This is a genomic window from Cellvibrio chitinivorans (assembly GCF_035117775.1).
Classification (GTDB): Bacteria; Pseudomonadota; Gammaproteobacteria; order Pseudomonadales; family Cellvibrionaceae; genus Cellvibrio; species Cellvibrio chitinivorans.
This window is the reverse complement of sequence record NZ_JAYKKN010000001.1, coordinates 288358-403700: the sequence shown is the minus strand read 5'-3', so window position 1 is coordinate 403700 and position 115343 is coordinate 288358. Positions and strand designations below refer to the sequence as shown.

General features: G+C 45.2%; 93 protein-coding genes, 1 tRNA gene and 1 pseudogene (2 of these 95 only partly in view). 42 read left to right on the top strand and 53 right to left on the bottom strand.

Annotated features, from left to right (window positions below; translation table 11 throughout):
* Window positions 1-719 carry the 3' end of a tryptophan halogenase family protein gene (locus SPL68_RS01700; protein ID WP_323813332.1) on the top strand. The gene continues 796 nt to the left of window position 1, outside the view, so the window shows 719 of its 1515 coding nt (coding positions 797-1515); its start codon lies beyond the left edge, outside the window; its stop codon occupies window positions 717-719.
* Between the two features lie 12 nt (window positions 720-731).
* Entirely contained in the window at window positions 732-2243 is a 1512-nt protein-coding gene (locus SPL68_RS01695) for a tryptophan halogenase family protein (protein WP_323813331.1), read from the top strand.
* On the opposite strand, the gene SPL68_RS01690 is transcribed toward SPL68_RS01695, so the two are convergent.
* Complete coding sequence (locus SPL68_RS01690; protein ID WP_323813330.1) at window positions 2240-3757, bottom strand: tryptophan halogenase family protein; 1518 nt, start codon at window positions 3755-3757, stop codon at window positions 2240-2242. The genes SPL68_RS01695 and SPL68_RS01690 overlap by 4 nt on opposite strands.
* On the opposite strand from SPL68_RS01690, the gene SPL68_RS01685 reads away from it, so the two are divergent.
* Complete coding sequence (locus tag SPL68_RS01685) at window positions 3756-3974, top strand: hypothetical protein (RefSeq protein ID WP_323813329.1); 219 nt, start codon at window positions 3756-3758, stop codon at window positions 3972-3974. The two genes, SPL68_RS01690 and SPL68_RS01685, sit on opposite strands and share 2 nt — an antisense overlap.
* Window positions 3971-5476: a tryptophan halogenase family protein gene (locus SPL68_RS01680; protein WP_323813328.1), complete on the top strand. Its 1506-nt coding sequence runs from the start codon at window positions 3971-3973 to the stop codon at window positions 5474-5476. The genes SPL68_RS01685 and SPL68_RS01680 overlap by 4 nt, the downstream gene beginning before the upstream one ends.
* An 89-nt stretch (window positions 5477-5565) precedes the next feature.
* On the opposite strand, the gene SPL68_RS01675 is transcribed toward SPL68_RS01680, so the two are convergent.
* The 3 genes from SPL68_RS01675 to SPL68_RS01665 all read right to left on the bottom strand — a co-directional run bounded on the left by SPL68_RS01675 (window position 5566) and on the right by SPL68_RS01665 (window position 11007).
* Complete coding sequence (locus SPL68_RS01675) at window positions 5566-8496, bottom strand: TonB-dependent receptor (protein WP_323813327.1); 2931 nt, start codon at window positions 8494-8496, stop codon at window positions 5566-5568.
* Window positions 8497-8919: 423 nt separating this feature from the next.
* Window positions 8920-10032, bottom strand: a complete 1113-nt coding sequence (locus tag SPL68_RS01670) for an acyltransferase family protein (RefSeq protein WP_323813326.1) — start codon at window positions 10030-10032, stop codon at window positions 8920-8922.
* A gap of 219 nt (window positions 10033-10251) precedes the next feature.
* Window positions 10252-11007, bottom strand: coding sequence for a tellurite resistance TerB family protein (locus SPL68_RS01665; protein ID WP_323813325.1), 756 nt, complete (start codon window positions 11005-11007; stop codon window positions 10252-10254).
* 182 nt (window positions 11008-11189) lie between these two features.
* Here SPL68_RS01665 and SPL68_RS01660 point away from each other — a divergent pair, with 182 nt between their 5' ends.
* Both SPL68_RS01660 and SPL68_RS01655 read left to right on the top strand, forming a co-directional pair.
* Complete coding sequence (locus tag SPL68_RS01660) at window positions 11190-12242, top strand: CobW family GTP-binding protein (protein WP_323813324.1); 1053 nt, start codon at window positions 11190-11192, stop codon at window positions 12240-12242.
* Window positions 12243-12383: 141 nt separating this feature from the next.
* Window positions 12384-14804 carry an acyl-CoA dehydrogenase gene (locus SPL68_RS01655; protein ID WP_323813323.1) on the top strand — a complete coding sequence of 807 codons (2421 nt, stop codon included), beginning with the start codon at window positions 12384-12386 and terminating at the stop codon, window positions 14802-14804.
* Window positions 14805-14928: 124 nt separating this feature from the next.
* Here SPL68_RS01655 and SPL68_RS01650 read toward each other — a convergent pair whose 3' ends face one another.
* Together SPL68_RS01650 and SPL68_RS01645 are read right to left on the bottom strand one after the other, a co-directional pair.
* Window positions 14929-16260 (bottom strand): GGDEF domain-containing protein, encoded by a 1332-nt coding sequence (locus SPL68_RS01650; RefSeq protein ID WP_323813322.1) that lies wholly within the window; start codon window positions 16258-16260, stop codon window positions 14929-14931.
* 60 nt (window positions 16261-16320) lie between these two features.
* Entirely contained in the window at window positions 16321-17193 is an 873-nt protein-coding gene (locus tag SPL68_RS01645; RefSeq protein ID WP_323813321.1) for a glycosyltransferase family 2 protein, read from the bottom strand.
* A gap of 160 nt (window positions 17194-17353) precedes the next feature.
* Between SPL68_RS01645 and SPL68_RS01640 the strand changes: the two genes are divergently transcribed.
* The 3 genes from SPL68_RS01640 (at window position 17354) to SPL68_RS01630 (ending at window position 22371) form a co-directional block, all read left to right on the top strand.
* On the top strand, window positions 17354-19306 hold the full coding sequence (locus SPL68_RS01640) for a polysaccharide biosynthesis protein (RefSeq protein ID WP_323813320.1): 1953 nt from the start codon (window positions 17354-17356) through the stop codon (window positions 19304-19306).
* 270 nt (window positions 19307-19576) lie between these two features.
* Window positions 19577-21373 (top strand): DUF2142 domain-containing protein, encoded by a 1797-nt coding sequence (locus SPL68_RS01635; protein WP_323813319.1) that lies wholly within the window; start codon window positions 19577-19579, stop codon window positions 21371-21373.
* Between the two features lie 2 nt (window positions 21374-21375).
* Window positions 21376-22371: a glycosyltransferase family 2 protein gene (locus SPL68_RS01630; RefSeq protein WP_323813318.1), complete on the top strand. Its 996-nt coding sequence runs from the start codon at window positions 21376-21378 to the stop codon at window positions 22369-22371.
* 80 nt (window positions 22372-22451) lie between these two features.
* Here SPL68_RS01630 and SPL68_RS01625 read toward each other — a convergent pair whose 3' ends face one another.
* The 20 genes from SPL68_RS01625 to tviB form a co-directional block, all read right to left on the bottom strand.
* Window positions 22452-22907 (bottom strand): hypothetical protein, encoded by a 456-nt coding sequence (locus tag SPL68_RS01625; RefSeq protein WP_323813317.1) that lies wholly within the window; start codon window positions 22905-22907, stop codon window positions 22452-22454.
* A gap of 26 nt (window positions 22908-22933) precedes the next feature.
* Entirely contained in the window at window positions 22934-23833 is a 900-nt protein-coding gene (locus SPL68_RS01620) for a glycosyltransferase family 2 protein (RefSeq protein ID WP_323813316.1), read from the bottom strand.
* The gene (locus SPL68_RS01615; RefSeq protein WP_323813315.1) at window positions 23830-26124 is read right to left on the bottom strand and encodes a glycosyltransferase family 2 protein; all 2295 of its coding nucleotides are present in this window, start codon (window positions 26122-26124) and stop codon (window positions 23830-23832) included. Before SPL68_RS01615 ends, SPL68_RS01620 begins: the two co-directional genes overlap by 4 nt.
* A gap of 444 nt (window positions 26125-26568) precedes the next feature.
* Window positions 26569-27729 carry an acyltransferase family protein gene (locus SPL68_RS01610; RefSeq protein WP_323813314.1) on the bottom strand — a complete coding sequence of 387 codons (1161 nt, stop codon included), beginning with the start codon at window positions 27727-27729 and terminating at the stop codon, window positions 26569-26571.
* A 113-nt stretch (window positions 27730-27842) separates the two neighbouring features.
* The gene (locus tag SPL68_RS01605) at window positions 27843-28970 is read right to left on the bottom strand and encodes a polysaccharide pyruvyl transferase family protein (RefSeq protein WP_323813313.1); all 1128 of its coding nucleotides are present in this window, start codon (window positions 28968-28970) and stop codon (window positions 27843-27845) included.
* Window positions 28971-29014: 44 nt separating this feature from the next.
* Window positions 29015-29851, bottom strand: coding sequence for an FkbM family methyltransferase (locus tag SPL68_RS01600; protein WP_323813312.1), 837 nt, complete (start codon window positions 29849-29851; stop codon window positions 29015-29017).
* A 10-nt stretch (window positions 29852-29861) separates the two neighbouring features.
* A complete protein-coding gene (locus tag SPL68_RS01595) occupies window positions 29862-32603 on the bottom strand; it encodes a glycosyltransferase (protein WP_323813311.1) in 2742 nt (913 codons plus the stop codon).
* A gap of 16 nt (window positions 32604-32619) precedes the next feature.
* A complete protein-coding gene (locus tag SPL68_RS01590) occupies window positions 32620-33513 on the bottom strand; it encodes a hypothetical protein (RefSeq protein ID WP_323813310.1) in 894 nt (297 codons plus the stop codon).
* Between the two features lie 8 nt (window positions 33514-33521).
* A complete protein-coding gene (locus SPL68_RS01585) occupies window positions 33522-34238 on the bottom strand; it encodes an ABC transporter ATP-binding protein (RefSeq protein WP_323813309.1) in 717 nt (238 codons plus the stop codon).
* The gene (locus SPL68_RS01580; RefSeq protein WP_323813308.1) at window positions 34235-35008 is read right to left on the bottom strand and encodes an ABC transporter permease; all 774 of its coding nucleotides are present in this window, start codon (window positions 35006-35008) and stop codon (window positions 34235-34237) included. Before SPL68_RS01580 ends, SPL68_RS01585 begins: the two co-directional genes overlap by 4 nt.
* A gap of 20 nt (window positions 35009-35028) precedes the next feature.
* Window positions 35029-35577 carry a dTDP-4-dehydrorhamnose 3,5-epimerase gene (gene rfbC, locus SPL68_RS01575; protein ID WP_323813307.1) on the bottom strand — a complete coding sequence of 183 codons (549 nt, stop codon included), beginning with the start codon at window positions 35575-35577 and terminating at the stop codon, window positions 35029-35031.
* A 9-nt stretch (window positions 35578-35586) separates the two neighbouring features.
* Window positions 35587-36468 (bottom strand): dTDP-4-dehydrorhamnose reductase, encoded by an 882-nt coding sequence (rfbD, locus tag SPL68_RS01570; RefSeq protein ID WP_323813306.1) that lies wholly within the window; start codon window positions 36466-36468, stop codon window positions 35587-35589.
* Window positions 36465-37340: a glucose-1-phosphate thymidylyltransferase RfbA gene (gene rfbA / locus SPL68_RS01565; protein ID WP_323813305.1), complete on the bottom strand. Its 876-nt coding sequence runs from the start codon at window positions 37338-37340 to the stop codon at window positions 36465-36467. The genes rfbD and rfbA overlap by 4 nt, the downstream gene beginning before the upstream one ends.
* Window positions 37341-37406: 66 nt before the next feature.
* Complete coding sequence (rfbB, locus tag SPL68_RS01560; protein WP_323813304.1) at window positions 37407-38477, bottom strand: dTDP-glucose 4,6-dehydratase; 1071 nt, start codon at window positions 38475-38477, stop codon at window positions 37407-37409.
* Window positions 38478-38511: 34 nt separating this feature from the next.
* Complete coding sequence (locus SPL68_RS01555) at window positions 38512-39837, bottom strand: UDP-glucose dehydrogenase family protein (RefSeq protein WP_323813303.1); 1326 nt, start codon at window positions 39835-39837, stop codon at window positions 38512-38514.
* A 50-nt stretch (window positions 39838-39887) separates the two neighbouring features.
* Complete coding sequence (locus SPL68_RS01550; protein WP_323813302.1) at window positions 39888-41312, bottom strand: phosphomannomutase; 1425 nt, start codon at window positions 41310-41312, stop codon at window positions 39888-39890.
* A gap of 128 nt (window positions 41313-41440) precedes the next feature.
* Window positions 41441-41517, bottom strand: a tRNA-Arg gene (locus tag SPL68_RS01545).
* A 103-nt stretch (window positions 41518-41620) separates the two neighbouring features.
* Window positions 41621-42529, bottom strand: a complete 909-nt coding sequence (locus tag SPL68_RS01540) for an XrtA system polysaccharide deacetylase (protein WP_323813301.1) — start codon at window positions 42527-42529, stop codon at window positions 41621-41623.
* Window positions 42530-42538: 9 nt separating this feature from the next.
* Entirely contained in the window at window positions 42539-43546 is a 1008-nt protein-coding gene (locus SPL68_RS01535; RefSeq protein WP_323814298.1) for an NAD-dependent epimerase, read from the bottom strand.
* Between the two features lies 1 nt (window position 43547).
* Window positions 43548-44822: a Vi polysaccharide biosynthesis UDP-N-acetylglucosamine C-6 dehydrogenase TviB gene (gene tviB, locus SPL68_RS01530; RefSeq protein WP_323813300.1), complete on the bottom strand. Its 1275-nt coding sequence runs from the start codon at window positions 44820-44822 to the stop codon at window positions 43548-43550.
* Window positions 44823-45036: 214 nt separating this feature from the next.
* Here tviB and SPL68_RS01525 point away from each other — a divergent pair, with 214 nt between their 5' ends.
* The 7 genes from SPL68_RS01525 (at window position 45037) to SPL68_RS01495 (ending at window position 54575) form a co-directional block, all read left to right on the top strand.
* Window positions 45037-46446 (top strand): TIGR03013 family XrtA/PEP-CTERM system glycosyltransferase, encoded by a 1410-nt coding sequence (locus SPL68_RS01525; RefSeq protein WP_323813299.1) that lies wholly within the window; start codon window positions 45037-45039, stop codon window positions 46444-46446.
* Window positions 46447-46571: 125 nt separating this feature from the next.
* Entirely contained in the window at window positions 46572-47111 is a 540-nt protein-coding gene (locus SPL68_RS01520) for an XrtA/PEP-CTERM system exopolysaccharide export protein (protein ID WP_323814297.1), read from the top strand.
* A gap of 42 nt (window positions 47112-47153) precedes the next feature.
* Window positions 47154-48671, top strand: a complete 1518-nt coding sequence (locus tag SPL68_RS01515) for an XrtA system polysaccharide chain length determinant (protein ID WP_323813298.1) — start codon at window positions 47154-47156, stop codon at window positions 48669-48671.
* 25 nt (window positions 48672-48696) lie between these two features.
* Window positions 48697-49482 carry a tyrosine-protein kinase family protein gene (locus SPL68_RS01510; protein ID WP_323813297.1) on the top strand — a complete coding sequence of 262 codons (786 nt, stop codon included), beginning with the start codon at window positions 48697-48699 and terminating at the stop codon, window positions 49480-49482.
* A gap of 15 nt (window positions 49483-49497) precedes the next feature.
* Window positions 49498-50796, top strand: a complete 1299-nt coding sequence (locus SPL68_RS01505; protein ID WP_323813296.1) for a porin family protein — start codon at window positions 49498-49500, stop codon at window positions 50794-50796.
* A 61-nt stretch (window positions 50797-50857) separates the two neighbouring features.
* The gene (locus SPL68_RS01500) at window positions 50858-53485 is read left to right on the top strand and encodes a tetratricopeptide repeat protein (RefSeq protein ID WP_323813295.1); all 2628 of its coding nucleotides are present in this window, start codon (window positions 50858-50860) and stop codon (window positions 53483-53485) included.
* Window positions 53486-53561: 76 nt separating this feature from the next.
* Window positions 53562-54575: a GNAT family N-acetyltransferase gene (locus tag SPL68_RS01495; protein WP_323813294.1), complete on the top strand. Its 1014-nt coding sequence runs from the start codon at window positions 53562-53564 to the stop codon at window positions 54573-54575.
* On the opposite strand, the pseudogene SPL68_RS01490 reads toward SPL68_RS01495, so the two are convergent.
* The 5 genes and pseudogenes from SPL68_RS01490 to SPL68_RS01470 all read right to left on the bottom strand — a co-directional run bounded on the left by SPL68_RS01490 (window position 54567) and on the right by SPL68_RS01470 (window position 60047).
* A pseudogene (locus SPL68_RS01490) lies at window positions 54567-55456 on the bottom strand (acyltransferase family protein). The gene SPL68_RS01495 and the pseudogene SPL68_RS01490 overlap by 9 nt on opposite strands.
* A gap of 74 nt (window positions 55457-55530) precedes the next feature.
* A complete protein-coding gene (locus SPL68_RS01485) occupies window positions 55531-56832 on the bottom strand; it encodes a FemAB family XrtA/PEP-CTERM system-associated protein (protein ID WP_323813292.1) in 1302 nt (433 codons plus the stop codon).
* Window positions 56833-56848: 16 nt separating this feature from the next.
* Window positions 56849-57850, bottom strand: coding sequence for a polysaccharide deacetylase family protein (locus tag SPL68_RS01480; protein ID WP_323813291.1), 1002 nt, complete (start codon window positions 57848-57850; stop codon window positions 56849-56851).
* Window position 57851: 1 nt separating this feature from the next.
* Complete coding sequence (locus SPL68_RS01475; protein WP_323813290.1) at window positions 57852-58859, bottom strand: polysaccharide deacetylase family protein; 1008 nt, start codon at window positions 58857-58859, stop codon at window positions 57852-57854.
* A 15-nt stretch (window positions 58860-58874) separates the two neighbouring features.
* Complete coding sequence (locus SPL68_RS01470) at window positions 58875-60047, bottom strand: carboxylate--amine ligase (protein WP_323813289.1); 1173 nt, start codon at window positions 60045-60047, stop codon at window positions 58875-58877.
* 319 nt (window positions 60048-60366) lie between these two features.
* On the opposite strand from SPL68_RS01470, the gene SPL68_RS01465 reads away from it, so the two are divergent.
* The 4 genes from SPL68_RS01465 (at window position 60367) to SPL68_RS01450 (ending at window position 65219) form a co-directional block, all read left to right on the top strand.
* On the top strand, window positions 60367-61227 hold the full coding sequence (locus SPL68_RS01465) for a hypothetical protein (protein ID WP_323813288.1): 861 nt from the start codon (window positions 60367-60369) through the stop codon (window positions 61225-61227).
* 62 nt (window positions 61228-61289) lie between these two features.
* Entirely contained in the window at window positions 61290-62594 is a 1305-nt protein-coding gene (locus tag SPL68_RS01460; RefSeq protein ID WP_323813287.1) for an O-antigen ligase family protein, read from the top strand.
* Window positions 62591-64249: a glycosyltransferase gene (locus SPL68_RS01455; RefSeq protein ID WP_323813286.1), complete on the top strand. Its 1659-nt coding sequence runs from the start codon at window positions 62591-62593 to the stop codon at window positions 64247-64249. Before SPL68_RS01460 ends, SPL68_RS01455 begins: the two co-directional genes overlap by 4 nt.
* 1 nt (window position 64250) lies before the next feature.
* A complete protein-coding gene (locus SPL68_RS01450; RefSeq protein ID WP_323813285.1) occupies window positions 64251-65219 on the top strand; it encodes a glycosyltransferase family protein in 969 nt (322 codons plus the stop codon).
* A 19-nt stretch (window positions 65220-65238) separates the two neighbouring features.
* On the opposite strand, the gene SPL68_RS01445 is transcribed toward SPL68_RS01450, so the two are convergent.
* On the bottom strand, window positions 65239-66681 hold the full coding sequence (locus SPL68_RS01445) for a right-handed parallel beta-helix repeat-containing protein (protein ID WP_323813284.1): 1443 nt from the start codon (window positions 66679-66681) through the stop codon (window positions 65239-65241).
* Window positions 66682-67031: 350 nt separating this feature from the next.
* Here SPL68_RS01445 and SPL68_RS01440 point away from each other — a divergent pair, with 350 nt between their 5' ends.
* Window positions 67032-67970: a hypothetical protein gene (locus SPL68_RS01440; protein ID WP_323813283.1), complete on the top strand. Its 939-nt coding sequence runs from the start codon at window positions 67032-67034 to the stop codon at window positions 67968-67970.
* A gap of 133 nt (window positions 67971-68103) precedes the next feature.
* Here the strand turns inward: SPL68_RS01440 and SPL68_RS01435 are convergent, their stop codons facing one another.
* The 9 genes from SPL68_RS01435 to SPL68_RS01395 form a co-directional block, all read right to left on the bottom strand.
* Window positions 68104-69438: a glycosyltransferase gene (locus SPL68_RS01435; protein WP_323813282.1), complete on the bottom strand. Its 1335-nt coding sequence runs from the start codon at window positions 69436-69438 to the stop codon at window positions 68104-68106.
* A 10-nt stretch (window positions 69439-69448) separates the two neighbouring features.
* Complete coding sequence (locus SPL68_RS01430) at window positions 69449-70369, bottom strand: polysaccharide pyruvyl transferase family protein (RefSeq protein WP_323813281.1); 921 nt, start codon at window positions 70367-70369, stop codon at window positions 69449-69451.
* Window positions 70370-70380: 11 nt separating this feature from the next.
* Window positions 70381-71529 (bottom strand): glycosyltransferase family 4 protein, encoded by a 1149-nt coding sequence (locus tag SPL68_RS01425; protein ID WP_323813280.1) that lies wholly within the window; start codon window positions 71527-71529, stop codon window positions 70381-70383.
* Between the two features lie 10 nt (window positions 71530-71539).
* The gene (locus SPL68_RS01420) at window positions 71540-72604 is read right to left on the bottom strand and encodes an acyltransferase family protein (RefSeq protein WP_323813279.1); all 1065 of its coding nucleotides are present in this window, start codon (window positions 72602-72604) and stop codon (window positions 71540-71542) included.
* 67 nt (window positions 72605-72671) lie between these two features.
* Window positions 72672-73871 (bottom strand): glycosyltransferase, encoded by a 1200-nt coding sequence (locus tag SPL68_RS01415; RefSeq protein WP_323813278.1) that lies wholly within the window; start codon window positions 73869-73871, stop codon window positions 72672-72674.
* Window positions 73861-75675 (bottom strand): ABC transporter ATP-binding protein, encoded by a 1815-nt coding sequence (locus SPL68_RS01410; protein WP_323813277.1) that lies wholly within the window; start codon window positions 75673-75675, stop codon window positions 73861-73863. Before SPL68_RS01410 ends, SPL68_RS01415 begins: the two co-directional genes overlap by 11 nt.
* A 42-nt stretch (window positions 75676-75717) precedes the next feature.
* On the bottom strand, window positions 75718-76941 hold the full coding sequence (locus SPL68_RS01405) for a glycosyltransferase family 4 protein (protein WP_323813276.1): 1224 nt from the start codon (window positions 76939-76941) through the stop codon (window positions 75718-75720).
* Window positions 76942-77135: 194 nt separating this feature from the next.
* Window positions 77136-77798: a PEP-CTERM sorting domain-containing protein gene (locus tag SPL68_RS01400; RefSeq protein ID WP_323813275.1), complete on the bottom strand. Its 663-nt coding sequence runs from the start codon at window positions 77796-77798 to the stop codon at window positions 77136-77138.
* 134 nt (window positions 77799-77932) lie between these two features.
* Window positions 77933-79090 carry a glycosyltransferase gene (locus tag SPL68_RS01395; protein WP_323813274.1) on the bottom strand — a complete coding sequence of 386 codons (1158 nt, stop codon included), beginning with the start codon at window positions 79088-79090 and terminating at the stop codon, window positions 77933-77935.
* Window positions 79091-79137: 47 nt separating this feature from the next.
* Between SPL68_RS01395 and SPL68_RS01390 the strand changes: the two genes are divergently transcribed.
* Together SPL68_RS01390 and SPL68_RS01385 are read left to right on the top strand one after the other, a co-directional pair.
* Window positions 79138-80286 carry a glycosyltransferase family 2 protein gene (locus SPL68_RS01390; RefSeq protein WP_323813273.1) on the top strand — a complete coding sequence of 383 codons (1149 nt, stop codon included), beginning with the start codon at window positions 79138-79140 and terminating at the stop codon, window positions 80284-80286.
* Window positions 80283-81413 carry a DegT/DnrJ/EryC1/StrS family aminotransferase gene (locus SPL68_RS01385; protein WP_323813272.1) on the top strand — a complete coding sequence of 377 codons (1131 nt, stop codon included), beginning with the start codon at window positions 80283-80285 and terminating at the stop codon, window positions 81411-81413. Before SPL68_RS01390 ends, SPL68_RS01385 begins: the two co-directional genes overlap by 4 nt.
* A gap of 9 nt (window positions 81414-81422) precedes the next feature.
* Here SPL68_RS01385 and SPL68_RS01380 read toward each other — a convergent pair whose 3' ends face one another.
* The 4 genes from SPL68_RS01380 to prsK all read right to left on the bottom strand — a co-directional run bounded on the left by SPL68_RS01380 (window position 81423) and on the right by prsK (window position 87373).
* Complete coding sequence (locus SPL68_RS01380) at window positions 81423-82853, bottom strand: archaeosortase/exosortase family protein (protein ID WP_323813271.1); 1431 nt, start codon at window positions 82851-82853, stop codon at window positions 81423-81425.
* Window positions 82854-82975: 122 nt separating this feature from the next.
* Window positions 82976-83689, bottom strand: a complete 714-nt coding sequence (locus SPL68_RS01375) for a hypothetical protein (protein ID WP_323813270.1) — start codon at window positions 83687-83689, stop codon at window positions 82976-82978.
* Window positions 83690-83924: 235 nt separating this feature from the next.
* Window positions 83925-85313, bottom strand: coding sequence for a PEP-CTERM-box response regulator transcription factor (prsR, locus tag SPL68_RS01370; RefSeq protein ID WP_323813269.1), 1389 nt, complete (start codon window positions 85311-85313; stop codon window positions 83925-83927).
* A complete protein-coding gene (gene prsK / locus SPL68_RS01365; protein ID WP_323813268.1) occupies window positions 85310-87373 on the bottom strand; it encodes an XrtA/PEP-CTERM system histidine kinase PrsK in 2064 nt (687 codons plus the stop codon). Before prsK ends, prsR begins: the two co-directional genes overlap by 4 nt.
* 260 nt (window positions 87374-87633) lie before the next feature.
* Here prsK and SPL68_RS01360 point away from each other — a divergent pair, with 260 nt between their 5' ends.
* Window positions 87634-88035, top strand: coding sequence for a c-type cytochrome (locus SPL68_RS01360; RefSeq protein ID WP_323813267.1), 402 nt, complete (start codon window positions 87634-87636; stop codon window positions 88033-88035).
* 129 nt (window positions 88036-88164) lie between these two features.
* Here SPL68_RS01360 and SPL68_RS01355 read toward each other — a convergent pair whose 3' ends face one another.
* Window positions 88165-89352, bottom strand: coding sequence for an MFS transporter (locus SPL68_RS01355; RefSeq protein WP_323813266.1), 1188 nt, complete (start codon window positions 89350-89352; stop codon window positions 88165-88167).
* 71 nt (window positions 89353-89423) lie between these two features.
* On the opposite strand from SPL68_RS01355, the gene SPL68_RS01350 reads away from it, so the two are divergent.
* Window positions 89424-89927, top strand: coding sequence for an Lrp/AsnC family transcriptional regulator (locus tag SPL68_RS01350; protein ID WP_323813265.1), 504 nt, complete (start codon window positions 89424-89426; stop codon window positions 89925-89927).
* A gap of 63 nt (window positions 89928-89990) precedes the next feature.
* Here SPL68_RS01350 and SPL68_RS01345 read toward each other — a convergent pair whose 3' ends face one another.
* A complete protein-coding gene (locus tag SPL68_RS01345; RefSeq protein WP_323813264.1) occupies window positions 89991-93320 on the bottom strand; it encodes a TonB-dependent receptor in 3330 nt (1109 codons plus the stop codon).
* A gap of 210 nt (window positions 93321-93530) precedes the next feature.
* Entirely contained in the window at window positions 93531-95549 is a 2019-nt protein-coding gene (rep, locus tag SPL68_RS01340) for a DNA helicase Rep (protein ID WP_323813263.1), read from the bottom strand.
* A gap of 257 nt (window positions 95550-95806) precedes the next feature.
* Here rep and SPL68_RS01335 point away from each other — a divergent pair, with 257 nt between their 5' ends.
* Window positions 95807-97522, top strand: a complete 1716-nt coding sequence (locus SPL68_RS01335; RefSeq protein WP_323813262.1) for an EAL domain-containing protein — start codon at window positions 95807-95809, stop codon at window positions 97520-97522.
* 3 nt (window positions 97523-97525) lie between these two features.
* Here SPL68_RS01335 and SPL68_RS01330 read toward each other — a convergent pair whose 3' ends face one another.
* Entirely contained in the window at window positions 97526-99034 is a 1509-nt protein-coding gene (locus SPL68_RS01330; protein WP_323813261.1) for a YifB family Mg chelatase-like AAA ATPase, read from the bottom strand.
* A gap of 151 nt (window positions 99035-99185) precedes the next feature.
* A complete protein-coding gene (locus SPL68_RS01325) occupies window positions 99186-99410 on the bottom strand; it encodes an accessory factor UbiK family protein (protein WP_323813260.1) in 225 nt (74 codons plus the stop codon).
* A gap of 386 nt (window positions 99411-99796) precedes the next feature.
* Between SPL68_RS01325 and SPL68_RS01320 the strand changes: the two genes are divergently transcribed.
* From SPL68_RS01320 to SPL68_RS01310, 3 genes are all read left to right on the top strand, one after another.
* The gene (locus SPL68_RS01320; protein ID WP_323813259.1) at window positions 99797-100135 is read left to right on the top strand and encodes a P-II family nitrogen regulator; all 339 of its coding nucleotides are present in this window, start codon (window positions 99797-99799) and stop codon (window positions 100133-100135) included.
* Window positions 100136-100167: 32 nt separating this feature from the next.
* Window positions 100168-101436, top strand: coding sequence for an ammonium transporter (locus SPL68_RS01315; protein WP_323813258.1), 1269 nt, complete (start codon window positions 100168-100170; stop codon window positions 101434-101436).
* Window positions 101437-101611: 175 nt separating this feature from the next.
* Window positions 101612-101950 carry a P-II family nitrogen regulator gene (locus SPL68_RS01310; protein ID WP_007639554.1) on the top strand — a complete coding sequence of 113 codons (339 nt, stop codon included), beginning with the start codon at window positions 101612-101614 and terminating at the stop codon, window positions 101948-101950.
* A gap of 94 nt (window positions 101951-102044) precedes the next feature.
* Here the strand turns inward: SPL68_RS01310 and SPL68_RS01305 are convergent, their stop codons facing one another.
* Window positions 102045-102389: a hypothetical protein gene (locus SPL68_RS01305; RefSeq protein WP_323813257.1), complete on the bottom strand. Its 345-nt coding sequence runs from the start codon at window positions 102387-102389 to the stop codon at window positions 102045-102047.
* 301 nt (window positions 102390-102690) lie between these two features.
* On the opposite strand from SPL68_RS01305, the gene SPL68_RS01300 reads away from it, so the two are divergent.
* The 13 genes from SPL68_RS01300 to SPL68_RS01240 all read left to right on the top strand — a co-directional run bounded on the left by SPL68_RS01300 (window position 102691) and on the right by SPL68_RS01240 (window position 114698).
* The gene (locus SPL68_RS01300; RefSeq protein WP_323813256.1) at window positions 102691-103011 is read left to right on the top strand and encodes a hypothetical protein; all 321 of its coding nucleotides are present in this window, start codon (window positions 102691-102693) and stop codon (window positions 103009-103011) included.
* A gap of 292 nt (window positions 103012-103303) precedes the next feature.
* The gene (gene potA / locus SPL68_RS01295; protein WP_323813255.1) at window positions 103304-104404 is read left to right on the top strand and encodes a spermidine/putrescine ABC transporter ATP-binding protein PotA; all 1101 of its coding nucleotides are present in this window, start codon (window positions 103304-103306) and stop codon (window positions 104402-104404) included.
* Window positions 104394-105266, top strand: coding sequence for a spermidine/putrescine ABC transporter permease PotB (potB, locus tag SPL68_RS01290; protein WP_323813254.1), 873 nt, complete (start codon window positions 104394-104396; stop codon window positions 105264-105266). The genes potA and potB overlap by 11 nt, the downstream gene beginning before the upstream one ends.
* Complete coding sequence (gene potC, locus SPL68_RS01285) at window positions 105250-106017, top strand: spermidine/putrescine ABC transporter permease PotC (RefSeq protein ID WP_323813253.1); 768 nt, start codon at window positions 105250-105252, stop codon at window positions 106015-106017. The genes potB and potC overlap by 17 nt, the downstream gene beginning before the upstream one ends.
* A 1-nt stretch (window position 106018) precedes the next feature.
* Complete coding sequence (locus SPL68_RS01280) at window positions 106019-107119, top strand: extracellular solute-binding protein (protein ID WP_323813252.1); 1101 nt, start codon at window positions 106019-106021, stop codon at window positions 107117-107119.
* A 141-nt stretch (window positions 107120-107260) separates the two neighbouring features.
* Window positions 107261-108205: a hydroxymethylbilane synthase gene (gene hemC / locus SPL68_RS01275; protein WP_323813251.1), complete on the top strand. Its 945-nt coding sequence runs from the start codon at window positions 107261-107263 to the stop codon at window positions 108203-108205.
* A gap of 2 nt (window positions 108206-108207) precedes the next feature.
* Window positions 108208-109044, top strand: a complete 837-nt coding sequence (locus SPL68_RS01270; RefSeq protein WP_323813250.1) for a uroporphyrinogen-III synthase — start codon at window positions 108208-108210, stop codon at window positions 109042-109044.
* A 16-nt stretch (window positions 109045-109060) separates the two neighbouring features.
* Window positions 109061-110200 (top strand): uroporphyrinogen-III C-methyltransferase, encoded by a 1140-nt coding sequence (locus tag SPL68_RS01265; RefSeq protein WP_323813249.1) that lies wholly within the window; start codon window positions 109061-109063, stop codon window positions 110198-110200.
* The gene (locus SPL68_RS01260) at window positions 110200-111429 is read left to right on the top strand and encodes a heme biosynthesis protein HemY (protein WP_323813248.1); all 1230 of its coding nucleotides are present in this window, start codon (window positions 110200-110202) and stop codon (window positions 111427-111429) included. Before SPL68_RS01265 ends, SPL68_RS01260 begins: the two co-directional genes overlap by 1 nt.
* An 11-nt stretch (window positions 111430-111440) precedes the next feature.
* Window positions 111441-112265 carry an ion transporter gene (locus SPL68_RS01255; protein ID WP_323813247.1) on the top strand — a complete coding sequence of 275 codons (825 nt, stop codon included), beginning with the start codon at window positions 111441-111443 and terminating at the stop codon, window positions 112263-112265.
* A gap of 120 nt (window positions 112266-112385) precedes the next feature.
* Entirely contained in the window at window positions 112386-113768 is a 1383-nt protein-coding gene (locus SPL68_RS01250) for an MATE family efflux transporter (RefSeq protein WP_323813246.1), read from the top strand.
* Between the two features lie 26 nt (window positions 113769-113794).
* Window positions 113795-114196: a hypothetical protein gene (locus SPL68_RS01245; RefSeq protein ID WP_323813245.1), complete on the top strand. Its 402-nt coding sequence runs from the start codon at window positions 113795-113797 to the stop codon at window positions 114194-114196.
* 43 nt (window positions 114197-114239) lie between these two features.
* Complete coding sequence (locus SPL68_RS01240; RefSeq protein ID WP_323813244.1) at window positions 114240-114698, top strand: GNAT family N-acetyltransferase; 459 nt, start codon at window positions 114240-114242, stop codon at window positions 114696-114698.
* Between the two features lie 68 nt (window positions 114699-114766).
* On the opposite strand, the gene SPL68_RS01235 is transcribed toward SPL68_RS01240, so the two are convergent.
* The gene (locus tag SPL68_RS01235; RefSeq protein WP_323813243.1) at window positions 114767-115120 is read right to left on the bottom strand and encodes a DMT family protein; all 354 of its coding nucleotides are present in this window, start codon (window positions 115118-115120) and stop codon (window positions 114767-114769) included.
* Between the two features lie 15 nt (window positions 115121-115135).
* A protein-coding gene (locus SPL68_RS01230; RefSeq protein WP_323813242.1) for a hypothetical protein crosses the window boundary here: on the bottom strand, window positions 115136-115343 show its 3' portion. The gene runs 194 nt beyond the window's last position; 208 of the gene's 402 nt are visible here — the last part of the coding sequence; its start codon lies off the right edge, out of view; the stop codon is at window positions 115136-115138.

The window sequence follows — 115343 nt, the reverse complement described above, 5'->3', positions numbered from 1 at the left end:
CGCATAAGGCTGGTTGGCAATGGAAAATTCCTTTACAACATCGGCAAGGTAATGGCCATGTATATTCAAGCCAGTTTATAGACGATGAAGAAGCTGAAACTATTTTGCTCGATAATATTGAGGGAAAAGTATTGCACAAGCCGCGTAAATTCAGCTTTACGGCTGGGCGTTGCGCGCAAGCCTGGAATAAAAATTGTATTGCACTCGGTTTGGCTTCCGGATTTTTAGAACCGCTGGAAAGTACCAGTATTGCATTGATCGAAACCGGTATTGAAAAAATTTGCGGATCCTTTCCTGGGCCGTTTTTCAATCAAAAAAATATCGATTACTTCAATCAAGTGACTGCAACCGAATGGGAGTGGATTCGCGATTTTATTATTCTGCATTACAAAGCTAATCAGCGCACCGACAGCGAGTTTTGGCAATATTGCCGGGCAATGAATATTCCTGACACCTTGAAGCAAAAAATAAATGCTTATCAAGAAAATGGAGAACTATTGCATTTTCCGTGGGAAATATTTCACCCGGACTCATGGTTGGCTATCTATAGCGGGTTCAATTTTTATCCTGAAACTTACGATAAAAATGTTGATCGTTTTAACCCTGAATCTTTGCAGCAGAGTTTGGCGGAAATGCGAAAGTCAATTGTCGATGCGGTATCCGGTGTGCCCATGCATCAGGATTTTATCAATGAGTTTTGTAAAACTGATACGATCTAGGTGAGATAAATAATGCAAGAAACACAAAATCCCATTCGTTCAATCTGCATTGTGGGTGGCGGTACAGCAGGCTGGATGGCAGCTGCACTTTTATCTAATATTCACAAGGGTACGGCGACAAAAATCACCTTAATCGAATCGCCGGATATAGCAACTATTGGCGTAGGTGAGGCAACGGTTCCTTCATTTATGGCGTTTCTTGTCAGTGCTAATATCAACCCAAAATCCTTTATTGAGGCTGCTGCGGGAACCTTTAAGTTGGGTATCCGTTTTGATGATTGGTATAAAAATGGGAATAGTTTTTTTCATCCTTTCGGAAAAATAGGTCGCCGTATTGATGGACATGATTTTTATCAGCTGTGGTTAAAAACCCTTACTCAGGGTGAGACAAGCCGGTTGATGGATCATGCTCCTTCAGCCGTTATGGCAGAACATCAGCGGTTTATGTTGGAAACACAATTACAAAATACGTCATTGCAACAATACAACTATGCTCTGCATTTCGATGCTGTATTAGCGGCGCGCTATCTACGCAGTGTTTCAATAGATAACGGAGTAGAGCGAATTGAAGCAACCGTGAAGTCGGTGCAGCTGAACGAAATCAATTTTATAGAATCAGTGCTGCTTTCTGATGGACAAAAAGTTAATGCAGATTTCTTTATCGATTGCACTGGGTTTAAAGGGTTGCTGATCGAAGAGACATTAAAGGTCGGTTATGAAAACTGGTCTAACTATTTGCCGTGCAATCGCGCAGTTGCCGTACAAACCGAAAATATTCATGAGCCTGCACCATTTACTATTGCGACCGCGCGCGCCGCGGGCTGGACATGGAAAATCCCATTGCAGCATCGCACAGGCAATGGTTACGTTTTTGCCAGTGACTACTGTTCCGATGATGAGGCGACGCAAACCTTATTGAATGCGGTTGAAGGAAAATTGGTTAATGAACCGCGCATTATTCCGTTTATTACCGGCAAGCGAAAAAAGATTTGGCATAACAACTGTTTGGCATTGGGTTTGGCGTCGGGATTTTTAGAGCCGCTCGAATCCACTGCGATACATTTAATTTATCGCACGCTGGTGCATTTTATTCGCAATTTTCCTGATGGTGATTTTTCTCCTGAGCTTGAGCAGGAGTGCAATGAACAAATTGATCAGGATTATCTGGAAGTGCGTGATTTTATTATTCTGCATTACTGCACCAGTCAGCGCGGCGACACAGATTTTTGGCGTTGGTGTCAATCTATGCCGGTTCCAGATTCCTTGCGGAAAAAACTTGATCGCTTTCGGCTGCGTGGGCACTTGGAGCGAAATTCTGAAAATTTATTTGCAGAGGATAGCTGGCTTTCTATTTTGGAGGGAATGCAGATTCGCCCACAAAAATACCATCCGCTAGTCGATGCCTTGGATGGGCAAAAACTTGCCCAGTCTCTTGGCCGGGGTAGGCAGGCTATTTATGAAACAGTAATGCGCCTGCCATCCCATGGTGATTTCATTAAAAATACTTGCCCCAGTAAATGTTAACTTTCAAAATCCGGCGCGGTGCAGTGTTTCCGAATAAATTCTGCATGTGAGACGGCATTTTTACCCGCTTGAGTAAGTGATTGTTTTATTTTCTCCAGCTGCATTTTTATATCGACGTCTTTTATATGGTCGATGCGATTATCAGTGCACTGGGGCGTTACCCCAAATCCGTGATAAATACTGAGCCAACTGGATTTTTCAAAGGCTTCTGGTTCGTGTTGCAAAATATGGCCGCAACTTTTAAATAGCTCGATTTTATGTTGCAGGCTATCGGGAACTTCCATCGCTTGGCAGTAGCGCCAAAATTCTGTGTCAGTCCGTTGCGTTAGTTTGTAATGCAAAATAATAAAATCGCGGATGCGTTCCATTTCGTGTTGATGGCGACGATTGACTTCGTTAATCATTACGGGATCAAACGACATATCGGGGAAGAATGTTAATAAGTGAGTGATGCCAGTTTGAATCAGGGAAATGCTGGTGCTTTCCAGCGGTTCCAAAAAACCTGAAGCCAACCCTAATGCGTAACAATTTTTATTCCAAATTTTTTTACGGCGACCGGCCTGAAATGAAAATGGTTTGGGTGTGGTAATCGGATCGCCACTGATTTTTTCTAGCAGTTTTTTAGTGGCTGTATCTTTATCTAAAAAGCGGCTGCTAAAAACATAGCCATTGCCCATGCGGTGTTGCAGTGGAATTTGCCACATCCAACCTGCATCTAATGCGCTCACGCGGGTATAGGGTGTTGGTTCGCTACTGTTTGCACATTGCACCGCAACGGCAGAATCGCACAGCAGCCAATCTTGCCAATCTTCGTAACCGGTTTTTAGTGTTTCTTCAATTAGTAAGCCTTTAAAGCCGGTACAATCGATAAATAAATCGCCCTCAACAATCTGGCCATTGGCGAGCAGCACCGAGGCGATAAAACCGTCGGTCTCGCACAAATTAACACGCTCTACTTTTTCATCGATATGCATTACGTCGCGAGAGATAGCAAGTTCGCGCAAGACTTTGGCATAGAGCGTTGCATCAAAATGATAGGCGTAAGAAAAATCGGCGAGCGGATTATTTGGGTTTTCAAGCGGCTGGGCAAAATGGTTGTGGGCTGCAAGTTGGCAGGCAATGGAATAATCACGCAGGTTTTCCGCCGGATTATTTTTTTGTAGGCGATAAAAATAATGCTGGAATTCAACGCCGTTAAAATTGATACCGTAATCCGCAAACGGGTGAAAAAACTGGTCTCCCTGTGCGCGCCAATCTTCAAATTGAATGCCGAGTTTAAAGCTCGCACGTGTTGCGCGAATAAACTCCAGCTCATCCAGTCCGATGCTGTGATTAAAGTTCACTATGCTGGGAATCGTCGCCTCGCCAACCCCAACAGTGCCAATAATGGTGGATTCAATCAGAGTGATGCTGAGTTCCCGCCCTTGTGCAAAACGCGAGAGGCTGGCCGCAGCCATCCAACCGGCGGTACCGCCGCCGACGATCACAATTTTTTTTATAAGTGGATGCGACATGATTTCACTCGCCTATTGTGTGTATGTGCCAAATATAGTCGGTTTTTATACGGGGTTCGCTGGGTCTGGTCAATCATGGAGTACGGGTTTGGAGTTTTATCGATTGTTGCTGCCAAGTCTTGTATGGGAAAATGTAAATATGACCTTTATTAAAAAGCAGAAAGAATTTTTTGCCAGTTTGGTTTTACTGATTGCACAAGTTGAAGAACACTTATGAAAAAAATTGTGATCGTCGGCGGCGGTACCGCCGGTTGGATGAGCGCGCTGATTATGGCGCGCGAGTGGATTAAAAAAGGCTTTGGTATCAGCCTGCTTGAGTCGCCTGACGTCGGCATTATCGGTGTGGGTGAAGGTTCAACACCGGCACTCAAAATGTTTTTTGATGCGCTGAATATTGCCGAGTCGGAATGGATGCCGGAATGCAATGCTACTTATAAGTGCGGCATTACCTTTGATAAGTGGTCAACCAAACCGGGATACGAAAGTTACTTTCATCCGTTTTCAGCAGCACTGGATCGCCAAACCTTGCCGATTTTTACGCACAATGTGCATGCGCGTTTGCGCGGCGCTGATGTATACACGCATCCAGATCGCTTTTTTATTTCGTCACGTATTGCTACTCAATGCCTTGCACCGACTGCACCAGAAAATTTTCCGTTTGATGTGCACTACGGTTATCACTTTGATGCCGTTTTGCTCGGCCGCTTTTTACGTAAAAAAGCCAATGAGCTGGGCGTGCAACATATCATCGGCCATGTGGTGGATGTGCAGCAGGAATCGGGCGATATAAGTGCATTGTTAATAGATAACAACGAGCGCATCGAAGCCGATTTTTTTGTCGATTGCACCGGCTTCTCAGCGCTGTTGTTGCAAAAAACACTCAAGGTTCCGTTTGTCAGTTACAGCAATAATTTGTTGAATGATGCTGCCGTTGCATTGCCGACGGAGATAGGCGAAAAAATTCCGTCGCAGACTTTATCGACGGCGATGAAATCTGGCTGGGCGTGGAAGATTCCCTTAACCAATCGCTACGGCAATGGCTATGTGTATAGCTCGGCTTTTTGTTCGGCAGATGAAGCCGAGCAAGAATTGCGCGAACATTTGGGTGTATTGGATGCTGATATTCCGGTGCGTCATTTAAAAATGAAAATTGGCAGAGTAGAACAGCATTGGGCAAACAATTGTTTGGCGGTGGGTTTATCGCAGGGCTTTATCGAACCACTGGAGGCGACGGCATTATTTTTGGTACAGCAAACCGCAGCGGTCTTTGCTGATTACTTTGCGCGCGGCGATTTTTCCAATCGCTATCAAGCGGAATTTAATCAACGGATTAACGGGCATTTTGATGGTGTGCGCGATTATATCGTCACTCACTATAAAACCAGTTCGCGCAGGGACACCGAATACTGGCGTGCGAACACGGCCGTTCAGCAGGATATTTCACCCGTCATGCGCGAGCTTTATAGCGCATGGTTTGCAGGCAAAGACATAGCGGCGGAAATCGCGCGTTTGAATATCGGATCTTATTATCCCGCGCCATCCTGGTACTGCATTTTAAGTGGGATGGGGATTTTGCCGGGTGAGCAACAAATGCGAAAACCTACAGCTGATGAGGCGCGTTTTGATTTAAATGCGCTCGATGAATTTTTGCGTCGCTGCACGCTGAATTTTTCTGACCATCGCACTGTGTTAAATAATTTAACGATTGCTAATCGCTAATTTCTTTTTAAAAAATATCAATAAAAACCAAGCCAATAAAAAACCCGCCGAAGCGGGTTTTTTATTAACTCATCCAAATGTGCGATGAATTAGAACTTGGCGCGAACACCCAGAGTGGTACGAGCTTCGTAGATGTTTTGATCAACTACTACGTCTTCCCACTGCATGTAGGATTCTTCGTACTCTTCGGTCAGGTTGGTGCCTTGCAAGTAAACAGTAACGTTGTCGTTAATGTCGTAGCTTACCGATGCATCAACATAAGCAGTTGGCGCTGACCACATGGCAGATGGGTTGCCATCAATCCACTGACGGTTCATGAAGCGCTCGCTGCGGTAGTTGTAAGCAACACGTGCTTGCCATTGCTCATACTCGTACCACAACACGGCGTTAACCTGATGTTTGGAGTTGTCTTGTACAGGCATGGTTTTGCCGTAGAAGTCTTTTTGGCTGCCTTCACCAGTGGTGTAGGTGTAGTTCAGGGTAGTACCCAAGCCACTCCAGGCACCTGGCAGGAAGTCGAAACCTTGTTGGTAGGCAACTTCCCAGCCCTTCATTACATTACCTTCGGTGTTTTCAGTAATGGTCAAGTCGATCTGGTTGGTATTGCGCAGTACGCCATCTGAATCAGGTACTGGATCGATTTTGGTACTGCTGTTGGCGATACCGGTTTCCAGATCTACACGGAAGGCGCCAATGCTCACCATGCCTGCATCGGTGAAGTACCACTCAAACGATGCGTCAAAGTTTTCGGAGCGCCATGGGTCCATGTAGGGGTTGCCGTATTCAGACGCACTAACTGACTTGAACACATTGTTGGTTGAGTCATAGTTGGTGGTGAAAATGCGGCCGCGACCCAAGAGGTTGGCATCCATTTGCTGCATAGTTTTGGTGTAAGCCAAACGCAGTTTGGTGCTGTCTGACGTATCAAACGCGATGTTCATACGCGGCAGGAAGTCATTGAAGCTGCGATCAGTTACATTGGTGCCGGTGATGGTACGTGGAGTGCCATCGAGCGTTGGGTAGGTTACGCCATCCACTACAGTGGTGTAGGTGGAAGAGCTGGTGTACTTGGTGACTGACAGGTCGGTCTCGATGTACTGCATACCCACGTTTGCTTGATAGGGCAGACCAGCTTCACCTTCAAAAGAGGCTTGCACGTAGAAGGTTTGAGTTTTGTCTTCAACGATGTAGCTCTCAGCGCCATCTTTTACGCTGATGTTGCCTGGGTACAGCAATTCCTGGAAAGCGAGGTTATTTTTCATCGCATTGGTATCGATGAAGTAGTAGCTATTGCCATCGCTTGCTGGGCCGAAATCACTGATTGAGGTGATCAAGCCCATATTTTGCAGATCAGTGAAGGAGAAGGTTTGTGCGATAGTTTCGCCACCTTTCACGCCTTCAAGACCTGAGTCTCTCCACTTGGAATAAACAGTTACGTCGTTGCCGTTGGCATCTTTAACTACGAACGGAGCTACGTAATCGTATTGATCACGCACTACTTCACGGTCGGCAAAGCGGTAGCCGAAGTCCAACTTCATGCCGTCCTGGAAGTCGTAGGTACCGTCTACACGGAATACATCCAGAGTCGATTCTTCATCGCGGTTTTGATCCGCAAAGCTGGATACCAAACCGTAGCTGTTGATGTCTTGGCCGAAACCTTCAGGATAGGTGAAGCTTGGGTGTTTGCCGGAGAAATCAGCCACAACCGGTACGCGATCCGGGCCGTAGCCGTTAGGGTTAACCGGTGCTGTTACACCGCCAACATTGGTACTCAAACCATGCTGCGCGCCGCTAGTGATGAATGCATCGGCAAAGTTGCGGGTGTAGTCGTTGGTTGCATTGCCATGAATGTAGCGCACCGAACCGCTCAGGTTGTCAGTCAGCTCAATGTTGGCTTGCAAGTTGAAGTTGAGTGATTCGCGCTCGGACATTTGTGTTTCGCTCTTGGCGAGAACACGCACTACGTCCAGGTTGGTGATATCGGCGGTGTAGAAATCTTTACCGTTGCCGCCAACAGCAGCACCACGATTAACCAGATTTGCATCCGGGTTGGCAGAAACCCAGTCGTATGAACTCCAGGCGTTGTCGGCGATCAGGCCGTTAACATAGTCGCCTTGATCCATCTTGGTGTAGAACACATCGGCCAATAATTCGATGCGATCAGTCGCTTGGAACTGCACGCTACCAGAAAGACCAGTGCGCTCACGCTCGGTGGTTTTGTTGGTTGCGCCGTAGTCGATGGTGCCGAAGAGTACGTCGTTGGTATCGCCGTCACCGGTCAAATCAGTTGGGGTGTTGTAGCCAGGCCAAGCGCCATCTTCGTTGTAACCGCGGTACCAGCCTTCGCTGTACATGCCGTAGCGGTAGTTGGCCATAGTGGCTTTGGAGTTGGTAACGGTCACAATGGCGCCGAAATTATCGCCATTGTTGAAACCGGCAAAGCCAGCCACTTTATGGCCGGTTTCGTCATCGGTGTAGCTACCTTGTGAACCTTCCGCAGAACCTGCGAAAGTCCAGCCTTCTTCCATATCAAATGGGCGGCGAGTTCTCAGGTCGATAGTACCGGCAACACCGGCAGCCAGAGTTTTGGCTTGAGAGGACTTCATTACATCCACGCGTGACAACAATTCAGCGGGAATGTCGGTCAATTCTGGTTGGGTAGTGGTGATTGAGCCTGCGCTCAGAAATTGCTCGCCGTTCAGCAGCGTGCTGACTTGCGGCATACCACGCACGTTTACTTGGGCGCCTTCACCCGCGCTGCGGCGGATTTGGATGCCAGGAATACGTTGCAGCGAGTCGGCAATGGTGTTGTCAGGCAATTTACCAATGTCTTCCGCACTGATCGCATCAACCACCGAACCTGCATCGCGCTTAACGCTGACAGAGTTGGTTAAGGATGCTCTGATCCCGGTTACAACAACTTCTTCGATGCCGCTGTCTTGTGCAACAGCGCCGGTGGCCATACAGGTTGCGATCATTGTTGATAACAATGTCTTACTAAAACCAATAGAACTTCTCATGTGTGTGTCCTCTAGCTTTAACTTCTTAAAATAGTGTTTCGGTAATACTTGATAGCTACCGATTTCCAGAGGCGCGGCTAATAGTCAAATCCACCCAGCTCCTATGGAGTGGGCGGGATCCTATTTGTAAACGTTTACATTTTCAAACGGTTTGTGTAACAAAAAAGGGCGAAAAAAATGGGTTTATTAGTGAAAATAATAAAATGTGTTCTTTTTTGGTGCAGCTTTATTTTTGATAATATTTTATATCTTTATGATTATTAAAGATATTTTTCATTTTTGTGAAGGCGACAGTCATTTTTAGTAATAGTATTTAAGAAAATTGTTACGCTGTGTTACCGCTGTAAAAGAAGTGTAAACGATTACAGGTTGTTACTTATGGTTACGCATTATTTGCAGGCTGGATGTTATATAGAGGAGTGACTAACGCGTTCGGCCAAAGGTAAGGCGATGAAATTTGCGGTAGAGATACGTGGTTATAGCAGAGGCATAAATCTGTATTTTATCCCCCACTGCACCTAGAGTTCGGCCGAAGGTGCGGTGCCAGAATGCGGCGGGTTTGCGCTCGGCAAAGATATGAATCAGGTAGGCGAGCAAAATCACCAGAATCACGCAGAGCGTATAAACCAGCAGCTTGTTCTGTTCGGTAGCGAAGTGATTTATCAACATATATCCGATGTGCGCATGAACTAGATAGAGGGGATAGGTCAGGGCGCCCGCTAGGCGTGAGCCGGGCAAGCGAATTTGACTGCCCCAAGCAGAATTTATCAGCTGGAAAAAGAGAAAAAAGCCAGTCACCAGGCCTGCGATTAGCAGATTGTTGTAATCCACATTTTTGCTTACTTCGATTAAATTTACTTTTTCCTGAGAAAATGAAATACATAGATAAAAACAGATCAACAGCGGCGCCAGCGACGCTAAAGATCGATCCTGTTTGCGCAGGGCGAATAAACAGCCCGCGGCGAAATAACAGAAATAACCACCCATATAAGGCAGGTGGGATAAGCCCGCGATTTTGGCGATCAGCATGGCAACTGGCCAGAGCATAAACACCAGCGCTAACTTGTCATGGAACCCCAGTGCCAGCAGTGCAAAAACGGCCAAATAAAACTTCCATTCGTATTGCAGCGTCCAGTAAACACCATCGACAAAGCTGTAACCCAAGAGGGTGGGGAACATGGTCAGGTTGGCGATGACTTGGGGGGCGGTTACAGACATAAGCTCTCCGCCGATAAAAAATGCCATTGCGCTGGTCAGCAATACCGCCACCCAGAATGCGGGAAACAAGCGCACTGCGCGCGAGGTGAGGAAATCGCCGGCAGATTTATTTTGCGCGGAAAAAAAGATTACATAGCCGCTGATGATGAAGAAAAAATCTACACCCAAGTAGCCGTATTTGACGAAATCGCCCACCCCCGGAATAGCGCTAATGGATTCAATTTTGCCAGTTTGCGTACCGTTATAAAGATAGTGGGAAGCAAGAACCCAGAGGGCAGCGAGAAAGCGCCCATGGTCCAATAGTTCCAGTCGTTTCATGGCTTGCTCCTTGTCATGCGATATCGAGATGTGCGGCAACTTCAAGCGAGGGAGGTGGTAGCTTGAATTGCCTTGGCCGATCAGGCTGAAGCAATTATCTCGCCAAATTGGTATTGAAGGGGCGGAGATGAAAAAACCGGCAACGACTGCAGTCATTGCAGGCTTTGTGTGTGGATATCTCTGAGCGGCGTGTAACTTTTATAGTGAAGCGGGTAAAAATTACTGGCAGAGCTGAATCGCTTTTTGCGCTTGGGTCGATAATTCGGTTTGTAGTGATGGATCAAGGCGCAGTTGTTTGGCCAGTTCTTGCAAATAAGCGCGTTCCATAAAGTTCTCCTCATCCACCACCAAAATACTGGCCAGATACATCTCGGCGGCAATTTCCGGAGTGCTGGCGGCAGCGGCAATCGCTGTAGGGTCGAGCGGCTTTTTCAGCTCCTGATCTACCCAGCTCAGCAGGCTTGGGTCTTGGGTGATCTTGGCGATTTCACCATCGATCAACTGGCGCTCGCGTTCATCCACATGGCCATCGGCTTTGGCGGCGGCGATGATGGCAATCAAAATCGCGCGGCTGTGCTGTTCGGCCTGCGCGGGAGGGATGCGATCAATGGTTTGCGGTTCTGGGGTATTGGCTTGTTGCTGTGACGAGTTTTGCTGTGCCTGCCAGTTGCCATAGGCTTTGTAGGCGATCACCCCCAGCGCGGCCAAACCGCCATAAGTCAGCACTGTGCCGCCCATTTTGCGGCCTTTTTTACTGCCAAGCAGCAAGCCCAATGCACCGCCACCCAAGGCAGCGCCGGCTTTGCCAGATAACAATCCGCTCAGATTGCCCAGCAATGAATCCACCGATGTTGGCTGTGAATTGGATGATTGGTTGTGCTGCTGTCCGTATCCCGATTGCTGAGTGCCGCCCTTGTTTTGCATCAAGTCGGTACCGGCTTTTAGTAATTGATTCAATAAGTTGGTGGTGTTCATCTGCGTGTCCTTTGGTGTGTTGTGTTGCAGTTTTAATCTTGTGTTTAGCCAGATTCATGGGGCTGGCTTGTTCAGATAACAAGCAGTGCAGGGTTAAGTTTGGTGAAGCTTGCACTGTTGCGTTGGCAACTCCGCACGAGCCTGAGTGTAGAATGCGGCGATTTGATTTCAGAGCCACAGACATGACCCCAGTAGTTGCTGCATCTGCGCAGGATAAAAAACGCATTCCCACCAATATCATCACCGGCTTTTTGGGAGTGGGTAAAACCACAGCGATTACCCATCTGCTCAAAACCAAACCCGAACATGAGGTCTGGTCGGTATTGGTCAATGAGTTTGGCGAAATCGGCATTGATGGCGCCTTATTAAAAGGTACTAACGCCCATGTGCGCGAGGTGCCGGGCGGCTGCATCTGCTGTGTAGCGGGGCTGCCGATGAAAATCGCGCTCAATATGCTGATCGCCAAAACCAATCCCGACCGCATCATTATTGAGCCGACGGGGCTTGGTCATCCCGAAGAAATCATCAATACATTGACTGGCGAGTACTACGATACGGTCTTGGATTTGCGCGCCACCATCACGCTGGTTGATCCACGTAAACTGGCTGATGAGCGCTACACCGAAAACGCCACTTTTCAGGATCAAATAGCCGTGGCCGATGTGCTGGTTGCGAACAAGTTGGATCAATGCAGTAGCGAGGATCGCATCCTATTTGATCAGTTGGTGAGTCGCTTTGAACCGCCTAAAGCCGCAACTTATGCGGTCGAACTAGGTCAATTGGAATTGGAATGGCTGGATGTGCCGCGCAGCCGTCATCAGCTTGAGCATCCGCAGCATCACGCCGCGCAGCGCAATCGCCTTAGCCCTCAGCGCGAGCTGTACAACAATGCGATCCAGCTACCCGAAGGGCAGGATTTTCTGCGTCGCGAAAATCAGGGGCAGGGCATGTATTCCTGTGGTTGGCTGTTCCGCCCGGAGCTGCGTTTTGGTTTTAATCAGCTGTTTGGTTGGATGACCGGCCTGCCGGTGTTGCGCAGCAAAGCGGTGATGAATACCGATCAGGGCGTATATATGTTCAATGCCGAAAACGGTGTGCTCAGTGTCAAACCCTTAATGATGGGGGAGAATCCGGAGTTGCTCGATAGCCGTATAGAACTGATTGATGACAAGGTATTGATGCTGGCAGAGTTGGAGGCTGAGCTCTTTGCGTGCCGCTTGGATGCGTCGGTGTAATTGACCTTTTATGGTGCAAGAAGCGGCGTGTAGAACCAATTGGACGCAGGAAATCTCACTAACTTAACGGTATTGAGCTAAGGTTAAGGGTAGAGTCCATTAGGAAACTTACTAAAAACAACACCTTTCAGGGGTCATAAAATGATGTTATTGCTCTCGTTGTTGGCGATATGGATATTAGTTGCCGTCTTAACCTACCACCAGGTCGCGCTGATTGCGTCCTCCTGCATAGTGATTGTTGCCTGGCTCGGCCTTGGCTTGCTGGTCACGCCGCATATGTTATCGCTGTGGTTGGTTATCCCTTTTGTTGCGATTTTAGTGATTCTGAACGTCGCCCCGGTACGCCGTGCGCTGCTTACCAAACCTGTATATGCGATGCTCAAAAAGTCCATGCCGCCGATCAGCTCCACCGAGCGCGATGCTCTGGAAGCCGGTACCACTTGGTGGGAAAAAGAGCTGTTTAGCGGCAGCCCTGATTGGAATGAATTTGCGCAGATCAATTTGCCGCAACTGACCGCCGAAGAGCAGTCGTTTCTCGATAACGAAGTCAATGAGCTGTGCGGATTGTTGGATGAATGGGATATCCAGAACAACCGCAAAGACCTGTCGCCCGAGGCTTGGCAGTATCTGAAAGATAAAAACTTCTTTGGTTTGATCATCCCCAAAGAATACGGCGGGCGCGATTTCAGCCCTCACGCACAAAGCCGCATTATGAGCAAAATCGCCAGCCGTTCCGGCACTGCAGCTGTTACTGCTATGGTGCCCAACTCCCTCGGTCCAGGCGAACTGCTGGTGAAATACGGCACCGAAGAGCAGCGCCAACGCTGGCTGCCCGGTTTGGCCAACGGCACTGAAATTCCCTGTTTTGGTTTGACTGGCCCAGAGGCGGGTTCCGATGCCGGTTCGATTCCCGATGTGGGTATTGTCTGTAAAGGCATGCACGAAGGTCAGGAAGTGCTCGGCCTTAAACTCACCTTCAGCAAGCGCTGGATCACTCTGGCACCTGTCGCAACTGTGGTTGGTTTGGCGTTCAAACTTCAGGATCCTGAAGGTTTATTGGGTGATCCATCCAAAAAAGAATACGGCATTACCTGTGCGCTGATTCCGGCAAATCATCCGGGTGTGGAAATCGGCAAGCGCCACAACCCCGGCTCACCCTTTATGAATGGCCCGATTTTCGGTACCGATGTGTTTATCCCGGTTGATTGGATCATCGGCGGCGCTGCTATGGCTGGTAAAGGTTGGCGCATGCTGATCGAATGTTTGGGTGCGGGCCGTGGTGTGTCACTGCCTGCTTTATCGACCGCCAGCAGTGAAATGAACTACCGCATGGTGGGCGCTTATGCGCGCATTCGTCGCCAGTTCAATATGGAGGTCGGCAAGTTTGAAGGTGTGCAAGAGGCGACTGCCGAAATCGCTGCGACCGGTTATACCCTTGAAGCTATGCGCCAGTTTGTCACCAAAGGTTTGGAGACCGGCGCACCTTCGGTGATGACCGCAATGGCGAAATACCACGCCACTGAAATGATGCGTAAATCGGTCGAGCATGCGATGGATGTGGTCGGTGGCCGCGCCATCCAGATGGGGCCGCGCAACTTTTTAGTCGCGTCTTATCACTCGGTACCGGTGGCGATCACTGTGGAAGGGGCGAATATTCTGACTCGCTCGCTGATGATCTTTGGGCAGGGCGCGATGCGCTGTCATCCCTTCCTGTTTGAAGAAATGCTAACCCTGCAAATGGATGATTCAACCGAAGGTTTGAAGCAATTCGACAAGCTGTTCTCACGCCATTTGGGGCATATCTTCAGCAACTTGTTACGCACCAAGCTCTTGGGCTTTGTGGGCGGTCGGTTCAGCAGCGTACCGGCTAATGCCGATGCCTTTAGCGCCCGCTGGTACCAGCGCATCAACCTATTGAGCGCGTCGCTGGCGTCTATGTCAGATATCGCCTTGGGTGTATTGGGCGGTAATCTGAAGCGCCGTGAGCTGCTTTCGGCGCGTTTGGGCGATGTACACAGCCAACTTTTCATCGCCTGCTCTATTCTGAAGTTCCACTCCGCGCATCCACGCACCCGTGCCGAAGATGCGCACGCGGAATATGCGCTGACCCGCGCGTTTAATATCGCCCAGGAAGCGCTGCGCGATTTTGCAGATAACTTCCCCCTTTCATGGTTGGCCAAGATGGTTCGGTTTGTCACCATGCCCTGCGGCAAGATTGTGCATAAGCCTAATGATGATTTGATCCGCGAGCTGGGTGATCTGATCATGGAAGAGAATCCTGTGCGCCAGCTGTTGGGGCAGTATCTCTATGTCACCCATGATCCGGAAGATGCTTTTGGTCGTGTGGAAAGCACCTATCAGATGTTGCTATCGCTGGGACCAGTCTGGCAGGCATTCAGCAGAGCCAAAAGCAGCGGCAAAATTTCCGGTGCAACGACCGAAGAGCTGGCCAAAGATGCAGCAGCGAAAAATATCATTCAGCCGCAAGATGTTGCGCGAGTGGTGGAATACGACGCACGTCGCTTCGATTGTCTGATCACCGATGCGTTTGATAAGTTGTAATTCAGTCAGGTGATGTAGAGTGTAAAAAAACCCGCTGCGGCGGGTTTTTTATTATCTCAACGCACGATTTGAGAGAGGGGAAATACAAAAGGAATTATTTCTATCCTGTATTTATTGCGACTGATTAAGGTGATAACTCTTCCTTCGCCATAACACAACAATTTCGGCCTTGTGCTTTAGCATCGTAGAGCGCGTTATCAGCGCGTTTAAAGGTAGAGGCAAAGTCCTCATCAACATGTTTTTCACTAATCCCGAAGCTGGCACTGATAGAAAGTGGATTTTCTGGCTCAAAGATTGTGTCGTAAATAGCCATACGGATTTTTTCAGCAAGCTCTTTTGCAATTTCTTTGGGGGTGCTGGGCATAATAATGACAAATTCTTCACCGCCCCAGCGTCCGAGAAAATCTTGCTTGCGAATACTGTTGCTAATGAGTGCTGAAATCGCTTGCAATATCCGATCGCCTGTATCGTGACCACGTCGGTCATTTATGCGCTTGAAATGATCTACATCGATAACGATGAGCGAAAAGTCTGGTGCGTTGCGGTGCTCATCTTTTTCTTTGTTAAAAATTAATAAGGTTGCGACAATTTGATCAATTCCGAAACGGTTATAGGCCTGAGTTAATGGGTCAATTGTTGATAAGCGACGGAATTTATCGGTTTCTAAAGAAAGCTGTAAGTTTTTATGATTTAGCTGATTGATAGTTTTGACATCGTGTTTGCTTTGCTTATTAAGTCGAGCCAACTTAATAAGTGCATAGGAAAAAATACCCAGCATCCAGCAACTCAAAATCAATAAATACCAATGTTCTGCAGAAATCCATTCGCCGACAAATTCAATTTTTTCAATTTTCATGTCGTGGTTGCCGGGAGTCATTCCTTCTACATAATCGATGCCTAGTGTTAAAGCATTCCTCATATCTGGATGTGAAAGATTGCGCGGTATGTCGTAACTGCTGAGCCACCAGTCGGCCACAATAAATTCATTCAAATCAATGTGTAACTCGTTTATTAAATCTTTTGTGTGCAACGTAACAGCATTAAATTTGGTGCTATTTGTGTCAGCTATAGTGGAATAAGCTGGATTGAAATTGCGAATGTACAGTCGCATCCGATGTGCACTGCCAGTGTAATGAAGCTTGATGTTGAGTTGGGTGTACTTAGATAAATCTATCCCTTGGTCCGGGGCTGTTTCCAGTAGAGCATTAAAACTACATGCAAAATACTCATTAGGTGGGATGTCAGGATAAGTGCAGCGCCAGACGCCATTATTTTGGTTTATCCAATAAGCTGCAGGTACTTCGTTTTGCGGTGATGATGAATAAAAATATGTATTAACCTGAGGGTTAGGCCAGATAACAAAGCGCTTGTGAGGGAAAAACCCCTGTGCAATCACTGCTACTAGTGTGAGCAAGATTGCTAGCAATAGGGCAGAGTTAAAGTTTTTATCGTTCATTGGGTGCTATATCGAGCCACAATGGAGCAGGAGTTTTGATTAAAGCAGAGATTTGTCCAGTCAATCGCGGCGAGTAATCCAGCTACGCAGAGCGATCAGGCCGAACCTGAGCCAAATGGCAATCAATACTAATATCAACAAGGGTATGGCATAGGCTTTGTGGAAAAACTTCAGGTAAAACCGGCTCATTCCCTTATGTTTATGCCATTCCACAAATAGCGGGCGGGATTTGCTGCAAGTACCTTGGTCATGGCTGATAGGTGCTGAGGGAACAAAGAGGATGTCCCAACCGGCGCGGATGAAGCGCATACACCAATCCAAATCCTCGCAATGCAAGAAATAATGATCATCCCACAAGCCGACTTCGGCGACGGCTTCAGGTTTAACCAGCATACAGGCGCCAGATATGGCTTCTACTTTGATGGGGCCTGCAGGGAGTGGTTGTTCATGTAGATTGAAATCCACCAATAGCGATGGCCAGCGTTTGGCGAAACTCTGTAAACCAAATGCGCGAACCAGTGTACGAGCGGGAGTCGGGGTTAAGCGGCGCCCACCGGCTTGCTCACTTCCATCGGGGTTCAGCAGCAAGCCCCCCGTCATGGCGACCTTGGATGAGCTCGTGAGTACGCGATAAAGCTCATCTATGCTGCCATCTGCACAAATACAGTCAGGGTTCAGGAAAAGCCAGTAGCCATTGCGCGCTGCGTGTGCGCCAATATTACAGGCCGCAGCAAAGCCGAGGTTTCTCTCATTGCGAACAATGCGCAGGCGCGCATCGCCTGCAAACGCTGTTTCAACTAAAGACAGGCTGTTATCGTGAGATGCATTGTCTACCAAAATAACCTCATTGGTTTGTTCAATGACTGATCGAATGCATGCAATCAAACCTGCGCCCGCGTTGTAATTCACAATAATGGTTGAGATTGGTCTCAAAATTGCCTCTCGAATGTAGGTGGCTGTGGTGATGATTATCCAATAGAACTTTTTAGTAATTGCTGCGGCAGGTTATTAACAAATTGTTACTTGGACAAACTATTAAAGACATTGGCTGCTTGATAATATCCGCACTCGGATTGCACTCGAGAAGGAACCGATGAAAAATATCCTTATCTTCAAGTTTCTAAGTTCCCCCCGACCTATAAAGCGTTTCATATCAATAGGCTACGACATTCTAGCTATAAGCGCTTCTTTTTATCTGGCCTATGTTCTGCGCTTAGGTACGCTCGACATTAATATCAACAGCGCCCTTCTTACCTGTCTCGGCCTTACTTTACTGGTATCTATCGCGACATTTGTGCGAATGGGGCTATACCGCGCGATCCTGAGATACATGTCGCAGCAGGCGATGGTCACAATCTTTGCCGGGATTTTAATTTCCAGCCTGGCTATGACTCTCAGTGCCTTTTTTACCCATGCTTTCTTACCGCGATCTGTACCTATTATTTATATCTTCACCACGCTCATCTTGATTGGCCTGCCTCGCTTGGTGTTTCGCAATGTGGTCAAAATGGTCACGCCTCGCGGAAATACCAAAGTAATTATTTATGGCGCAGGTGAAACAGGGAACAATCTTGCCGCCCAGTTGCAATTGGGTAGCGAATTTAACCCTGTCGCTTTTGTCGATGACAATAAGCGTTTGCAAGGTAACGTGTTGAGTGGTCTTAGGGTTTATTCGCCTTATCGGCTTGCCGCTCTGATAGAGCAGCACGGAGCTACTCGTATTTTGCTGGCTTTGGGCAATATCAGCCGCCAAGAACGTGTACGTATTATTCGCTATCTCGAACCTTTATTGGTGCAAGTGCAAACTATTCCGCCAGTGACAGACATCGTTAAAGGTGTCGCACGTATCAATGAGTTGCGGAATATTCAAATTGAAGACTTGTTAGGGCGCGACCCGGTAGAACCTGATGCTCTCTTAATGAGTAAAAATACATCAGGAAAAGTCGTAATGGTTACGGGGGCGGGTGGTTCAATTGGCTCTGAACTCTGCCGACAACTGATTAAATTAAATCCGCACAAAATTGTATTATTTGAACAAAATGAATTTAATTTGTATCGAATTGAAAAAGATTTAAACGCGATTCAGGCAGCAAATAACTCATCGGTAGAATTGGTTCCTCTGCTCGGTTCAGTACAAAATTTTCAGTTGCTCGATATGGTGATGCGTCAGTTCGAAGTGCATTGTGTTTACCATGCGGCAGCCTATAAACATGTGCCAATGGTTGAGCAAAATATTATCGAAGGTGTTAAAAATAATTTATTCGGCACCAAAAATGCAGCGGAAGCAGCATTGCGTAATAACGTAAAAAATTTCGTACTTATCTCAACTGACAAAGCAGTACGACCAACCAATGTAATGGGAGCCTCCAAACGTTTGGCCGAAATGGTGTTGCAAGACTTGGCAACACGTACAAGCAAAACTATTTTCAGCATGGTGCGATTTGGCAATGTGCTTGATTCATCTGGTTCCGTAGTCCCACGCTTCCGTGAGCAAATCAATAAAGGCGGTCCTATTACCGTTACTCACAAAGACATAGTGCGTTACTTCATGACCATCAGCGAAGCCGCCCAGCTCGTAATTCAATCAGCTTCTATTGCTCAAGGCGGAGATGTATTTGTTCTGGATATGGGTGAGCCAGTCAAAATTATGGATCTCGCACGTGAAATGGCACTGCTATCTGGCTATAGCATTAGAGATGAACACAATCCGAATGGTGATATAGAAATCAAAATAACTGGCTTGCGCGCGGGCGAAAAATTATATGAAGAACTTCTTTGTGGTGAAAACTGTGAAGGCACCGTTCATCCTCGCATTATGCGTGCGCAAGAAAAGAAAATGGCGTCCGCCGAATTAGAGACTTTATTAACACAAGCGAAAACTTTTTGTGATTCTTATCGCTATCAAGAGTTGTTTAGTTTGATCGTTGACTCAGAGGCTGACTTTCAACCGCTTTACGAAATCAGCGATCACATGAAAAAAATCCGTAGAGAAAACGCTAAATTATTACTGATTTCTAATGTGGCAGATAAAATAGAACAAAGATGATGTAAGGAGTTAGGTGACAAGAAGGAAGTCTTGTCGTTAAGCGCAGAAGCTGTCCTGCTGCTTTGACAAGATACATATTGTTATTATCCGCCCCCCTCTCTAAACATTCTTTTGAATTCAGAGTGACCTTTCTTGTGGTATCTAAGAAGAGTTTTTATATCTGTATTTTTCTTTTTTAAAGTCTATTTATAAACTAATAAAATAACCTTCCTTATTAGGACGGCACTAATCTAGTGGCGCACTAAGTGCATTTTTAAAGAGTGAGAGTTGATGATTGATTTCTATATAAAAAAATTGTTCGGGTTTTGTGCGAGCCAACAGAAAAAAATATATTTGATATTAACCCTGCTTATTGCAGGAGTTATGTTTTCATCATTGGTTCCGCCTTTCCAATCGCCTGATGAGCAATCACACCTAACAAGAGCGTACCTTCTGTCCAAAGGTCGCATAGCAATGGAGACTCCCGAAGGCCAATCTACAGGAGGGCGCATTGATACAGGCTTTAATGCGTACATGGGAGAGTACAATCATATTCCAACAAATCAAAACAGCAAGGTCACTTTAGATGTTAAAAGTGCAGCGGCAGAAATCAATTGGTCTGGAGAGGAGCGATTTGGTTCTTCACCGGGGATTAATTACTATTTGCCTTTTATCTATTTACCGCAAACGCTAGGGCTTTTAATTGGTCAGTGGGCAGATTTTACGGTTGAGGACTCGTACTATTTAGCAAGATGCCTCGCGTTTCTATGTTCAATATCAATTATTTTATTCGCATTCTCTGTCGCGAGAGTGAACGCATTTGTCCTGGCAATTTTGTTTATGCCGATGATGGTCTTTCAGATGGTTTCAACTAGCCAAGATGGTTTTTCTATCGCCTTGCTAATACTTTCGCTTTCGCTGTATGTAAGTTTGACAAGCTTTGGTGCTAATAATAAATATTTTTACATTATGACGCTGTCTATTTTTTTATTAGTTACAAGCAGAATTAATCTATTGCCGTTACTGCTTTTGCCATATATCGCTGTGGCATTAACGACAAAGTCTAGAAAACAGTATTTGATTTCAGTTGTGGCCACATGCTTTGCGATAGCTTGGATTATCTATGCCCTAAATACAACAGTGGATAATAGAGTGGCAATAGGTGCACCGACTAAAGAAATAATAATGTATTACTTGCAGAGCCCCCTACAGTTTTTATCAGTGCTCTACCAAACATTAAGTGATAATCAAATATCATCTTTTTATGTGGGGTCATTCGTAGGTATCTTGGGGTGGCTAGATACCCCAATGGGAGAGCACGTTTATTTTTCCATTGTGTTTGCATTAATCTTGATATTCGTCACCTCTACTTGCTGGCGTGAAATAAAAATTGAAGTGATTAGTCGGGGCGCTTTAATTTTTGTGGCGACAATATCGTTCTTTCTCACATTCTTTTTACTTTTAATTACATGGACTGAGCATCCAGCAAAAACTATATCTGGTGTGCAGGGGCGCTATTTATGGGGGCCGGTAATTGTACTTGCTTATGGGATGACGGTGCCTTTTTACAAATTATCAAATATTAAAAAATTGGTTTGTGCTGGTGGTATCGTTGCGATAGTTAGTGTTGTTGTTTTTGAGATGCCTTCAGTGTTAGTTGAACGTTATTACACAAATAACACCTATAAAAAGAAGGAAAATGTCGAAGAAATTTTTAAAGAGACAGTATCTTCTCTAAACAAGATTGATGTTCCTGTATCGGAAGTTGGTGGGTTTATCGATTCGGTTTCGCTTATCGACGGCAGAGTTTCGTTGACAGGATGGGGGTTTTATTCTGAAAACAATAAACAGTTTTTCGGTAATATTGATGCAAGTACAAGCATAAAATACAAAACAAAACTTAGGCAGGATGTTGCTAATGCATATAAAAATGATGATCTCATATACAGCGGTTTTACATTAATATTGGAATTGAAAGATATAGATACTCTTAGTCAACTATGCTTATACACCAAAGACCCAATATTTGGCGTCAAACAAATCTTGCCCGGAAATTCAGACATGCTTTACAAATGTGCGAATAAATAATTATGAATATACACGGTGAAAACCCAATTCAAGGATTGGCTGTTGTAATTCCTTGCTACAAAGTGACTCGGCACATAATGGGTGTAATAAATTCTATGCCGAAAATAGTAGAGCGCATTTATGCGGTTGATGATTGTTGCCCTGACAAGTCTGGCGAGTTTGTTCTAGCTAATAATAAAGATCCGCGCGTGAAAGTATTGTTTAATGAAAAAAACAAGGGGGTGGGTGGGGCTGTAATGTCAGGCTACAAAGCCGCAATTGCGGATAATATGCAGATTGCCGTTAAGGTAGATGGCGATGGGCAGATGGATCCTGCGCTTATCCCGGAGTTTATTGAACCGATCCTGAATGGTGATGCGGACTACACGAAGGGTAATCGATTTTATAATCTTGAAGAAATTCATCAAATGCCTAAGGTCAGGCTCTTTGGTAATGCCGCATTATCTTTATTAAATAAATTGTCCTCAGGTTATTGGGATGTGTTTGACCCCACCAACGGTTATACCGCCATACATGTTGATGTGTTGAGGAAGATGCCCTTTCAAAAAATTAGCGAACGCTATTTTTTTGAGTCAGATATGCTCTTCCGATTAAATACACTGAGGGCAAAAGTTGTAGATATCCCAATGGATGCTCATTATGGCGATGAGGAAAGCCAGCTAAAAATTGGAAAAATCATTGGTGATTTTACTAAAAAAAATATTAAAAATACGTTTAAGCGAATTTTCTATAATTACTTTTTGCGTGATATGTCAGTTGCATCAATAGAGTTGGTTCTTGGGCTTTTATTATTGCTGTTCGGTTTTTTTTATGGCGTATTTCAGTGGATTGATTCGGCGCAAGAAGGTGTTGCGACTCCAACGGGGACGGTAATGCTAGCCGTACTACCAATAGTAATTGGAGTACAGCTTTTGTTGTCTTTTCTTTCTTATGATATAGAAAATGTACCGCGTAGAAAGATACATAAAGTGCAGCCAAAGAAGACGGGCATAACGTAATTTGGCTAAGTGATATATAGGGATATTATTTTTTACTGAAGTTAAATTTTAAAGGCAATTTAGCTTCAGTATTCTGGAAATCAATGAACAGTAAATCTGTGGCTTTCTCCTCCGCAAGAAATAACTCCTGCATTTCTACCTCCTTGTAAGAGCACTATACGATAGTCTCCTGGTGTTAAAGAGTTTTTGGTAACAATACCACTAAATCCGCTCTCAACTAAAATGGGCAGTTTAAATGCAGCTGCCACGTCCGGGCGCTCAATTCCGCGTTTTGCCGGGAAGGTGAAAATTTCAGATGATTTTTCGTTAATTAAGTTGAGCGTTAATGTATCGGGTACCGTTTTATTTTTTTCATCAAATGCCCATCCTGCAATAGTAAATTCGCTGTCTGAAGATACGGTTGCATTGTGTGCAGGTATGTCTATGGCGCAGCTACCAAATGAAGGATAAGCCGAAAGCTGGGCGATATCATTATTTTGTTCACAGCCATGTAAAAAAAATATAGCAAGCAAAACAAGTTTAGAGTATTTGAACATAAGAAACCTTGGTTAGCGTATTAGAATCAGTCTTGTAGTTTATTCATACGTGATAGAAGGGCGTGAAGAAACCCTTTGCACATATATTGAATTCTTTTTCTTCGGTTTGGCGCAAACACACTTATCGCAACGAAAATTTTCACGCTACGAATCACGTCCATGGTGCGCCATTTCCAGCCAACCCAAGGTTGAAGAATCATCCACCACTGATTTCTGATTTGATAATAAAGGCGAAATGGTGAGTGCAATACACAAGGTTTTCCGAGAACCATAAAATGAGCTTCACCAAGATTGTGATGCATTTTAGCGGCACCTACACCTAGAAGCCTGAATTGATGACGTCGAGCGCGCCAACACCATTCTGTATCAACATAATCAATAAATAATGAATCGGTAAATTCACCTATTTGATCTATTGCGCGTAAATCAATTAAGCATCCTGATGAAATGAGATGATCCACATCTACCGTGTTTTCTTCATTGCAAGCTATTCGCTCTAGTCGTATTCCTGTTAGGCGAACAAATGGTGAACTGAGCTGACCTTTTACATCCGAATACATTGGACCCGCAGCGGCAACCTGTAATTGTTTAGCATTATATTGGTTCATTGAATACGCCAAAGTGCTAACCATATCTTCAGCAGGAAAGCTGTCTTGGTCGAATAAAATGATATGCGTGGCATTGCGAGCTTTTGCCAACTTAATTCCCTGATTGTAAGCTGTTGCTACGCCGAAATTTTCAGTGTTAACAACAATCTCGGTTTTAAGTGCTGCTTGCTCGGGTAAATCAATATTAAAGCCTGGCGTTGCATTATCAATCACTAGTATCCACTCCACCTGCTGATCAAGCCGCTGAATGAGCCGCTCTACAGCTTTTATGTCGGGATGATAGGTAACTATTAATGCAAGGATGGAACTGGATGTCATTGACTTAACTGCTCGTGCGTATTGCTTGATATGGGAAAACCAAGTTCCCATTTGTCCAAGCGCTTTTTGGCACTGAGCGCAAAGTCAGGGAAATCTAAATTTAAATTTGGGTTATAAGCAGGGTCGTCTAAAAAATCCTTGCCCCAAGTATCCATCATATAATTTACTTCGCGAACGAAGCGGGCTCTTTTTTCAGGAGCAATATCTTGTCCGCGAGTTGCTGATTCATGGTGGTAAAGTTCTGCGTAAGGGGTCCAAATATTGTTGTAGCCCAATTTTTTCAAGCGAATGCAAAAGTCTACATCGTTGAATGCTACTACTAAATTAACTTCGTCCAACCCGCTTGCTTCCTCATAAACTGATTTTCGAACAAGTAAACATGCGGCAGTTACCGCCGAAAATTGCTGGATTAGGCTCGCGCGTGCAAAGTATCCATGATGCTGACGAGGAATATACAGGTGAGCGTGATTAGCAACTCCGCCTACACCTAAGACTACGCCTCCATGTTGAAGTGTATTGTTGGGGAACAATAGTTTTGCGCCTACAGCGCCGACCTCAGGGCGAAGCACATGGGAAACCATCTCGCCTAACCAGTCTGGCTCAATCACTTCAATATCATTATTGATAAGGCCTAAAATTTCTCCGCGAGCTTCTTTAGCCGCGACATTATTTAATTGGCTGTAATTAAATGGGCGGTCATCGCGAATAACACGTGCATTTTTCCATTTTTTTACCGAGTTCAAATATTGAAGCGTCTCGGGGTCATCGGAGCCGTTATCGACAATGATAAATTCATAATTTTTGTATGTTGTTTTTTTGATAATACTATCCAAACATTGGCGCAATAAATCCAAGCCATTACGTGTAGGGATTATCAGGCTTACCAAGGGTTGTTTTGCTGGCAGTTGATACTGTACGCGGTAGCCATAACCTTCAAAGGAAACCTTGCCTGAACGGCCTTTTCTTTGTAAATGCTCGCTGATTGCACGTTCACCTGCCAATGCGGCATAGGGTTTGGATTCGGAGGATTTAGCCGTACTCTCGGCATGAACTCGCCAGTGGTATAACACTTTCGGAATGTGAATAATTTGGTGATCATTAACTTTCTCGATTGCTCGAAGAATTAAGTCGTGATCCTGGGAACCCTCAAAACCTTTTCGGAAGCCGCCAATAGAAATTGCCAAATCTTTTTTTATCAGCCCCAAGTGACTAAAACAGTTTTGTGACAAAAACAGATCATAATTCCATGCGGGTTTAAAATAAGGCGCTTGGCGCTCGCCCTGCTCATCAATCTTATCTTCATCTGAATAGATTAATTGTGAATCTTTGTATTCATTAATCGCTAAAACTACCCAGTACAAAGCAAAAGGGTGAAATAAGTCATCATGATCAAAAAGAGCAAGCCATTCACCTGTTGCCAAATCAATTGCACTATTTGATGCTTCTGATATGTGACCATTTTTTTCACGAATCACGTATTTAATTCGTGAATCGCGTTTGCTCCATTGCTCCAAAAAAGGAGCGACATTCTTATTGGGGGAAGCATCGTCAGCAATGCACAGCTCCCAATTTTCATAGGGCTGGATACGAATTGATTCAATGGCTTCTTCTAACCAAATTAAATTGGAGTTGTAGGTGGGCATTATGATTGAAATAAGCGGCTGTTTAGGTAGCTTGGCTAGCTTGGCACGAGCCTGCTCAGAATCCGATGCGCTCAATTCATTTTCTTTTATCCAGTCAGCGTAACTGAGGCGGTTACGATTTTCGTGGGCGCGAAATGTTCGCACAACAAAATGTTTTAAGCCGATATAACCGTCAGTCTTATAAACAGTGAGTAAACGATTTATAGCTTTAGTGTAGCCACCTTCGGTCGCAGCAAGGTACCTAATTGCAGGAACTGATACTCTGACTCGTGCAATTAATCTATCCAGTGTATTGGGCGGGCAGGGTAAACGTCCTTCCGCTCTACCAAAGTGCTTGTAATGTTCTTTCGCCGAAATGCCGCTGGCAGCCACATCAGGATTATTCTGTAAATACCATTCCGCATTAACCCTGCTCACGGGCTTAAGTAGATTGGAAATTTTGGTTAACAGGCTCTTAAACAGTTTTGATGAAGTATTTTTTAGTCGAGTACTTGCCACAGCTACATAATCAATAACTGTGGGTTTACAGGGAAATCTACCTTCGCTTTTGCCAAAAGTCTCGTAGTGCTCGAGTGGGGAAATCTTGCCTTTGGCGACATCCGGGTATTGTCTCAAATACCATTCGGCATCGAATTTTTTCGAATTCATCAATGATAACTTCCTGGGGGATTGCTGAACTGATCAATAGCGAGGCACAAATAGCATCTAAGTGACAGGCGCCTGCTAGCTAAGTCCGTTGTTGGCTTAAGGTTCATCTATAAATATTGCGGCGTATTATCTACGAAATTGTATTTTCAGCACAGGGGAGTTGGGGGTAAATACTCAGTTTCGCCCCCTAACTACAATAGTAGGGGGCTAGAGGAAGGCTATTGAAGACTAAAGAGATCATCGATTATATCGATATAGATTTGTTCTCTATTGTGGGCAGGGCTTAGGTTAGCCTAGGGTTTTGAGTAAATCTATTGTGTGTCGCGCAGTGCCAAGTCGCAAGAGCTAGCAAGCCGTAAAAGTTGGTGCTTTCTCATTGGTGAGTACGAACTTTTACGTTGAGAATCAATCGGTAAAAAATACCGGATTAAATGAGTATCGAAACTAAGTGCTGCCCTCTTGGTTATTAGCATTCTTTCTTAAGTTGGATATAGGTAGGTTTAGTTTTCTTTTGATGTTTAGGGCGGGTTTTTCAATTAGATTCCAAGATAAAAATGCAGCGATAAGTGAAAAGAGTACAGATAAAATAATAAATTGGGGAAGTGTTAGCTTGTCATTGTAGAACAAGATAGTTTGTTGAATTGGAAATGAAAAAATATACAAGCCATAGGAGTAATCACCATGTCTTTGAAACGTAGAAAACACTTTGCTCACTGAAAGAAATATAACGATATAGGGAAGGAATAAAAATAATCCAATTTTTAAAATATCAAAGATGTAAAAAATAACTATTCCTGCTAGGCAGGTATAAAGAATTTTCTTTTGATAGGGTATGGCATTTTTTAGTGCATAAAAAGCTGAGCCGCAAGCAAAGAAAAATCCTTCAGTTATAAATTTGCTATAGTTCCACGGATTTAAAACCCACCAATAAACAATTGGCTTGGTGACCGGTTTTAGCTCGAATCTTTGGTAAAAAAACAAGGCGATAGCAAATATCAGAACAAGACCTATGGAGATCCTCCAATTTTTTATTATTCCCAGTGCCATAAGTATTGCAAGCACTAGGTACATGGCGAACTCATGTGCCAGAGTCCACATGGAGCCATTAACACTTCCCGATCGCGGATTGCCGGAAAAAACATCCTTGAAGCTCCAGACATTCCCTCCTATACCAAAAGCTAAGTTTTTATATACAAATTTGAATGGATCTGCAGTCTCCGGCTTGAAATAATCCGCTAGGGTCATTGACGTTACTACTGGTCCTATAACAAAAGCAACGATTACTAAAGAGACTAGAAAAGCGGGGACAATTCTGAGAGCTCTATTCATCATGAACTTTCTGACAGATGACCCAGTGTAAGCACTTTGAGTGATTAAAAATCCTGAAACAATAAAAAAGCAATGTACAGCGAAGGCGCCAATACCAGTCGCTGATTCTGTAAGTTGTGCTAAGAAATTCCCCTTAGATTCTGATCTAAGTAGAACACACGAATGACAATAAATAACTAAAATTGCCAAAGTAAATCGGCAAAGATGAAAGTTGTTATTATTTCTGTCATAAACATCATTAATGCTTATTTCGGGGCTGCTAGATATAAATTTCAAGCTGTGTTCCTCTGGGGCATATGCATTGAGTACAGTGTGCGAAAAACCAACGCGCCCCTTTTTTGCCCCGCCATCTCATTAAAATCGATGGTAAGTGTCTTTGCTATGCCAATCTATTTCTGAATCTCACAGCCTGCATCTTCAAGAATAGTTTCAATTTTCTTTATTAAATCAGTGCGGCGGCTATTAAAGTTTTCTGCATCAAATTCTATGAGCTCTAATATTTCATGCAAAGACATTTTGGGGCTCGCTAATTTTTTTGCATCTATATATGGATATCCCATTGTTTCACACAATTCTAGTGTCCTAGAGTCAAATACAACGCAAATTCCCAATTTTCCTGACTGAATCGCAGCAATCGCACCATGTATTCTCATGCCGATAACTGCATCATACTTCAGCATGTCATCTATCCAATAGGCAGCACTGGAATAAATTTTTCCAGATTTAATTTTTTCACTGAAAAAATTAAAATTTCGATTTCCAAGCAAGTAATTACCTACCCAATCTATATTTTTTTGTTCTTCATCAGTAATTTCAAATCCAAATGCTGCTTTCATCGAAGCTGGAGATGTTTGCAATATAATGTCAAAATTTTCATCTGCTATAGATTGAAATAGTTTCTTTTCGTAATCCCTACAAAAAGGCTCCATTGTTCCCATTAAATAGCCAAGGCGAATTTTTTGACCATAAGTTTTACTTCTTAATTTTAAGTCGTCGATATTTTTCTGAATGGACTCTCCGCTAATCGCATCAGATATTGTTTGAGTAGGGCAGCCTGTTATTGTTGTGTTTTTTATTCCAGCATTGAATAGTACTTGCTGGGTAAATGCACCTCTAACACCTATGGATGAGGTTCTTTTGCTCGCTTCTTGCAGAAACTTTAATGTACCCTCTTGTAAGGTGAGGTTCGTGTTTGAGCTATCCTCAGCTTGAGCGCCTAACCCTAATATGACCACTGGTAGGTCTATTTTTTCTATGAAGGTTCCCCACCATTTTAAGTCCCAGGCAGGATTTACTTGGTTGGCTGCAGGAATTACAAGCAGGTCAGCATTTTCTCTAACCCAATAGGGGTCGCAATTTAGATCAACATTAAATTTAGGGTTTTTAATTTTTTTCCATAAGGCATATTGAAACATCAAGTTCCCAGTATTGTGACCGACAGCATTAAATCCGTGGTCAAAACCTTTTTCCGTAAATGATACATTTCCATTCGTTCCGAAGTATGCAATTTTTTTCATTTTTTTCTCATATATATTTAAGTTAACTTGTCTTTTAACGATTTCTATTTTTGCTTGAAAAACCAGTCATCCCATCGGGATAGCTCTGGTCTCCATCTGGTATAACCATTTCCCTCTAAAATGTTCTTTATTTCAACTCTTTTTTCTGTGTCGCCTGCATGCTCAATACTAATAAGTTGAATTTGATGGCGGCTAAAGTCGAAACTTTTTAATATTTCTAATTCGGATCCTTCTGTATCTATAGAGAGATAATCTATGTAACTAGGGGCGTTGTATTGATCTAGCAGGTCATTTAAGCTGATGGTCTCTACATCAATTCTATCTGTTAAATCTCTATTGCCATTTTTTTCATGTATATCATTGGGGATAATTTTTTCTATCCGTGATAATTCTGGTTCGTTGGGTGTAGATAAAAAAGATATGATTTCGCCAGACGAAGAGGAAACGCATTTTTTGCAAATGCTTGCCTTTCTGCTTTTTAGCAATTGTTCATGCCATATAGGGTTTGGTTCTGCCAGAATCCCTTTCCAGTTATAGCGTTGCTCAAGTAGCAGTGTGTTACTCATGCTTAATCCATCACAAGCCCCAAACTCTACAAAATAACCATTCTCTTTTTCTTTTAGCATGTAAAGCACCCACAAATCTTGCAAAATTTGCGAGTGACTTAGAAACAATTTCGGCTGACAAAAAGAATAAAATTTATATAGGCCTTCATTAAAAAGTGTTTTATTTTTTTGCATCGAGAGCAACTGAAGAACTAACTCGCTCATTAGAGGTCCTTCAAGAGCAATTGCGTTTTCTGCGCTATCGTGAATAGCACTTTTTAGGGCTCGCATTGAGAACTCACTAAACCATTTTGATTTAAAGATACTGTCAGCCATAAATCTTTCCTTACCTTCTTATCTTTAGTTTATATGGTCTGTTTTCATTAAAGCCAAATGTTACGAAATGGTGAAAGCCGCTCTTTAAGGACTTATTCGTGATAGCCTCTTTAATGTCTGGGTTTGCTTCAAGATAATATTTTTCATCAAATATTCTTTTGTTTTTTTCCACTAAAAATCTTATCTGGAAATTTTTATCTTGATCATTATTCTCTGATTTAAGAGGGAGAGGAGCTCTCAATTGGAAGGGTCTCCCTTCGAATAGGCCATAGTCTATAAAGTGTTCTATGGGGGATTTGATAAGTCCATTATCATGCGCCAATTTTACATCTGGATTTTCCGCGAAATAAAATTCTCGGTCAAATAAGCCTTCATCTCTAAGAAGGATGTCCTTCAATTGATGTGCAAGTCTTTTGAGGCATTCTTCTTTTTCTTTGTCCTTATTCATTTTCTGAATGCTGTTTTCTATTTTTTCTATGTTTATTCTATATGGTCTGTTTTCATTGTGACCGTAGTTTAGAAAATGCCAGAAAAGATTTTGAATAATGCCATTTTGCATTGCTTCTTTTAGGTCCGGATTTTTGTCCAGATAATATCGTTCATCAAAACACTGCGAGAATCCAGGAATTTTTAAAAAGCCTAAAATGGCATCATTTGCCATAAAAATTTGCTTTTGTAGATTGTTAGTGTTTGCATTTTCTAGCGAGTTTATTACTTGATGGTTTAGATGACGTTGAGTATTACTGGCATAGCCAGTTGAGAGTAGGTGAGATAAGCATTGATATTCTTGATCTATGCTGCGGATATATTTGTTTCGTACAATAGGTTCATACTCTTGGTGCTTGCTGATGCCGCCAATTACTGAGTTAGAGTAATTGCTGCCTGCGTTGTTATTTACATCTCTGTGATGATAATTAGCAAGAGCTTGAGGAATTACACCTATATTAGATTTTGCCAGGAAGCGCAGATTGAAATCCCAGTCCCCTAAAACTGGCAAGCTTTCATCGAAGCCTTTTAGTTGCTCATAAATATTTCGTGAAAACAAAAAGGCAATAGGAGCAAAAAAATTCCCATTTGCCATTTCTGCAAGATGTACGGTTTTTACCCAGTCGTTGTATGGTCTTTGTGCATGAATTTTTACATCGCCATCTGTTTTTATTTCTTCTGATATATAGGTTGTTCCTGTGATTACACCAGAATAATGAGCATGTGTCTGACTCTCCAGAAACGAAACCGTGCGTTGTAAGAATTCAGGTTTCCAGGAATCGTCATCATCGTGAATAATAATATAGTCTGATTCCGACTGACTTATTCCTCTGTTTGAAGCCGCTTCCATGCCAAGGCTAATAGGATTGCTTACGAGTATTACTTTTGATGGATGCACTCCTGATGATTTTATAACATCAACTACTGGTGATTCTTCACCACCGTCATTAACTATAACCCATATATAGTTATCGTATGTTTGGTTGACAACGCTCTCTGCTGCTCGTTTTAATAAGATTGGTCGATTTTTCGTCCGTGTAATAATGGCAACTCGCCCTGTGGGTACAGGAAGAGGGTCTGTAGTTTTTTGTAGTTCGATTTGTTTTTTGCGAACTATGTCTTTATCTTCATACTCAATAGCTATTTGTGCGTGTGACCATAGTGAGTTTGCGATGCGGTTTTCTGCAGAGTCCGCAGGGTGTCTATTTAGTGCAGGAAATAGAATGGGCATTCCGCCCTGCTTACCAAAGTCGAAACTTCTGTGTAGGTTACCAAGGGCTTTAATGTCTTCTGCATTTGGGTGACATATACAGGTTTTTAAGGTGTTACATGCAGAAAAAAATTTTTCTTGTAGTTCCCCTCTAGAAATTTCGGGTGCTTTTTCAGAAAGATACTCTAATACTCCGCGTGTTGAGTCTTTCAAAGTGTGAATTAACTTTTTAATTTCATCGTAGTTACTGGGCAAAAACTCTCCATTGGAGGTTTTTGTTAAATGCTCTATGCTGGAAAAACTGGGCTCTAAAACATCCTCAATAACATGACGATGAAGAGCAAAAACCTTCTGTGGCAGGTCTAGTTCAAGTGTGCGGAAGTTTTCTTGAATTTCCGCAGAAAATACCAAGCCATATTTTTTTGCATGGTATTTTCTGTCTGTTTGTGGTGTTCCTATTGTTCCAAAATAAAGTCCATGTATGTCTAGCTCTGGATATTCTTCTTGCAGTAAGTCTTGAATGCTGCCCTGCCATCCGCTATCGATAACAATCACTCTTTTTTTGTTTTTAATAAGCTGATCTATATATTCCTTGTATTCATCCCCTTGTTTTTGGAGATCTTTTGAAAGCTCATGCACAGAGCTATTTTGCTCAATTAAACATTCTATAAATGTGGTGGTGTCTGAGGGGGTTGTTTCTTTACTTATTTTATCTGAATTAAAATTAGGTGAAATGACATTAATAAAGTTCTCAGGTTTTGTATTGCGGTGTTCCCCTTGCATAATTTTTTTTGCGTAAGGGTTTTTTGATAGTAAAAAACTTTTACTTAAAATAAATCGAGATGTCCAAAAGATGTGACAATTTTCTGGTTTTGATAGCTTTTTTTTGCTCAAAAATTCATCATATAAAGTGTTAATAGTTATGCCGGCTCTGGAGCAAAATAGAAAAGCAGTTTCATTATCGTCAAAAAATGTAATGTACTCATCCAACTTTTGGATGTAATAATGAAAAATAGGACCAAGATTTTCATAGTAATATTTTTGTTGATTTTTCATCGTCTAGGTCTCTTTCTTATGAATTAAATAACGTTGGATTAAGGCCAGATTTATTGAGCTTCGCGATAGTGTTTTTCTCGCAGAGCAATCTTTTATCTGTTATTTCTATTGGTATTGGCAAGTATATTGCGGTTATTTTTTGGCTTAATGGACTGCGATAATCCCCTTTAAGCGCATCCCCCATGTGAAGCCAATTATTAGGGGTTATATTTAATTCCCCCCCTATAAGAGTAAATATTTTTTTTGATGCTTTGCTAACGGTGGTGTCAGCGCTGGAATATATCGCATCAAAAATTTCTAAATGGTTAGGAATTAGCGCTTCTATTAATTCTTTAATGTGCGAAGCATGAAGATACATATCACTTATCATTATGCATTTAATACCATTTTTTTTGTGTTTTTCCAGTTGAGCTATTAAACCTGTATTTGGTGTAAGTACGCGTTTTTCATGATCTAGCTCCAGTTTTATGAGCTCTTCCTCTGTCCCGTTTGGTAGTTGCAATGCACGTGCGGCTACCCGGTATATATCACTAATGGATCCTTCTCTACACCCACTGACTACTTTTGACGCACGGTAGGAAATTTTTGTTCCGCTCAGGCGTGCTGCTAATAGATCTTCTGGCGTATAGTTGATATTGTATTTTTGTTTTAAGTACTTTGATTGCTCTTCTGCTATCAATAGGAATCGCTTTATTTCAGATGTGGTGTCGCGTAGTAATAGGGTGTCAAATATATCTACGCTAATAAAAGCGTTATCCACGGCTATTTTTTGTATGGCTATGTCTAGTTGGCTTCCAAATAATTCGCTAGAAAAAAAATCTAAACGATTTTTTGACTGCTCCAAGGGTGTAGATATTTGGTCAAAGCGATAAATACTACTTTTAACATGCTTAGTTATTTGTATTGACATAATTAACTCTATATTTTTTGGGAGGTTTCTAGCATAAACAGGTTGTAATGGTGTGCAACTGTTGCTGTATCACCCTGTTCTTTGATTATTCCGTCATCTATCCAAATGGCTCTATTGCAGACTTTATTTACTTGGTCTGAGTTGTGCGAAACAAACACGCATGTTTGCTCTCCGGTTAGTTTGCTTAACATTGCCGCTTCTGCTTTTTTGCGGAAATGCGCATCGCCAACACTGAGTACTTCATCAATAAACAATATATCAACCTGTGTGTACATCGCGGTCGCAAACCCGAGGCGAGCTTTCATGCCTGATGAGTAGGTGTCCACTGGCTGATCAAAAAACTCACCTAATTCAGTGAATTCGGCGATTTCATTGAGAATGGATTTTGCCTGTTTACGGCTGGCACCTTGTAGCATTGCAGAGTAAATCGCATTTTCGCGACCACTCACATTAGGTATAAATCCGAGGCCTAACGTAAGCAGTGCTCTGGTCGTGGTTGGGGCGCAGACGACACTGCCGGAGCTGGGGTTGATAATACCCGCTAAAATGCGCAACAGGGTACTTTTGCCGCCACCATTTTTTCCTAAAATACCCAGGGTTTCACCCTTGGTCAGATCAAAAGAAACATCTTTTAATGCTTGGTGTGTGAATTTGGAAAAAAAGCCTTTGTTGCCGCTTTTGTAAGTGAGTGACACGTTTTGAGCTGCAAGGATTACATCGGTCATGCGTTCACCACTCGTGCTGCCAATGTGCGGCTAATATTGCGATACAGTAAATGCAAGCCAGCAATAGCGCCTGAGAAGACCACAAGCAGAGCTAGCAAATGGTTAATATTATAGGTGCCTTTATTCATAAGCACTTTTCTAAAACCGTCGCACAGAAAAGCGAGGGGATTCCAGGTTAATAAGTAATCTTGCAAAGGTTGGTGGATGCTGGTGATATCGAAAAAGATGCCGCTGCTAAACATCAAGAAGAGCATGCCCATGTTGATGACCATTCGTATGTCATCGGCATAACTAACCAATATGGCGGTCAATAATCCAAAGGTAACTATCATCAAATACATCGCGACAAATAATGGAATCAGCCACAGCCATTCAATTGAAGGCATATAGCCGTAATAAATGCACATGGCAAAAAGCAATAAAAAAACCGGTGTTTCTTTATAGAGCGATATTTGAATCGCCGCGTAAGGAAATATGGTTTTGGGGATGTCGATTTGGCTAATAATCCCCCGATTTGCAACAATGCTACCCGAGGCTGTCGTGACTGCTTTGGAAAACCACATGTAGGGTATTTTGGCACACATCAAAAACAGTAAAAAATCTTCTTGCCGTGTTTTTAGCAAAATAGCAAAGACAAAATAAAACGCGAGTACAAATAGAATCGGCTCGATAATCCACCATAAAAAACTTAAATAGAGTTTGGAGGCTTCGGCCTTTAAACTCATTTTGGCTTTAGTATCGACCAGGATAATAAAATCTAAAAATTTCACGAAAGTTTACTCAAAGAGGATTATTCAAAATAAGTTGCATTGTTAAATGCGGGGGCGATTTGATCCTTGCTGGATACCAAAATCTCACCGGCTTCCGGCCATTGGATAGCCAGAGTTGCATCATTCCAGACAATAGCGCCTTCATCTTTAGGGGAGTAATAGTTGGTGGTTTTGTAGAGAAACTCGGCGGTATCGCTCAGTGTTAAAAAGCCATGGGCAAAACCTTCCGGTATCCACAGCTGGCGTTTATTTTCTGCTGACAAATGCACTCCCACCCATTTTCCAAAGGTGGGTGATGATTTACGAATATCGACCGCGACATCAAATACTTCGCCTTGTACTACGCGCACTAACTTACCTTGCGCCATAGGTGGCAGTTGGTAATGCAATCCGCGCAGTACACCTTTGCTGGATTTGGAATGGTTGTCTTGTACAAAATCACGTTTTAAGCCGGTAGCTTCTTCAAATATTTTTTGATTAAAACTTTCCAGAAAAAAACCGCGCTCATCGCCAAATACTTTTGGCTCAAAAATAATAACCTCGGGAATTTCAGTTTTGATAATGTTCATGCGGAAACCTTATACGGAGTAAGCGCGAATATTTTTTAATGCAGATTGCCAATTGCTGGGTGCAATACCAAATGCTTGCTCAAGCTTGTTGCAGTCCAGTTTGGAATTTGCTGGGCGCTTGGCTGGCGTCGGGTAGTCGGCAGTGGTGATGGCGTTGAGTCGTGGAATGGGTTTATCGTAAATCTCCGCTTGTTGTACCTCGGCGAAAATTTGCTTGGCAAAACCGAACCAACTTATGTGGGGTAGACCGGAGAAATGGTAAGTGCCCCAGCTAATGGTTTTGTTTTCTGCATATTGTTGTGCAATGTGCAGTAGTGCAGCAGCTATATCGCCAGCGTAGGTTGGCCCGCCTTCCTGATCGGCAACAATGCCGAGGGCATCTCTGGTGCGACCCAAGCGAATCATGGTTTTTACAAAATTGTTGCCGTGCTCGCCAAATACCCATGCAGTGCGCAGGATGATGTGCTTGTCGTTGGCGGCGATAACAGCTTGTTCACCGTCAAGTTTGCTTTGACCGTATACGCCTTGCGGTGCGGTTGGGGCATCTTCGCGATAACTACCTTCGGCATCGCCAGCGAATACATAATCAGTAGAGATATGCAGAATCGCTGCATTAATAGATTTGGCTGCTCGCGCGAGATTGGCCGGGCCATCGCGATTGATTGCGTAGGCAATTTCCTTTTCTTGTTCGGCTTTGTCTACTGCGGTGTAGGCGGCTGCATTGATGATGACGGTGGGTTTGATTTCAGCAACGCTCTTTTCAACGGCGTGGGCATCGCTAATATTCAGTTCATTGCGGGTGAGTGCGACATAGTTCCACCCTTTGGCTTGCAGCTGTTGTTGCAGACAGTAGCCAACTTGACCGTTGGCACCTGTGACTAAAATTTTCATGCCTTGCTTTGCTCCGCAATTTTGAGCAGATATTGGCCATAGCCGGTTTTTGACAAAGCTTTGCCTTCTGCGATTAATTGTTCTTTATTAATCCAGCCGTTAGCAAAGGCGATTTCTTCAAGGCAGGCGACTTTTAAGCCTTGGCGATGCTCGATGGTTTGCACAAAGTGTCCGGCCTCTAACAGGCTGTCATGAGTCCCGGTATCCAGCCATGCGTAGCCGCGCCCGAGGAGTTCGACATTTAAATCGCCACGCTCAAGATAGGCATTATTGACACTGGTGATTTCCAGCTCGCCGCGATGGGAGGGCTTAATCGTTTTGGCGATTTGCACAACATCGTTATCGTAAAAGTACAAGCCGGTAACCGCATAGTTCGATTTGGGCTGTTTGGGTTTTTCTTCGATAGAAATAGCACGCATTTGATCATCAAATTCAACTACACCAAAACGCTCTGGGTCGCTAACGTGATAGCCAAATACAGTTGCGCCGGTTTTACGGGCAACGGCGCTATGCAGATGTTCGGTTAGTCCGTGGCCGTAATAGATGTTATCGCCCAATACCAAGCAGACATTATCACTGCCAATAAAGCCTTCACCAATAATAAACGCTTGGGCTAATCCGTCCGGACTAGGTTGTACTGCGTAATTCAGGCGAATGCCAAATTGCGAACCATCACCCAGCAGGCGCATAAAACTGGCTGAATCTTCGGGGGTGGTGATGATTAGCACATCCTGAATGCCCGCCAGCATTAATACCGAAAGCGGGTAATAAATCATGGGTTTATCGTAAATTGGCAGCAGCTGTTTAGAGACGCCTTTGGTAATAGGGTGAAGGCGGGTGCCACTGCCACCAGCGAGAATAATACCTTTCATAAAAAATCCTGGGTTTTATCAATGGATGGCGAGCCAACCCTATGTAGAGCTGACTCACTGTTGTGTTTATTGTTGTGTGCCTAAACGTTCACGTTGATAGCTGCCATCCTGAACCCGATGTGCCCAGTTTAAATTATCGAGGTACCAGATTACGGTTTTGCGGATGCCTGATTCAAAGGTCTCTTCCGGTGTCCAGCCCAGCTCGCGCTTGATTTTTCCTGCGTCAATGGCGTAGCGAATATCGTGGCCGGGGCGATCCTGCACAAAGGTAATTAATTCTTTGTGAGCTTGGATTGGCAGGTCAGTCGTGCTCAGTGGGCGCAGCTCATCGAGCAGTTCACAGATGGTATTGACCACCTCGATATTTTGTTTCTCGTTGTGACCGCCGATATTGTAAGTCTCGCCAATAACACCTTCTGTTACGACTTTGTAAAGCGCGCGTGCATGATCCTCTACAAATAACCAATCGCGGATTTGATTCCCTTTGCCATATACCGGCAGGGGTTTACCTTCGAGGGCATTGAGAATGACCAGCGGGATCAATTTTTCTGGAAAGTGGTAGGGGCCGTAATTGTTGGAGCAGTTGGTGACGATTGTCGGAAACCCATAGGTGCGACGCCAGGCGCGAACCAAATGATCAGAGCTGGCTTTGCTTGCTGAGTAGGGTGAGCTTGGGGCGTAAGGGGTTGTTTCAGTAAACAGATCTTCCGGCCCCTCCAAATCACCATAGACTTCATCGGTGGAAATGTGGTGAAAGCGGAATGCCACTTTGCGTGCATCGGGTAAACCATTCCAGTAGCTGCGACTGGCCTCAAGCAATTGGTAGGTGCCGACGATATTGGTTTCAATAAAGGCAGCAGGGCCATCGATGGAGCGATCAACATGACTTTCTGCAGCCAAATGCATTATTGCGTCTGGCTGATGTGCCGCGAATACCCGATCAAGTTCTGCGCGGTTGCAAATATCAACCTGCTCAAAGCTGTAGCGTTCGTTATCCTCAATGCTGGCAAGCGACTCCAGATTGCCAGCATAGGTAAGTTTATCGAGATTGATAACCTGATCTTGCGTGTTATTGATGATATGGCGTACGACAGCTGAGCCAATAAATCCGGCACCGCCGGTAACCAAAATTTTCATGAGGGCATCTCAACATCAAACAAAAAGTGGGCGCCTATTGGCGACCCACCGAGTAGTAGGTAAATCCACGCTTGGTCAAACGTTTGGGGTCGAAAAGGTTGCGGCCATCAAAAATGGTGGCTTGGGTGAGCAGCTCTTTTAGTAGATCAAAATCCGGGGCGCGGAAGGCTTGCCATTCGGTGACGATTACCAGTGCATCAGCATTTTTGAGCGCAGCTTCTTTGGTGCCGCACAGCAACAGGTCATTGCGATTGCCGTAGATGCGCTGTGTTTCGTTCATCGCTTCCGGATCATATGCCTGAACCTTGGCGCCAGCAGCCCAAAGTGCTTCCATCACCACGCGCGATGGCGCTTCGCGCATATCATCGGTATTGGGTTTGAAGCTAAGGCCCCAGATAGCAAAGGTTTTACCTTGCAGCTCACCCTTGAAGTGTTTGTGGATTTTAGCAAAAAGTGTGGTCTTTTGTTCGTTGTTGCGCGCTTCAACCGCCTTTAGGACCTTGGCATCAAATTTAATTTGATCGGCCGTTTGGATTAATGCTTGTACGTCTTTGGGGAAGCAGGAGCCGCCGTAGCCTACACCAGGGTAGATAAACTGATAGCCAATGCGTGGATCACTGCCTATTCCGTGGCGCACGGCTTCAATATCGGCACCTAGAATTTCAGCCAGATTGGCCATTTCGTTCATAAAGCTGATTTTGGTTGCCAGCATACAGTTGGCGGCGTATTTGGTCAGTTCTGCGCTGCGTACATCCATAACAATCATTTTTTCATGATTGCGATTAAAAGGAGCATATAGCTCGCGCATCATGTCTTCTGCATCTTTATTATCGGTGCCGATAATAATGCGATCTGGCTTCATGCAGTCGTTAACTGCGGAGCCTTCCTTCAAAAACTCCGGGTTGGAGATAACATCAAAAGTAAGTTTGTTTTTGCCTTTGCTTTCCAGCACTGCGGCAATGCGAGCCTTTACTTTATCGCCGGTGCCAACTGGAACAGTGGACTTATCTACCACAATTTTGTGCGATTCCATATGTTCGGCGATGGTGCTGGCAACGGCGAGCACATATTTCAGGTCGGCAGAGCCGTCTTCATCCGGTGGTGTACCTACGGCGATAAACTGTATATCGCCATGTTTTACCCCCAGAGCGGCATCGACAGTAAAGTTTAATCGGCCAGCCGCAAATGTCTCGGCTACCAGAGTTTCAAGGCCCGGCTCATAAATAGGGATGTGCCCTTGTTTCAGTGCTTCTACCTTGGCAGCATCAACGTCGACACAGACCACATCATGGCCGACTTTTGCCAAAACGGCTGCTTGTACCAAGCCGACGTAGCCAATGCCAAAAACGGTAACTTTCATTGCAAATATCGCCCTTTGATAACCCAGAGAAAAGTATCAGCCTGACACGCTTATTGTAACTGGGTACGCAGAGCTGCAAGTACCTGTTTTACCAGCGCAGCAGCAACCGGTTGACTGCTTGCCTCTGCATAACAGCGCAATTCGGGCGCATTACCCGATGGTCGTAAATGAATGATGTCGCCATCAACAAAGCTGAGGCGCAATCCGTCAGTAGTGTTGGTGGTTGCGACCTGACGATCTGCCATATCCAGCTGGTGCAAGAGTGATGCACTATCTTGGGTTGCTTCGGCAATTAGCGCTTTGCTCTTTTCCGTGGGGATATTTTGGATGCGATCACTGGCAGTAAAGCGCGCCGGCAAGCTGGCTACCTGCTGTGAAAGCTTGGTGCTGGCCGCCGCCGCGAGCAGGGCGATACCGGGTAATAGGGCATCGCGAGTTGGTAACGACTTAAGTGACTTGCCGTTTAAAGTGACATCAGAGCCCAGTAAAAAGCCGCCGTTAGCTTCAAAGCCGGCAACCGCGCGATATTCCGGTGCAAGTGTTTCCAATGCAGCTATCACATAGGGCGAACCAATACGAGTGCGGGTAACGGCGCTAAATACACCGGATTTTTCAATCGCGGTATTACAGCTGACGGGCACAGCCAGAGCATCAATGCCCAGTTCGCGTGCGCAGAGTAGGCCGACAATATCGCCACGCAGCCAAGTGCCGGTTTCATCGGCAATCAGTGGGCGATCACCATCACCATCGGTCGAGAAAATTGCATCAAAGCCAAACTCTTTTGACCATGCCAAGCCTTTCTGGACATCAACTTCGGCAACGGCTTCGGTATCTATAGGGACAAAAGTGTCGGTTCGTTCAAGGCTGGTGACTTCGGCGCCAAGTTGACGGAAGAGATCGGCGTACAAATCGCGCCCGGCGCTGGAATGCTCGTAGAGGCCGATGTGTAATCCTTGCAAAATCCCGGACGAAAATACATCGGTATAGCGCTTGATATAGTTGGTCGCTGCCAGTGGATTTGCCACTGATAAGGCGCTGCTAAACGGGATTAATTCGGAGTTGGTGCTGACAATTGCCTGCTCGTCGGCCTTGGTGATTTCGCCGGTGGGGCGATAGAACTTTAAACCGTTGCGGTCAAATGGGATGTGGCTACCGGTCACCATGATAGCTGGTATCTGATCTTGCAGAGCTTGATAGGCAAGCGCGGGAGTGGGCAATACGCCGTAATAATCCACGTCGATGCCCAATGCTTGGGCGGCACCGCTACAGGCGGCAGCCATAATCGGGCTGCTGGGGCGATTGTCGATCCCGACGGCGACGCGTTTAACCGCAAATTCGGCTTGCATCACACGTAAAAAACTTTGGGTAAAAGCAGCGACCACATCGTCGCTAAAGTCACTGACCAGTCCGCGTGCACCTGAGGTGCCAAAGCTAATTCCGCTCGCAGCAATGATATGTTCCAGTGATCCTGTCATGGTAAAGCTCCTGGCTGTGTTGGGCGAGTGTTTGGCAGGCTGCGCGCCGGATTATGCAGTTAAGGCTGCAATAAGGAAAGCGACGACAATCTGCTGCGTTATGGCTGGTGTGTTTTTTAGTTTGAATGTGGCGCACCCGACAGGATTCGAACCTGTGACCAACGGCTTCGGAAGCCGCTACTCTATCCAGCTGAGCTACGGGTGCTGGATCAATCTGACATGAGGGCGGCGATTCTACTGGCCTTGGGCGGTTGCGTCTAGGTTAGGTGTTCCCAGCGCAAGGATTTCTAAGGCAGATTTGGTGCCAGTTATTGCGTCCCCAGATCATGAATACTTAGTTCCCTGGTAACTTGTGCAGAGCCGAGGCTTTGACTCATGGTGCCGAATTGAAAATCGCCCAGCATTCGCTCCAGTCTTGGCAAGCAGCGATGCAAATTGGTGTAGTGGCGGAAGTTGCTGAACCAGCTGGCATCGGGGATGCGTGGTTGTTCCGGATCGATTTCCCAAGGGTGCAAATAAAAAATCAGGGGTTTGGATTGGTTGTGACTCGCACGCTCAAACAGCCATTTTGACAATAAATAAGGATACTGGCGGAAGTAGCCGCCACCTGCTGCGGGAACCGATTGCCCCAGTACCTTGGCGGTGGTGAGCGGAAATTCCAGCAGTGCTGCACCATTTTGGGTGATGATGCGATAGGGTTCCTCGGGGCTGCCGGGAATGCCGTAATTATCGTGGCGGGTCGGGAAGATGCTGGAATCCCAGGTGAAACCCAGCTCAGCCAAAATATCCAGTGCCCAAAGTGACTTGCGGGTGATCGAGTAGCTTGCCGCGCGATAGCCGGTGATGGGTGTTTGGGTGAGGTCTTCCAGCAGGGTTTTGGACTTGGCGGTTTCGGTTCGAAAAACGTCTGGGGTTTGCTTATAAATAAGTTGGTGGCTGTAACCGTGAGACGCTATCTCGTGCCCCTGCGCCTGAATGGTTTTTACCAGCTCGGGATAGTGTTCGGCGACCCAGCCCAGAATAAAGAAGGTGATTTTGATATTGGCATCGTCAAACAGTTGCAACAGGCGATGGGTATTGGCTTCCACTCGCGATGGCCACTTATCCCACTCGCTCGGTTTGATCACCTTGGCAAAGGCGGCGACATGGTAGTAATCCTCCACGTCTACGGTCATAGCGTGGATAACTCGGTTGTTGATGCTACTGGTGGATTGCATATGTGGTACTCACACTTTGTAATACTGTCGATACCATTCGATAAAGCGTGCCACGCCGTCTTCGATGGAAGTTTTGGGGGTGTAGCCAACGGCGTTGGCTAGTGAATCGACATTGGCATAGGTGTCAGGTACATCACCAGGCTGCATGGGCAAAAAGTTCTTTACTGCTGTTTTACCCAGTCCCTGTTCCATCAGTTCAATGAAACGCAGCAGCTCTACCGGGCTGTTGGAGCCTATATTGTAAATGCGGTAGGGGGCAGCAGAGCTGGCGGGGTCAGGAGTGTTTCCGCACCAGAGATTATTCGGTTGAGCGGGATTATCCAGACTGTGAATAATCCCGGCGACTATGTCATCTATATAGGTGAAGTCGCGGCGATGCTGGCCGAAATTGAATACATCGATAGTTTTGCCCTGCGCGATTTTATTGGCGAACAGGATCGGAGCCATGTCCGGGCGCCCCCAAGGGCCGTAGACGGTAAAAAAGCGCAGGCCGGTGGTGGGAATCTGAAATAGATGGCTGTAGGTATGCGCCATCAACTCATTGGACTTTTTTGTTGCGGCATAAAGGCTAACCGGGTGATCGGCGATGTGCTGCTCTGCAAAAGGCATACGGGTGTTAGCGCCATAGACCGAGCTGCTGGAGGCGTACACCAGGTGTTCGGTACCAAAATGGCGGCAGGCTTCCAGAATGTTTAAAAAACCGGTGATGTTTGAATCGATATATGTCTGGGGGTGGCTCAGCGAATAGCGTACGCCTGCCTGTGCAGCGAGGTTGACCACGCGCTGCGGCTGGTAGGTCTTAAATGCTTGGTCAACTGCCTGTTTGTCCTCTAGTCCGATACGCACATCGGTAAAGCCGGGGTGGGGCGTTAGCAGGTCCAGTCGCGCTTGTTTGAGTTTTACATCGTAATAGTCGTTACAGTTATCTATGCCGATAACTTCGTCGCCGCGTGCCAACAACTGTTGGCTGAGTGCGGCACCGATAAAGCCCGCAGCTCCCGTCACCAGAACTTTCATATTAGAGTCGCGCATCTACAGCATGTTTGGGTAATACGTGTTTGACATCAAAAAGCACATGGTTGGGGGCGCCCAGTGCGCGAATGCCAGCCTCGCCAAGTTCGCGGAAAGCGTCGTGAGCAACACAAATAATGATGGCTTGATAGTGTCCAGGAGTGGGCTTTTCGATTAAATCCAGCCCGTATTCGTGTTTGGCTTCGGCCGGGTCTGCCCAAGGGTCATAAATTTGCACGTTAGTGTTGTAATCGCGCATTTCTTCAATGATGTCGATAACCCCGGTATTGCGTAGGTCTGGGCAATTCTCTTTAAAGGTAAGGCCCATGATCAATACATTTGCATCCACTACTTGGGATTTACGTTTGGTCATCATTTTTATCACTGAGTCGGCCACAAAAGACCCCATGCGATTGTTGACGCGTCGACCCGAGAGAATGACTTCCGGGTAGTAGCCCACCTGTTGTGCTTTGTGTGTCAGGTAATAGGGGTCGACACTGATGCAGTGACCGCCCACCAAGCCGGGGCGGAAAGGTAAAAAGTTCCATTTAGTGCCTGCGGCTTCCAGCACTTCGAGTGTATCGATTCCCAAGCGATGGAAAATCAGAGTCAGTTCATTTACCAGCGCGATATTGAGGTCGCGCTGGGTATTTTCGATCACCTTGGCTGCCTCGGCGACTTTAATGCTGCTGGCTTTGTGAGTGCCGACTACTACAACTTTGCGATAGAGCTCATCAACATAATCGGCCACTTCAGGTGTGGAGCCGGAAGTAATTTTCACAATGTTGTGAATGCGCCGCTGTTTATCGCCCGGGTTGATTCGCTCAGGGCTGTAACCCGCAAAAAAGTCTTCGTTGAAGCGCATACCCGAAGTTTTTTCGATAATCGGAATGCAAACCTCTTCGGTGCAGCCCGGATATACCGTCGACTCAAAAACAACAATGGCATTTTTTTTGATTACCCTGCCAAGCAAGGTTGAAGCTTTTTCCAGTGGGGTCAGATCTGGCTGATGGCTGTTGTTGATGGGGGTGGGGACTGTGACTATATAGATGTCGGCGCCGCGGATATCGGCTTCGTCGGTGGTAAAGCTCAGTTGTGTAGTTGTCTGTAATTCTTCTGTGGTGAGTTCTAGTGTATGGTCAATACCTGAGCGCAACTCGGCGACGCGTGTCTGATTGATATCAAAACCGATGGTAGTAACTTTTTTACCGAATTCGACCGCCAGTGGCAGGCCGACATAGCCTAAGCCGATAACGCAGAGCCTTGGGTTGCTTGCAAACATGATTATTCCTTAGCGGGAAGGTGTGTCCTCAAATAAGTCGCTAAAATATCATATCCACTTTAAGTTTAAACAAAAGCCGTATGTTCAAATGCTAATTTGTTATGGATGCGCAAGGAAAAATTACCGGCGGGAATAAATCGTAAACCTGTCACAAATATTGATATAATCCGGCGCCATCAGCATTATTTGACATGTCAACTTGAAGGAATCGGGTTTGTCCTACATTCGTCTCAATAAGCACTACATTCATCTTCCATACCTTTATTTAGGGGTAATGGATGCGCTGATTGTTGCAGGTGTAACCTGGTTTATTCAAAGCCTGGGTGGCAACGCTGCTGCTGATATAAATGAATCTTCATCCTACCAGTGGCAACCGATCATTACGCTCGCACTAGTATTGAGCTGCTGCACGTTATCAATGGGCGTATATACGGCTTTGGTGCGCGAGGGGTTTTCGAGCATGGTGTTGCGCACCATGGTGAGCTTTTTTCTGCTAGGCAGTCTCTCCCTCTATCTAATTAATTTATTGCTCGATGACACGTTTATCGCGCAATCGCTTATCTTCTGGAGCGTTCTGCTCTCTACACTTATGGTGTGTGCATCACGCTGGGTGTTTGTCAAAATTGTCGATGTCGATCAGCTGAAGCGCCGGGTGGTGATTTACGGCGCTGGTCAAAAAGCCAATAAATTGTTAGCTGATCTCGCACCTGATGTGAATGTACTGGGGGTCAATATAGTTGGTTGTATTCCCAGTGCCAGCGAGCCAGTTGAGGTGAATCCGAATCTTGTTATTCGAGAACCGTCAGATTGGTTGGCCTTTGCGCGGCAGTTACAGATTTCAGAAATAGTAATTTCTCCCGATGAGCGCCGTCGCACCAGCGGCGATGCGTTTCCACTGAGTCAGTTCCTTGATTGTAAGCTCGCAGGTATCCCATCCAGCGATGCATTGAGTTTTTGTGAGCGCGAGCTGGGTAAGATCGATATTTCACTATTACAACCTGGCTGGATGTTGTTTTCCGACGGTTTTAAATATTCAAAGCGTCGTATGTTGGCCAAGCGTTTATTTGATTTGGTTTTGGCATCGGCGTTTCTATTATTGCTCTGGCCGTTTATGTTGCTGACTGCATTGGCGGTGAAGCTGGAAAGCTCTGGGGCGGTGTTGTATCACCAAACCCGTACTGGCCTGAATGGTCGCGCTTTTCGCATTTATAAATTCCGCAGCATGCGACAGGATGCAGAAAAAAATGGTGCTGTATGGGCGCAAAAAAATGATTCGAGGGTGACACGTGTTGGCGCGTTTATTCGCAATACGCGATTGGATGAATTGCCCCAGCTGTATAACGTATTTGTCGGAGATATGAGCTTTATCGGTCCGCGTCCGGAGCGTCCGGAGTTTGTCGCGGATCTGTCGCAGCAAATTCCTTTCTATGAAATGCGCCACAAGGTGAAGCCGGGTCTCATGGGGTGGGCGCAGTTAAAATACCCCTATGGAGCATCCGTCGAAGATGCAAAAAATAAATTGCAGTACGATTTGTATTACACCAAGAACCATAGTTTTTTTATGGACATGCTTATCATGATTCAAACCGTAGAAATCATTTTGTTAGGAAAAGGTGTTCACTAATCGCTATCAGCGTCTATTAATTTTTATTGTCGAGGGATGCTCTAATGAAAACTATATGCCGTATTTTCTCAGTGGTGGCAGTGTTAATTGTTGTAGTGGGATGCAGTACCAGTAAAACGGCTCAAATGCCTGCTACTGAAAGTCCAGTGGCAGTGTTGGCAGAGTACAAAATAGGTGTGGGGGATGACTTGTCCATTAACGTATGGCGCAACCCCGAATTATCTCTGAGTGTTCCTGTTCGCCCGGATGGAAAAATTTCCATGCCGTTGATAGGTGATATTGTTGCCGCAGATTTAACTACCGATCAGCTATCAAAAAATATTACAACCAGTTTAACCACTTATATTCGAAGCCCACAGGTAACTGTCATTGTGGCAAACCCCAGCAGTTCTGATTTCCAGCGTCGCGTGCGCATTACCGGTGCTGTTACCAATCCGCAATCTATTCCCTATCGTGAAGGTATGACGGTTCTGGATTTGGTGTTATTGGCGGGTGGCCCTAACCCATACGCCTCTGCCAATAAAGCCAAGCTTTATCGCAAAGTAAATGATGAAGTGAAAGTATATTCAATTAAATTGGATGACTTGATCAATGACGGTGACGTTACAACAAACTATGCACTGCAACCGTCCGATATAGTGACTGTGCCAGAAAGAAGTTTTTAATACTTACAATTCAATTATATGGATCACCAATAGAGATAGTTCATGGATAAAGCATATCTAAGAGATTTATTGGTTGCATTGCGTGCAGAGCTGATTCGTTTCAGGTTTTGGTGTGCGGCGGTGTTTTTATTGGTTGCCTACTTGTTTCTAGTGGTCGGGCTTTTATGGCCCAAAAGCTACACAACCAAGGTCGTATTGTTTGCCGATGTGACCAATATTATCGAACCCTTGTTAAAAGGGCGGGCGGAAATTACTAAAATTGATCGGTCCGAACAGGCGAGTGAAGTAATTTATACGCGCAGAATAATGCTTGAAACGGCAAAACAAGCTGGATTGTTAGCTGCAGCTGATTCAGAAAATAGGCAGGATGCCATTGTTAAGCAGTTGCGTAGTGGTGTAAGGGTTGCACGTGAAAGAAATGAAAACTATGTACAACTTAGTTATACAGCAACAAACCCGGATACATCATTTGAAGTATTAAACTCTGTAGTCAATGTGTTTATTGAGGATACCGCCAAGCGTAAGCGCGATGAAAGCGTAGGTGCTTATAACTTCATTGATGCACAAGTGCAGACCTATAAAAAGCAACTTGAAGCAGCAGAGGAGAAATTAAAAGAGTTTAAATCCAAAAATACCGACGGCAGTGAAGATGCTGTAAGTGCTCGTATTGCGTCGCTACGCCAGGAAATTGAAGGGTTAAAAATAACCATTGAAGAAACGCAGTCGCGCATCACGACCATTGAGCAGCAACTTAATACGGAAGGGCAATATTTGCAGGCAAAAGGACAGGTTGAAGAGCTACAACAGCGCCGACAAGTGCTTATTGCTCAATTGGAACAAATGCTTCTGAGCTATCAAGAAAACTACCCTGATGTGGTTTCGTTGAGGGCTCAAATTGCGGAGCTGGACACCGCTATTGGAAAAATTCAATCCGCAGGAGATATTTATGCAAGCTCTGATAAAGTGCAGAACCCTTTATACGAAGAGCTACGCAAACAACTTGCTGATGCAGATGTAAGTCTGCGCTCTCAAAAAAGAAGAATGCAATCTCTACTTTCTTTGCAGGAAGATGAGTATGCAAGGCAGCAGAGAATTGCTGCAAGCCAGGCAACTCTTTCCGATTTGACGCGTGACTATGATGTAACAAAAAAAGTGTATGAAGAAATGCTGCAGCGCAAAGAAACCGCTCGGGTATCTATGACCCTTGATATTGAGGGTCAGGGTGTTTCTTATCGCATTCAGGAGCCTGCGGCATTTCCATTAAAACCATCTGGGCTGCATTTTATTCATTTTGCTCTTGCTGGTCCTTTTTTGGCATTTATGGCTCCATTGGGTTTGTTAATTCTGTTTATTTTGGTTGATCCTCATTTGCGTTCGGCGAGAGCATTGCAAAGGCAGCTTCCCGCTGATATCGAAGTGTTAGGCGTGGTTCCTCATTACAAATCTCCGATCGGCGAGCGACTATTAAAAAAGGATGTTCTTTTAATTGGTGCGGTGGTTGCAATAGGTATGATGTGTTATCTGGCCATATCTATTTATTGGATCCTTGTAAAAGGCTGAATTTATTAATGCGTGGGGCAGCGTAATGGATAAGCGAAAAGAGAAAGATTTAACCCAGCTCATGGAGGACGTAGATGCGCTTGTTGAGGCAAGTGATCATCTGGTTAAAAGTGCGGTGTTGGAGCATCGCAAGCGTGAAAAAATTAAAAATATGGACATGCCTCAATTGTGGAATCAGGATGAACTGTATGAGAAAAAAATAATTTTTACCGGTATGCGCCAGCGCGAAGTATTAAATGCTTTTCGTGAAGTTCGCATTAAGCTTTTAGGTCGCCATCACTCTGACAATATGGTTGTGTTAGTGTCATCAGTTGCTGCCGATAGTCCATCTAGTTATTTTAGTTTTAATCTTGCAGCAACCTTTGCACTGGATCAGCATAAAACTGCACTTTATGTTGACTGTAATCCTTACAGCTCTGATGTCGATAGGTACATAACGTCAACATTAGGAGCTGGCTTATCGAATTATTTAATAGACTACACAGTACCACTTAAAAATATAATTTATCCCAGTGGTGTTGAGCGATTGCGTGTTATCCCCTCTGGCGGGGCGAGTGAATCTGCTGCAGAGTTTTTTAACTCCAAGCGCATGGAGGTGCTTGTTGCAGAAATAAAATCACGTTATCCAGACCGATTCATCGTATTGGATGCGCCTAGTATCCAGCAGTCAACAGAAGCCAGAATTCTGGCAAAATATTGTGATCATGCATTGTTAGTGGTTCCCTTTGGTAAAGTGGTTACTGATGAGGTTCTTTCTGCAGTCGATGCTGTAGGAAAAGAAAAATTCGCAGGGCTTGTGTTTAATCATTAATGGACGAGGCGAACCATGCACAGTAAAAAACAGTTTTTTCAAAACGCTTTTCCTGTGTCGATGTTATTTCTATGTTGTAGTCAGGTATGCGCTAATCAAATAAATGGCTCGCTGTCGGCGACGAGTCTGTTTTCCGATAACACCCTTAAACAAGCTCAAAATCCAATAGATGAACGACAGGATTTGTATCAGCTTGCAGTGGTGGCGGACTACAGCAATTGGCTGCTTGATGCTGATGTCAATTATCAATTGGTCGCGCAGAAATATGCTGAGGGATCTCAGGATGATGAAGAGTACGCTGATGGTTCATCAAGCGTTACTTTTGGAAAAGCAGAGGATCTGTTGGCTTTAGAACTAAGTCACTCCCGCAGAATGCTTTTATCGACTCCTGATGCTATTGATTTGACTGGAAATCAGGAGGCAAGAGATATTATTTCTGCCCGCCCAGAGATACGAATTAAGTTGTCGGAAGCAGACAAATTGCTATTGAGCGGACAATCTGAGCGTGTCAGCTTTCCGGATAATGGGCAGCAAGATTCAAAACGAAATGGTGCTTCGTTAGGGTGGCTGCATTTATTATCACCCACCAGCACGCTGCAACTCTCTGTTAACCAACAGGACATTAAATTCGACAATTATGCACTTTCTGATTATTCCCTTGTTAGTTCAATGCTGGCTTATGCAGTAGAACTGCGAAAATTAAAATACAGTTTGGCAGTTGGCTATAACGAAAATAAATCAGAAGGGAATGAATCTAAAAGTGCTCCTTCATACAAAATTTCTGCTGCTTATGTTGCAGGCTACAATCAAATAGATCTTTCGGCTAGCCGATTATTGACGGATACATCCTATGGCGACGGAAATATGGAAAATACATTTGTGTTGCCGGATAGTGACGGCTTTTCAATGGATTTGGATCGCATAGATCGTCGATCTGTAGAGTTAAATTGGCATACTAATGTTATTTGTTCTCGCTGCGCACTTAGTGTCGGGGTAGTTGCGGTTGAAGATAAATACCTTGAGAAAGATGAAGAATCATTAAGCGTTAATTCTAACGTGAGCTTTGCATATGCGTTATCAACTACAGCTAATGTGTCCTTGAGTATGGCTAGGTCAGATGTTGATTTTGAGAATCAACTGGTCGCACAGGACTACCGATTGGATTCGATTTCGCTGAACTACGCCTATTACTTCTCAAATGGTCTGAATGTAACCGTTGGAGGTAGAAGGGAAGATAGAGAAACCTCAACTCTGGATGAAGCAGGGACTTATACGGAAAATGTCTATAGTGTTAGTTTGGCGTATGGTTTTTAATATGTTGAACTGAATTTGAGAAGGCGTCTTTAATAAAAATACGGATTAAGTGGTGAAAAAAATGAATAGCATTACAAAAATAATCGTTGTCTTGCTTTGCGTGACTTTTTCTTCATGTGCGGATAAAAAAGAGAAGAATCAAGAAGACGCACAGCGTCATGTTAGCTCTGCGAAGGTTTATCGAGAGCAAGGGCAGTATAGAGCCGCAATTATTGAGGCTAAAAATGCAATACAGTTGATGCCAGCTTCTCCAGAAGGATATATCGCATTAGCCAAAATTTATAATGAAATTGGTGCGCATGAAACGGCACAAAAATTACTATCTACCGTGGTAGAGCAAATTCCTGAGGTTTCCACTGAGCTGGCTAACTCTTATTATTTAAATAAAAAATATCTATCAGTAATTAATACTACGTCAACCTATCCCGCAGATAAGAATGCCCCTGAAAACCTACAGCGCCAAACATGGCTTAATGCAATGTCCAATATCTATCTAGGTAATAAAGATGGATACGAAAATGCTTTAAGTGAATTTATTGCTAACGGCGGAAAAGAATCGGATGGAAAATTTATTAAAGCAAACTATCTGTTGTCAAAAGGCAATATTGAAGATGCAAAAATTGAATTAAATGATGTTGTTTCCGCTGACCCAAGCAATATTGATTCCTTAATTTTGATGGCGAATGTCAGTATTTTCTTAAAGGATTTAGATGCTGCAGAACAGCATCTAACAAATGCATTGGGAATGCTGAAAAAAACAGACATTATGAATAGTAGGAGAAGTCTGGTAATTAGTCTTTTAACCGATACATTAATTCAACAAGGGCGCACTAGCGAAGCCTACACCTATCAAAAACTTCTTGCTGAATCGAATCCAGAAGGGAGTGCTGCACAACAGCGTTTTAATGATGCAATGGAGTTTTATCAACAAGGTAACTTTTCCGAAGCGGAAGCAATTTTACGTGAATTGAGAGAGCAGTTCCCAAACGACAAGAACACAGGAACGCTGTTGGGGTTAATAGAGTATAAACAAGGTTCAGATCAAAAAGCCGACGATTTGTTTGATGAGTTTATCGACCCTGAAACTGCTGCTCCATCGGTGTTGCAGGCTGCTGCTTTAGTTAAGGTTCGCAATAATCAAATCGATGATGCAATTGTGCTGCTTAAAAATGCTGTCAATAGCCAACCCAATAATCCAACAGTGTTAGCAACTTATGGGTTGGCCTTATTAGATAAAGATCCTAAAAGTACCGATGCAGTTATAGTTCTTGAAAAAAGCTTAGCGCTGGATTCGCGGCAGCAGAGAATCAGAATTGCTCTTGCCAATAGACATATGATGTTGGGGCAACGTGAACAAGCTGTTGCTCAACTGCAAAAAGCTTATCAAGAGCAAGCTGATGATTTTTATATACAGCAATCTTATTTCAAGGCCTTGCTGGTAAATGAGCAGAAGGAAAAGCTTTTATCTGAAATTGAACTCCTTAAGAAAAAAAATCCAGAAAGCTCTCGCGGCTATTTTTTTTCCGGCTGGTATCAGTTTCAGGAAAAAAATTATAAAGAGTCTGAAGTCCAATTCGAAAAAGCGATAGCTGTTCGTGAGAGTAGTGAAAAAAGCCTCGCCTATGCTGGTTTGGCGCAGCTTTACGAAGCACAAAACTTGACACAAAAAGCTGTCACTGCTTGGCAATTTGCACTTGAAGAAGACCCGGGTATGGCTGTTGGTTATAGCCGTTGGTTTTCGCAAATGCGAAAAATTAATCGTGAAGAAGAGGCTGTTAAATTTGTATTGAATTTGGAAAGTAAAACTGCTCGCTGGGAGCCGTCGGTGGTGCTCGCACAAATATACACAACACAAAATCAGCTTGCAGATGCAATTAAGCATATGGATATTGCATTAGAGCGAAGCAAACAGGGTGCGAATGTGAAAAAAATGGCTGCTAATCTACATCGCTTACAAGGTGTCCAGTTTAGAAGCCAGAATAAATTGCCTGAGGCGCGCGAAAGCCTAATGAGGGCGGTTAAGCTTTCTCCAGAAAATGCTAGCTTTTTAGGAAGCTTAATAGAAACTGAGATTGCTGCGCAGAATATCCCTGAAGCACAAAAACTATTAGATCAATTTGTTACTACTCCTGAAAATGAAGCCGAAAGACTATTTCTTCAGGGAGTGATTCGATTGGCGGAAGGAAGAAATGAAGAGGGTATTCAGTTATATCTTGAATCATGGAAGGCAAAACCCTTGGATATTGTTGCGGAACAAATTTTCGGCTTTTACCAAAGAGCAAATGAAAAAACAAACGCCGAAAAATTTTTAAATGAATGGGTTGAACTTTTGCCTGAAAGCAAAGCAGCACCACTAATGATGGCAGTGACAGCGCAAAGTAAAAATGATTCTGATAAAGCGCTGGAGTGGTACGAAAAAACGGTTGCTCTTAATCCGCAGATGCCCGCTGCACTAAATAATCTCGCTTGGCTATATTACGAAAAAAAGGATCCACGTGCTGTTGAGTATGCAAAGAAAGCCTATCGTTTGGCTCCCAATGTTGCTCCTATTGTGGATACTTATGGGTGGATTTTAGTAGAAAGCGGTGAGCTGGAAAAAGGCATTGAATTGCTCACAAAAGCAGTACTATTGGATCCTGAAAGTAAAGAAATAGCGAATCACTTAAAAGAAGCAAAAAGTCGGCAATAACAGAAATGAATAAGTGGGATAGCAGTGAGCTGCTCTTCCACTCAGTGTTTTATTACAGCATACATTGAAGATTGCTATGTCTGATTTTTTTCCCGAGGCAAATCAACCTGGCTTGTTCGCAACGTCTGCTTGGATAAATGCCTGGGAGGAAAGTTGGGGTGACCTTTCAGGTATTTCAAAAGAGAATTTGGGTTTGAATTCTGATTGCAGTATTCAGGAGGATGACAATTGGTATTCATATATTTACACACCGGCTAAGCCGCTAAGATTCAAAACAATATTTTTAGCTGGAGCTTCAACAACAGCGGCAAGAAGTTTACGTAGCGAATATTTTTATCCACCCTCTGGCTGCATGAGTAGCCTGTTTAATTCTGCATTTAAATTTTCTTGGGATCAGTTATGGATTCCGGATCTTATTAGCAATTCCCCCCAGCATAAAGAGCTTCTGTTGTGTGCTAAACGCTTTGGTTTGGATGTGGTCGTACGAGACAGTGCGACTAGCTATGCAGTTAGTTTAAAAGAAACTACTTTCTCCGAATATCTGGCATCACTCAGTGGAAGCACACGACTCAAACTATTCAATAAGCGTAAAAGATTGGTGTCACTTGGTCGTATAGAGGTTAGAAACGTCTGGCCGCATGTGAATGGATTCCTTGATGTGCTAAACGGCTTTCATCTGCAGCGTTGGGGAAAGGTGTGTTATGAAGGTCGAAATCGTAAGCTAATTACTGACTTTCTGCACAATATTAGTAGTGAAGGTGGAGAAATTGATTTATCGATTATCTATCAAAATGAAAAACCAATTTCAGCAGTTTTAGATGTGGCCTATCAACAGCGAATTTATAATGTCCAATCTGGCTACTTGGAAAAATTTAGCGATGGCATATCTTTGGGCACTTTACATTTTGGTTACCAAATAGAAAAAGCTTTCACATCTCCAGCATTATTTTATGATTTTATGGCGGGTGATGGGAAAAACTCAAATTATAAAAAGTTATTAGCCAATGCTGAATGCACCTTCATCAGCAGTATGGTTGTGCGATCCTTTCCTCTAAAGGTGCTTTATTGGATAAAACGCAAGCTAGAGTAGTATCCTTCTGGTAAAACTAATTTTGTAAATAATTGCTGCGAATAAAAGACTCATGACAGCCGTTATCAGTGTTGCTGGTGTTTGGCTTAAGTCGAAATTCCAGGTTAGAGCGAAAAATAATGCGTGGATGAAGTAGATCCCATTGGCCCAAGCTCCGATATTAAAGCTGTTAATATTAGGAAGACTTAATATCCAATATATAATAATACAGGATGCGGGATACAAAAATATAAGTAGCGTCCAGCCTTTTCCAGGGAATGTCTGGTTTGCAAACCATATTTCACCCCACAAAAAAATAAGGCTTGCTACTGAGCTCAGTGCGAGAAACTTTGAGCTTATTTCGATCAGGGGGCGTTGAGAAATCCAGCACCCCAGAGCAAAAAAAGGTAAGGCAAAAAAAGGAAGATTGCGAGTTGCTAAAGGTGAATCGAGTGCCCTTTGATATTCTGAGAAGATGTCTAAATTTGCATTTGCAAGATACTGAAGCACTACACCTATCAAGTATAAAAAAGGAGCTAGAAAAAATAATTGTTTTATTCTGTTATATCTTTCGCAGAGTTTGACAATGCAGGCCGCCCCTATAAGCGCAGGAACAAACCATAGGTGAAAATAACCGACTAGGATCTTCTTTACTATTAAAAGACAACTATATAAATGATCTGTAGAGTCCCACTCCCACCAAAATGGTAAATAGATAGTCATCCATGCAGCATATAGAACTAGCAGTCTTTTTATATATTTATTAAATTGATGTATTCCTGATCGCCAGAAAAAAATCCCGCTATAAGAAAAAACAAGGGTACGCAAAGCCTGAAGAGACCTTGCATCCATAAATAAGACTGTTTAGGGAAAAAATCTGCAAGAAATCCTCCGTGAAGCATAACTATAAAAAATGCCATAGTTATCTTTAAGTAGTCGATTGCTCCATTTCTCATTGCGTTAGCCTGTTTTTTAATTAGGGGATACCTTTGACAATTGCAGGGCCGATAATGCGGGTTAGCCATACAGGAAGGCGTTTCCAAATACTGATTAGTAATTTCAGTTTGGGGTTGTCCGGATTCAATTCAGGTAATGGTGCGTTTTCATCCGCAATTAGATACCAATAATGTTGACACGGTTGAGCGCCCCACTGCTTCTTAAACTTGAACGTGCCCGCCTCGCGAGTTGATCTGCCAAAATCAAAAAACTCGCAACCTTGTTCAATCGCAAAACCGAGTATTTGTCTATACATCCACATGTTTGCGTTAAACTGATTGGCTGATGCTAATGTCGAGGCCCAGGGAATCTCCATAATACCTCCTGACTTAATCAAAAAGCCTGCAGATACTGCTTTTCCATGTATATATACGACCGCAATGTTCGCGGCTATACCGGGGTGGCTTAAAATATTCTCAAACCACTTTTTATGGTAAACAGGTGTGCCTAAGTCGCGCATATTTTGAGAAAATACCGAATAGAAATCATTCAATAGGTTCATTTTGCCTATGGCAAACTGAGGTGAATAAGATTCTGCTTTTCGGTATTGCGCGCGCAGCTTGCTGCCCAGTTGTTGCTCTAATTCCTGATTAGATCTCGGCAAAGGCAGAATCATACCCAATTTTTTCAGTGACACTACTTTTTCTAAATTGGGATAAATACTTCGTACTTCTATAAACTTTAATTTTAACGCTACGCGTATGTCGGCCAGTTCCCGAACCAGGCGTTCGTGAAGATTTGGGAACCTACTGACCACTCCCCCATAATTCAAATAGGGGACTGACACCCCGAATCGACCAAAAAGTGTGGAGGTTAATATCGTAATAGGGATTCCTGCTAACAATTGACCATGAGCATCGCGCGCACTTAACAGGAGTGAATTGTGTTGAAAGCTAAGTTGAATGATGTGTTGCCACGCAGAATTGTGGCTTGGTAGGCTACTGGGATTGTTACTAACAAAATCTTGCCAGTCGTTTACTTCGTGTAACGGAGTTAATTGCGTGCTGATTTCGCCATCGAAATCAGCTTCACTGGTAAGATCAAAGAATGGAGTTAACAATTGTTGTTTTTGTGTCGCGGTTCTTGTGGGATCTTCGCTAGCGATGCTTTTAATTTGGGACTCAAGCAATTTAATTTTCGCTGATATATCCTTCATCTTTTTCAGTTGCTGTAAATACTCATCCGAATCTTTCAGTAAGTCTTTAAATTTTCCTGCAATAATTCCCTTTTCTGTTTTTAATAATTTAAGTGCGGTGAGCTGTTGTTCCAATATCGAACTCATGAAATAAATATGCCTATTAAATATTGCTGCGAAGATATTCGAGCCAAGATGAATATCGAATAAATGTATTCAGATTATGAGGGATGCTATGTCGGCAAATATTAAATGGTGCTGACTGAATTGTTTTATAGTTTGGGTTTCCTGGGATAGAACTTAATGCACCTATATAGCCGGCGTTTTTGAGTAAACTGCTATGGCTTTTAGAAAAATCAGACAGTTTCCCTGATGGATAGCAAAAAACACGTGATGGATTTTTGATGTATTTTTCCAGAGTAGCTTTCGCACTTTCCAATTCTGCAGTAATTTCTGCATCACTCAGAGCACTGAATACCCTATGTGAGCTGCCATGGGAGCCTATGTATAGCCCTTTGGTTTCTGCTTCTTGGAGACTTTTCCATGATGCGGGTTGATATTCTTTTGGAGGGGATGAGAAATCTATTTTAAGTTGAGGAAGTATTTCGGATAAAAAATTTTCTAGTTGGGCGTTCGGTAATTTTTTAGCATAAGTGGTTAGTTGGCGCCTTGCCGATATTCGGTTGCTTGGGGTATCTAAAATAAGCGTTTTTAACGAATTTCCTTGTCGTAATTCAATTTGCGTTGTAGTGGTATTCCAAATGCCATAGGCTAACTTTGCATCCCAAGGCCATTCGTTTGTATCTATCATGTTGGCTATTACAAATAGCGTTGGTTTGCATTTATATTGCAGTAAAACAGGAACTAGCCTATCGAGTTGATCCTGATATCCATCGTCCAAGGTGAACGATAATGTAGGGTGTTGCTGTTTTTTCCCCGATAATGCATCAACAATCAGTTCTTCGACCGATGCAAAATGAAACCCTCTTTTTTGTGCCTGCTTGATGTAAAGCTCTAGCAGTTCTGGACTTGTGCCTTCATAGGCTCCATTGGTTGCTCTAGGTCGATGCATCATATAAATCGTTACAAATTGCCCAAGGAAGCAGCTCATAATCTTGCTTACATAGGGTGATGCAAAAATGTTGATTAAGGGATTATTGCGCATATTAAATCCATCCGGACAAGCGGGCCCCCAGAAGCTTTGGGGTGTGACTTATTTGCTGATGTACTCCTATGCGAGATAGTTCGTGTACGGGAGTATTATAGGCATCAACAACACCTCTTCGGGTGGTTACAGCTGCACGGTAATTTTCGGTGACAAGGTTGAGTGCAGCTGAATTGTAATCGCCATTTGGAAAGCAAAAAATATTCGTTGCGGTTGGGATTTTATCCAGCAAAATATATTTGCTGGATGCAATTTCATGTGTTAGTTCATTGATCGGTAGCTGAGCGTTTAACCGTTTGTGATTACACGTATGCGAAGCGATTTTTACAAGGCCAGAAGCTTCCATTATTTCTATTTCTTCCCAGTTCATTAGCGCTCTTGGCGGCTCAGTGAAAATGTACTCTCGCCATCTTAAATTATCTAAAGCATCAAAAATTTCTGCGTCAGAAAAGCGTTTTAATGCCTGGATAATATGTGCACTTTGCTCTTTTCTTGATGAAAAATCTTTTTGCTGGATGATAGATTTAATTTGGGAGAAAAGCGGGCATTGATGTAGTAACGAGATCGCATTGCTGTGTAACAGCATATTTACAATGTTGGGCCAAAACTGAAAATCAGTTCCAATTTTCTCGACAACCGCAAATAACGTTATAGGAGCCTGTTCTTGTTTAATGATAGGCAGAGCGTACTCATAATTATCATGCCAGCCGTCATCGAAGGTAATGGCGCAGGCTCGGGCAGGTATTGGCTTGTTATTTAAACGCAAGTCCAGCCATTCGGTTAGATCCATCACATCAAAATATTTCTTCAATTCACGTAAGTGCATTGAAAATGTATCTGGTTCTACAATCATGCCGGGCTCTTCGAGGTTAAATCGAATGTCATTCGCTGGCAAGATTCGGTGATACATAAGCACCCAAAGTTTGGGGGAATTTTTAAAGTTGCCAAGTCGATGTGGTCCGAGCAAATTGGCTGCAGTTGAAAAACCTTGTTTGATGATTTGCTTCATTGGAATATCCCTGTATCAGCGCCCCATCAGCTGTAAGATGTAATGTTTGAGCTCAAAAATAGCTGGTTTTATGTCGCGCCAGCGATTGATTTCATGGCGGGTATTAAACGAAGGTATAATAAATAACAGAATAGAGCGCATTTTACACCAGATACTATTTGAACTTTTCAATACCAAATATAGGCTATCTAAATCGCCTAGCAGCCAGCGTAACCTTTGGCCTTTGCGATATTCGTCTGCGGCTGTAATGGGTAGACCAAGAGAAATTTCAGTAAGCCAGTATGGAAAATCTATTCCAGAATCTATTGCAAGCTGTAAAGAACCCCAAAATCGGGTATTGATCTCCATCAGGTAGGGTTTTCCGTCTGGCGTTATGCGAAATTCGATCATGGCAACACCATGCCAACCTACATGATCCAGAAGCTGTTCTGTATAAGTCTTTAGTAGCGGATTTATCTCGATACTTTCGCTGAGTACGCTGACCCCGCCCTGCGGCGGTTTCTCTCGCAGTCGCTTGTGTGCAAAAAAGGCAACAGGTCGCCCCTGATTGTATAGCGCGAAAATGCCCGCACCTGAGCCCGGAATAAACTCCTGAATCATAAAGGGAAATTGTTGCAAATAGTGATCTTTACGCAATGCGTCCTGCCAGTCTGCTGCTGAATGCAGCACACGTACGGTCGTCGAAAGCCATCGCCCCTCGGAAAAAATCCGTGACAGACAGGGTTTTATTACACAGGGATAGTTCAGCTTCTCTGGTTGTATGGTGGATGTGTTTTGATGCCAGTGATAAGTTGGGATGGGGACGCCAGATGCTTCGGCTTGAATCAGTAACTGATGTTTATCAGCTAGCGCCATCACTTTTTCGTAGGGTGCAAAAGGAATCTGAATATTTCTAAGTTCCGATTGATGCATTAACAATAATTGGCTGGTGATTTCGGTAACTGGGATGATCAAATCGAACGATTCCTGCTCCTGCAACTGTTCCAGCCATGCCAAAAACTCAGTAGGAGCGTAGGTAGAGCTAGGGCAGGAAAAAAAAGCTTGTGAGTAGCGAGAGCTGCCTGCTAGGGCTTGAGTGGAGGCCTCGGCTGTATACACATTAAGTACAGCCTTTTGCCCAAGCGATCTGACAACGGCAAGCGCGCTACGCTGAGCTGCATCCAGCACCAGAATTTTATATGTCTGCATAGCGTATCAGTATTGTCCTTGTAAATATGGGGCGCATCTTTTGGCTGATGAGCCTTTGCAACATAAAACAGCCTCTAGCTTATGCTAGGCTGTGCCTCGCTCGTTAATATCGAGGGGCTGAGATCAATTTGCTATAGGTTTTTTGGTTATTGGATTAAAATTCGCCTTCATTATCTCATGCGTTGATTGAAAAATGTTTAATGATCAATGTGATTTTTGAAGTGTGAGGGGCTGACCTTACTAGAGGGTTTGATAATCACATGAGTAGGGATCATCGTTATGCAGGTGTTACACCTGATACATCTATTAAGGATTTTTTATGAGTATCGCGAGTGAGCGCATTTGCTTTGGAACTCTGGCCTATGGACTTCAGTTTAGAGTCCATGCAAAGCTGCTTGCCGAAGATTTGTTGTGTTGGCACCCGGATATTGAATTTTATGTGATTACTGATCAGCCTGAATATTTTAGGGTATTGCCAAATGTGAGGGCCATCAAGTATCACCCCACTGGAATTCGATCCTGTTATCACGATAAGCGACAAGTTATCGCAGCAGCAATCCGGCATCACGATGTATGCATCTATATGGACGCTGATTGCCGCATTATCAGTGCGATTAATTTTTCCGAGATCATGCAAGACGGAATTTTTTTTACAGCGATATACGGTGAAAATCTTAATAATAAATTAGCCTCAGAAATTATTTGTGAAAAGAATAAAAATAAATTAAATGGACCTATGCGGCGCCGAAAAATTCTGAGCGATATAGCGCAATACAAAAAAATAAAATTTGAAGATGTCATTTTTGTAAATGAACCTTTTTTTGTTGTAAATAGTAATTTTGGCGATGTGCCAAATTTTTTGGCCATTTGGGATTATTGTGCTGCATACACTACAGCGAGGCTATTTGAATTTGGTGAAGGCGCCTCGATTGGAATTGCACTGGCTAAGCAGAAGGCTGTTCCTTGCATTTTAAATCGTAATCCTTTGTGGCTTTTTAAAGATGTATTCTGTGATGTGAAAGCCAAACCAGATCTACAGTTGAAAAAATTTCAACAGCTATTGGCACTGAGGCAGGCTATTTCGAATGATGTCTGGCCAACTAGTAAAGTTCGAAAGGCTCTAGAAATAATGTACTTTGCGATTCGATTTTACCTGAAGTACTTTAAATGTATCCGCTAGATTGTGTGATTAATATCCTCTCGGTTTTATAAAGCGGGCTGATTAGATGAGTAATGGAGTTAATGGCCATGCTTTTGGGCGCCAAGTCTGTATTGAATGATTTTTCGGTTTATTTTCGCGATTGTAAAAACGAAAACTTTGGTTTCTATTGTGCGGCCGGCTATATCATATTCTCTTATTTACGGCCGCAGGCAATATATCCATTTTTGGATGTCTTGCCGTGGACGCAGCTATGTATTATAGGGGGTCTTATTTATGGCCTGTTGAAGAGCCAGTTGAAATATCAAATGACTCATTTTGTTGTCTTGTTATTTGCTCTTTCTACAGTTATATCCTCATTTTTTTCTTATGATAGCGATCTCTCGTTCAGAAATATAAACACTGTATTTATATGGATGTTGGAGGTTTTGCTGTTTACTTCCTGCATCAGAACTTTGCATCAACTCCGATTGATCCTTATTCTTTTTTTTCTGGTGTTATTTAAGATTTCGCTTTTTGGTGCGAAAACCTGGGTTATGCGAGGCTTTGCATTTAAGGATTACGGAATTGCTGGTCCGCGTGGATTTTTTGAAAATTCAGGTGAGCTGTCACTGATGATGGCGATGTTGGTGATTATCAGCTTGTCGGTCATATATCAAAATCGTCACATCGCCAAAATTTATTATCTATTGCCCTTAACTGCCTTTATGACCGTTTTGGCTGGCAGTTCGAGAGCTTCTCAGCTCGGTTTGGTAGTGGGATTATTTTTGTTTTTTATACTGCGTGGAAAATTTAAAATTCGCTATGTTTTTGTTGGCGCGTTTGTTTGCTATTTAGGTTTTCTCTTATTGCCTGAAGGGCAAAAGGCGAGGTTTACATCTGCCGGGGAAGATAGCACTTCTGTGTCGCGAATGACTTATTGGGCTGGGGGAGTAGAGATGTTTAAAGAGCATCCTATCGTAGGTGTTGGCTACAAATGTTTTGCGCACTATTTTCACGCCTACTATCGCCACACCATCCCACAGGGAATGTCTTGGGGGAATCGCTTGGAAGTTGCGCATAATACTTTGGTTGAGGTGGGAAGTGAGCAAGGTGGTATAGGTTTAATCACTTACCTGATTATGTATTTCTATTCGTTCCGCCTCAATATCCGAACCCGCAAAGAATTACGAAAACGAGGGGATGCTATCAAAGAGCATTGGGTTTACCGTTTTTCTGTTGGATTGGATATTGCAAATATTGTATTTATTATTGGTGGTTTTTTTATGTCAGTTGCGTTTTATCCCTATAACTATCTGATGCTGATGTTTTCTGGTTCCCTTAATAATGCAGTACAAGATAAAGATGGATTCCTTGAGAATAAAGCTGAGGTATCAAATAAAAAATGAGTGCACAGAAAACTATATTGCACATTATTGATACCACCGGGCCTGGTGGTGCAGAAACCATTTTCATCCAGTTAGCAAATGAAGCTAAAAAACGAGAATATAGATCTATCGCGTTGGTAAGAGGAGAGGGATGGGTTGCCGAACAATTAAGAAAACATGAAGTCACTACGTACTTTTACAACTGTAAGGGATCTTTCAATTTTTCATATCTTAAGTTTTTAATTAAGTTAATTAGAAAAGAAAACGTTAATCTCATCCAGGCCCACTTACTGGGTTCGAATGTGTATGCCAGTATGGCAGGATTGATAACATCAATCCCTGTGTTTTGTACCTTTCATGGCTTTGTAGATATTTCTAAAAAAGAGCGCTTTGGTGCGGCTAAGTTTTTAGCAATTCGGATGGGAGCAAAAAAAATTATTGCAGTCACGCAGCAATTGTATGAAGGGCTAAATGACAGCCGTTGGTTTTCCGCTAAGCAACTAATGGTCATTCAAAATGGTATTGATTTAACTGTATTTCCGCAAAAGATTGATCAGAAGCTTTCTACTCCTGTACACATAGGCTGTTTGGGTAATGTTAGAAAGGCAAAGAATTATCCTCTTGCAATAAAAATGCTTGATGAATTGGTAAATAGTTTTGGTTTGGATGTTGTCTTGCATATTGCGGGGGATGATAAAAATCAGTTAGCGGAAGAATGTAGAGAATTGGCAAATGAGTTGGGGCTATCGAGCAGGATTATTTGGCACGGATTTATTAATTCTGCCGCCGAGTATCTTGACTCATTAGATATGTATTTATTGTCTTCTTCTTCCGAGGGGCACCCTTTAGCATTGACTCAGGCAATGTCAGTTGGTTTGCCAATTGTAGTCACTGATTGCGGAGTCGATAGTGTTATTCGGGATGGGTATTCCGCGCTGATAGCAGCTAACAATGATAGTAGTGACTTGGCCAAGATGATTACCTCCATAATTAATGATCATGCATTGCGCATCAAAATTGCAAATAATGCAGCCAAGGACGCTAGAGAAAAATGGAGTTTGCAGGTTACCTATGAAAAATATTTTTCTCTCTATGCGCATGGGTTATTGGAAAAAAGCAGGTCTTTTTTGACCACAAAATTTGGCGGAAGAAAGGCTTTTTTAAATTATGTTTTTTTTGCAATAAAGGCGAGCTTGGCAGGCTACCATTTCAAATGTGGTGCGGTATCAAAGCGCCCTGGGCGAGTTGTGTTTGTCTGTAAAGGCAATATTTGCCGTAGTGCTTTTGCTGAATGGTATTTTAAAAAGCACTCAAATATTCCCTGCGTCTCTTTGGGTGTTGATACTACTTCTGGCGTTGAAGCAAATCAACGCATTAGTCGCTTATCGCTGGATATGGATGTCGATCTTAGCGGGCATAGAACCACTGCAATAGAAAATTTTGTTCCTTGCGATGGCGATTTATATGTATGTATGGAGCCGTCTCACCTTGAAAAAATTTCATTAATTAGTGCCAAAAAAGAAATTTCATTGCTGGGGCTTAATGCATCGCCTTTTGCTGCATATATACATGATCCTTATGCGGCTCCAGAACTTTATGCGCGCAATTGCTTAATGCAAATTGCTCATGCTGTTGATCAGCTGATAGATCGTATCGAAAAACTTAAGAGGAAATAACGTGGATAAGGAAAATAGCGTGTGGATAACTTGGGAACATCAAGTAAGAAACATATCCATGGCGAATTTGTTGGGCTGTAACTACGTTGAGCTGAGGTCAGATAAATCAAGAATTGTACGCTACTTAAAATTAGCTATTTTAACAATATCCATTCTGAGGTCTGGAAATTACAAAATAATTTTTTTCCAAAATCCGTCAATTGTATTGGGCTTGGTTTGTGCACTTTACAAAAAATTGAAACCGAACTGTTTGGTGGTTGGAGATTTTCATAATGCCGCTCTTGAGCCGGGCAGGTTAAGAAAATTCAATCGTTTTATCTGTAAATCTATTGATATTACATTAGTTTCAAACACTAACTTGTTTGGCACGGTAACGGAAATGGGGGGCCGGCCTTTTGCATTTCCGGACCCAATTCCTGCGTCGGACGCATCTGTTATACATGACTTTAAAGTTAAAAATTATATTTTATTTATTTCTAGTTGGGCTGACGATGAGCCGATAAATAATGTTTTAAATGCTTTTATTGCTACCGGCTTGTGGCGTGAGACTTATGAATTGCATGTTACTGGCCGGATAAAAGAGTCGAAATTAGAAAAACCAAAAGAATCTTATGAGACATTTGGGATAAAATTTCTGGGTTATTTAAGTGAAGAAGACTATTGGCGATCATTAATAGAATCGGTAATCAATATCGATTTGACAACTCGCAAGGATTGCTTAGTTTGCGGCGCTTACGAATCGATTTCAGTTGCGGTACCTGTGCTTCTTTCAAATAATGCCGCTAGCGTGAACTACTTTGGCGATTACGCGTTATTTACAGATAATTCGCCTGAAGATATTAAAGCTAAGTTGGAATTAGCCATAGAAGATATAGATAAAATTCGCGAGAAGGCGCAGTCGGTTAAACGAAAATATATTGAAGGCGATGCTTTAAACAAACAAAAACTCAGCCAATTATTAAATCAATAATTGGCTGAGTTTTTGTGACTTATTCGAGAGTTGCCTCAGGCGGCCGATCTGGCGCTAGAAAAGTTATTCCGATGGTTTCTGTACCTGTTTCGTATGGGCCAGCATTTTTTTCAGATCCCATAAAGTTAAGTGCGGTTGATGTTGTTTGATATTTGTATTTGCTTAGATCCTGAAACAACAAATCAGAGTTTACGCTGATACTTGTGGCGTCGGGATAGTTGGTGTTTACAGTTGAGAGTGATCCCGTCTGGACTTGTTTCCAGCTAGTAAGAGAGTCGAACATTTTTGAGGTGGGGCTATATCTGTCTGCGATAATGGTCACTTTGCTGTCGTAAATATTGGAGGCTGCATAAGTCAAACTGGGAAGTTTGGTGTCGCTATATTTTAATAGTTGCAGCGGTACATTTAAGCCTCTCAATATATTGCCGTAAAACTTAACATCTTTGGATGCGTCTACAGAAAGACCAACCGATCCTGTTTTGCCCCTGCCATCAATTAGGTTGTTATTAACAGTGAGTGTGCCGCTAATCGCATACGCACCAGCCATAGCATATTCTATACCTATGCCATTACTGTCTAAACCGGTGATAATATTGTGGTGGAAGTGGTTGTGCCCAGCTTCAGGGCTCTTATCGCCCCGGATGCTTACGCGAATACCGACTTTGGGCGCATCAATGAGGTTGTATCTGATTTCCGATTCCTGCCACAGTTCTCTAGTAGTGGAGTCTTTTACATAGTGATCCTTCCAAAAGATTCCGAAACCGGCATTGCGAATTGTGTTGTGTTCAATCAGGGCATTAATAACACCATAGGATTGAATTCCTGCCGCAACAGTAGTGCCACCTGCGTATACTCCATCTATTAAATTGTTGCGCACTACCCAGTCTTTGGAGCCCCACATGGCAATAGAGGATATGTTGTCGCCAGCATTGCCATAAGTATTAAAAAAATTGGAATTCTGTATCACGATGCCCTCTGCCAAGCGGGCAATATCTGCTACGGCGTTCTCGGTTTGTCCCCAGCTGCTTATACCTACTGTGAATTGATTTTTAAACGTTAGACCATTAAATACTATGTAGTCTTTGCCTTGAATCTGAACGCCTGCGCGGGTCTTTTCACTGTCAATAATCACTTTACGTTCGTCACCGGGAGCAGCCGAAATGGTGATTGGCATTTCAGGAGTCCCAGAAGTGTTAATACACAAACTGGCGACTACTGGATCAAACCAGCCGCAACGTTTAGTAAAGCTACTTTGGCCGGAGTTTTCTTTGTAAAGGCCGGCTTTAATGTACAGTGTGTCACCTGCGGTTAATAGACTAATACCTCGCTGGATGCTTTTACACGCAGTAGCTTGTGTGCGGCAGTCATTGGTGTCGAGTCCTACAGGGGACACCCAAAATTCTGCAGCGTTTAGTGGTAATGAAACTAATAATGTAGCCAAAATGAACAGTTTTTTATACATGATGACACCTCCGAATATCATTATAGTTTAATGCAGAAAGGTTAAGATGCCACTGGAAAGGCAGATTGCGTGTAAAAATATATGAATTTAAAAAAGCATGTTTATCACTTGTAAGTATATTTTTATTTCATATATGGTTTTTGATTGTAGAGATACGTCAAGCCTAGGAAGAGATATGGGAACTTAGAGGCTGGCTTCTGTGCGATACGAAGAAGATTTTTCGGGTATCTATGTGAGCAAGGCTCTCTTGATAGGAAGAGGTAGGGCTCAAGGCGGTATCGATTCTAATATGAATATATAGAGCGTAGTTTTTTGTGGTAAGCGCTAACTAATTTGGAAGAGCATTTATAATGAAATATGCAATTTTACTATTACTGGGTCCTGGTCAGTTGGAAATTAATAGGTTGACTGACTTATTGGACTCTATTCTTCTGCACGAACAAAACTCTTTTAATGAGTCAAACTTCTTAATAATCAATGATGGCAATACGCTTTTAGATCAGTTGGATGTATATCATTCACAATTCAAGACTTTTCATGTAATAAATAACCCTTTATATGGAAAGAGTAAGGTTTTGTTTGATAGGCATGCGGCAGGTATGATTTATGGCTTTTCGTATGTGTACCGCTATTTGGATGTCGATTTTGTAGTAAAAATGGACACGGATGTTTTTTGTATAAACCCATTTGCGCAGAGAGTGAATGAGTTTTTTAATATCAGTGATCACGTAGGGGTGGCTGGAACCTTTCTTAATTGGCCAATGGGGGTCTCAAGGGATGCTGCTTTTGATGACTGGAAGTCAAGAGTGGAGAATGTACATAAAAAACCCTTGTGGAAAAATTCCTTATTGGCTGTAAGAAAATTCAAATTTAAAGCATTTTCTTTGCACTTTATTCGAAAAAATGTTTTCAGGCGGGCGTTGGACAACGGCTATAGATATGGTGTTCATATCATGGGGGGGGCTTATGCGGTATCAATTGATTTGATTCGTGAGTGGGCGCGCTTGGGATACATGGACCACTTTGATCTCTTCGAGAGAAGTTATTTAGGTGAGGATTCTATAGTAACAATATTGGCATACGCGGCTGGATATAAAATGGGTTGCTTCAATCAGTCGGGTGATGTTTTTGGTGTTTGGTATAAAGAGCCTGAAATGCCGGCAGCTATATTGAAAGAAAATGGATATGCGTTAATTCACAGCATAAAGAGTAGTCAGCTTGAAGATGAGCTGATTTTAAGAAATGAATATAAAGCAGTAACAACTAGTGTATCTGTTCAGTGCACGTGAGATAAGTTCATGTTGTCAAATGTAGATGGTGAGTCGAGTGTTGAATTGTCAGTCGGCAGTTAAACTGAGAGCGTGTAGTGGCTGAAGAAAAAAGCGTCCTGCGTCCTTGCTGAAAGGTTGAAGTAGATTTTTCCTATTGGTAAGCCTTTTTTTTCTCAATGCTCTGGAAAAATAATTCTTTTTGTAAAAGTAATTCTTTATTTGTATCTGAGTGTGAATTGGAGTTGTTAGTGATAAACAACTCCAGCACCTTCATGCTATAGGGGGCGTGGTCAATATTATCGAAGTTTAAGTAGCACACCTCCGGGCTATTGGTTTTTACAAATAGAGAATCAATGCTTGTATTAAAGTTGTTATTTATAACTGCACACAGTTTTTGCGTGGAGATATTGGGTGAAATATTTTCCATGGCCCAGCTTCGGGTATCGTAAAGCGTATAATTTTCCTTCATCCAGCACAATCCATCTTCCAGTGCTGAATTGTCGAGTAGCAAACCTGTATGCTCGTTAATATAAGCTTTATTTACACCAATATTTTCGCTGGCCAGTATTACTGGAGTGCCGCAAAATAATGCTTCGAAAAGGCTACGATTACTGCCTTCTTTAAGAGAAAGCAAAATATTCACTTTGCTTTGGTTAAGTATATTAATAACTTGTGATCTGCTCTGTGAAAACAAAAGCTTTAAGTTTTTTTCCAATTTAAAGCTCTCAACAAGTTCTTTTAGAAGCTCCTCTGCCCCCCCCCAAGAAGCGCAAACAAGGCACGCCTTATAGTTTGGATCTTTTCTTTCAACAATGTTCTTAATTGCTTTGAGGTAGCGATAAACTCTTTTTATAGGGTTGGTGTTTGCTATGTATACCGAATCATAAATTTTAGGAAGTTCATTTTTAATAAATATATCCGGGTTAACCCAATCGCTTGCCCCGAAGCTCACAGGGATGCAGTATTCAAGAAAATGATTAAGCAAAATACGATCTTGAATTTCAGAGCTTTGAATGATTACCTTTTCATTTTTATTAAAAAAGCCAAGAATGTCGGGATCTGCATAACCAGACCAGCTTGGTTCCAGCACAATATAAAAATATTTATGCAGCTGTTGTATATCGATATTGCGAATAAAGTAGGAAAATGTTTTTGTAAACGTGATTAATAAAACACCTTTTGAAAAGATGTTATTTTGGTCTATTTCAGGCCATCTTAAAATTATAGATCGGCCTGACGCCTCTTTAAGTTGCACACCTTTACTAGCATCTAAATCACTAAAACTATTTCCCAGTAATGATTTTAGCAATATGTTATTGCCTGAAATATTTTTGTAGCGGCTAGTGGCTAGCGAAAATGATATTGAGGCACGTTTAAAATTTAACAAAAGTAAGGTTTTTGCGGATAAATATAACAATATGGCAGCTAATGGTCTGGCATAAAAATACCAAATGTCATTTGCGATCGATAAAAATTTATATTTCATGGTTCTTTCCTTAGGATGATTTTGAATTCCATATTACATTTATATATTTATCCTTAAGTGATTTTTCATATACTGCTCGACATTTGAAATAAGAATTAGGGAAAAAATTTACTCGTTTACCTAATAGGGCTGCTGCAATACATATATGTAAGCGATCGGTGTTAATTTCTTCAAATAAGTCTATGTGTTTCATAAGTCTTGCAGCTGAATAAAAACAGAGGTCCCTATTTCTGGTTCCGTATTCATAAATGTGTGAAAGATCCGCATTATCCTCTGGGATAAAATTAGATGCCCGCTCAACATCTGTTCTGAAGAAGTTGCCTGATTTTTTGCGATTTAACGAACTTTTAAATTCAAAAAGTGAGTTTCTTAGCATGGCTATTGGTCTAGGAAGTTTATAAAACTCGTCATTATTCTTTGTTATTTTGAATTTAATTTTCATTAAAACGCATTTAAATAAGCTAAGTTTATGAGATGAAATTATACTTTTTGGTGAAATATAAAATGCTAGGTCATCTGACAAAAATACTTGAGTTTTAGGGGCATGTTCCAATAGATGTTGAAAAGTATGATTCTCTCTAGCGAATAAAATAACGTTGCTGCCTAGCTCGGCAAGAAGATCTTCATTACTAGTTACTGTGTGGGGCAGTAAAATAAACTGCTTAGCAGTTCTATGGTGCTTACTAATAAAATCCCTAGCTTCAGAATAATATCCAACCAGATTGCCTCCTCCCGCATAGAGTACTATTTTCCCTGTAGCATCAAAATCTGCAGTGTCTGCTAAGCGTACATCCAGACCAAGTTTTTCAAAAAGCAAAAAAGCACCACAGGCAATTAAAGAGTCTCCTGCATTGCCAGGGTTTGAGCGGTAATAAATTGGCTCATGTTTAGGCAAAGCAGATAAAACATTGAGAATTGATATACTGTCCATAGATTTTCCGATTATTGAAATGTTGAAGATAATTGATTGTATAAGCGATCGAATTGTACTTGCACCGTGAAAGAGCGATTTATGCGGCTGATTGCATTTTTTGAGAGTCGTTCATGTAGTTCATTGTCATCAGCAATTTTTGTGATTTTTTCACTTAAAGCGAGTGAGTTCCCCGGTTCGAACGTATAGCCAGTGTTGCCTTCATCAAGGGTCTCTACCAAGCCTTGTAGGTGAGATACTACGATTGGGAGCCCTGATGCAGCCATTTCCAGTGTTGACATAGGAAATGAATCCCATCCTGTAGATGCAACAATTCCCACTGTGCAACCGGGCATTATTAAAGCCAGGTCGTTTCTATAGCCACCAAAGATAACTTTATTGCGTACTGGGCTATTGCCAAGCATGGTCATAAATTTAATTTCTTCTCCAGGGCGATTGCCACAAATTAAAAAGTAGATAGGTAGCTCAGGTCTATGTTTTGCCAAATGTATGGCGGCTTCGATAATCACTTTTACGCCTTTACGTTCTTCCATATGGCCAGAATAAAACGCAATTTTTGCATGCGGAGGGATTCCAAAAGTATTTCTAACGTAAATATCAGACTCTTCTGTCGGCTCGAATTTTGATGTGTCCACGCCGGTTGGTATTACGGTGGTTCGTTGCGCGCTAATTCCACGGCCTTGTATTGCTAGTTCTCGCATTGCTTCCGATTCGAAAATAAAAAGATCTGGTTTCGCTCTCGCAAGTATTACATCCAATTTTTTCAAAAATAGCTTTAGTGGAGGGTTTATGCTGCTAATGGTGGATCCCCAATAGGAAACAATTTTTTCTATTCCGCAAGATCTGAGAAAGCTGCATATTTTTGCTCTTGGTTGAACATCAAAGCACAAAACATATTTAATATTATTTTTTAATATATAAGTTTTTGCGCATTTGAAAGTCCCCTTGTCTTGATGGTCAAGCCTAATAAATCGATCAAAATCTTCTGGCAAACTTTTTGGGCGACCAGAAGATATGTCGGTAAAAGAAAAATGAACGTGACTCGGATCTTTAGTAATAGCGGAGCAAACGTTAAAGAACATTTTTTCCAATGCGGTCATTGCATAACCGGCATTGGAAGATGTATGAAATACAATTAGTATTCCCTTGGTAGATGACATTGAACTATCCCTAATTAACATTGAGCTTTTTCGCGAAATTTAAACATGGTTTTTCGATAAAGAACCAGGAAGCAGTACTGGTTCCTATTATCAGGATAAATATAAATGCACTTGTTAAATAATCTTTAGGAAAATTTAGATAAATAAAAAAATTGATGATTGGCATATGATAAAGATAAGTTCCGTAAGAGATATCTGTGCCCCCAAGTAACTTGTCACTAATTCTGACAGGGGAATATGCTGCAGAAAATATTAGGCAGCTGAGTATGGCGAAAACAATGGGGTTAAGTGAGTTGCCATAGTCGGCATGTAATGGTTTAGCTATGAAACTAATCAAGATGTAGAATGGTAGTAAGAATATGAATTTACCGCTGAGTGCTTTATAGAAAAAATTGAATTTTTTCTGGAATAAAACACCAGTTAAAAACATAAAAAACCATGGCGCGAAACTGACATGAAAAAGTTTAAAAGTAATATTTTTGCTGAAGTCATCGTGCAGAAAATCATAAACTCCGTTAATTAAAGCGAAAATTCCTATAAGTGCTAGCGCGATTAGTGTTGAGCCTTTTTTGAAAAATGCCAGATATATTATTGGTAGTAATAAATAAAATTGAATTTCGACGGTTATTGTCCAAAGGCTGCCGTTAAGGACTCCATCTCCATAGTCTCTTAAAAACTCCGGGTTATAAAACTGCAGTATGGTCGCTTTAGCTAGTATTACTTCAATGATTTTAAGCCATGATACATCTGGGTTATTAGAAAAATATCCGCTTGCCCATGTTAAAACCAGCGCGAAAACAATGCTTGCTATTAGTGCCGGTTCAATTCTTGCCGCACGTTTCACGAAGTAAGATTTTGCACTTTCGCTTCTTTCCCATGAGCGGCTAATGAGAAATCCACTGATAAAGAAAAATATCGGTACGCCGGGGAAAAGGCCCAAAAATTTGACTATAAAAGCATGAGTTACTGTAATGCTTTCAGCATATATAGAAACAAGATGGTAGTGAGCCACCTGCAGCGCTGCGAGTAGGCGAATAAGGTTGAAGTTATTTGTATGAAACCTTTCTTCAGTCATTTTTGGCTATGTGTTCCTTTGTTGCGACAATGTTTTTCACTTGTTAATTGAATCTATTGCCTTGATATTATCCGATCATTCTTTTTTTAAAGGTGGCTATAATCTCGGGCCAATTGTAGTTGGATTCAATAAATGCTTTGGCGCTTTGGTTGATGCAACTATATTTTCTTGGGTCCAATAGCGTTTTTGAAATACTATCAATTATTTCGGAGTCATTATCTGCAATGATAATCTCTTGAAGAGGGGTCGCCCCAATTCCTGAATTTCCAAGATTTGTGGTGATGACAATCTTGCCAGCCCCCATTGCTTCAAGAATTTTATTTTGTTGACCGCTGCCAATCTCCATGGGGAAAACAAAAATATCTATGCCATTAATGAATTGCCATATGTTTTCTACACTTCCTGTCACTATCACGCCTGGTGTTTCAGCGAGGCGTTGAATTTCAGGTGTTGGATCTCGGCCAATAATTACCAGGCTAGTGTTCGGAATTTTTTCGGCGTTTTCAGAGAAAATTTTAAATAGCCTTTTTGCGGCTTGAATATTTGGGGGGTAACTCATATTACCCAAATAGCCGATGGTTTTAGTTGGGTATGTTATTTTTTCATCGGTTAAATCTTCCAGATAAAGGCCGTTGGGAATTAAAGAAACTTTAGCTAGGTGTGTGAGATCTCCGGCGCCAATTGTTTTATCCAAAGGCGAGACATAAGAAACTTTGTCATATTCTTGTATGAGATTTTTTTCCCACTTTTTTATTATGTATAAATCCCATAGTGCTAGCGGATTTCTGAGGCTGCTGCGTTGGGCGGTTGCAAAGGGGGAGTCGATAAAATCCAGCGCATAGTTTTTTGCATTAACAGTCTTTTTTACAATCGATGCGTAATTTGCAAGAACACAAATTACGGAATCATAGGTTGTGCCAGAGGTTTTGCTGCGGATGAAAGTTTCAATATGCTCAGCGTCATAGCAAAGATAATTGAAGGGTGTGTTGGGTTTTAGAAAATTTAATGCAGCAATTCTGCGCCACAATTTGGTTATAAGTGGTATAGCTGTCTTCTTTCGCGTATAGATGTCTATGGTGCGGAATAAATTCTGTGCCAGTGCTAAGTCGGCTTCAATAGGTGTTCCGGAACTGATACAAATTAAATGGATATCATAATATTGACTCAGATCAGTCAATATTGGTGCGTACCTTATGGATACACCATTTTTTCTTGCCGGGAAAGGAAAGTCCGGCACGCATATCAGCAGGCGTGATTTATTGGTCATGATTCATTAATCCTTTCTCAATCATGGTCCGAAAATGTTCATTTTCACTGTGCAACTGGCTGTAGGAGCCATGCGCTTCGACTTGCCCATCGGTAATAAGCGTGATGTTATCGGACAATTTAATTGCCGCCGGACGGTGGGATATCACAATAGTCAGAACGTTTTGTTTTAGTTGATTTAAAAGGTTCATTAATTCATGTTCTGAGTGAATATCAAGTGCGCTGGTGGGCTCGTCCAATACTAAAACTTGGTTGTCACGATAAAGTGCTCGCGCAATGCCAATTCGTTGCCTTTGGCCTCCGCTGAGGAGTTTTCCATCCTGTCCCAAACTGGTATGAATTCCATTGGGAAGTTTGGATACAAAATCTAACGCATTGGCTTGTTCTAATGCTTTGGTGACCTGAGCAAGATCGACGTCTTTTTCCGCTATTCCAAAAGCCACATTTGCAATGACATTGTCATCCAATATAAAGATATGTTGAGGTACATATCCAATGCTTGCTTGGTAGGCCTCCTCAAGTTCGGTGTTATTGGTAATTAGGTTTCCGTCTATTTTTAATTCACCGGTTGCAGGGTGAAGTAAGCCAAGAATGACATCAGCCAGTGTTGATTTCCCTGACCCTGAAGGGCCTGCAATGGTATTAAGTGTGCCTCGTTCAAAACGGATGGAAATATTCTGTAATGCCAATTTTTCTGTGTTTGGGTATTGGTATGAAACCTGATGCAAACTAATGGCTTCAATCGATGGAATGCTTTGAGCTGGTATCGTTGGTTTTTGTTTATTGCTTACGGAGAGTTGATTTGACAGCTCGTTAACAACAGCGCCATTGGCGCTTATCACAGAAATCGATTTATAAACTTGTTGCATTGTTGGCAATAACTTATAACCAGCCAAGGCGTAAATACTTAATATTGAAACAACGGATGCGTTGTTTCCCTTGTCATTCAGCAGCATGAGTGCGAAAAGTAATATCGCACAAAAAGAAATTGTTTCGATGGCGAATCTGGGAAGATCCCCGGATAGAGCTATATAGGTATTTGATTCAAGTCCGGTTTTATTTATTTTGTGAAATTCTGTTGTGTATTTGTGCTCAAGAGAGTTGAGTTTTATGTCTTTTATGCCAATAAAGGATTCGGAAAGTATTTTTTGAATGAGTTTATTTCTGTGTGTTACTACATCGCCGTGATGTTTAAGTGATTTTTTGATGATTGCATAAGTGGTTATGTAGGCAAGGCCAATGAGAACTGCGGATCCCATAGCAATAAATGGATCCAATATAATTAATCCGATGAGAATAATTGCGGCAACAAAAAGCTGGCTGCATAAATTTAAATATTGCTGAAGAACCATATAGATGAAACGTGGTGCTTCAGATGAAATTATTGAAATAACTTTATTGTAGTTATGCATTTTGTGAAATAGATAATCTCTGCGGATAAATGTGTCATAAAGTCTTAGCTGTATATTTCCTCCGATATAAACCGAAAACCGCAGTTGCACCCATAATGTAAAAGCATTGACTGTATTTGCTACCAAAATCATCAGCATTGACAACAAGGCGAATCCAACAATAAAGGATTGGTGATCAGTGAATTTTCCGTAATTATACAAATATGAAAAAAATTGGTTGGTTTCAATCGCTTGAGGATTTGAGATCAGTCCAATAAAGGGGGCAATACTTGCGACGCCGACAACCTGAACTATTCCAGAAAAAGCGAAAAAAATTTGTAGTAGTAGCATTTTCTTGCGTTGTTCTTTACTTAAAACCGAATAAATATTTTTGATGATATTTAATATATACATTATGATTTTTTTCTGTTTAAAGAATGGTTGATGGTTTTGACGTTAATTTATGCTGGTCAGGCTGCCGTTGTACGCGTTGTGCATTTTTGTGCATATGGAAGATTTATCCCATTTATTTATTGCATAAATTTGTCCATTTTTCGCAATTTTTTCCCGCAGATCGTCATCGGTCAGTAGCAGTTCAATTTTTTCGGCGAGTGCTTTGCTATTTCCAGCGGGAAATAGCAGCCCAGTTTCATTTTGAATGATTGCTTCATTGGCGCCGCCGATATCTGCGCTAATTGTGGCAATTCCAAGCTGGAGTGCTTCAACTAGTGATCCTGCTAGCGCTTCAAAATAGGTGGGTGTTTGCACGGCGATATTTGCAAAACTAAGTAGTTTTAAAGGGTTTTCGCGGTAACCTATAAAGCTGACTTTGTCGGAAAGGTTATTGGCGCAGACATAATCGATTAATTTTCTCTCGTAATTTCTTTCTGTAGTTGATTTTCCCGCCGCACCAACGAATATGACTTTAATGCGAGGGCAGTGAACTGAGAGTTGTGTGATTGCCTCTAACAAAATATGTTGGCCTTTTTGAGGGCATATGCGCCCTATAGATAGAATTGTTTTTCTATCTTTGTCTTTGAATAGGGCTGCGTCGCTATCCAAGAGCGGGGGTTCCTGTTGGCGTCTTTCAGTTGCATCAAAAGGTGAGTGAATTACGTGACATCTTTTGAGGTCGAGCTTCAGATCTTTCAGAAAGCGATTCATAAGGTTCACACCAACAAATAAATATAGCCTTGCGCTATCTAGCATTTTTCCCTGGGCCCATCCATATTCATCCCAATGTCTAAAGTAATAGATAAGATCCGCTTTTTTCGCCTTGGCGATTGCATAGGGTAAAAAGTGGACGCCAGTATTGGCTTGTACTATGTCTATATTTTTTCCGGCTAATTTAAATCTTAGTTGCGTTTTCAGTGATATTTCATTTGCAAAATCAATCAAGGCAAGTATCTTTTTTCCAAAAAATAACAGAATTCGATTGGAGGTAGCTTTAAGTAAAATTTGCGTATGCGAGTATTTTTTAGGGTAGTTGTAAAATGAAAATAGCCTGATTTTTTTTATATTACTCGTGGTCTTTCGCGAGTAAAGCTTGTTCAGTTGATGTAATGTACAAATATAAAAATTATAGGCCGGCGACTCGATAGCTACATCGATCGCTCTTGCAGTTGATCCGCCAGCGGATTCTGCCAGATCGACAATTAGTATATCTTTAGTCGGTTTCATTTCCTTGGTCGTCTATTAAGGTTGTGCATTAGTCTCACGCGAATACTAATGCGCCAATGGCTATTGTAGGCGTGCAATTCTACCACAAGGATTACTAAGGGTTGATTGCAGTTCAACTGGGGGGGGGTAATAAAAAAGCGAGCCTCAAATGAGGCTCGCTTTTTGAGGGAAACTATGGTGCAGGGGGCGATTTATTATGCTTTTTTCGCTTGGCGACGACGAGATAAGCCAAGCCCCATCAACCCAAGGCCAAGCAAAACAGCAATGCTAGGCTCTGGGACATTTGTTTGTGTCTCAGGAACTATAAAGTACTCAAGTCCTTTAACTGAGAGATCGTCATTTATTCCTGCAGTGGAGAATTTGACTGTATCAAACACTATTGCCAGTGGTGCGTAACTGAGAGTTTGCTCTCCATTTATTTGCTCTGAATTATCGCCGTAAATTGTTTGTGGGGAGTTGGGTGCTATTAACTCTACGCCGTCTAGCCAAAATGATATATAGGCTACCTCGCCACGTACGGGATCGCTTCCATCTCCTGCAGGTTCATTTGCGCGATTAAAAAAATCTGTGATAAAAATTTTCTCGACCCACACGTCGCTAGTAAATGAGATTTCGATAAACTCTGTAAGATCTATTTCATCAGGTTCTTTGAGTCCGTCAACTCCTAGGCCATCTATTGCATCGTAATAGAGTTTTTCTCCTGCTGGTCCTGCGGTAACAGTGACGATTCCGTCGGTGTAGCTGGTTAGGCCTCCGGCAGAATCCCATGGCGCTGAAGTAAAGTCGATAACTACGGCATTTGCTTGGGCTGCAGCAAGTAGCGCACCTGCGGCAAGTAATTTAGTTGTGAGTTTCATTGTCTATCTCCATGATCTGTGAGTGATTGACGACCAACCTGGGCCGTTAAGCTTCATGAGCATAGATCGTGCCACCATAAAAAATCCTTTTAAAACAATTGGTTGAATAGAGTGCAGGATTTTTGAATGTAAATTTATTCGACATTTTTATTGTTTATGGCTCGGTACAAAAAGAGAGTCCGCTCTGCATTTTTTTGGCTGGTATAGATGCTTTTAAGTTGGGTGGTGATGGGATGATGCAAAAGGTCCGATATCTTTTCGCTGTAGCCTTCAGGGGTGTGTGCGTCAACCAGTAGCTCCGGCTGTTCACTTAGAATTTCGCTCAATCCGCCTACGTCATGGGCAATTAAAGGTTTGCCCAAGGCAAGCGTTTCCAAGGCGGTCATTGGTGTGCCTTCGTGATCGGAGCACATGATGACTATATTTAGCGCGGCAATTGCATTGATGGAGTCGGTTCTGTGGCCGTGAAAAATAACCTGCTGGTGGATGCCAAGTTGTTGGGCGAGGTTCATTAGCTCCAGTTTCAGTCGCCCGTCGCCAATAACATGAAAAAGCAGCTTGATGTCTGGATGTTTGGCAATAACCTGCTGTGCGGAGTGGAGAAAAAGGTCGACGCGCTTGACTGGTTCAAGCCGGCCAATGATGCCAATGTGACATTGAATATCTGGTATTGAGCTTATATCGTCTGCCGGAATTTGTTGGCGGAGTTTATCCACATCAACCCCATTTTGAATTACCTGAATCTTGTTTGCCGGGAAGATTTTTTTTAGTTGTATATAAAGATTCTCGGATACAGAAATGACCGCATCTTGTAGGTATTTCCCGCAAAAATTATCCAGCAAAATAATGCCTTTTTTTAGTCCAGATGTTTTGTGCTCAGGCGCGCCGTGCGTTGTTCTCACTGAGGCGATTCGGCGAGTGATGCTTTTACTGGCAATAAAGTTTGCGATGGAGCCGAGAATATTTTCTTTCTGGCGGTGGGTGTGAATAATATTGGGTTGAAACTGTTTGATAACTTCAATGAGGCGCCTTGTTATTTGAATACTTGAGAGTTGTTGTTCATCGATAACCACAGTAGTAATGCCAGCCCGTTTTAATCGTGTCTCAAGCTCGCCATGATTCATCACCGCAACCATGATGTCACAATCTCTGCTTAGGGTTGTAATGAGTGTAAATGCTTGCGTTTCTGCGCCAGCCCAAAGATCTCCGGAAATAATGTGCAAAACTTTGAGGCGTGAGGTTAGAATCCCGCTTGGATTATTGATGCTCGGTGTTGCTGCAGTGGCGTACATGGGGCGACAACTTCACTTGATGTGTTAGGGAAAAAAGAGAGGGTTTGATGTTAACATTTTTATTTTGGTTAATTGGGATCGCAGCTACTTATAGCTATTTTATTTATCCGGTCATTCTGCGTTTATTGGTGTTTAAATCTGGAGTCAAGCCTGCGCGAGATGCTGCCGCCGAATACTCTTCCCCTAACAGCCTTTCATTGATTGTTACTGCTTACAATGAAGAGACGAGAATCCGTGCGAAAATTGAAAACAGTTTACAGCTGGTTGTCAGTGATGCGGATCTTGAGGTCATCATCGCATCGGATTGCTCGGAGGATGATACCGATAATATTGTGAGTGAATATGCTGCGCAATCGGTACGTTTGGTGCGTGCGCCAGAGCGTTTAGGTAAGGAGCATGCGCAGCAGTGTGCAATTAAAGAGGCAAAAGGCGAAATACTTGTTTTTAGCGATGTGGCGACAGAAATTCCAGCTGATGCTTTGCAAAAGTTACTGGCGTATTTTCAAGATCCAAGTGTTGGAGCTGTTTCCAGTGAGGATCGTTTTATCAGTCAAGATGGTGCAGTAGCTGGCGAGGGTGCTTACGTAAAATATGAAATGTGGCTGCGCCGTCAGGAGTCCAAACTAGCGGGGCTGGTGGGTTTAAGTGGTTCTTTTTTTGCGGTGCGAAAATCCTTATGCGATGAGTGGGATATTCATTCGCCTAGTGATTTCAATACTGCCTTGAATACAGCCAAAGCAGGATTGAAGGCGGTTACTGCTCCTGATGTACTGGGCTTTTATCAGGACTTGAAGGATCCATCAAAAGAATACCAGCGTAAAATCAGAACAGTTATTCGTGGCATGACTGGTTTGTCGCGTCACGCCGAGGTATTGGGTTTTGGTAAGTTTGGATTCTTTTCCTTTCAGGTAATTTCTCATAAGTTAATGCGTTGGCTAACGCCTTGGTTTTTGTTGCTCTTCTTCTTACTAAATGCGCTGATTGCTAGCAGTGGTGTGCTTTATTCATTTTTATTTTTAGGACAATTGGCATTTTATGGCCTAGCCGTTGTCGCGCATTTTTTACCGGGTTTGCAATCCATCTCTATCGTTAAATTGGTGTATTTTTTCGTACAAGTGAATATTGCACTTTTGGATGCTTCAATTAAATTTCTCGCCGGTCAGCGCATGACAACTTGGAAACCTTCTGCGCGATGAATCTACATGGCGACCTTCCTCCGGTGGGAAATAAAATTTCACTGGGGGCTACATCGGGAAATAAATTGGCTGAACTGTTGCCATCGCATCAGTATTGGGTTGATTCAGGCACATCAGCCTTGGCTTTAGCGCTTGGTGATGCCAAAAATTCTTTTCCTCATCTGACACGCCCGCGCGCCATTATTCCGGGTTACTGTTGTCCTGATCTAGTTGCTGCCTGTGTGTTTGCGGGTGTTGAGCCTGTTGCTGTGGATATAGCGAGAAACGATCCAGCTTATGATTTGGAGTCGTTGCGTACCGTGATGGATGAAACGGTTGTGGCTGTGATTGCCATTAATTTTTTAGGAGTTAGTGAACGGATTGCGCAAATACGCGAGCTTATCGCCCATTTGGGATTGCAGGCTCGCTTGGTTGTGGATAACGCGCAGTGGTTTCCTGTCTCTCAGACTCAAATGAAATTTGATGCCGACTATGTAACTTTTTCATTTGGGCGCGGAAAACCATTGAGTTTGTTGGGTGGTGGATTATTGCAATCCAAAACGCCGCTGGATAAAAAACTCCTGCAAAAAATTGAAGAACCAACCGACAAACCCGCATTAGTAAAGTTGAAGGCGAGAGCCTATAACTTACTGCTGATCCCACAGTTTTACATCTTATTAAATCGCAATCCATTTATGCGTTTGGGGGAGACAAAATATAGTCCGCTAGAAAAAATAACGCGGATGGATGATTATCGCCTCTCATTGTTAACTGAAAATTTTGAGTGTTATTCGCAGTGCGATAATCATTTGCAGCAAGAATATAACCGTGAAATTCCTGATGACTTACAGCAGTTTGGTGCTGTCTATTCAGACCGTTGTCAGAGATTGTTGCGTTATCCTTTGCTATGTCCCGACTCGCAGGCAAGAGACACTTTGCTCACATGCATGCAAAAAGAGGGGCTGGGTGCTACGGCAATGTATAAGGTGGCTATAGATCAAATTGAAGGCGTGGCAGGATTAGTAAGTGTTCCGCTGCCACTAAACAACGCCAAATCCTTTGCCAGCCGATTTATGACTTTGCCGGTACATTCCGGTGTCGGATTAGCTTTTCAGAAAAAAATACTGTCGTTACTGAAATCGAAATAACACACATTGTTAATGCTGTTGCGCACCAATTGTGGGTAAGGAATTCGTCAATTGGACTATTTCACCAGTACAGTCACTGTTGCAATTGGTTTGTGCGACGATTAAACCAAAATAATTATCATGGTTTGCTTTGGCAATAATCTGGATAAATTTTGCTGCCCAGTAATTGCTGGTGTGCATAGTGCCGACTACATATTGGGTGGCAACAGCTATACGTTGCGTCCCGCCAATATGTTTGAAAATCTCAATTTTAAAACCGCTAACATTCGCGAGTGATTGTTCCTGTACCCATTCTGACCGATTAACCATATTGCCGATAAATGGCACTATTTCGTCTCTACTTCCCTGTGGTGTGTTGGTAAATAAATTGACGTTTATGGTTAATCCATCCATTGCGATTACTTTTCGCTCTTTATGGTTAATCTGGGCATCCAGTCGAGCGCCTATTGTTTGAGTTGTGGCGGCTTGGTACTGGGCGAGATATTCCAGCGTGAGTGGATTGTGGTTCGCTGTATTGCCGCTACTTATAAAAAGCAGCAATGGGCCTATGGCCAGTGGAAGTAGTGGCAGAAAGCGTGGTTGTTGGGGGATGTTTATAGTGCTGCTCTGCGGTTTGGATACGGGGGAAAAATAAATGGCCGGAATCAGTATGCAGGCAAATACGACCCAGCCAAATGATTCGTGGTCGTTCATCAGGCTGCTCGTCATTTCTGTGTGATAACCAATCAACACCAGTAAATAGATGCGTAACCAGTTTGCGAGTAATCCAAGCGCTAGCGCAATCAGCATGGTGCTTAGCGCCATACCAGATTTGTATTGATTGATGAGAATCAGTATGTAGCCCATCAATAGCGCAATAATCAGATAGCGAAGCCCTGAGCAGCCATCGGCAATATAGATAGTGCCGCTGGGCAAGAAGAGGCTGTTGCCATCCAATAAAACAGTAATTTGGCTGAGTTTTACTGCTTGTCCGACAATCAGGCTGCTGAGTTTGACCAATATGCTGGTTAATTCAGCCCAGATGGGGATGGTGAAAATGAGCAGTGCTATGTAGGGCAGTGTTGCCCAAAGTGTCGACCTTGAGAGGCTGGTGCTAATAAAAAGGCAGAGGATTGCAATCAGGGCAAAATATGCGGGCAAGCTGATGCTAAGGCTTTCAAAGACATACCAGCAGAAGGAGCAGCCTGTAAGGGCGAGAATTTGCAGCCAGTAAAAGGTGTTTGGTGGCTCTCTCGTGGTGGTTTGCTCATAGGATCTACGTGCCAGCAGTACCAACATTACGCCGATAGTGGGGATGGCATGAGCCAGATCCTGATCCCATAGCACCCATTTTTTCCAGAGTGTCTGCAGGCTTGGGGCATAGAGAAGTGCAACAACCGCAATCGCTGCAAATAGTGGGGTCGCCGTACGTAGCTGGGAGAAAGTCCTGCTCAAGTCCATAAGAAAGCGCTATCAACAATAAGTCCGGTTGTTTGTGATCTGGCGCATAATAGCGCGGACTCATTAAAGGACGCTAGTTTGATTGCCGCTATCAACCAAAAAGCAATAGCGGCCTGATGGCTCTACTGTATTTTTACAAATTTGCTGTAGATACCCTGAGTGTCAAAAACAGCAATTTCAAACTCTAGCCCTTCAATTACCGATGGTGTGTATTCGGTGATCTCGTTGCCGGCTAGAGTGACGTAGGTGAAACTGCTATCGGCCGTGGTGCGATAGCGGATTTCATAACCACCGATTTCGCTCAGTTCAAGATATTGTCCATTTTCACGTTGATTTGGATGATTCCAGGTAATTTTTCTAGCGCTAACCGAGGATGAAGACATACTGCTGGAGCTGGAGCTGGAGCTGGAGCTGGAGCTGGAGCTGGAGCTGGAGCTGGAGCTGGAGCTGGAGCTGGAGCTGGAGCTGGAGCTGGAGCTGGAGCTGGAGCTGGAGCTGGAGCTGGAGCTGGAGCTAAGGAAGTGACTTTCGTCGATGGAGTTCACGTAGATTGTGCCAGTGGAAGAGCTGCTAGAAGAGTTACTACTAGAGGAGCTACTAATCGCGCTTATCCCGACTGAGCTAACACTGGCGCTGGAGATGGATTTAACCGAGCTGCTGCTTGGCAGGTCTTCGGGTTTGTTCGCTGTAGCGGTGGAGCTCGGGGTAACAGCGTTTGGCATCACGGATTGGTTGGATGGTTCGTTTGAGCCGCCGCTGCCACCACAACCTGAAAGCACAACAGTGATTAAAATTGGGCAAGCCCAAGTGGCCAGTTTGGTCACGTACTTATACATCTCAATACCTACAGACTAAAAAAAGAAACCCGAGCCTCATGCTGGATAGAAGCGGGTCAATCCGCGTATGTATTTTTAGCATCGATGTGGGAAAACCGTGGATAGTCCAGCGAGTTATTTGTGTATTTCGCGAAAGACCAAACAATTATTGTGATAGATGGTTTGGTCGTACTTTCAGTTGCTTATTTCAAATATCTATATGGGGTTGATATCCGGGTGAGAGCTAATGGATCGCTTATTCTTCGGTATCAGTTGCGCCAGTTAAGCACTGCTGGTTCATATCATACTTTTTAATCAAGTCATAAAAAGTGGGGCGGGTCACACCGAGTAGTTTGGCTGCGGCAGAAATATTGTTATCGGTCATGCTGAGTGCACGCAAAATGGCGCCTCTTTCCGCTTCTTGACGTACGTGGCGCAAATTGAGCGAGAGTTCGCCCGCTTCTGCCAGACCTAAATCTTCGCGAGTGATATGTTTGCCGTCAGCCATAATAACCGCGCGTTTTATTTTATTTTCCATCTCGCGAATATTGCCCGGCCAAGGGTAATTTTCGATGGCGGCTGTGGCATCGGGGGTGAATCCGGTGACATTCTGACCGTGTTCTTTGGCGAATTTAAGTTTGAAGTGGCGCGCCAGTAATACTTTGTCGCCGAGACGATTGCGCAGTGGCGGAATGATCACGGTCATTTCACAAATGCGATAAAACAGGTCTTCACGGAAGCTGCCGTCTTTCACCATCTCTTCTAGATTTTTATTGGTTGCACAGATAACGCGCACATCCACGGGGATTTCCGCTCGCCCTCCTACGCGCTCAATCACTCGCTCTTGTAAAAAACGCAAAAGTTTTGCCTGCAAATTGAGTGGCATATCGCCAATTTCGTCGAGAAACAGGGTGCCTTCGTTGGCGGTTTCTACTTTGCCAAGGGTGGTTTTGTTGGCGCCGGTAAACGCGCCTTTTTCGTAGCCGAAGAGTTCGCTTTCGATCAGGTTTTCAGGCACAGCTGCGCAATTGATTGCAACAAAGCGTTTGGTTTTACGCGGACTCAAATGATGTATGGCGCGTGCGATTACCTCTTTGCCCGTGCCGCTTTCACCCAGCAGGGTGCAGGTCACAGTGGTGGGTGAAATCTTTTCCAGCTGGCGGCAGATTTTCAGCATCTGCGGGTCATTGGTGATCAGACCTTCCAGCGGTTCCTGCTGCGATAGGCTAATGCGACGGTTGTAGTCTTCCAGCTCAAAAATATTAAACGCGCGCTGTACGATCAGGTCGAGGGTGCTTGGATCAACGGGTTTTTGGTAGAAATCGTAGGCGCCCATAGCGACTGCGCGCAGGGCGTTGTCGCGGTCGGTTTTGCCGGTCATCACGATGATTTTGCTGTTGGGCGAAATGCGCAAAATATCCTGAATGCATTTAAAGCCTTCATCGACGCCATCTTCATCGGGCGGCAGTCCCAAATCCTGAATAATTACCGAGGCTTCGTGCAGGCGCAGGGCGGCGATGGCGTCTTGGCGGTTATCGGCCACTACGGTTTCGTATTGGTCAAAGTGCCAGCGCAACTGGCTTTGCAGGCCGCTGTCATCTTCGATGATCAGCAGGATAGGTTTGGTGGCGGGCGATTTACTCATGCGCTGTATTGGTCCTTATTCAACGGGAGGCTAATGGTGATAATGGTGCCTTGCCCCGGTTCACTCGCGACGTTCAATGTGCCATTGAGATCACTGATGTATTCGCGCGACAGGTAGACACCAATTCCCATGCCTTTGCCGGATTTGGTGGTTTCAAAAGGTTTGAACAAGCGGTTATGGATGAAATCCCAATCCATGCCCGAGCCGGTATCTTCAATAACGATGATGGCCCGGTTGTCGTCTATTTTGAGTGTAACATGAACTTTTCCGTCGTCTGGCGTCGCTTCCTGCGCATTTTTGATGAAGTTGGTAATGGTCATCACCAATCTCACCTGATCGGCGTTGATAGTGCGATAGTTGGGCTGGATATCGGCAGTGAGCGCCGGACTACCGCGTTGGCATTCATTGAACGCCTGATGCACTACGTCGGTGATCGACAAACACTTGACCAGATCCGAGTCGTCGCGGCGCAATTTTTTAAGCAAATTATTCATGCGATCCACAGAGTTACTGATGGTTTTGATCGCATCTTCAATAAATGCAGGGTTGCCTTTGTGTTTTTCGGCGTTGCGCACCACCAGTGCCTGTTGCGCAATCAGGTTGTTCAGGTCGTGGATAATAAACGCGACCAGCTTGTTATAGGTGTCGAACTGGCGACCTTCGGCCAGCTGCTCTGCCTGTTGATGGCGCTTGAGATAACTGCCGATCTGGCGCCCCATAGTTTTGAGTAAATCCAGATCTTCCCAAGTGAGGCTTTCATCCCCCGCCGGTTTGGTTAGCGCCATAAAGCCGACCAGCTCCTCGCCTGAAATCAGTGGGAACAACAGCCAGAGGTCGGGGATATTGTGCGCCCAGCAGGGGAGCACTTCATTGTGCTGGCTAAGGGCTTCGTTATCGCCACTATCGGGAATGAATACCCACTCGGATTCGATAAATGCTCTGCAGAACGGGCTGTCGACAGGTTCTTCTTGCAAATCGACAAAGTGAGGCAGATTGGCGCGATATACAGGTTCGTAGAACCCTTGTTTGCGCAGCCAGATAGCACCGCCCGGCGCTTTGGTTGGCGCGGCAACGGCGATAAAGGCGCGCTGGTTGACCTCACTTGGCTCTGCCGGTTGGGCGAGATAATTGATCAGCCGCAGCCACTCATTGCGGTAATCGTACTTGTAGCGAAACAGGTGTTTATTGATCAGCACCGACAGCCGCATACGGATACGGCTGGAGACAAACACAGTCGCAATCAAGAGCACCGCGCCCACAAGCAACAAACTGTAGAAAACCGTGCCCCAGTTGCCGCCGTAGAGCCGCACATAGTAGCCGCCCAGTGACAACACGGTGATCAGTATGCCGACCCCAACCAGTGAGGTGGTGTAAAACGCAATCGGGCGCGATAAGTTGAAGTTGGCCGGACGATCACTGCGCTGCAATAAGAGCATCCCACCCAGCGCCATAAACAGGCAGGTGGCGATGGACACGGCCGCGCGCGACTGCCAGAGCATAGGGTCGAGCCCTTTGAAGATAAGCGCGTGAGTAAATAAATAGATGTCGTAGAGAAAGATCGCCGCCAGATTCATACACAAAAGTTTGATCTGACGATCATTTTCGGCTGCGTAGCGATAAAGCTGTTCTACGCTCACCAGCGCAATAATTGCCAACCCCAGCGCGAACCAAATAGATAGACCGGTCTGATTCGTATTGGGCAGAAACAGCATAGCCACCGCCAGTGCGGTAATTGGCCAGCCGCCGGTGAACAACAATTGCAAACTGGCAGGTAGCTGGCGACGCTGGGCATTGCGCTTGAGGCTTAGGCCGATACAAAACACCCAAGCATTAAAGTGAAGATATTCGAGGATGATCAGTAGGTAGAGCGGAATAGGATTTGCGGAAAAAGAAAGCGCAATGGCGCTCAAATGTAGAGTATGAACTGCCGCCGCACCGGCAAATAGCCAGGTCTTTTGGTGGCGCACCAGCTGGAACAGATAGGTCGCGGTCAGCAGTGCCGAGATAACGGCGGCGCTAAAGTAAGCAACCAGAGTAACGCTGTTATATTCCATACTCATAAGAATCCTATCGCGGGCGTATAAACCTTTGTAATAAGCATAACAGCTGACACCCATAGAGAAAACTTAACGAAAATCTCCGTAAATCTTGTTGCTATTATTTAATAGGGCGTTTGTATCTAAATACTGCCATCGCCTGTGTGGGTATTTGCCGCTATAATGCGCGCCCAAAGATCACTCGATCTTCCTGAATTTATAATGGGCCAGCTGAAACCGTTGTTTCGGCGGCTGAGACCAATGAGGAAACTACCGTGAGCCACATGAAAAAACTGTTCGGAATCCTGTTAATGACTGCCATGGTGAGCGGTGTTGCTATTGCGAACGACGACGAAATTCAGGCGCGTGTTGCACCTGTAGGCACAACCTGTATGCAGGGCGATGAATGTGCCGCCGCGCCAGCACCTGCTGCCGCGGCCGGCCCTAAATCTGGTAAGGATGTTTTCACTGGGTTTTGTACCACTTGCCACGGTGCAGGCGTAATGGGCGCACCTAAATTCGGCACCGCCGCTGACTGGGCACCGCGTATCGCCAAAGGGTTGGATACACTTCATACCCATGCGATTAATGGCTTTAACGCCATGCCACCAAAAGGTATGTGTGCTGCTTGTTCGGACGATGAAATCAAAGCAGCGGTGGATTACATGGTAGATGGCAGTAAGTAATTTACTTGCGCCGTTAGACCTTTCCGCTAAACAAAAACCCTCGTCATGGTGACATGACGAGGGTTTTTTGTTTTTTTATCCGTTGTTTGTCGATGTGCTACTAAGGTCGATGCATTACATCCGAAGCAACTAAAGTGTCTGGGGTGCTGGCGAGGATGTATTTTCTATCGCTCGCTGATCTAATAAACCCGAGACAATCGCAAGCGCCAACGCACCCATCGACAGCAGCCCTCCCGCCCAATTCGGTGCCGTAAAACCTAAACCTGCAGCGATTACCAGACCTCCCAGCCAAGCGCCAAGGGCGTTACCAAGATTAAACAAGCCGATATTTACTGCTGAGGCCAGCGTTGGCGCCCCGGCAGCTTTGGCCTTGTCCATAACCAGTTTTTGAATGGGCGATACGGTTGCGAAGCCAAATGCTGCCATTAAGAAGATGCAAATTACCGAGGCGATTTGGCTGCTGGCGACAAAATTGAAAACGAAAAGCACAACCGCTTGAGCTAACAAAGTGAAATAAAGCATTGGCATCAGCGCGCGATCAGCATAGCGGCCGCCTAACCAATTTCCGACCACGAGGCCTAAACCAAACACCACTAATAGCCAGGTAATTGCGCTTTCACTGAAGCCCGCGACCTCAGTCATCATCGGAGCTATGTAGGTAATCGATGTAAAAAAAGCTGCGGGACCAAGGATGGTAATGCCCATCGCCAGCAGCACTCTTGCATTACCAAAAGCAGCAAACTCATGACGAATCCGCGGCGCTTTGGGTTTGGGGGTGGATGGGATCAGTGTGATTACCCCAATAAACGTCGCCACGCCAATCGCGGTAATGGCATAAAAAGTCACTTGCCAGGAAAACGCTTGGCTAAGCCAGGTGCCGGCAGGAACTCCCACCAAGTTAGCAACCGTTAGGCCAGAGAACATAAAGGCGATGGCGCGAACCCGCTGCTCTTTTGGCACCATTTCCGCCGCAAGTACTGCCCCTATGCCAAAGAAAGCGCCATGGGTTAATGAGGTGATGATCCGCCCGAGAATGGCGATATCGAATGTGGGGGCAATGGCGGTGACAAAGTTACCAACAACAAATAGCAGTGCCAAAAATGCCAGCATGGTTTTCTTTGATGTACGGTTGCCTAGCAGGGTAAGAATCGGGGCGCCGACAAAGACGCCCAGTGCATAGCTGGTTGCCAAATAGGCAGCGACAGGGATGCTAATGCCGAAATCGGCTGCGATAGCAGGCAGCAATCCGGCGATGACAAACTCAGTGGTTCCGATACCAAAAGCCCCTATAACAAGGGCCCATAATGCGAGAGGCATACTCACTCCTATAGCTAAACGCGATGATTTTTTGCATGATATGCCTAACTTTGTTAAGGGAAAAAGTGAAAATGCCTAATGAAAATGAAGAAACGAATGCCATTAAGCAGATCAGACATCAGCCCGCCAAATTGGATGATGTAGACCGAAAAATATTAGCCCTGCTCTCGGAAGACAGCTCGCGGAGCTACACCGAGCTAGGCGAGGTATTACATTTGTCTGCGCCGGCTGTTCACGACCGGGTAAAACGCCTGAAGCGGGATGGCGTCATCAAAGCCACAGTAGCGAAGATCGATGGCTGCAAAGTGGGGCGTACCTTGTTGGCATTTATATTGGTCAACGCAAAAAATGTCGCCAGCAGTAAGCGGTTATTAACCTTGGGGAATTTGCCCGAAATAGAGGAGATGCACACGGTGGCGGGCGATAGCGGCGTCCTGCTCAAAGTGCGGGTACGGGAAACCGAAGGGCTGGAAGAGTTGCTTGGCAAGATTCAGGAGATTGAAGGTGTCGATAGCACCAGAAGCTATGTGGTGCTATCGACCTTTGTTGAGCGTGGCCCAGATCCTAGTCTGTGATTCGCGTATCTAACTAAGCCAATGCTCCAAGTTGGCAAATGCTGGCTTGGAGCATTGTCTATGTTAAAAATTCGCCTTCAGGATCAGCGCGGCGCGGCGGTCGTTTACGAACCATGAACGGCCAGCTTCAGCGCCTTCGCCATCGAGGATCATGATGGTTTTGGTCTGGGTGTTGGCGATGTTGGTCAGCTGCAAACCGACGGTCACATTCTCGTTGATGTTGTAAAAGGCTGAGCCGTCGAGGAAACCGGCGTCGTCGTTCCACAGAGGGTACTTACTGATCACATCGCGTGTGGTCAGCAGGTACTTGGAGCGCCAGTTGTAGGCCAAACGCAGCGACCAGTCATTTTTGTCGTACATGGCGACAATATTGAAGGTGTCTTCCGATTGCCCTTGCAGTGGCACTTTGCCGAGATCAACGCGCGCGCCGGTATCGGTTGCGGTGCCGGCAAAGCCGTCGGAGCTGGCATCGCCGCTGTTAGGTACACCACTGGCGTCGATATAGGTGTAGTTCACCTGCAAACCCAAGCCGTCCCAAGGTGCGGGCAGCATGTCGTAGAACTGCTGATAGGCAATCTCGAAACCTTGCATGGTGCCGTCGCCACCGTTGCGTGTGCCTTCCACTTCCACGGTTTGGGTCACGCCGGATACCGGGTTGGTAAAGCTGCGCTCAAAGGTGCCGTAGACAAAGAAGTTGGACAAGTCTTTGTAGAAGAGCGTGGTGGTGAGTGAACCGACACTGGCGAAATACCATTCCAAAGATGCATCAAACTGGGTGGATTCCATCGGCTTGAGGCCGGGGTTGCCCGAGCTGCCGCGCCAGCCTGCGACTTCCGCACCCAAAATTCCGCCGCCTGCAGATGGATTATTCGGATCTTGTTCCGGCTGTTCGATGGTCACACCAATCGGGCTGAGGTTCGCCTGACTTTTCACCGCTTCCATATCCGGCAGGGCAATAGCTTTGGCCACCGCAAAGCGGGTGATGAGGTCGTCGGTCAACTCCACTTTCAAGTTGAAGCTGGGCAGGGTAGCTGAGTAGTCGGCGATGGCGTTTTGGGCGGTAAATGCATTATTACCAAAGCCGCGCTCGTCATTGCTCAGGTAGTTGTTGGGATCGCTCGCCCAGCGGGAAGAATCCATCGCCATCAAGGCTGCGCGTGCCGAGGCCAAATCGGCGTAACCGCCCTGATCGTAAAGCGCCTGACTGGCTTGGGTTGCCCAAGCATCTACCGATGCGGCGGTCAGCGGCAGGTTCATATCGGCAGGAGCGGCGTAATCCGGCACCAAATCCGGGTATTGCACCGAGCCGAGGGCATCGCGCTCAAGGCGCACATAGCGCAGGCCGATGTTACCGTTAAAGCGCAGCGCGTAATCCTCCGAGCCGAAATCCACCTTCACGTAAGCGGCTTCGTTGGTCTCTTTGGTCACATACACTTCCGAGGGGGTGAAGTAGTCGGTAGTGCCCGCGCGCTGGTTGGCGGGAATAAATGAGCCAGCATCCGCCAGCAGTTCGCGCCCGTTGATCACCTCTTTTACCAGCGAGGGCGATGCGTGCAGCATGCCGTTGCCGGGGATGGTCAAAACGCCGCCGCGATGGAAGTCGCTCCAATCCACTTGCACGTATTCCTGACCGGCGACTTTTTCCAAATCTGCCCAGTAGATGTCCGATTGCCAACGCGGCCCCAGTGCGCCCCAGTTATAGATGGATGAGCGCACTGTCTGCTCGCGTTCGGCCATGCGCAGACCGCCGCTAATGGCGGTGATGAAGTTGTCATCGAGGCTGTGTTTGATGTCGATGCGACCGGCCAGCGAGTCGCCCTCGGAGCGCTCGTAATGATCCATCGCTGCCTGCCAGAAATAGGAAGTCGGGTCCTGGAAGTAGTTGCTGTCGCCCGCCGGATCATCAGAAAAGCCGGGGAAACCAGTGGCGTAGATGTCCGGGTTGTTGGTGCGGTAGCCGTTCCAAGGCTCGATCAACGTCAGCGAAGGCGTGCTGCCGCGGGTGTCGTAATCCTGCATGGCGTGGGTCGCCAGCATCACGGTCACGTCATCGTCTTCGGTGTTGGCGTCGATATATTGCAGATCGAGGCTGTATTCCCAGTTGTCGTTGGGGGTGAATTTCAGGTTGAACGAGTAGTCATCCACCAGCGTGCGCGTGCTTTTGTAGCGGGTGTCGGTGGAGAAGATGTGACCCCACTGCGGGATATTCACCGGGTCATCGCCCCAAGCGCGCGGGATGCGATTGGTATTGCCGTCGGCGGCGCGCCAGCCATCTGAATCCACCAAAACACCGCCGAGGAAGATGCCTTGGTCATCAAATTCCAGTTCTGTGCCTTCGAGTGGACGGGTGCGGCGCACGTCTTGTTTGGCGCCTTCATCGTAGTAGCCGCCTTGGTATTTGATCGCGTATTCGGTCCAGTCCAGCTGCGCGTCTGAGCGCATAAATTGGAAGGTGCCGAGCAGGGTGTCGTCGTTACTCGCCCATTGGAAGGCAGCGGCATAGCCTTGACGGTCGCGCTCGTCGGTTTTCATCAGGGCGTTGGAGCCGTTGGGCATCCACACGCTGCCAGTGCCATCTTCTCCGACAAAACGCTCGGCGCCAGCGAGTACGGCGGCGTCGTATTTCACATAGGCATCACTCTGGATACCGTTGGACATGCCGGTCAGGGATGAATCGGCCACATTGAACAGCACACCAAATTCACCGGCGCTGGTGTCCCAGCGGTCGCTGAACAGGGCGGATACGGTGGGCGTCCAGTCTTCGGCCATATCGCCATAGGAATAGTCGGCAGAGATGGCGAGCACGCGGTCATTCGAATCAAATGGTTTGCGCGTGCGCAGGCTGACGGTGCCGCCAATGCCGCCTTCGATCATGTCGGCGGTTTGGTTTTTGTAGATGTCCACACCGCCCATCAACTCGGGAGGAACATCCTGAAAGCTCAGGCCGCGGCCGGAGTTGGCGGTAAAGGAATCGCGCCCGTTAAATTCCGAGCGGGTGGCGTTCATACCGCGAATCACCGCCGCCGAACCTTCGGTGCTGAAGTGGTCGGGGTCGTTGGCCGAGGCAAAGCGCTCGATGGATACACCAGGAACCCGCTGCATGGCTTCCAGCACACTGCGGTCGGGCAGCGAGCCGATGTCGTTGGCGGAGATGGAATCCACCACGGTATCGGCGTTGCGTTTAATTTCTTGCGCATTTTGCAAGTTGGCGCGCACGCCGGTGACGGTAACTTCTTCCACACTGCCATCAAGCTGTGCATCTTGGGCAATTACCGGCGCAGTCAGCGCCATAATGCACAGGGTCAGCAGCGAGCGGGAAAAGCCGGTGGCTTTTGTTTTGAGGATGGTTGTGGCCGTGGTGTGCCGATGAGAATTATTGTTGTAGGTGTACATTGCTACCTCTCGTGTTTTTCAGTCGTTATGGTTTTTGTTGGTCTTGCTGGTTTTGTTGCAGAACAGACGCGCGCCCGAGGGAGGCATCAGGCGCCATGGTCGACTTTCACAGGTAAAAATGCGCACCAGTTTGGGCGTTAAGCGCAAACTGGTGACTGTTTTCGTAAAGTGGTGCGATTTTTTGGGGGAGGGGGCTGGTCTGGGGGATCGTTAATCGAACAGATTAAGCAGGTTGGATAGGGTTTCTTCACCTTTGGCGGTATTCTTCTCGGCGCTCTGTTCGCCAAAGCCTTCCCACTCGACATCCTCGGGTGGGAGTTCATCCAAAAAGCGACTGGGGGTGGTTTCGCTCATTTCGCCAAACTGTTTGCGTTTGCCCGCGAGGGTCATGCTCAGAGTGCGCTGGGCGCGGGTGATGCCCACATAAGTCAGGCGGCGCTCTTCTTCAATATTGTTGTCTTCAATACTATTGCGATGGGGTAGCAGCTCCTCTTCCATGCCCACCATAAACACGTGCGGGAACTCCAAACCTTTAGAGGCGTGCAGGGTCATCAGTTGCACCTGATCGCTTAAGTCCTCTTCTTCCTGCCGCTCCATCAAATCGCGCAACACCAGTTTGGCGATGGCATCCTCAATGCGCGTGCTTTCGTCCTCGTCATCATCGGCGGTTTTATCGAGGCTTTTTTGCAGGGATTCGACCAGATAATGTACGTTTTCTAAACGCTTTTCCGCCGCCTTGGGGGTGTTGGAGTTCTGGTAAAGCCAGCCTTCGTAGTCGATATCACTCAGCATTTCACGGATTGCATTGACCGGGTTGTCGCTCCGGCAGTTCTGCCCGACCTGTTTCAGCCAATGTGTAAAGCGTTGTAAACGCTCAAGATTTTTCTCAGGAATGCGACTTTGTAAGCCAATTTCATCGAGCGCAGCAAATAAACTGATCTCCCGTTCAGTGGCGTAACCGCCCAAGGCTTCCAGCGTGCTGGTGCCTATTTGACGGCGCGGGGTGTTGATCACGCGCAAAAAGGCATTGTCGTCATCGGGGTTTACGATCAGCCGCAAATAGGCCATCACATCCTTGATTTCGGTTTTACCAAAAAACGAAGAGCCGCCGCTCATCTTGTAGGGAATCTGGTGGTGCTGGAGTTTCATTTCCAGCAGGCGCGCCTGATGGTTGCCGCGGTAGAGCACGGCAAAATCGCGGAACTTGTACTGCTTTTGCAGGCGTTGGGTGATGATTTCGGTGGCGATGCGCTCGGCTTCCGCCTCTTCATTTTTGCAGCGGATGACGCGGATTGGATCACCCAAGCCCATCTCACTCCAGAGCGCCTTGTCGAATTCGTGCGGATTGTTGGCGATGAGATGGTTGGCCACGCGCAGGATGCGGCTGGTGGAGCGGTAATTTTGCTCCAGTTTGATCACGCGCAAACTCGGGTAATCCTGCTTGAGTAGACTCATGTTTTCGGGGCGAGCGCCGCGCCAGGCGTAGATTGATTGGTCGTCATCGCCCACCACTGTGAGTGCGCCGCGGTTGCCGACAATGAGTTGCACCAGCAAGTATTGGCTGGAATTGGTGTCCTGATATTCATCCACCAAGAGGTAGCGAATTTTGCGCTGCCAGCGCTGGAGCACTTCTGGGTTGGTTTGGAACAGCTCCACCGGAATCAGGATCAGGTCGTCAAAATCCACCGCGTTATAGGCGCGCAGCGCTTGGTTGTAACGCTGGTAAATGATGGCGATGGTCAGCTCACCGGGGCTTTGCGCCATGCTCATGGCGCGCTCGGGGATGATCAGATCGTTCTTCCAGTTGGAGATTTGATTCTGCACCAGATCGAGATGATCGCTATCCAGATCGCCGTCTTTGAGCATCAACTCTTTAAGCAGCGAGCGGGCGTCGTCGGAATCAAAAATTGAAAAGCCGGGTTTAAAGCCGAGGCTTTTGTGCTCGCGGCGGATGATATTCAGCCCGAGGTTGTGAAAGGTGGACACCGTCAGCCCGCGCGAGGCGCTGCCTTTGACCAGCTTGCTGGCGCGCTCTTTCATCTCGCGCGCAGCCTTGTTGGTAAAGGTGAGCGCGGCAATGTGGCGTGCGGGAATATCGCACTGTTCGATCAAGTAGGCGATCTTGCGCGTGATCACACTGGTCTTGCCGCTGCCCGCGCCCGCCAGCACCAGACAGGGGCCATCGATGTAAAGGACGGCTTCTTTTTGGCGGGGGTTGAGTTGAGTCACGGTGCGGGGCCTTGAGCTGAATCGGGTAATGATTGGGCGGGCATTCTAACAAGCTGAACTTGCCTTGTGGTAACCCAGCTTTTGGGAGCGGTATGGCGCGTAGATGCTAGCGCTATAACTACAAGACCGGAACTTGGGGCTTTAAGCGGCCATTTGATCTATACACAGCGTTCAGTTTGGGGCAGGTGGCTGCTACCATTTGTTTATGCGAGCGCTGAATTTTGTGCCAAGTATGCGTTTGAAAGGGATAGAGAACGATGGAAAAGAAGGTAAAAATTTTGTTTATCGACCGGGAGCGAAGTGAATATCAGCTCATCGCCGAGGTCTTGTCGCAAGTTCGTCATGTAGAGTACGAACTGGCGTGGTGCGACCGCTTGGAATCCGCACTCACCAAGATTTTATCGCAAGAATTTGATGTGGCACTGCTCAACTATTATTGGGGCACTGCCAATGCGCGCGACTTGCTCAATGCCGCGCGCGTGCAAGCTTGCCAGACCCCGATTGTGGTGATGACCGATGAGATGGAAACCGAGGTAGACCGCGAGGCGATTCGCGCGGGTGCGGCGGATTATCTGGTCAAAGGGCAAATTAATCACCAGCTGCTGGAGCGCACTTTGCGCTATGCCATTGAGCGCAAGCGCACCGAGCAGCACCTCACCCGCCTTGCACATTATGATCCGCTGACCGATATCCCCAATCGCATTTTGTTCCTTGATCGGCTGGAACACGCGATCCATTTGGCCGAGCGCGACAATGTCAGTTTTACACTGATGTTCGTCGATCTTAACGGCTTCAAGCAGGTAAATGATAACTTCGGCCACGATGCGGGCGACGCGATTATCCGCATCTGCGCCGAGCGCTTGAATGCGTGCCTGCGCCGCAGCGACTCGGTTGCGCGTATCGGCGGCGATGAATTCACCCTGCTGCTACAGCACATCGCCATTAATACCGATGTCGCCCATCTCGCCGAAAAAGTCATCAAAACCATCGAGCAACCCGCAGATATCAACGGCCATGAAGTGGTGGTGGGTTGCAGTATCGGCATCGCCATCTATCCGCAGGCGGGGCGCGATGCCGATACTTTGCTGAAGCATGCCGATATGGCGATGTATAAAGCCAAGCAGGATGCGGGCAGCAGCTACCGTTTTTTTACCGAGGTAATGAATCAGGATGTGCGCCGTCAGCTGCGTCTGGAATCCGATCTGCGTGCGGCGCTGCGGCAGCAGCAATTTGTGCTGCATTATGTTCCTCGTGTGGAAGTGAGCAGCGGCAAAGTGGTTGCGTTGGAGGCCATGCTGCGCTGGAACAAACCGGGGCAGGGGCTGGTAGACGCAAGCGATTTTATCGCCACCGCGGAAGAGACCGGCATCATCAATGCGCTGGGTTACTGGGTGATTCGCCAAGCCTGTAACGACTTGAAATTACTGCAATCCTGCTGGGATGAGCCTCTGATGATGGCGATCAAACTCTCGGTGCGTCAATTCAAAGATGACAATTTGGTACATGAAGTTGCGCGGATTTTCGCCGATAACGATATCCAACCCGGCGATATCGAGTTTGAAATCACCGAAACTGTGTTTGCCGACAATATCGAGCTGGTGTCGCTGTGTATGCGTCCGCTGGCGTTTTTTGGCATCAATTTTTTGCTCGACAGCTTCGGCGCGGGAAACTCTTCGCTGTTGCATTTACAGCGCTTGCCGATCAGTACCGTCAAAATCGATTTGGGTTTCCTGCAGGAGTTAAATCGCAGCCATACCGACAAGCGCTTGGTGTCGGCGATGATTGCGCTTGCGCATAACCTGGGTAAGTGGGTAGTGGCCGAAGGGGTGGAAACCCGCGAGCAAAAAGAGTGGCTCAAGGAAATGGGCTGCGACCTTATGCAAGGCCAGTATTTTGCATCGCCCAAATCCTACGAGGATATTCTTGGCTGGCTGCAACTATCAGTTGCGCACCAGCATCTACGCCCTAATTGAGGCTCAGCTACTCGGCTGGCGGTCGAGTGTGCGGTAACTCAATGCTTCGCTGATATCCACTGTATTCACCTGCTCGCGCGCTGCCATATCGGCCAGTGTGCGCGCCAGTTTCAATACGCGATGGTAGGCGCGGGTCGATAAGCCCAGCTTCTCAATTGCCTGTTCCAGTAACTGCTTATCGGCGGGCATCAGCTCACAATAGCGTTCTAACTCGGGCGCACTGAGCTGGTGATTGGCCTTACCTTGGCGTGCAAGCTGGCGTGCGCGCGCCTGCTCAACCCGTGTGCGAATCACGCTGCTGCTATCGCCCGTGGTTTTATTGTGCAATTCCCCTTGGCGCAGGCTGCGCACCGGCACATGCATGTCGATGCGGTCGAGCAGCGGCCCCGAGATCTTATCGCGATAGCGTTTCACCTGATCGGGCGTGCAGCGGCAGCGATTGGCGTCGCTGCCGTGATAGCCGCAGGGGCAGGGGTTCATGGCCGCGACCAGCTGAAAGCGCGCCGGAAAACAGGCTTGGCTGCGCGCACGCGAAATCCGCACCTCGCCACTTTCCAGCGGCTCGCGCAGAACTTCGAGAACTTTGCGCGGAAATTCGGGTAACTCGTCGAGAAAAAGCACACCCGCATGGGAAAGTGAAATCTCACCCGGTTTGGGATTGCTACCGCCGCCAACCAGTGCAATCGCGGAAGATGTATGGTGTGGCGCGCGAAACGGGCGACGGCGCCCTTGATAATCCTGTCCTTGGGCGGCGACTGAATAGATCGCGGCCACATCCAGCATCTCGCGCTCACTCAAGCTGGGCAAAATTCCCGGTAAGCGGCTGGCAAGCATGGTTTTGCCGGTGCCCGGCGGCCCGTAAAACAGCAAATTATGGCCGCCGCTGGCGGCTATCTCCAATGCGCGTTTGGCGTGGGACTGGCCTTTTACATCGAGGATATCCAGCAGATTGTCGTCGAATTTGCCGCTATCTTGCGCCGCTTCGGCTTGTGGTAGGGCTTCGCGCTGGTGCAAATGCGCGCAGACTTGCAGAAGGTTTTCTGCACCAAAGACGCGCGTAATACTGCTGAATGCCGCCTCACGTGCGTTGGCTGTGCTAATTATCAAGTCACGTTCCGCATCCCCACAGGCGAGCGCTGCTGGCAGCGCTGCACTAATAGGGCGCAACTCGCCCGAGAGCGCCAACTCACCCAAAAATTCGTATCGCTCCAATTGCTCCAGCGGAATCTGCCCCGAGGCGGCGAGTATGCCGAGGGCGATGGGGAGGTCGTAGCGGCCACCTTCTTTGGGTAAATCGGCAGGTGCCAAATTGACGGTGATGCGCTGGGCGGGAAATTCCAGGTGGCTGTTGATGAGCGCGCTGCGCACCCGGTCTTTGCTCTCTTTTACGGCGGCTTCGGGCAGGCCGACAATCGAGAGGCTGGGCAGCCCGTTGGAGATATGAACTTCAACGGTGACCTGCGGGGCGTTGATGCCAAGTTTGGCGCGCGAGTTTACGATGGCGAGTGACATTGACGATCCTTGTGATTGTTTTTAAACGATTTTTTGGTGGTTTGGCGAGCAGTGCTACGTCTAAATCCCTGCGGCAATCTCGTCTGAACCTGTGCGCGACTGACTATAAAACAAGCTGATGGCCAAACACAATTGGCCAGTTGGCGTCAGTCTATTGTTCCAGTCGCGCCAATTGTTGTTCAAGCGCTTCCAGTTTTTGGCGAGTGCGCAGGAGCACTGCTGCTTGGGCATCAAATTCTTCACGCGTGACCAAATCCAAACGCGCTAATGCCGATTGCAATACCAAATGCAATTCCCGCTTGGGGAGCAGTTGGTCGCCTTGGGGAAGTTGGTTCTGGATTTCCTCTAATAGCCGTTGAGCCAGATCTTTGATCATAGGTGTGTTCCTGTTCCGGTGAATCCGTGCAGTTTACCCCTTGGTTTCCCTCATCGCACCCGCAGCCGTTAGTCGTGGCGCCTGATTTTTTGTTCTGGTGGCGATAAATGTGGCTTTTGGTGACTGTGTTCAAAACTGGTGCTGGCGGTTTGTTGCGTTGTTCAAAAATGGTGCAACACTTGTATTCGGGCTTGGATATTTTTTCTGTTTGCTTGATGTTTTATATCTAAGTTAATGATTTATATGGGTTTTATGAAATTGGCCTGCTCTGTGCAAAATCGCGAATGAACCAATTGTGAGGTTGGCACCCTGGTAGTTTGCCCCTCGATAGTCTTTCCGGTGCTTCCTGCATCTTGTGTGCGGGGATTTTTTTAGGAGCGCGATCAATGAAATTGGTAACAGCGATCATCAAGCCATTTAAGTTGGATGTGGTGCGTGAAGCACTCTCCGATATAGGTGTGCACGGCATGACCGTGACTGAGGTAAAAGGTTTTGGCCGTCAGAAAGGCCATTCCGAACTCTACCGTGGGGCAGAGTACGTGGTGGATTTTTTGCCGAAAACCAAAGTGGAGATTGCCATCTCGGACGCTGAAGCTGATTCAGTGGTCGAGGCCATCAGTAAGGCTGCTAACAGCAGCAAGATTGGTGACGGCAAGATCTTTGTATCTGATTTGGAGCAGGTGGTGCGGATTCGCACCGGCGAAACCGGCGACCAAGCGTTGTAATTCACTTTTAATAAACAGACGGGGAACAACCAATGGAAGAGAATATTTATCATCTTCAGTACGCGATGGACACCTTCTACTTTTTAGTATGCGGTGCCTTGGTGATGTGGATGGCGGCTGGTTTCGCCATGCTTGAGGCGGGTCTTGTGCGCGCTAAAAACACCACCGAAATTTTGACCAAAAACATAGTGCTGTTCGGTACTGCAAGCACCATGTATTTGGTATCTGGTTACGCCATCATGTACGGCGGCAGCTTCTTCTTAACTGGTATCGCCGATGTGGACGTTACCGAAACCCTGAAGAGCTTCGCTGAGCGCGAAGATGGTTTCACCGGTGGTTCTATCTATTCCGGTGCTTCTGACTTCTTCTTCCAGGTTGTGTTTGCTGCTACCTGTATGTCGATCGTATCAGGTGCTGTAGCTGAGCGTATGAAGCTCTGGGCATTCCTGTTGTTCTCTCTGGTAATGGTTGGTTTCATCTACCCAATGGAAGGTTCTTGGACTTGGGGTGCAGAAGGTGTATTCGGTCTGAACCTTGACGATCAATTCGGCTTCAAAGACTTTGCTGGTTCAGGCATCGTCCACATGGCTGGTGCTGCTGCTGCTCTGGCTGGTGTGTTGTTGCTGGGTGCACGTAAGGGCAAATACGGTCCTAACGGTGAAGTAAATGCAATCACCGGTGCTAACCTGCCTTTGGCTACTCTGGGTACATTCATCCTGTGGTTCGGCTGGTTCGGTTTCAACGGCGGTTCAGTATTGAAGCTGGGCGACGTTGCCAATGCTAACTCTGTTGCAATGGTGTTCCTGAACACTAACGCTGCTGCCGCTGCTGGTTTGATCGGTGCGCTGATTGTTGCTCGCTTGCTGTTCGGCAAGGCTGATTTGACCATGATTCTGAACGGTGCTCTGGCTGGTCTGGTTGCAATCACTGCAAGCCCTGATACTCCAAGTGCACTGGGTTCTGCTCTGATTGGTTTGGGTGCTGGTGTGTTGGTAGTGTTCAGTATTCTGGCGCTGGATAAAGTACGTATCGATGACCCGGTTGGTGCCATCTCTGTTCACGGTGTTGCTGGTCTCTACGGTCTGTTGGTAGTTCCATTCACCTCAGAAGGTACAACTTTCTTCGGTCAATTGATCGGTGCAGCTGTGATCTTTGCTTGGGTGTTCGCTGCAAGCTTGGTGGTGTGGTTCATCATCAAACTGGTTATTGGAATCCGTGTAAGCGAGGAAGAAGAATTTGAAGGCGTTGACTTGGCTGAGTGCGGTATGGAAGCATACCCAGAATTCACTCGCACCAAGTAATGCTAACCGCTCGCCGTTGCCACAGCGGCGGCGAGCAAATACCTTACCCGCTATAAAGTTGTTGTTGATGTGTGAAACTTGGGTGTATCTTTACTCTCACGTTTCCGGATTCAGGCAGATCGCGCACTGAGCTTCCGGCACCAGCATTCACAAGACTCCAGCAAAGGAATTAATAATGAAACTGATTACCGCTGTTGTAAAACCCTTCAAACTCGACGACGTGCGCACTGCATTGTCTGACGTAGGTGTGCAAGGCATGACCGTGACTGAAGTGAAAGGCTTTGGTCGTCAAAAAGGTCACACTGAACTGTATCGTGGTGCTGAATACGTTGTAGATTTTCTGCCAAAAGTAAAAATTGAATTGGCGGTAGATGATTCAATGGTTGAGCAAGCGGTAGAGGCCATCACCAAAGCAGCACAAACCGGCAAAATCGGCGATGGTAAAATCTTTATCGCTCCGCTCGATGAAATTATCCGTATCCGCACCGGCGAAACCGGTTCAGACGCTGTTTAATTGATCGGGTTCATTTGATGGGCGCGATTAGCGAATTTGTATCGCTAACGCAAATAAAAAACGTCGCTTGGTAGCGGCGTTTTTTTATGGCTGATTATTTGTTGTTGCGCAGGTGTTGCGGCAGGAGTTCTTGCAAGTTGGTGCGCAGCTGCTTAATAAAGCGGCGATGCTGAATGTAAAAATACGCGGGCAGACCAATCAGCATTAACAGTAATGCGCTGGTTTGTTGCGACATACCCAGCGCCGGGCGTAGCACCAACACAAAAACAAAGCACAGACAAATCATAATCAGCGCGCTGATTAAATTGTTGCGCCAGATTTTCATCTTGTGTTCGGCTGAAAAAGTATTTTGGTATGCCTGAGCAATCAGTGCTTGCTGTTCGGCGGCGGGCAGTGATGACAATTCAGGGAAATGTTTTGCAATATGTTTGAAATTCATAGGTGTAATAAATAAGCAATTAATGTGTGTTAACTAACCAAAAAAATCCTAACAATTGATGCTTTTTTGTCACTTTTTCTTGGGCCAGTTGCAGGCGCTAGACTTGGTAATAGTTAATAACTAAAATCCGCCGCGATGGCTGTCTGTAAGACAAAAAAAGCCTAAAAATTCATAGCCAATGATCATGACGTTTAAAAGAGTCTGCGCTATAAATTAGCCGAAGCCTTGAATGAAGCTCATTGGGCTTGGCAGAAATGAACAATACTAAGAACTCACATTGTACAAGTTTTCAGGTGACATTATGACTGATGAAGACCCCATTAACGACGACGATATTGACGAGACTGGCGTAGACGGGGAAGAGGACGCAGAAGACGCGGACGAGTCGCTCGATAGCGATGAGGCCAGTTTTTCTGGCGGATCATCCAAATCCAAAGCTGCGGCAGAATCCGAAGCGCTGGAAGATTTCAGTATCGCTTCACGCCAAAAGGCGCGCGATGAGCTGGAAGAGCAAATCGCCGCATTTTTAGCGAAGGGCGGAAAAATTAACGAAGTACCGGCGAATGTCACCGCCGATCCACCAAAAAAGCCGACCCCGGATTACGGTGGTCGTCCCATCTAAAAAGCACATTTTTACTATCGGCCCCGCATTGGGGCCGATTTGTTTTTAAGGGGTGTTAGCCCCGTTGGTTATTGCTGTAAATCCCTGGGTTTAAATGGCTGGCGCGGGCGGGTTTTTGCGCCGCTAAATACTGGATTTTTAACTACCCAGTTAAGTAGAATGACCGCTCTTTTGCGTAGGTTCGCAGCCGTACATCTGTCCGCTTTGCGAGCTGAAATCGTCTCGGGCGCGCCTGCACGTGACTTCTTCCCCTGCCATACGTTGGCCACATAACTAGAGGAGCTCTGTCGAGGTGAATGAACCGCGCGCCCTGCTGATTCTCAATAATCTGTCTAAAACCTATGGCAGTAACCGAGTTCTCGATAATTTCGACCTCACCATTTTTGACGGCGAATTTTTTACTCTTCTAGGCCCATCCGGTTGCGGTAAAACCACAGTGCTGCGGATGATCGCGGGTCTGGAAGAAACAGACACAGGTGTAATCCAGTTGGACGGTCAGGATATAGCGCCTGTACCCGCAGAAAAACGCCCGATCAATACCGTATTCCAAAGCTACGCGCTCTTTCCGCACATGACCGTGTTCGACAATGTCGCCTTCGGTTTGCGTATGAGTGGTGTGGCGAAAGAAGAAATCGCACCGCGCGTGATGGAGGCCTTGGAAATGGTGCGTTTGGGTGATTTTGCGCAGCGCAAACCAGCGCAATTGTCCGGTGGTCAGCAGCAGCGTGTAGCCATCGCCCGTGCAGTAGTGAATCGCCCCAAACTCCTGTTGTTGGATGAATCCCTCTCGGCGCTCGATTACAAACTGCGCCAGCAAATGCAGATCGAACTCAAACGCTTGCAGCGCAAGCTTGGCATCACTTTCGTCTATGTCACCCACGATCAGGAAGAGGCGCTGTCTATGTCTGACCGCGTAGTGGTCATGAACAAAGGCAAGGTGCAGCAGTTGGGTACTCCGCGCGAAATTTACGAGCAGCCCGCTAATTTGTTTGTGGCCAAGTTCATCGGCGAGATAAACCAGCTTGAAGGCGAAATCATCGAAGTTGATGGCAATCACGAATACGAAGTACGTGTTGAAGGTCTTAAGTGGCGCCTGCACGCCGAACACAATTTCAAAGTGGGCGATAAGGTCAATGTGCTACTGCGCCCTGAAGATGTGCGTGTTGAATACATTGATGATCCGCACCCCGACCAGTATCTGGTAGGCACAGTGGTAGAGCGCAACTACAAAGGTAAAACCCTCGATTCATTGATTCGTCTGCCATCCGGCATTGAAATGATCGCCAGCGAATTCTTCGACGAAGATGATCCTTCATTTGATTACAGTCTCAACCAAAAGGTCGCCATCAAGTGGGTGCCGGGCTGGGAAGTGGTACTGCCTTATGAAGCTTAATCTTGGCCCATTTCGCTTTTGGGCGATTGGACTTGCCAGTGTCTGGCTGACACTGTTTGTCTTTTTTCCCAATCTACTGGTAATTCTTACCAGTTTTCTAACACGCGATCCGCAGGCGACCGTCAGTTTGCCAATCAATGCAGATAGCTATGTGCGCACCCTCGATCTGCTCTATTTGAAGGTTCTGTGGGATTCGCTGCGCATGTCGCTGCTGGCAACCGTTGTGTGCTTGGTTATCGGCTATCCCTTTGCGATGGCGATTGTCAGCCTGCCCAAACGCTGGCAGCCGGTGATTCTGTTTTTGGTGATCCTCCCTTTCTGGACTAACTCGCTGGTGCGTACCTACGCTATCCAGTTCATTCTGGGTAATCAGGGGATTATCAATAAGTCGTTAATTGGCTTGGGGTTAATCGACAAACCGCTGCAATTGCTCTACACCCAATTCGCGGTAATCCTCGGCCTTTGCTACATCCTGCTGCCTTTTATGGTGTTGCCACTTTATTCAGCGTTGGAAAAGCTGGATGTGCGTTTACACCACGCCGCCAAAGACTTGGGTGCTAGCCCTTTGCGCCGGTTTTGGCATATCACTGTACCGCTCACGTCGCCCGGTATTGTGGCGGGTTGTTTGATGGTGCTGCTGCCATCGATGGGGATGTTCTACATCTCTGACCTGCTCGGCGGCGCTAAAAACCTGCTGCTCGGTAACGTAATTAAAACCCAATTTCTGCACACGCGCGATTGGCCGTTTGGCTCCGCGTTCAGTGTGATTTTGATTGTGCTGCTCGGATTTATGCTCTGGCTGTATTTCCGCGCTGCACGTTTTGTAAGCAAGCAGGGAGGTCTCGATGGCTCCGATTTTTAGATGGGGTTTCATGGGCCTGGTGCTCGCGCTTATTTACCTCCCCATTTTGGTGCTGGTGGTGAACTCCTTTAATGCATCCAAGTATGGTATTCGCTGGGGCGGTTTTACTTTTCAGTGGTATGAGAAGTTTTGGAACAACGATGGTTTGATGACTGCGGCGCTCAATTCCCTCACTGTATCCATAGTGGCGGCGAGTGCGGCGACAATCATTGGCACGCTTGCTGCTGTTGCATTACATCGTTACCAGTTCAAAGGTAAGGCGCTGCTGTCCTCGATGGTGTTTGTAAGTATGCTGACACCCGAGATTGTGATGGCAATTTCCTTATTGATTGTATTTATGACCTTGGGCATCAAGCTGGGCTTTGTCTCTTTGGTGATCGGCCACATCACTTTCTGTTTGCCGTTTGTGATAGTGGCGGTCTACTCGCGCTTGAAGGGGTTTGATATGAAAATGCTGGAGGCTGCGCGGGATTTGGGCGCATCTGAAAGCAGTATTTTCTGGAAAATTATCCTGCCGCTGGCATTGCCTGCAGTCGCGGCGGGATGGTTATTGAGTTTTACCCTGTCATTGGACGATGTGATCGTCAGTGCGTTTGTGACTGGCCCTGGTTATGAAATATTGCCGCTCAAGGTTTACTCCATGGTGCGGGTGGGTGTTTCGCCTGAAGTAAATGCAATCTCGACAATTTTGTTGGTTGTTTCTTTGACTCTGGTTGTTATTTCCCAACTTCTTTTACGTGAGGATAAATAAAATGAAAAAATGGTTGGCTCTAACCGCAGCACTTTTGATCAGTGGATGTTCCGATAAGCCTGAGACTCAGGCACCTGCAGAAACTACCGCTGCACCTGCTGCATCTGAAGCGGCTGCTCCCGCTGCTGGCCCGCAAAAAGTAGTGATCTACAACTGGACTGAATACATTCCTGCCGCTGTGTTGGAAGCCTTCACCAAAGAAACCGGCATCGAAGTTGAGTACGCCACTTACGAAAGTAACGAGGCGATGTACGCCAAAATCAAATTGATGGATGGCAAGGGTTATGACGTTGCTGTGCCGTCAACCTTCTACGTTGAAAAAATGCGCAAAGAAGGTCTGATTCAGCCAATCAAAAAAGACATGCTGGCGAATTACGGCAACCTCGACGCCAACATGATGAACAAGCCATACGACCCAAATAACGAATTCAGTGTTCCTTATTTGTGGGGTGCGACTTCAATTGCGATCAATGGCAATGATGTTGATGCAAGCCAGATTACCAAGTGGGCTGACCTGTGGAAGCCTGAATATGCTGGCAAGTTGATGATCATGGACGATGTCCGTGACAACTTCTACGTAGGTCTGCGTGTTGCCGGTTTCCAAAACAACAGCACCAATGAAGAAGAAATCAAAGCCGCGTATGAAAAGCTGAAAGCGCTGTGGCCAAGCATCAAAGTGATCAACTCTGACTCACCCAAAACCCCATTGATCCAAGGCAACGTCAGTATTGGTGCCATCTGGAACGGTGAAGCCTATATGGCACAGCAGGAGATGGATAATCTGCAATACATTTATCCTGAAGAGGGGGCGGTGTTGTGGGTTGATAGCTTTGTAATTCCAAAAGGCGCGGCCAACGTAGAAAACGCACACAAGTTCATCGACTTTATGCTGCGTGCTGAAAGTGCCAAAGCTGCTATCGAAGAATTGGGCTATGCCGCACCTAACACTGCCGGTATTGCTCTGCTCGATGAAGCGCTGCGCAACAACAAAACCGTATTCCCTGCCGCGGAAGATATTGCCAAGGGCAGCTTCCATCAGGACTTGGGCGATACCGTATTGGTTTACGAAAAATACTGGGAGTTGCTGAAAGCAGGCCAATAAGCTGCGATCAGATCGCCCACAACGCCAGCCTTAGTGCTGGCGTTTTTTTTGCGCAGAGTTTTACGGTACAGACTTGGGTTCGTCCTTCTATAGGTCAGAGTGTTATCATGACGGCCAATATTTGCTTGGTGTACTTCTATCATGACTTACTCTGCTGCGCGCCCGCTGCGTATCGCCACTCGTAAAAGCCTGCTTGCTCTTTGGCAGGCTGAATATGTCAAAGCTGAATTGGAAAAACATCACCCGGGTTTAGTGGTTGAATTAGTGCCATTAACCAGTCGCGGCGACAAAATTCTCGATGTGCCTTTGGCCAAAGTGGGCGGCAAGGGATTGTTCGTCAAAGAGCTGGAACAGGCGCTGTTGGAAGGTGATGCGGATATTGCAGTGCATTCCATGAAAGATGTGCCTATGGAATTTCCGGCGGGCTTGGGATTGTCGGTGATTTGCCCGCGTGAAGATGCGCGCGATGCTTTTGTCTCCAATCGTTTTAATTCACTCAATGACTTGCCTCAAGGCGCGGTAGTCGGTACTTCTAGCCTTCGTCGCCAATGCCAGTTATTGGCTTATCGCCCGGATTTGCAGATTAAATTTTTGCGCGGCAATGTGCAGACGCGCTTACAAAAATTGGATGATGGCGAATACGATGCAATTATTCTCGCGGCCGCAGGTCTGATCCGATTGGAATTGCAGGCTCGCATTCGCGCTTTCATTACTCCCGAACAAAGCTTGCCTGCGGGCGGGCAGGGCGCTGTGGGAATTGAGTGCCGCATCGACGACGCAGCAACAATCGAATTGCTGAAGCCTTTGCACCATCAAGCGACAGCCGAGCAAGTCTTGGCAGAGCGCGCTATGAATCGTCACCTGCAAGGCGGCTGCCAAGTGCCTATCGCCTGCTATGCTATTCATCAGGGCGAAGGTTTATGGTTGCGCGGTTTGGTTGGTTCGCCCGATGGCAATCAAATGCTGTTTGATGAAATTTCCGGTTCAGTTGCCGATGCCGAAAAAATGGGCATTGAGCTGGCCGAGCGGCTGCTCGCGGCTGGCGCCGATAAAATTCTCGCCGAGGTTTACGCCAGCGCGGATTAATTATGGCCAGTTCAGCGCAAGACTTTCGTGTAGTTATCACCCGGCCTGAAGCGCAAGCGGCACCTTGGGCTGAACATTTGCAAACGCTGGGTTTTGAGTGCGCGCGAGTCAATCTGTTAGATATTGTGGCCGTTAGCGACGAACAAAAAATTCGGGCGATCAAAAACAAAATTCTGGATTTTGATCTCTACCAAAAGGTGATTTTTGTCAGTCAGAATGCCGTCGATTGCGGTATGACATGGCTTGAAGATTACTGGCCGCAGTTGCCAATCGGAATCGATTATTTTGCGGTGGGTGCTACAACAGCAAAAAAATTGGCTGATTACGGCGTTCGCGTGCAGGATTTGGCCGTTAGCAATAGTGGCGGTATGACCAGCGAAGATTTGCTCAATGCTGAACACTTGCAAGATGTTGATGGCGAAAAAATTCTTATTTTTCGCGGCTGCGGCGGACGCGGTCATCTTGCTGAAAAGCTGCATGAACGTGGTGCCTGGGTCGATTATTGTGAGTTGTATGAGCGAGTGCTGCCAGCGCAGGCACCAGAACAATTATTACAATTGATGACAGATACCAAAGCGGCAAGCACCAATATTGTAATGAGTTTACATAGCGGTGAGAGCCTGCAAAATTTATTGGCAGCGCTAGCGCAGCTTACGCCGGCGCAACAGCAATCGCTTTCAACATGGCTGCGTAATTTGTTTGTGCTGGTTCCCAGTCAGCGAATTGCTGACACTGCGCAAGCAGCTGGGTTTGCGCGAATTATCCGCGCTGAAAACGCTACCGATAGTGCCATGACAGCGGCCTTGTTAGATTTTTGTCGCACACAAGAGTGCATTTAATTACAGGATTAACACAGTGACTGATACCGAACCGACAATCCAGCCGTCAACCAATACTGACCCAGTATCTACGCCTACATCGTCATCTGCTTCTTCTGCGGGAAATTCAGTCGCATCAGCGACAGACAAGAAAAACGCAGCGAGTTTTGCGCTCTTGTGGTTTTTTGTGGTGTTAATTGTCGCCGCCTTATTTTTTGGCGGTTTCTATAGCTGGCAGCAAACACAAAGTCAGCAGCAATTGATTGAAGAGCTGCGCGCGCAGGTCGATCAAAAAATACAAGAAGCAGAAATTCGTCAGCAGGTAATGGAAGATACCTTGGATAAAGAATTTGTTGAGCAGCAATCGGCTATTCAATCCAGTTTGAATGATATGGCAGAACAATTGGATAACAATAACGCGCGCTTGCTGTCGCTCTCCAGTGTGAATCGCGATGAGTGGAAGTTGCAGGAAGCGCAGTATTTACTGCGCTTGGCAGATCAACGTATTCTACTTGAAAAAGATAGCCAAAATGCCTTGGCCTTAGCGCTCTCTGCTGATGATGTGTTGCGTGAAATTGATCAGGCTGATTTGATGGGCGTGCGCAAATTGCTGGCAGAAGAAATTTCAGTATTGAAGTTGGTGGGAGTGATTGACCGCGAGGGAATTTATCTGCGTCTATCCGCTGTCTCCAACCAAATCGATGCCATTCCCTTTATCACTCCATTGGGTGCACAAGAGTCACTTTTGGAAGAAGAAATCGTTCCTGAAAACGAAACCTTCAAACAAAAAATGACGCGCTATTTTTATGGCGTTCTGCACAAGTTGGGTTCCTATGTGCGGGTGCGTGATCACGGTAAAACAATCAATGCGGTATTGCCGCCGTCTGAGCAAAAATATTTGCAGCAAAATTTACGTTTGATGTTGGAGCAGGCGCAGGTTGCGTTATTGCGTAATGAAGAGGGAATTTATCAGGAGAGTCTGGTGAAAGCGCAAAACTGGATTAACCAATATTACAGCCTCAATGAAAAAGCAACGGCGGTATTGGAAGAGTTGCAAGCGTTGCAGCAAGAAGAAGTTGCACCTGATTTGACCAACTTTAGCAACTCATCTGCTGCATTAGCCGAATATATCGCCAAGCGTGAAAAAATGGCTGCAGTTCGTCGCGGGGTGCGCTAATGAGACGTCGTCTGTTAAAAGCCATTGCCTTTGTTCTACTCGCCTGTGCGCTGGTATTTCTGCTTTGGCGCGGTGATGGTTATTTGCTGATTGCCTATGGCACCAAAACGATAGAAATGACCCTTTGGGTTGCTGCACTTATGGTGGTGTTGCTTTATCTGGCGTTGTGGTTTTTGCGCAAATTACTGTTTGGCAGCGTGGAAATGGTGCGTCGTTTCCGCGAGATATTTTTATTCGGCAGCGTTGAGCGTGCGCAAAAACGTGCCGCAACCGGCATGGTTGATTATCTCACTGGTGATTGGTTTGCTGCGCATAAGAAGCTGGTGCGCACCATGGATAAAGTAGAGTATCCACTTGCAAATTATATTGCAGCAGCGCGCAGCAGTTTTGAAATGGGCGACGAGGCTGAGGCTGACAATATTCTCGACAAGGCACTCGCTATTCATCACAGCGAACTACCTGTTGCATTGACGCGCGCGCGTCTGCATGTACAGGCTGGGCGTTATGAGCAGGCGATAAGTATTTTGAAACCTATCGATATCAAAATGCCGCGTCAGCCAGCGGTATTGGATTTAATGCATCATATTTATATCGCGCAGAAAAATTGGCGCGCGCTGGAAGAAATGTTTCCGGCAATGCGCAAAGCAAAAGTATTGTCCAATGTTGAGTTTGAAGAATTAGAAGTTCTGCTTGCCTGTGAAAAAATGAAGTCGCTTAGTAGCCAGTGTAAATCACTGTTGATCGCTGAGCGTATGCCCATGCTGCAAAACCTGTGGAAGTCTTACCCGCGTGCAGTACAAAAATTACCAGCTGCAATTGCTGCTTACGCACAAGCGCTGATAGAAAATTATCAGGATCAGGAAGCGGAAGTCATTATTCGCAAAGCGCTTTCCAATAGTTGGTATGAGCCTTTGGTGAATTTATATGGCCGCTTACAAGTAAAAGAAATACACAGCCAAATCCGCACTGTAGAAGCATGGCTGAAAAATAAACCGCAAGACCCTGTACTGCTGTTGACCATGGGGCGTTTGATGCTGCGCAATCAGCAGCCCGAGCTTGCGCGTGAATATTTCCAGCGCAGTTTAAATGTACACAAAAGTCTGGATGCGAGTATGGAAATGAGCCAGTTGCTGGAGCAATTGGGTGAGCATCAACGTGCAAGTGAATACTATCGCCTGAGTATTGGTTTGGCGGGGCAAGAACAAGACAGTGAGAAATCGGGTAACTAATTGAGCCGATTATGAAAGAGACTCTGCGCGAACGGATTTACAGAATTATTTTTGGTACGGACACCCCTGCAGGCAAACTCTTTGATGTTTTATTGATTTATACAATTCTGTTAAGCGTCGCTGCATTGATGATTGATTCCGTCGAAATCATCAATCAGCGTTACGCTCCTTATCTCACCGCCATTGAATGGTTTTTTACCCTGTTATTTACCATTGAATACGGTGCACGCATTTATTCATCTCCCAACCGTTGGCAATATATTAAAAGTGCCTACGGCATTGTGGATCTATTATCGATTCTCCCTTCTTATCTCGGATTATATTTCACCGATATCACCTATCTGTTGGTGATTCGTTTACTGCGTGTGTTGCGAATTTTTCGTGTGCTCAAACTTATTCATTATTTGGATGAAGCTAATGTACTGATTCGTTCGCTGTTTCAGGCGCGACGAAAAATTTCGGTTTTTTTCTTTGTGGTTATTGTGTTTGCAACAATTTTCGGTTCGATCATGTACGTGGTTGAAGGGCCGGCCAATGGTTTCACCAGCATTCCGCGCAGTATCTATTGGACGATAGTCACAATCACAACGGTAGGTTATGGCGATATAACACCACAAACGCCGCTCGGGCAGGTAGTTGCGTCTTTGGCGATGCTAACAGGTTATTCGATTATTGCGGTTCCAACTGGAATTGTGACTGCAGAACTAGCACGTGAAATGCGACGCGATGAGCTGTTAGTTAAATGCCCTAACTGTGGTAAAAAAGGGCACGAACGGGAAGCTGATTATTGTTCTCGTTGTGGTAGTGAATTAAACAAACCAACGGAAGACGACTGATTAGATTTCTCCTCAAACTCAACTAGCGTCTTACCACTTTTTAACAATCCTATTCAATCCAAAACTCTATACTGAGCGAGTATCATTTTTCGATACATCGATCCTCTTTGGAGTTTTCTTGTGGTTTCCACTCCTGAATTAATTTCTATTAATGACAAGCGCGCTTTCTGGCGCAGCGTGATTGTATTGTCATTACCTGTAGCTGCGCAGATGTTACTGCAATCCTTGCTCGGTATGGCAGATGTCATCATGGTTGGTGGCTTGGGTGCAAATGCTATTGCCGCTGTGGGGCTGGCTGCAAAAATCCAGTTTTTATTGCTGGTCTTGATGAGTGGTCTGGCGACCGGTTGTAGTATTTTGATCGCGCAGTACATAGGTGCAAAAGATTTTGCCAGTTGCCAACGCACGCTCGCAGTGACTTTATTGGTTGGCACCTTGGTGATGATTCCGTTTGTTTTTATTTTCGGTTTTGCATCCAATACCTGGGTTGGATGGATTAATCCCGATGCGCAGGTGGTATCGCTTGCGGCGCAATATCTCATCATTACCGCTCCCGCATTATTGTTTACCCAGTGGGTTGTGATTTACGAGGCATCGCTGCGCGCGCTGGGTAGTACAACCATGCCACTAGTTGCCGGTGTGTTTGCTGCAATTTTAAATATCCTTGGAAACTATGCATTAATTTTTGGCAACTGGGGTTTTCCTGCGTTGGGTGTGGCGGGCGCAGCTTGGGCAACTTTGGCTTCGCGTGCATTGCAGTTGCTGATTGTAGTGGGTTGGGTTTACGCAAAAAAACACGGTTTTGCTTTAAGCATTGCACAGTTGCGAATGGGGTTGGATAAAACCCAAATTCATCGCTACCTTGCGTTTTCAATGCCGCTGGTTGCTAACTATGCAATTTGGGCAGTGGGAAATTCTACCTATCATTTGGCAACGGGTTACGCCGGTACTGAAGCCTTGGCGGTGATGGGTGTGATAGTCCCGATTGAGAGCGCATTTTTTGCATTGTTTGTCGGGCTTGCCAATGCATCTGCAGTTTTAATCGGACGTGAATTGGGTGCAGGCAATAATGATACGGCTTGGCATCTGCATAAATTTTTTGATCGGATTACTTTTGTATTGCTGCTGGTGTTCTGTGCATTGTTGTGGTTTTTACGCCCCTTGCTCTTGAACATTTTTGACCAGCTAAGTGAATCGGCAACAGATTTATTACTCGGCACTCTGGGCGTTTTTTGTTTGCTGGTGTGGGTTAAAGTAATCAATATGATGCGTATCATAGGTGTGTTGCGTGCTGGCGGTGACAACCGTTTTACCCTAATCACCGATACTATAGTCATGTGGGTATTTGGCTTGCCAATTTATATTGCTGTCGTCTTCCTCACCAAAATATCGTTCATCTATATTTACGCGCTGATGTTTTTAGAGGATGGTCTGAAATTTATTCCGGTCATAAAACGCATCGCCAGCCGCAAGTGGATGAATAATCTTGCCAAAGCAAATTAATATGGTGATTAGAGCAGGAAACTAGAGTGCATAGATTTAACCTTATAGATGCCAAGATATTACTTGGTCTCGCTTTTACCGAGCGAGGCAGTGCAGATTCTTGTACTGAGTTATTAGCCTGTTGTGCAAAAATTGACGGGAAAATTTTGAAGTTGGATGAGCTTGCTGAAGCCTTTAATAAATTTTTGTATACCAGTGTGATTGCGATAGAAGGTGAATCTGTCGCACTTACCCAGTTTGGCTGGGAACTTATTAATCAGCTTCGTGGCAAATTGGGGGAATATGCTCCTGTAAAACAATTGCATGAGTCTCTCTATAAAGAGTTATCGAGCTATAAATTAAAAAGTATGTGCAATCGAACTGTATGGACGCCAGCGCAGTATCAGCAGGCGACAGCTGATTTGCAGATAATAAAAAATGTCATTTAAATTAAATTTTAAAAATAATCAGTAATCTAAAAAGGAACTGGTCGTGTTGATTAAAGTTGATGATTTGCGTGGCCCGGAAGTTGCACTCTTATTGACAGAGCATCTGGATGATATGTACGCGGTATCTCCTCCGGAAAGCGTTCATGCTCTGGATTTGGATAAATTACGCAAGCCGGAAATTACTTTTTGGTCAGTATGGGATGGTGAAAGTCTGGCTGGTTGTGGCGCATTAAAGCAGCTGAGTGAAGACCATGCAGAAATTAAATCCATGCGCACATCCAATCTTTATCGCGGCAAGGGTGTCGCCATCAAGCTGATGGAGCATATATTGTCTGCGGCGAATGAGCGCAATTACAAACGATTGAGTCTTGAAACAGGAACACAGGATTTTTTTGAGCCAGCGCGAAAACTCTATGAGCGCTTTGGCTTTGAATACTGCGGGCCATTTGGCGATTATGCCGAAGACCCTTACAGTGCGTTTATGACTAGGTTATTGCGCTAAGCATTCTAACTTAATGTAAAGCGCCGCAATTATGTTGCGGCGTTTTTGTTTGGCTTAATGATGTTTTCTTAGGCTGATAATTTGTCCCTAAACATAAAAAATACTGCGCCCAACAAACACAGGCCTGCCCAAAGATAATCCAGTTTTAATGGCTCTTTCATGTAAAACACAGCGAAGGGGACGAATACGCTTAGGGTGATGACTTCTTGCAATATTTTTAACTGCCCGACACTCATAACTGTGTAGCCAATACGATTTGCAGGAACTTGCAGGAGGTATTCAAATAAAGCGATCCCCCAGCTGACTAGTGCGGCGATGATCCATGGCTTTTGGTTTAGTTCTTTTAAGTGCGCATACCAGGCAAAGGTCATAAAGATATTGCTGCAAAACAAAAGCCCAATGGAAATAATGGATGGATGCATCTTTTGTTCCGCGCGTTAAGAGTTTTGTTGTAACTTGGCTTGGGCGATATCGATTTTTTTACCAGCAAAATAAGAGCTGATAATACTCAGTATCCAGCTAGCTAATAAAATCCATTTTCCTTGATCCCAATAAGGTGAATTAAATAGAGATGCGTGCAGGCTGCTCCAGAGGTGGCCGATATCAACTGCATAATTGCCTTTAGCTGCTTCAGCAGCTAGTTGT

Bases quoted from the DNA above. Each gene is read 5' to 3' on its own strand.
- SPL68_RS01695 (WP_323813331.1), top strand. From the start codon at position 732: ATGCAAGAAACACAAAATCCCATTCGTTCAATCTGCATTGTGGGTGGC.
- SPL68_RS01685 (WP_323813329.1), top strand. From the start codon at position 3,756: ATGATTTCACTCGCCTATTGTGTGTATGTGCCAAATATAGTCGGTTTT.
- SPL68_RS01690 (WP_323813330.1), bottom strand. From the start codon at position 3,757: ATGTCGCATCCACTTATAAAAAAAATTGTGATCGTCGGCGGCGGTACC.
- SPL68_RS01680 (WP_323813328.1), top strand. From the start codon at position 3,971: ATGAAAAAAATTGTGATCGTCGGCGGCGGTACCGCCGGTTGGATGAGC.
- SPL68_RS01675 (WP_323813327.1), bottom strand. From the start codon at position 8,496: ATGAGAAGTTCTATTGGTTTTAGTAAGACATTGTTATCAACAATGATC.
- SPL68_RS01670 (WP_323813326.1), bottom strand. From the start codon at position 10,032: ATGAAACGACTGGAACTATTGGACCATGGGCGCTTTCTCGCTGCCCTC.
- SPL68_RS01665 (WP_323813325.1), bottom strand. From the start codon at position 11,007: ATGAACACCACCAACTTATTGAATCAATTACTAAAAGCCGGTACCGAC.
- SPL68_RS01660 (WP_323813324.1), top strand. From the start codon at position 11,190: ATGACCCCAGTAGTTGCTGCATCTGCGCAGGATAAAAAACGCATTCCC.
- SPL68_RS01655 (WP_323813323.1), top strand. From the start codon at position 12,384: ATGATGTTATTGCTCTCGTTGTTGGCGATATGGATATTAGTTGCCGTC.
- SPL68_RS01650 (WP_323813322.1), bottom strand. From the start codon at position 16,260: ATGAACGATAAAAACTTTAACTCTGCCCTATTGCTAGCAATCTTGCTC.
- SPL68_RS01640 (WP_323813320.1), top strand. From the start codon at position 17,354: ATGAAAAATATCCTTATCTTCAAGTTTCTAAGTTCCCCCCGACCTATA.
- SPL68_RS01635 (WP_323813319.1), top strand. From the start codon at position 19,577: ATGATTGATTTCTATATAAAAAAATTGTTCGGGTTTTGTGCGAGCCAA.
- SPL68_RS01630 (WP_323813318.1), top strand. From the start codon at position 21,376: ATGAATATACACGGTGAAAACCCAATTCAAGGATTGGCTGTTGTAATT.
- SPL68_RS01625 (WP_323813317.1), bottom strand. From the start codon at position 22,907: ATGTTCAAATACTCTAAACTTGTTTTGCTTGCTATATTTTTTTTACAT.
- SPL68_RS01620 (WP_323813316.1), bottom strand. From the start codon at position 23,833: ATGACATCCAGTTCCATCCTTGCATTAATAGTTACCTATCATCCCGAC.
- SPL68_RS01615 (WP_323813315.1), bottom strand. From the start codon at position 26,124: ATGAATTCGAAAAAATTCGATGCCGAATGGTATTTGAGACAATACCCG.
- SPL68_RS01605 (WP_323813313.1), bottom strand. From the start codon at position 28,970: ATGAAAAAAATTGCATACTTCGGAACGAATGGAAATGTATCATTTACG.
- SPL68_RS01600 (WP_323813312.1), bottom strand. From the start codon at position 29,851: ATGGCTGACAGTATCTTTAAATCAAAATGGTTTAGTGAGTTCTCAATG.
- SPL68_RS01595 (WP_323813311.1), bottom strand. From the start codon at position 32,603: ATGAAAAATCAACAAAAATATTACTATGAAAATCTTGGTCCTATTTTT.
- SPL68_RS01590 (WP_323813310.1), bottom strand. From the start codon at position 33,513: ATGTCAATACAAATAACTAAGCATGTTAAAAGTAGTATTTATCGCTTT.
- SPL68_RS01585 (WP_323813309.1), bottom strand. From the start codon at position 34,238: ATGACCGATGTAATCCTTGCAGCTCAAAACGTGTCACTCACTTACAAA.
- rfbC (WP_323813307.1), bottom strand. From the start codon at position 35,577: ATGAACATTATCAAAACTGAAATTCCCGAGGTTATTATTTTTGAGCCA.
- rfbD (WP_323813306.1), bottom strand. From the start codon at position 36,468: ATGAAAATTTTAGTCACAGGTGCCAACGGTCAAGTTGGCTACTGTCTG.
- rfbA (WP_323813305.1), bottom strand. From the start codon at position 37,340: ATGAAAGGTATTATTCTCGCTGGTGGCAGTGGCACCCGCCTTCACCCT.
- rfbB (WP_323813304.1), bottom strand. From the start codon at position 38,477: ATGAAAATTTTGGTTACCGGCGGTGCCGGATTTATTGGCTCAGCTGTC.
- SPL68_RS01555 (WP_323813303.1), bottom strand. From the start codon at position 39,837: ATGAAAGTTACCGTTTTTGGCATTGGCTACGTCGGCTTGGTACAAGCA.
- SPL68_RS01550 (WP_323813302.1), bottom strand. From the start codon at position 41,312: ATGACAGGATCACTGGAACATATCATTGCTGCGAGCGGAATTAGCTTT.
- SPL68_RS01540 (WP_323813301.1), bottom strand. From the start codon at position 42,529: ATGCAATCCACCAGTAGCATCAACAACCGAGTTATCCACGCTATGACC.
- SPL68_RS01535 (WP_323814298.1), bottom strand. From the start codon at position 43,546: ATGAAAGTTCTGGTGACGGGAGCTGCGGGCTTTATCGGTGCCGCACTC.
- tviB (WP_323813300.1), bottom strand. From the start codon at position 44,822: ATGTTTGCAAGCAACCCAAGGCTCTGCGTTATCGGCTTAGGCTATGTC.
- SPL68_RS01520 (WP_323814297.1), top strand. From the start codon at position 46,572: ATGCCTGCTACTGAAAGTCCAGTGGCAGTGTTGGCAGAGTACAAAATA.
- SPL68_RS01515 (WP_323813298.1), top strand. From the start codon at position 47,154: ATGGATAAAGCATATCTAAGAGATTTATTGGTTGCATTGCGTGCAGAG.
- SPL68_RS01510 (WP_323813297.1), top strand. From the start codon at position 48,697: ATGGATAAGCGAAAAGAGAAAGATTTAACCCAGCTCATGGAGGACGTA.
- SPL68_RS01505 (WP_323813296.1), top strand. From the start codon at position 49,498: ATGCACAGTAAAAAACAGTTTTTTCAAAACGCTTTTCCTGTGTCGATG.
- SPL68_RS01500 (WP_323813295.1), top strand. From the start codon at position 50,858: ATGAATAGCATTACAAAAATAATCGTTGTCTTGCTTTGCGTGACTTTT.
- SPL68_RS01495 (WP_323813294.1), top strand. From the start codon at position 53,562: ATGTCTGATTTTTTTCCCGAGGCAAATCAACCTGGCTTGTTCGCAACG.
- SPL68_RS01485 (WP_323813292.1), bottom strand. From the start codon at position 56,832: ATGAGTTCGATATTGGAACAACAGCTCACCGCACTTAAATTATTAAAA.
- SPL68_RS01480 (WP_323813291.1), bottom strand. From the start codon at position 57,850: ATGCGCAATAATCCCTTAATCAACATTTTTGCATCACCCTATGTAAGC.
- SPL68_RS01475 (WP_323813290.1), bottom strand. From the start codon at position 58,859: ATGAAGCAAATCATCAAACAAGGTTTTTCAACTGCAGCCAATTTGCTC.
- SPL68_RS01470 (WP_323813289.1), bottom strand. From the start codon at position 60,047: ATGCAGACATATAAAATTCTGGTGCTGGATGCAGCTCAGCGTAGCGCG.
- SPL68_RS01465 (WP_323813288.1), top strand. From the start codon at position 60,367: ATGAGTATCGCGAGTGAGCGCATTTGCTTTGGAACTCTGGCCTATGGA.
- SPL68_RS01460 (WP_323813287.1), top strand. From the start codon at position 61,290: ATGGCCATGCTTTTGGGCGCCAAGTCTGTATTGAATGATTTTTCGGTT.
- SPL68_RS01455 (WP_323813286.1), top strand. From the start codon at position 62,591: ATGAGTGCACAGAAAACTATATTGCACATTATTGATACCACCGGGCCT.
- SPL68_RS01445 (WP_323813284.1), bottom strand. From the start codon at position 66,681: ATGTATAAAAAACTGTTCATTTTGGCTACATTATTAGTTTCATTACCA.
- SPL68_RS01440 (WP_323813283.1), top strand. From the start codon at position 67,032: ATGAAATATGCAATTTTACTATTACTGGGTCCTGGTCAGTTGGAAATT.
- SPL68_RS01435 (WP_323813282.1), bottom strand. From the start codon at position 69,438: ATGAAATATAAATTTTTATCGATCGCAAATGACATTTGGTATTTTTAT.
- SPL68_RS01430 (WP_323813281.1), bottom strand. From the start codon at position 70,369: ATGGACAGTATATCAATTCTCAATGTTTTATCTGCTTTGCCTAAACAT.
- SPL68_RS01425 (WP_323813280.1), bottom strand. From the start codon at position 71,529: ATGTCATCTACCAAGGGAATACTAATTGTATTTCATACATCTTCCAAT.
- SPL68_RS01420 (WP_323813279.1), bottom strand. From the start codon at position 72,604: ATGACTGAAGAAAGGTTTCATACAAATAACTTCAACCTTATTCGCCTA.
- SPL68_RS01415 (WP_323813278.1), bottom strand. From the start codon at position 73,871: ATGACCAATAAATCACGCCTGCTGATATGCGTGCCGGACTTTCCTTTC.
- SPL68_RS01410 (WP_323813277.1), bottom strand. From the start codon at position 75,675: ATGTATATATTAAATATCATCAAAAATATTTATTCGGTTTTAAGTAAA.
- SPL68_RS01405 (WP_323813276.1), bottom strand. From the start codon at position 76,941: ATGAAACCGACTAAAGATATACTAATTGTCGATCTGGCAGAATCCGCT.
- SPL68_RS01400 (WP_323813275.1), bottom strand. From the start codon at position 77,798: ATGAAACTCACAACTAAATTACTTGCCGCAGGTGCGCTACTTGCTGCA.
- SPL68_RS01395 (WP_323813274.1), bottom strand. From the start codon at position 79,090: ATGTACGCCACTGCAGCAACACCGAGCATCAATAATCCAAGCGGGATT.
- SPL68_RS01390 (WP_323813273.1), top strand. From the start codon at position 79,138: ATGTTAACATTTTTATTTTGGTTAATTGGGATCGCAGCTACTTATAGC.
- SPL68_RS01385 (WP_323813272.1), top strand. From the start codon at position 80,283: ATGAATCTACATGGCGACCTTCCTCCGGTGGGAAATAAAATTTCACTG.
- SPL68_RS01380 (WP_323813271.1), bottom strand. From the start codon at position 82,853: ATGGACTTGAGCAGGACTTTCTCCCAGCTACGTACGGCGACCCCACTA.
- SPL68_RS01375 (WP_323813270.1), bottom strand. From the start codon at position 83,689: ATGTATAAGTACGTGACCAAACTGGCCACTTGGGCTTGCCCAATTTTA.
- prsR (WP_323813269.1), bottom strand. From the start codon at position 85,313: ATGAGTAAATCGCCCGCCACCAAACCTATCCTGCTGATCATCGAAGAT.
- prsK (WP_323813268.1), bottom strand. From the start codon at position 87,373: ATGAGTATGGAATATAACAGCGTTACTCTGGTTGCTTACTTTAGCGCC.
- SPL68_RS01360 (WP_323813267.1), top strand. From the start codon at position 87,634: ATGAAAAAACTGTTCGGAATCCTGTTAATGACTGCCATGGTGAGCGGT.
- SPL68_RS01355 (WP_323813266.1), bottom strand. From the start codon at position 89,352: ATGCCTCTCGCATTATGGGCCCTTGTTATAGGGGCTTTTGGTATCGGA.
- SPL68_RS01350 (WP_323813265.1), top strand. From the start codon at position 89,424: ATGCCTAATGAAAATGAAGAAACGAATGCCATTAAGCAGATCAGACAT.
- SPL68_RS01345 (WP_323813264.1), bottom strand. From the start codon at position 93,320: ATGTACACCTACAACAATAATTCTCATCGGCACACCACGGCCACAACC.
- SPL68_RS01335 (WP_323813262.1), top strand. From the start codon at position 95,807: ATGGAAAAGAAGGTAAAAATTTTGTTTATCGACCGGGAGCGAAGTGAA.
- SPL68_RS01330 (WP_323813261.1), bottom strand. From the start codon at position 99,034: ATGTCACTCGCCATCGTAAACTCGCGCGCCAAACTTGGCATCAACGCC.
- SPL68_RS01325 (WP_323813260.1), bottom strand. From the start codon at position 99,410: ATGATCAAAGATCTGGCTCAACGGCTATTAGAGGAAATCCAGAACCAA.
- SPL68_RS01320 (WP_323813259.1), top strand. From the start codon at position 99,797: ATGAAATTGGTAACAGCGATCATCAAGCCATTTAAGTTGGATGTGGTG.
- SPL68_RS01315 (WP_323813258.1), top strand. From the start codon at position 100,168: ATGGAAGAGAATATTTATCATCTTCAGTACGCGATGGACACCTTCTAC.
- SPL68_RS01310 (WP_007639554.1), top strand. From the start codon at position 101,612: ATGAAACTGATTACCGCTGTTGTAAAACCCTTCAAACTCGACGACGTG.
- SPL68_RS01305 (WP_323813257.1), bottom strand. From the start codon at position 102,389: ATGAATTTCAAACATATTGCAAAACATTTCCCTGAATTGTCATCACTG.
- SPL68_RS01300 (WP_323813256.1), top strand. From the start codon at position 102,691: ATGACTGATGAAGACCCCATTAACGACGACGATATTGACGAGACTGGC.
- potB (WP_323813254.1), top strand. From the start codon at position 104,394: ATGAAGCTTAATCTTGGCCCATTTCGCTTTTGGGCGATTGGACTTGCC.
- potC (WP_323813253.1), top strand. From the start codon at position 105,250: ATGGCTCCGATTTTTAGATGGGGTTTCATGGGCCTGGTGCTCGCGCTT.
- SPL68_RS01280 (WP_323813252.1), top strand. From the start codon at position 106,019: ATGAAAAAATGGTTGGCTCTAACCGCAGCACTTTTGATCAGTGGATGT.
- hemC (WP_323813251.1), top strand. From the start codon at position 107,261: ATGACTTACTCTGCTGCGCGCCCGCTGCGTATCGCCACTCGTAAAAGC.
- SPL68_RS01270 (WP_323813250.1), top strand. From the start codon at position 108,208: ATGGCCAGTTCAGCGCAAGACTTTCGTGTAGTTATCACCCGGCCTGAA.
- SPL68_RS01260 (WP_323813248.1), top strand. From the start codon at position 110,200: ATGAGACGTCGTCTGTTAAAAGCCATTGCCTTTGTTCTACTCGCCTGT.
- SPL68_RS01255 (WP_323813247.1), top strand. From the start codon at position 111,441: ATGAAAGAGACTCTGCGCGAACGGATTTACAGAATTATTTTTGGTACG.
- SPL68_RS01235 (WP_323813243.1), bottom strand. From the start codon at position 115,120: ATGCATCCATCCATTATTTCCATTGGGCTTTTGTTTTGCAGCAATATC.